Source organism: Actinomyces urogenitalis (assembly GCF_002861525.1).
In the GTDB taxonomy this organism is placed as follows: Bacteria; Actinomycetota; Actinomycetes; order Actinomycetales; family Actinomycetaceae; genus Actinomyces; species Actinomyces urogenitalis.
In genome coordinates this window covers 171,345-286,687 of record NZ_PKHA01000001.1, presented here as the reverse complement: position 1 = coordinate 286,687, position 115,343 = coordinate 171,345, and the positions used below count along the sequence as shown (strand labels likewise).

Sequence of the window (115,343 nt, the reverse complement as noted above, 5' to 3'; positions counted from 1 at the left end):
CCGTGAATCAGTGCGCCGGGCGGCCTACAACCTCGTGGCCCGCCTGCGGGACGGCTCTGGTAAGCCTGTCAAGGCCCTGGTGCACGTGCCGGTGCTGCTGCCGGGGGAGAAGACCTCGACCCGCATCGAACCGGCACGCTCGCTCTATGCGCGTGTTCCCGACGTCGAAGCACGTCCCGGCGTCACGGACGCCGCCATCTGGATCGGCTTCGCCTGGGCCGATCAGCCGCGCTGCCAGGGCGCCGTCGTCGTCTACGGCGATGACCGGCAGGCGGTGGCCGACGGCGCGTGCGAGCTCGCAGAGGCCTTCTGGCAGGTGCGCGACGACTTCGACTTTGTTGCTCCGGTGGACAGCCTGGAAGGCTGCCTTGAGTGGGCGCTGACGGCTCGGCGCCCTACCTTCATCTCTGACTCGGGGGACAATCCCGGTGCGGGCGGGGCCGATGACGTCACGGTTGCGCTGGCGGGGCTGCTGGCCTGGGAGCCGGTACGCACCGGCAGCCTGGAGGTCATCCATGCCTCGATCGTGGATCCGGTCGCGGCCGAGGCCTGCTGGCAGGCGGGGGCTGGCGGCGAGGTCAGCGTCGAGCTCGGTGGTCACATCGACACCCGTGAGCCCGGGCCGGTGCCGGTGACGGGCACGGTGACGGCCCTGTGCGACGACCCGATGGGCGGGCGCACGGCCGCCCTGCGCAGTGGCGGTCTCACGGTTATCGTCACCAGCCGGCGCAACCAGTACGCCGAGCATGAGCAGTACGCACGCCTGGGCCTGGACGTACGCCGAGCCGACGTCGTCGTGGTCAAGATCGGCTACCTGGAGCCGGACCTGTACGAGGCGCAGCGTGACTGGAAGATGGCGCTGACTCCAGGCGGAGTCGACCAGGACCTCATCCGGCTCGGACACCGCCACATCGAGCGTCCCATGGTGCCCTTCGACACGGACCTGGGCGAGGCCGGCCCCCACCTGCGGCTCGTCGTGCCCTGACGCGGGCGTCGCGTCGCGCCGGGGCCGCGTGAGGTCGTTAGGCTCGCCCCATGCATCAGGTCAGTGCCCTCATCACGGGATTCGAGCCCTTCGCCGGCGGCAGCGACAACGCCTCCTGGGAGGCAGTACGCGCGCTGCCGGAGGAGCTGACGCTGGCAGGAGGGGCGGTGAGGTTGCGTCGTGAGCTCCTCCCGGTCACTTTCGCCGGGGCCGCGGCACGGGTGCGCGAGCTCATCGCCTCTGGGCGACCGGACGTCGTCGTGCACGTGGGCCTGGACGCCAGCGCAAAGGCGATCAAGCTGGAGACCACCGCCTACAACGAGGCCACGGCCTCCATCCCGGACAACTCCGGCGCCCAGCCCGACCACGCCGAGGTGGTCCCTGCTGGTCCGAGGCGGCGTCACTCCACCTGGGCGGCCCACGCCCTGGCCGGCCGTCTGTCCGCCACCGGCCTGCCGGTGACCACCTCTGACGACGCCGGGCGCTACGTGTGCAACACGACCCTCTACACCGCGCTGGACGCCGTCGAGGAGGACCCCACCCGTCCGACCGGCTTCGTCCACGTACCGCTGGCCACGACTATTGGGACCCCGATCGTGACCAGGACCCTGGCTGCGCTGCTGGTCGAGCTGGCCGACCAGGTCCGCCGTCACCACGCGCACATCCAAGGCATGAGCCGCCTGAGCGTCCCGCGTCCCAGCCGGCCGCTGCGTGTAGGCCTGACCGGAGGCATCGGCTCGGGAAAGTCGACCGTGGCCGGGATGCTCGCGGCACGCGGCGCGCTCGTCGTGGACGCCGATGCCCTCGCACGCGCCGTCGTCGAGCCGGGCACCCCCGCCCTGGAGGAGATCAAGCAGGCCTTTGGCCAGGGCGTCATCGCCGCGGACGGCGGCCTGGACCGCGCCGCTCTGGCAGCGGTGGTCTTTGACGACGACGAGGCCCGGGCCCGGTTGGAGGCCATGACTCTGCCTCGCGTGGCCGCCGCCGCGGCTGAGCAGATGGAGGCGGCAGGACCGGGCCGCGTCGCCGTCTACGACGTCCCCCTGCTGGCTGAGGGCGGCATGGCGGACCTCTTCGACGCCGTCATCGTGGTCAGGGCGCCACGCGAGCTGCGGCTGGCGCGTCTGGAGGCACGCGGCCTGGCACGCGCGGACGCTGAGGCTCGGATGTCCCAGCAGGCCAGTGACGGCGAGCGCGAGGCTCTGGCCGATCTCGTCATTGACAACGACGGCGCTGTGGAGCAGCTGGAGGAGCAGGTGGCAGGTGTGTGGCAGGCCCTGGAACGCGGCTAGGCTGGGGCGGTGCCTGACACTGACCACGACGAAGACCTGACCAGCTCGAGCCTGGACCGACGCGGCAGGCGCGTGGTCGGGCTCGTGGTCGGACTCAATCTCGTCGGCCTGCTCACGGAGGTGGCTGTCGCCGCGGCCATCGGCTCGGCCTCGCTGCTGGCGGACGCCGCCGACTTCCTGGAGGACGTCCTCATCAACGCCCTCGTGCTCGCAGCGCTGGGCTGGTCACTCGCCGGCCGGCGCAGGGCCAGCACCTGGCTGGCAGGTCTCATCCTCCTGCCGGCTCTGGCCGCCCTGGCCACGGCCGCTTGGAAGGTGGTCACGGGTGCTGCTCCCGACGGCGGGGCGCTGAGCTGGACGGCCCTGCTGGCCCTGGTCCTCAACGCCGCGAGCGCCCTGGCCCTCATCAGCCTGCGAGGCCGTGGGGGAGCGCTGGTACGCGGAGCCTGGCTCGCGGCCCGCAACGACGTCCTCGCCAACCTGCTCATGGTGGCTGCGGGGATCCTGACCCTCGCCCACCCGAGCGTGTGGCCGGACGTCGTCGTCGGCTCCTTCATGGCCGTGGTCAACCTGCGCGCCGCCCGAGAGGTGCTGGAGCAGGCGCGTGCCGAGGACCCGGCACTGGAGGTGGACGAGGACTAAGGCTCTAGGCTGTGCCCCATGCGTCCTGTCACCGACCTGCGCCGTGCCGACAAGCCCTTCGAGGTCATCAGTCCGTACACGCCGTCCGGCGACCAGCCCGCGGCCATCGCTGAGCTCACCGAGCGGCTCAATGCGGGCGAGAAGGACATCGTCCTGCTGGGAGCCACGGGAACGGGCAAGTCCGCCACCACCGCCTGGCTTGTTGAGCAGGTCCAGCGCCCCACCCTCATCCTGGAGCCCAACAAGACCCTGGCCGCCCAGATGGCGGCGGAGTTCCGCGAGCTGCTGCCGGGCAACGCGGTGGAGTACTTCGTCTCCTACTACGACTACTACCAGCCCGAGGCCTATGTCCCCCAGACGGACACCTTCATCGAGAAGGACTCCTCGATCAACGACGAGGTCGAGCGCCTGCGCCACAGCGCCACGAACTCCCTGCTCACCCGGCGCGACGTCGTCGTCGTCTCCTCCGTCTCCTGCATCTACGGCCTGGGCACGCCCCAGGAGTACGTCGACCGCATGACCCCGCTGGCGGTGGGCGAGCGGATCGACCGTGACGAGCTGCTGCGACGCTTCGTGGGCATGCAGTACACCCGCAACGACATTGACTTCACCCGCGGCACCTTCCGGGTGCGCGGTGACACGGTGGAGATCATCCCGATGTACGAGGAGCTCGCGATCCGGATCGAGTTCTTCGGCGACGAGATCGAGTCCCTGGCCACCCTCCACCCGGTGACCGGTGACGTCATCTCCACCGTCGACCAGGTCTTCGTCTTCCCCGCCTCCCACTACGTGGCCGGTCCCGAGCGCCTGACTCGGGCTATCAAGGGCATTGAGGACGAGCTTGCTGACCGCCTGGCCGTCCTGGAACGCGACGGCAAGCTGCTGGAGGCCCAGCGCCTGCGTATGCGCACCACCTACGACCTGGAGATGCTGGGCCAGATCGGCACCTGCTCAGGCGTGGAGAACTACTCGATGCACATTGACGGTCGCTCTCCGGGCACACCGCCCAACACGCTGCTGGACTACTTCCCCGAGGACTTCCTCCTCGTCATCGACGAGTCCCACGTTACCGTCCCGCAGATCGGGGCCATGCATGAGGGCGATGCCTCGCGCAAGCGCACCCTCGTGGACCACGGCTTCCGCCTGCCCAGCGCCCTGGACAACCGGCCGCTGACCTTTGCCGAGTTCGAGGAGCGCATCGGTCAGACCGTGTACCTGTCCGCCACCCCCGGCGACTATGAGATGAAACGGTCCGACGGCGTGGTGGAGCAGATCATCCGTCCCACCGGTCTCGTGGACCCCAAGATCGTCGTCAAGCCCACCCAGGGCCAGATTGACGACCTCCTGGAGGAGGTGCGTGCCCGCACGGACAAGGACGAGCGCGTGCTGGTCACCACGCTGACCAAGCGCATGGCCGAGGACCTGACCACCTACCTCGCAGACCGCGGGGTCAAGGTCGAGTACCTCCACTCCGACGTCGACACCTTGCGGCGCGTGGAGCTGCTGCGCGAGCTGCGGCTGGGACAGTTTGACGTGCTGGTGGGGATCAACCTCCTGCGCGAGGGCCTGGACCTGCCTGAGGTCTCCCTCGTGGCGATCCTGGACGCGGACAAGGAGGGCTTCCTGCGCTCGTCGACCTCGCTCATCCAGACCATCGGGCGTGCGGCCCGAAACGTCTCCGGCGAGGTCCACATGTACGCGGACAAGGTCACCCCGGCCATGCGTGAGGCGATTGACGAGACCGAGCGGCGTAGGGCCAAGCAGATGGCCTACAATGACGCCCACGGCATCGACCCCCAGCCCCTGCGCAAGAAGATCGCGGACGTCACCGACATGCTGGCGCGCGAGGACGTGGACACCGAGGAGCTGCTGGCCGGCGGCTACCGGGGCCACGAGGACCGCCAGGTGGCTACGCGTCGCAAGAAGGCCGCCGAGGCGACCGTGCGTGAGAAGCTCGCCGGTGCCGCGGAGGCGGACCTGGTCGAGCTCATCAACGAGCTGACCGGGCAGATGCACGCTGCCGCCGAGGACCTCCACTTCGAGCTCGCGGCCCGGCTGCGCGACGAGATCCAGGACCTGAAGAAGGAGCTGCGCGCCATGAGGGCGGCCTCCTGACCACGCTCTGACCACGCCCTGACAGCGTGCCCAACGGCACAGCCGTGGCAGGGTGGTGGCGTTCGGAGGGGCCGGCGTCGTCCGTTAGACTCAGCGGCGTTCATACGGAGGGGAGTACTCCCACCAACAACGGCGTCGTCATCACGGCGGACCGGCCAGGCTTGCAGCCTGACCCGGCCCCCGGCGCCGCGGGCCCTGAAGGTGCCGCACCCAGCAGCGCGTTCCTGGCGGGAGGAGACCTCCGGTACCAGTCCCGTACCGGAGGAGCACCGTGGAGGTCCACGCCCTCGGATGGATCGCGCTGGCCGCGATCATCCTCGCCATGATCACCATCGACATCGTCGGGCACGTGCGCACCCCGCACGAGCCGACCCTGAAGGAAGCCGCCTGGTGGTCCGTGGGCTACATCGCCCTGGCCGTCATCTTCGGCGCCATCGTGTGGGGCGTATGGGGAGGCCAGTACGGTCAGGAGTACTTCGCCGGCTACATCACCGAGAAGGCGCTGAGCGTGGACAACCTCTTCGTCTTCGTCATCATGATCTCCAGCTTCCGGGTACCCCGGAAGTACCAGCAGGAGGTCCTGCTCGCGGGCATCGTGATCGCGCTCGTGCTGCGACTGGTCTTCATCCTGCTGGGAGCCGCCCTCATCGAGAACTTCTCCTGGGTCTTCTACCTCTTCGGTGCCTGGCTGCTGTGGACCGCCTTCTCCCAGGCCCGTGAGGGCGTGCAGGAGCCCGATCACCACTCCGAGGAGTACGAGCCCAGCGGCTTCGTTCGCCTCATCTCGCGCGTGGTGCCGATGACCGACGGCTTCGTGGGCGGCAAGGTCATCCACCGCCACGCCGGACGCACCATGATCACCCCGATGCTGCTGTGCATCATCGCCATCGGCACCGCGGACGTCATGTTCGCCATCGACTCGATCCCGGCGATCTACTCGCTGACGGCCGAGCCCTACCTCGTCTTTGCGGCCAACGCCTTCTCCCTGCTGGGCCTGCGCCAGCTCTACTTCCTCATCGACGGCCTGCTCGACCGCCTGGTCTACCTGCACTACGGCCTGGCAGCGATCCTGGCCTTCATCGGCTTCAAGCTGGTCAACCACGCCCTGCACACCAACGAGCTGCCCTTCATCAACGGCGGGCAGCACTGGGAGCTGATCCCAGAGCCGTCCATCGGGGTGTCCCTGGGCTTCATCGTCGTTGTCGTCATCATCACCGTGCTCGCCTCCCTCGTGGCCTCCCGACGCGCGGTGTCCTCCCAGGAGACCACCCCTGGTCAGGAGCAGCCGCGCTCCTGAGGAAGGACCTCCTTCCATGACCGTCGGTCCACTTGCCTGGACGGTACTGATCTGCCTGGTCCTCGGCCTGCTCGCCGTCGACTTCATCGGCCACGCCCGCAACCCCCACCCGCCCTCGATGAGCGAGGCCGTGCACTGGACACTGGGCTATATCTGCTTGGCGGCGCTCTACGGGCTGGGGGTGGGACTCACCGAGGGATGGACCTGGGCGGGGCAGTTCTACGCCGGCTGGCTCACCGAGTGGTCACTGAGCGTGGACAACCTGTTCGTCTTCATCCTCATCCTCGGCGCCTTCCGGGTGCCCAGGCCTTTCCAGCAGAAGGCCCTGCTGGCGGGCATCGTCATCGCGCTCGTGCTGCGCCTGCTCTTCATCCTGGCCGGGGCCGCGCTCATCGCCCGCTTCAGCTGGGTGTTCTACCTCTTCGGCGCCTTCCTTCTCTACACGGCGGTCAAGCAGGTGATTCAGGCGCGCGGCCAGGACGAGGCGGAGGACGAGGACGGCTCGCAGTACGTGGACAACGTCCTCACGCGTCTGGTGCGCCGGGTGGCCCCGGTGACCGAGGGCTTTGTGGGCAACAAGCTCCTTCACCGCCACGCCGGGCGCACCATGATCACGCCGTTGCTCGTGTGCGTGCTCGCCCTGGGCACGGCCGACCTCATGTTCGCCTTCGACTCCATCCCGGCGATCTTCGGACTGACCCAAGAGCCCTTCCTCGTCTTCAGCGCCACAGCCTTCTCCCTACTAGGCCTGCGTCAGCTCTTCTTCCTCATCGACGGCCTGCTCGAGTGCCTGGTCTACCTGCCTTACGGCCTGGCGGTCATCCTGGGCTTCATCGGCTTCAAGCTGGTCAACCACGCCCTGCACACCAACGCGGTGCCACTAATCAACCACGGTCAGCCTGTGACCGCCGTGCCCGAGCCCTCCACCGGAGCGTCCCTGGTGGTGATCATCGGGACTCTCGCTATCGTGGCCGCCACCAGCCTCATCCACACTCGGAGGAATGCATGAGCACTGCTGAGGACCGCCAGGGCCTGAGCCAGGCCGAGGTAGCCGAGCGTCAGCGCGCGGGCCAGACCAATGAGTTCAAGGAGACCACCTCACGCTCGGCGGCGCAGATCCTGCGGGCCAACGTCTTGACGATCTTCAACGCGATCCTCGCTATCGCCCTCGTCCTGGTGCTCGTCTTCGGTTCGCCTGCCGACGCCTTGTTCGGCTTCGTCCTCATTCTCAACACCGCCACCGGCACGTTGGCCGAGGTCCGCGCCAAGCGGGCGCTGGACCGCCTCACTGTCCTGGACGCCCCTGTGGCCCACGTGATCCGGGCCGGGCAGGAGCAGGACGTCGCCGTTGGCGAGGTGGTGCTCGATGACGTGCTGCGTCTGCGCAGCGGCGAGCAGGTGCCGGCCGACGCCGTCGTCCTGGCCGCTGACGGGCTGGAGGTAGACGAGTCGATTCTCACCGGCGAGTCTGACGCCGTGCGCCCAGGGCCGGGTGATGCCGTCATGTCTGGTACCACCGTCACCGCCGGCACCGCCGTCGTGCGCACCACGGCGGTGGGGGCGCAGGCCTACGCCCACCGCCTGGCTACCGAGGCGCGTCGGTACTCCCTCGTCGTCTCCGAGCTCCAGGCGGGTACCAACCGCATCCTGCACTGGATCTCCTGGGTCATCGTGCCGGTGGGCCTGCTGGTGGTCTGGTCCCAGATGCGCCTGCACGGGGGAGCGGCAGCCTCCTTCGCCACCGGGGAGTGGAAGGTAGCGCTTGTGGCGGGAGTTGCCGGCGTGGTCGGTATGGTCCCGCAGGGCCTGGTGCTACTCACCAGTGTCAACTTCGCCACCGCCTCACTCAAGCTGGCCCGCCAGCACGTGCTCGTCCAGGAGCTGCCGAGCGTGGAGGTCCTGGCCCGCGTGGACACGCTGTGCCTGGACAAGACGGGGACGCTGACCACCGGCCGGATCACGATGCGGCAGGTGCTCGGCGCCGCGGGCACGGACGACGGCGCCCAGAAGCTACGTGAACCTCTGCTGGCCTTGACCGGCGTGGCTGACCCCAACGCCACCGCCGAGGCCGTCCTGGAGGCGCTCACGGGCCAGGAGACCGGCACGGACACTGACGCTCGCAGCCTGGAGGCCGTGGCGGCCCTGCGCGAGAGGATCGGCCAGGCCGTGCCCTTCTCGTCATCGCGCAAGTGGTCCGGCGTCGAGCTTGACGGCGTCTGCTGGGTCATGGGCGCTCCCGAGATCGTCCTGAGCGGGGCCGACGGCGGTAGGCAGCTGCTCGGCCGCGCCGGCGAGCTCGCCGGTGGGGGAGTGCGGGTGGTCGCGCTGGCCCGCTCCGCCTCCGGCTTTGGCGAGGGCAACGGCGACGGCAAGGCTCGCCTTCCGCACGAGCTCGTGGCAGCGGGCCTGGTGGTCCTGTCCGAGGAGGTCCGCCCCGACGCTGCCCAGACCCTGAAGTACTTCCGTGCCCAGGGTGTGGAGGTCAGGATCATCTCCGGGGACAACCCGGATACCGTGGCGGCGGTGGCCGCTCGGGCAGGCGTGCGCGGACCGGGCGGTGAGGAGGGATCGCAGCCCGTGGCCCTGGACGCCCGCACGCTGCCCACCCGCGCCGAGGACCCAGCAGATCGTGAGGCCCTGGCGGCGGCGCTGGACGGGGCCCAGGTGCTCGGACGTGTCACGCCCGAGCAGAAGAAGGCCGTTGTCCAGGCCCTCCACCTGCGCGGGCGGACCGTGGCCATGACCGGCGACGGCGTCAACGACGCCCTGGCCCTGAAGGAGGCGGACCTGGGCATCGCCATGGGCAACGGCGCGCCGGCTACCAAGGCCGTGGCCCGGATGGTGCTGCTTAGTGGTGAGTTCTCGGCCCTGCCCGGTGTGGTGGCTGAGGGCCGGCGTGTCATGGCCAACACCGAGCGCATCGCCTCACTGTTCCTGTCCAAGACGGTCTATGCCAGCCTCATCGCCGTCGTCGTGGCGATGACGGCGATCAGCTATCCCTTCCTGCCGCGCCAGCTGACGATCGTGTCCTCCCTGACGATCGGTGTGCCTGCCTTCATCCTGGCGCTGGCCCCCAACACCCAGCGCTATCGTGCCGGCTTCCTGCCACGTGTGCTGGCCCTGGCGGTGCCAGCCGGTCTCGTGGCAGGCACGGCGACGCTGGCCACCCACGTGTGGCTCACGACCACCGGCGCCAGCGAGCCACAGGTCACCACCGGTGCCACCCTCGTGCTCGTCGTCGCCGGGCTCAGCCTGCTCACGCTCACCGCCCGGCCGCTGCTGGGATGGAGACTGGGGCTCATTGTCACCATGGGTGCCTTAGCCGTACTCGGGGTCCTGGTGGCGCCGGTGCGCGAGTTCTTCCTGCTGGCCTGGCCGACGACGTCGACGTGGCTGGCCATCCTGATCGGCGGCGGGGCGGCGGTCGCCGGCATCCAGGCCGTGGGTGTGGCCCGGTGGATCGGGCGGCTAACGAGCCGCGTCAGCAAGGAGTGACTCAGCGGATCGAGCCGATGACCGGGTTCCACTCGCGGGGGACACGCTCAGCGATGAACCCGGCCTGGTGGAAGGGATCGTCCTCAAGCAGCGCCAGGGCGCCCTGGGCGTCCTCGGCCCGCACGATGATGAGGGCGTCATGGGTGCCGACGTAGGGGCCGGCGGCGATGAGCTTGCCCTGCTCAGCCAGCTGGCCGTTGAAGGCGCGGTGGGAAGGGCGCACCTGCGCCATCTCCTCGTCCTTGTCCGTGACGTAGTGGTACTCGACGGCGAAGATCGTGCTCATGGGACTCAGCCTAGACCGGCCTGGGGCTGGTAAGTCGGCGGCCGGGCCTGAAGCGGCACCGGCACGTGGCCAAGGCCGCCTTCGCTGGAGTCGAACACGTGTTCCAAGGTGGCGGCCTCTCCCCCTAGAATCTCGCCCGTGAACGACTCCCTCATCATCCGTGGCGCCCGCGAGCACAACCTCAAGGGCGTCAGCCTCGACCTGCCCCGAGACAAGATGATCGTCTTCACCGGTTTGTCCGGCTCCGGCAAGTCCTCCCTCGCCTTCGACACGATCTTCGCTGAGGGCCAGCGCCGCTACGTGGAGTCCCTGTCCTCCTACGCGCGTCAGTTCCTGGGTCAGATGGACAAGCCGGACGTCGACTTCATCGAGGGCTTGTCCCCGGCGGTGTCGATCGACCAGAAGTCGACCTCGCGCAACCCCCGCTCCACGGTCGGCACGGTCACCGAGGTCTACGACTACCTGCGCCTGCTCTACGCCCGTGCCGGCGTCCAGCACTGCCCGGTGTGCGACGCCGTCATCTCCTCCCAGACGCCGCAGGCCATCGTCGACCAGGTGCTCGGTGGCCAGGAGGGCACCCGCTTCCAGGTGCTGGCGCCGGTTGTGCGGGGCCGCAAGGGGGAGCACACCGAGCTCTTCGAGGACCTCGTCACTCGTGGCTTCTCCCGGGTGCGGGTGGACGGCGCCGTCCACCGCCTGGGAGAGGTGCCTGCCCTGAACAAGAAGATCAAGCATGACATCGAGGTCGTCGTTGACCGCCTCGTCATCCGCGAGGGCATGCGCCAGCGCCTGACCGACTCGGTGGAGACGGCGCTGGGGCTGGCTGAGGGCCTGGTGGTCATCGACCGCGTGGACCTGGACGAGGATGATCCGGCACGCTTCCAGCGCTTCTCGGACAAGCGCGCCTGCCCCAACGAGCACCCTCTCCAGCTCGATGAGATGGAGCCGCGCACCTTCTCCTTCAATGCCCCCTACGGTGCCTGCCCGGACTGCACCGGCATCGGCTCTCGACTGGAGGTGGACCCTGAGCTCGTGGTCCCTGACGAGGAGCTGACCCTGGCCGAGGGCGCGATCGCCCCGTGGACCGGGCACCAGGAGCACTTCACTCGTCAGCTCGCGGCGCTGGGGGAGGACCTCGGCTTCGACGTCGACACACCATGGCGCGCGCTGCCGCAGCGCGCCAAGGAAGCGATCCTGCGGGGCAAGGACTATGAGGTCAAGGTCCGCTACCGCAACCGCTGGGGGCGTGAGCGCATCTACTCCAGCGGCTTCGAGGGCGTGCTCGACTACGTCATGCGCAAGCATGACGAGACCGAGTCCGAGCTCTCGCGCGAGCGCTATGAGGGCTACATGCGCGAGGTGCCCTGCCCCACCTGCCACGGTGCGCGCCTCAAGCCCGAGGTCCTGGCCGTGCGCGTGGGGGACAAGTCCATCGCCGAGCTCGCCGAGCTGCCGGTGGGGGAGGCCCGTGACTTCCTGGCCGACCTGCACCTGGAGGGCCAGGCGGCGGCTATCGCCGGCTCGGTCCTGACTGAGATCAACGCCCGCCTGGGCTTCCTCGTGGACGTCGGGCTGGACTATCTCAGCCTGGCCCGCGGCGCCGCCACCCTGTCCGGAGGTGAGGCACAGCGCATCCGGCTGGCCACCCAGATCGGCTCAGGGCTGGTCGGCGTGCTCTACGTCCTGGATGAGCCCAGCATCGGTCTGCACCAGCGGGACAACGACCGCCTCATCGAGACCCTGGAGAAGCTGCGGGACCTGGGCAACACGCTCATCGTCGTCGAGCACGACGAGGACACGATCCGTTCGGCGGACTGGATCGTGGACATCGGTCCCGGGGCGGGTGAGCTGGGTGGCGAGGTCGTCTACGCCGGGCAGCTGCCCGGGCTCCTGGAGGCCGAGGGGTCGGTGACCGGCGACTACCTGGCTGGGCGGCGTCGGATCGAGATCCCGGCCACCCGGCGCAAGCGGGAGAAGGGGCGCGAGCTCACCGTGGTCGGCGCGCGCGAGAACAACCTCAAGGACGTCACTGTCACCTTCCCGCTGGGCCTGCTCACCGCCGTTACCGGCGTTTCCGGCTCAGGCAAGTCCTCGCTGGTCAACTCGATCCTCTACCAGGTGCTGGCCAACCGGCTCAACCACGCCCGCGGCGTGCCCGGGCGCCACAAGACGGTGCGTGGTCTGGACAACCTGGACAAGGTCGTCCACGTTGACCAGTCGCCGATCGGGCGCACCCCACGGTCCAACCCCGCCACCTACACCGGCGTGTGGGACCACATCCGCAAGATCTTCGCCTCGGTGCCCGAGTCCAAGGTCCGCGGCTACGGTCCTGGTCGCTTCTCCTTCAACGTCAAGGGCGGTCGCTGCGAGGCCTGCAAGGGTGACGGCACGCTCAAGATCGAGATGAACTTCCTGCCAGATGTCTACGTCCCGTGCGAGGTCTGCCACGGCGCGCGCTACAACCGCGAGACCCTGGAGATCCGTTACAAGGACAGGACCGTGGCGGACGTGCTGGACATGACGATCCACCAGGCTGCGGACTTCTTCGCCGCCACTCCGATCATCGCCCGTCACCTGTCCACGCTGGTGGACGTGGGCCTGGGCTACGTGCGCCTGGGCCAGGCCGCCACGACGCTGTCGGGAGGCGAGGCCCAGCGAGTCAAGCTCGCCACCGAGCTTCAGAGGCGCTCGACGGGCCGGACTATCTACGTCCTGGACGAGCCGACCACCGGCTTGCACTTTGAGGACATCCGCAAGCTGCTCGCCGTCCTCCAGGGCCTGGTGGACAAGGGCAACTCCGTCGTCGTCATCGAGCACAACCTCGACGTCATCGCCAACGCCGACTGGGTCATCGACATGGGCCCCGAGGGCGGCAAGGGCGGCGGGACCGTGGTGGCCACCGGAACCCCCGAGCAGGTCGCCAGGAAGCCGGAGTCCCACACCGGCCGCTACCTGGCGCCCCTGCTCGCGCGGGCCAAGGGCTGAGGAGGGCAAACGGCGTGTCACGTCCGGCATGGGAACGCTAACCTGAGGCCATGAGCGAGAACGGACTCAACGCCGCCCAGAAGAAGATGCGTGACGCGGGCGTCGCGCAGCAAGCGATCGACGTCTTCAGCCACTACTACCGCGAGCTGGAGAACGGAGCCACGGGGCTGATCCCCGAGGACTCCATTGAGCCACTGACCCAGATCGACTCCCTCGACAGCGTCTCGGTCAGCCCGGAGCAGGCGCGCGATGCACTGTCTAAGACGGTGCTGATCAAGCTCAACGGGGGACTGGGCACCTCGATGGGCATGGACAAGGCCAAGTCCCTCCTGCCCGTGCGCGATGGCAAGACCTTCCTCGACCTGATCGTGGGGCAGGTCAAGGCGGCCCGCGTCAAGTACGGCGTGACCCTGCCGCTGATCTTCATGAACTCCTTCCGCACCCGCTGCGACACCCTGGAGGCCCTTGCGGCCCATCCCGGCATCGAGGTGGAGGGCCTGCCGCTGGACTTCCTGCAGAACCGGGAGCCGAAGCTGCGTGCCGACGACCTGACCCCGGTGACGTGGGAGGCCGACCCGGAGCTGGAGTGGTGCCCGCCGGGCCACGGTGACATCTACACGGCCCTGGTCGCCTCAGGCGTGCTCGATGCCCTGCTGGAACGCGGCTACCGCTACGCCATGACCTCCAACTCCGACAACCTTGGGGCCGCTCCCTCGGCGCTCATCGCCGGTTGGTTCGCCGCCTCGGGTGCGCCCTACGCCCCGGAGATGTGCCGGCGCACGCCCGCTGACGTCAAGGGCGGTCACCTCGCGGTGCGCAAGTCGGACGGCCGCATCATCCTGCGTGACACCGCGCAGACTCCGGCTGAGGAGATGCACTACTTCACCGACCAGTTCCGGCACCCCTTCTTCCACACCAACAACCTCTGGTTCGATCTCCAGGTGCTGCGTGACACGCTCGTGCAGCGCGACGGCATCCTGGGCCTGCCGCTGATCAAGAACGCGAAGACCGTCGATCCCTCCGACTCCTCCTCGACGCCGGTCATTCAGATGGAGACGGCGATGGGAGCTGCCGTCGAGGCCTTCGAGGGAGCCACGGCGATCGAGGTGCCGCGCAGCCGCTTCCTTCCCGTCAAGACCACCAACGACCTGCTGCTGGTGCGCTCGGACGTCTACGAGCTCGACGAGGACGGCCTGCTCCAGATGGCGGCGGACCAGGCCTGCACGGTGAACCTGGATACGCGCTACTACAAGAAGATCAAGGACTTCGAGGCGCGTTTCCCCGCCGGGGTGCCCTCGATCCGTCACGCTCGCACCTTCAGGGTCGAGGGGGACTGGACCTTCGGCCGTGGCGTGGTGGCGACGGCGGACGCCGTGGTGAGCCAGGACGGCGCCCCGGGCACCATCGCCGACGGCACGCAGCTGTAACGCGCTGACAGGAACGACGAAGGCCCGGACCGTGCGGTCCGGGCCTTCGTGCTTCCGGTGGGCGATACTGGAATCGAACCAGTGACCTCCTCGGTGTGAACGAGGCGCTCTAACCCCTGAGCCAATCGCCCGGTGCGGGTGACAGGCTAGCGGGCGATCGGCGCTGGCTGCAAATGCGGACCCGGTGAGGTGGATCACCGCGGTGTAGTTTGCGATCGGCCGTGGGGATGATGTTATGGTTCTCCAGCACCGAGCGGTTCGCACGAGCCGCTGGAACACATGCGGATGTGGCTCAGTTGGTAGAGCATCACCTTGCCAAGGTGAGGGTCGCGGGTTCGAGTCCCGTCATCCGCTCCGAGGAGCCGGGAGCCTCCCAGCCCCCAGCTTCCCTGGTGGGTTGGCCGAGAGGCTAGGCACCGGCCTGCAAAGCCGTTTACACCGGTTCGAATCCGGTACCCACCTCGGGCGATTGGCGCAGCGGGAGCGCGCTTCCCTGACACGGAAGAGGTCACTGGTTCGATCCCAGTATCGCCCACCATCAGGCTCGCAGTCTCAGGCTGCGAGCCTCATTCGTTCATGAGGCCCGAGGGTGACGGTCGATGTCGCCCAGAGCTCATAGACTTCTCACATGGTTTCGTGTCCGGTCTGCCACCGCCCCCCTCGAGGTTGGCGCAGCGCGCTGTGACGTCTGTGGCACTGTCATGGCCTGGCAGCAGGCTGGCGCCGAGGTACCACCTGCTGTGCCCGCGCCGCCCTCGCCAGCCACTGGTTCCCGGCGAGGACTGATGGTGGTCGCCGTCGTCGGGGTCATCGCGGTCGTGGCAGCGCTGCTCGGCGGGGTGTGGTGGCTGAGGCGACGGCCCGCGTAGCCGACCGAGAGGCCGACGGATCTGGCCGTCGTCGCCGGCGTGGTCCTGTCCTTCGTCGAGGACGCGGGGGTCCGCGAGGCCGTGGCCAGCCTGGACCTGTCCGCCAATACCAGGCTCACCGAGCTGTCCGTTCATGACGCCACCATGCTCACCGGCCTGGAGCAGGTTCCAGGAGTCACGCAGACCTGGCTGCTGGAGGAGGTCTCCAGTGACGTGGCGGGCTTCGGCATGACGCCCCTGGCGAAGGTCATGCGCGACGAGAGCGGACGGGTGACAGGGATCCAGCCGCGCGAAGGACCGACCGACGAGTACACCTATGACGAGGCTGGCCGCCTCGTAGGGACCTCCCTGTGGACCTTCGGCTACGACGAGGCCGGGCGGCTCGCGTCCGCCGTCGCCACCGGTGGAGGGCGGTCGGTGCGTTTCTTCTACGACGCCCAGGGGAATCCGGCACAGGTGTGGGACGCGGACCAGCTCACCGCCACCTACGAGTACGACGCCGACGGCCGCCAAGTCGGTCTATGACTACGACGAGCAGGGGCGAGTCGTCCGTGTGCGCCAGAGCGACGACTTTCTCAGCGGCCCGGTCCCGGACACCGAGCGCGCGATGACCTATGACGACGCAGGTCGTCCGGTCCAGATGAGCGTGGACGGCGTGGCAGCACTGGACCTGGAGCATGACGACTTCGGCAACATCAGTGCGGCCACGCAGCTGACCGGCACCTATCCGGGACGCTATGAGCTGAGCTGGAAGCGGTACGTCGGTCCCGCCGACCAGGCCCCCGCCCAGGGACTGGTCCTCGAGATCGGATTCCCTGCTCTTCTCGCGACCCAGGACCCGACCATCGTAGTCCAGGTCGGTGGTCTGGACTGGCCGGTGAGCCTGGACGGCCCACAGAATCCGGGAATGAGCCGTGGGGTCCTGACCCAATTCCAGTGGTAGGAGCCTGCGGTCTCGCCCCCCGGTGCCGGCTGAGCGGCCCTTCTCGCTATCCTGCCCCTCGTGGCTGATCCCTCGACCTACCGTCCTGCACCTGGCGAGATCCCGACCTCGCCAGGGGTCTACCGGTTCCTGGACGGCGAGGGACGTGTCATCTACGTCGGCAAGGCCAAGAACCTGCGCGCGCGGCTGTCGAACTACTTCCAGGACCTGGCCGCGCTGCATCCTCGCACCCAGAAGATGGTGACTACCGCCTGCGCCGTGGAGTGGACGGTGGTGGCCACCGAGGTGGAGTCCCTGGCGCTGGAGTACTCCTGGATCAAGGAGTTCAACCCTCGCTTCAACGTCATGTACAAGGACGACAAGTCCTATCCCTACCTTGCTGTGACCATGAGGGACACCTACCCCCGGGCCCAGGTGGTGCGCGGAGCCCGCAAGCCCGGTAACCGGTACTTCGGCCCCTTCGTCCAGGTCTGGTCCATCCGTGAGACCCTCGACCAGCTCCTGCGGGTCTTCCCGGTGCGCTCGTGCTCGGCCGGCGTGTTCCAGCGCGCCCACGCCTCCGGGCGCCCCTGCCTGTTGGGTTATATCGACAAGTGCTCGGCCCCGTGCGTCGGACGCATCTCCGCCCACGACCACCGCGCCCTGGCCGAGGACCTGTGCTCCTTCATGGCCGGGCGCACCGGACCCTACCTGCGCCAGGTGGAGGCCGAGATGAAGGCGGCGGCCGCGGCCCTCGACTTTGAGAAGGCGGCCCGCCTGCGCGACGACGCGGCAGCGCTGAGGAAGGTGATCGAGCGCAACGCCGTCGTCCTGCCTGACGCCACCGACGCGGACGTCTTCGCGCTCGTGCGTGACGAGCTGACCGCCGCTGTTCAGGTCTTCCACGTCCGTGGAGGCCGGGTGCGCGGTCAGCGCGGCTGGGTGATCGACGTCGTGGAGGACGCTTCCGACGCCGAGCTGGTCGAGCGCCTGCTCCAGCAGGTCTACGCCGACCTCGTTGAGCCGGCCGACGGCGAGCCCGGTGCACCGCTGCGCTCGGGCCCCACGACCTCCCTCGGCGTGGGACACCGGGCCCCGGCCGCGCCAGCGCCGCGAGCAGGCTCGGTCACCGCCGAGCAGGACGGGCGGCTGCGTGAGGACCGCAGCGAGGCGGCCACGAGCGTTGACGACGTCGCCCACACCGCCACCACGGCCGTGCCCCGCGAGATCCTGGTCCCGGTGCTGCCACCCGACGCCGAGGCCGTGGCAGCCTGGCTGACGGGTCTGCGCGGGGCGAAGGTGGAGCTGCGCGTGCCCCAGCGCGGGGACAAGGCCGCGCTCATGGACACGGTGCGCAAGAACGCCGAGGAGGCCCTGCGCCTGCACAAGACCCGCCGCGCCGGTGACCTCACCCAGCGCTCCCAGGCGCTGGAGGAGCTGGCGCAGGCACTCGACCTGCCTGAGGCACCGCTGCGCGTGGAGTGCTACGACATCTCTCATACCCAGGGCACCTACCAGGTCGGTTCCATGGTCGTCTTCGAGGACGGTGCACCGCGCAAGTCCGACTACCGTCGATTCCTCATCCGCGGCCAGGACGGTCACGGCGCCACCGACGACACCGCCGCCATGCACGAGGTCCTCACGCGTCGCTTCAAGCGGCTGCTGGCCGAACAGGGCCAGGAGCTCTCCCAGGAGGACGCCGAGCTCGTGGGAGAGGAGGGCGACGGCGTCGCGCTCGCCTCGGGCCCGATCGACCCCGAGACCGGACGGGCCCGGCGCTTCTCCTACGCGCCCAGCCTCGTCGTCGTCGACGGCGGCCTGCCCCAGGTCAACGCCGCGCGTGCGGTGCTCGACGAGCTGGGCGTCGACGTCCCGCTCGTGGGGCTGGCCAAACGGCTGGAGGAGGTGTGGGTGCCCGGCGAGGAGTTTCCCGTCATCCTGCCGCGCACCTCACCGGCGCTCTACCTCCTGCAGTACCTGCGCGACGAGTCCCACCGCTTCGCCATCACCCACCACCGCTCCAAGCGGAGCAAGGGCATGACGCGTTCAGTGCTCGACGACATCGCTGGGCTGGGCCCAGCGCGCCAGGCGGCCCTGCTCAAGGAGTTCGGCTCGGTCAAGCGCCTGCGCGAGGCCAGCGTCGAGCAGATCTCCCAGGTCAAGGGCATCGGGCCGGCGCTGGCGGCGGCGGTCGCCGAGCACCTGGGAGCCCAGGGCCGCTAGCGCGGCCGATCAGGCGGGCTGGGCGGTCTCGGGCGTGGGGCAGGTCGTCACGACGACGCTGCCTGCCGTGCGCTGGGCCCGCTCACGCGCGACCTCCACCTCTGCGGCGCTGGCCACGGCCACGCCCATCCGCCGGCCGGGGTGGGCCACGGGCTTGCCGAACAGGCGCAGGTCGGACTCGGGCTCGGCCAGGGCCTGCTCGATCCCGCTGAAGCACACACCGTGGCCGGCCTCCAGCGGAGACTTGACGACGGCGGAGGCCGCGGGGGAGCGCAGCGAGGTGTCCACCGGCAGACCGAGCAGCGCCCGGGCGTGGAGCTCGAACTCACTGAGCCGCTGGCTGGCCAGGGTCACCAGCCCGGTGTCGTGCGGCCTGGGGGAGACCTCGGAGAAGAGCACCTCCTCACCCACGACGAACAGCTCGACGCCGAACAGGCCCCAGCCTCCCAGCGCGCCGGTGACCTTGGCCGCGACCTCCTCAGCCCGCTCTATCGCGGCGGCAGGCAGGGCCTGAGGCTGCCAGGACTCCACGTAGTCGCCGTCGACCTGACGGTGGCCGATCGGCTCGCAGAAGCTGGTCACGGTCTGGCCGGTGCGCGGGTCGCGTGAGCGGACGGTGAGCAGCGTGATCTCGGTGTCGAAGTCCACGAAGCCCTCGACGATCACCCGACCGCGGTCCACGCGGCCGTCCTGGGCGGCGTAGCGCCAGGCCTGCTCGATCTGGCTGGCCTCACGCACCACCGACTGGCCGTGGCCGGAGGAGGACATGACGGGCTTGACGACGCAGGGAAGACCAACCCGCTCCACCCCGGCCCGCAGCTCGTCCAGGCTCGAGGCGAAGACATAGGGGCTGGTCGCCAGCCCCAGCTCCTCGGCGGCCAGGCGCCGGATGCCCTCGCGGTCCATCGTCAGCCGCACGGCGCGGGCGGTGGGCACCACGCGGACCTCGCCTGCCGCCTCAAGCTCGACCAGGGCGTCGGTCGCCAGGGCCTCGATCTCGGGGACGACGATCTGCGCGCCGCAGGAGCGGATCGCGCCGGCCAGCGCGACTGGGTCGGACATGTCCACGGTCAGCGCGTTGTGGGCCACCTGCTGGGCCGGGGCGCCGTCATAGCGGTCGATCGCGGTGACCTCGACTCCCAGGCGCGTGAGCGCGATGGCCACCTCCTTGCCGATCTCGCCGGACCCGAGCAGCGCGACGCGGGTGGCGTCCTGCGTCCACGGTGTACCGATCCTCGTGCCCAACGCCTTCTCCTTCGCTGGTGGGTCGTCCCGACCCTGCCTTCATTCACGGCGGGCACCGGGCCCACGCGGGCACCACGCTACCGGCGTTAGTGCCATGATCAGGTCATGGACGCCCACGACACCACCCCTGCTGCTCCAGCCGCCGCGCCCTCCAGCGACACCGTCCCCTACGGCATCCCAGCGATCGACCGGGCCACCCCGCCGGTCTCGCCTGCTCAGCGTCCCGAGATGCTCGTGGTCACCGGAATGTCTGGAGCCGGGCGCTCGCGCGCCGCCAACGCCCTGGAAGACCTGGACTGGTACGTGGTGGACAACCTCCCTCCCCAGCTGCTTCCGGCCCTGGCCGGCATGATGACGACGGTGGGCGCGGGCGTGCACCGCCTGGCCGCGGTGGTGGACGTGCGCAGCCGTGAGTTCTTCGCCAGCTTCATGCAGTACCTCAGCCAGCTGCGCGAGGCCGGTACGACGGTGCGCCTGATCTTCCTGGACGCCTCCGACTCCATCCTCATCCGCCGCTTCGAGTCCTCCAGGCGACCTCATCCTCTCCAGGGCACCGGCACGATCCTGGACGGCATCGCCCACGAGCGCACGCTGCTGGCCGGGCTCAAGGGACAGGCCGATGACGTGATCGACACCACCAACCTCTCCGTCCACGACCTGGCCCGACGCATCCGCGAGCTCGTGGCCAGCGAGTCCGATCTCGCCCTGCGGGTGACGGTGAGCTCCTTCGGCTTCAAGTACGGCATCCCGATGGATGCCGACCACGTCCTGGACGTGCGTTTCATCCCCAACCCCTACTGGGTCACCGAGCTGCGGCACCTGACCGGGCGTGACGCGCCGGTGGCCGAGTACGTCTTCCGCCAGGAGGGGGCTGCCGCCTTCGTCGACGGCTACGCCGACCTGCTCGTGCCGGCACTGCCGCACTACGTTGACGAGCTCAAGCCCAACGTCATGATCGCCGTGGGATGCACCGGCGGCAAGCACCGCTCGGTTGCCTCGGCCGAGCGGATCGCCGCCAGGCTGCGTCTGCAGGGATTCAACGTCGTCGTCCAGCACCGCGACCTAGGGAGGGAGTAGCCGTGAGCGAGCTCCAGCACCGCGCCACCACCCTCGACTCCGCCGGCTGGCGGCGCCGGGGCGAGGAGGGACCCGCCGTCGTCGCCCTGGGAGGCGGCCACGGACTGAGCGCCACCTTGCGGGCGCTGCGCCACGTCACCCACCGCCTGACCGCGGTGGTCACGGTCGCTGACGACGGCGGCTCCTCAGGACGACTGCGCCAGGAGTTCGACTGCCTGCCGCCGGGGGACCTGCGCATGGCGCTGGCCTCGCTGACCGACGACTCGGAGTGGGGACTGACCTGGCGCGACGTCCTTCAGCACCGTTTCGCCGGCCAGGGGGAGCTGGACAACCACGCTCTGGGCAACCTGCTCATCCTGGCCCTGTGGCAGCTGCTCGGTGACGAGGTCGAGGGCCTGGACTGGGTGGGACGCCTGCTGGCGATCCACGGGCGGGTGGTGCCCATGAGCAGCTCACCCCTGGTGATCGAGGCTGACGTCGTCGACGCCGCCCGACGCCGGCGGGTGCGTGGCCAGGTGGCGGTGGCCACGGCACGCGGGCGGCTGGAGAACGTCTGCCTAGAGCCCTCTGACGCCGTCGCCCATCCCGAGGCGGTGCGCGCGATCGACGAGGCGGACTGGGTGGTCCTGGGACCGGGCTCCTGGTACACCTCGGTGCTGCCGCACCTCATCCTGCCCTCGATGCGCCAGGCCCTGATGTCGACCAGCGCCCGCAAGGTGGCGGTCCTCAACCTCTCGACCCAGCGCGGTGAGACCGACGGCATGAGCCCGGCCGACCACCTGCGTGTGCTGTCCGACTATGCTCCAGGTTTTGGCCTGGACGTCGTCCTGGCCGATCCCTCCACTGTCGACGACCTGGACTCTCTGGCCCAGGTGTGTGAGCAGATGGGGGCGACCCTTGTCCTGCGTCAGGTACGGTCCGGTGACGGAAGCTGCCTGCATGACCCGCTGCGGCTGGCCGCCGCCTTCCGTGACGCCTTCGACGACGTCCTGGGAGACGTTGAGGCCGACCGGCGGGCCGAGCAGGAGCAGGCCTTGTGAGGACCACACTGGAAGGAGCATCTCCATGTCGCTGACGGTCACCGTCAAGGACGAGCTGGCGCGCGTGGTACCTGGCCCCATGCCCCAGCGGCGCGCCGAGGTCGCCTCGATGCTGCGCTTTGCCGGCGGACTGCACATCGTCTCCGGTCAGATCGTCGTCGAGGCTGAGCTGGACCACGGCGGGGCGGTACGGCGCCTGCACCGCGAGCTCAAGGACCTGTACTCCCTGGAGCCCGAGGTCATGGTGGTGCGCGGAGGCTCGCTGCACCGCGGATCGCGCTACGTGCTGCGCGTGAGCGAGCGGGGGCGTGACCTGGCTCGGCTGGCGGGGCTCGTGGACGCCCACGGGCGGCCGGTGCGCGGCATGCCGGTGGCCGTGGTCCAGGGCGGTCGCGCCGCGGCGGCAGCGGCCTGGCGTGGTGCCTTCCTCGCGCGGGGCTCGCTGACGGAGCCGGGACGCTCCTCCTCCCTGGAGATCACCTGCCCTGGCTCCGAGGCGGCCCTGGCCCTGGTGGGGGCCGCGCGACGTTTCGACATCGCTGCCAAGGCCCGGGAGGTGCGCGGCGCCGACCGCGTGGTGGTGCGCGATGGCGAGGCCATCGGCGTGCTGCTGGAGAAGATGGGGGCGGTTGAGGCCTACCGTGTGTGGGGCGAGCGCCGCTCGCGCCGCGAGACACGGGGAACGGCCAACCGCCTGGCTAACTTCGACGACGCCAACCTGCGCCGCTCGGCCCGTGCGGCCGTGGCCTCCGGGGCGCGGGTGGAGCGTGCCTTCGAGATCCTGGGCGACGACGTCCCCGAGCACCTGGTCCAGGCCGGCAGGCTGCGCATGGAGCACAAGCAGGCGAGCCTGGAGGAGCTGGGCCAGCTCTCTGAGCCCCAGCTGACCAAGGACGCCGTGGCGGGCCGGATCAGGCGCCTGCTGGCGATGGCGGACAAGCGCGCCCACGAGCTGGGGATCGCGGACACCGAGTCCGTCCTGACCCAGGACATGCTTGATATGTAGCCGCGGCCTGGGACCACGGTCCCGAAGCCAGGCGCGACCTGTGTCACGCCCGACCTGGTGACGCCGGTTCACGGGTGCGCTGTTCGCCCTTGGCGTGGTGGCCGGTCGCGCTGGCAGCCCGCCTGCCGCTAGACTCGCCTGTGCCGGACACGAAGGGCTCGGCTCTCGTGCCTCGGTGCACACACTGTGTGCATACAGTTACGAAGACGTGCGCCCGACCGGCGCACTAGGAGGACACAAAGTGACCACCCGCGTTGGTATCAACGGCTTCGGCCGCATCGGCCGCAACTTCTTCCGCGCCGCTCTGGAGCAGGGAGTCGACTTCGAGATCGTCGCCGTCAACGACCTCACCGACATCAAGACTCTCGCCCACCTCCTCAAGTTTGACTCCGTCATGGGTCGTCTGAACGCTGAGGTCTCCTACGACGAGGAGAACATCATCGTCGACGGCAAGGCCATCCGCGTGCTGGCTCACCGCGACCCCGCCGAGCTGCCCTGGGGCGAGCTGGGCGTGGACATCGTCATCGAGTCCACCGGCTTCTTCACCGACGCCACCAAGGCCAAGGCCCACGTGGACGGCGGCGCCAAGAAGGTCATCATCTCCGCCCCGGCGAAGAACGAGGACGCCACCTTCGTCATGGGTGTCAACGACAAGGACTACGACCCGGCGAAGCACAACATCATCTCGAACGCCTCGTGCACCACCAACTGCCTGGCCCCCTTCGCCAAGGTTCTCGACGAGAACTTCGGCATCGAGTCCGGCCTCATGGTGACGGTCCACGCCTACACCGGTGACCAGCGCCTGCACGACGCCCCGCACAAGGACCTGCGTCGCGCCCGCGCCGCTGCCCTCAACATCGTCCCGACCTCCACCGGTGCCGCCCGCGCCGTGTCCCTGGTCCTCCCGCAGCTCAAGGGCAAGCTCGACGGCTACGCTATGCGCGTCCCGGTTCCCACCGGCTCCGTCGTCGACCTGACCTTCAAGCCCTCCAAGCCGGTCACCGCTGAGGAGATCAACGCCGCTATGAAGGCTGCCGCTGAGGGCGAGCTCAAGGGTGTTCTGGAGTACTCGGAGGAGGACCTCGTCTCCACCGACATCGTCCACGACTCCCACACCTCGATCTTCGACTCCAAGCTGACGAAGATCATCGGCGACCAGGTCAAGGTCGTCTCCTGGTACGACAACGAGTGGGGCTACTCCAACGCCCTGGTGCGCCTGACCTCCCTGGTCTCCTCCAAGCTGGCCTGACGTACCGCTCGCAATGAGCACCTGACGACGACGCCCGCGCACGCCACTGCGTGCGCGGGCGTCGCCTCGCCAGGGCTCCTTTGGGCCGCGGGCGTGCCCTGGTACGCCGCAGCCCGCCCCACCCCACTGACAGAAAGAGGCCTCATGAAGACCATCGAGTCCCTGGGCGACCTGCGCGGCAAGCGCGTCCTGGTCCGCTCCGACTTCAACGTCCCGCTCGACGCTGAGAAGAACATCACCGACGACGGCCGTATCCAGGCCGCCCTGCCCACCCTCAAGACCCTCCTGGAGGCCGGCGCCAAGGTCATCATCGTGGCGCACCTGGGCCGCCCCAAGGGGCAGGTCAACCCCGACTTCTCCCTGGCCCCTGTGGCCAAGCGCCTGGCTGAGGTCACCGGTGTCAAGGTGACGCTGGCCGAGGATACCGTGGGCGAGTCCGCCAAGGCCGCCGTGGCCGGCCTGGCCGACGGCGAGATCGTCCTGCTGGAGAACGTCCGCTTCAACGCCGCCGAGACCTCAAAGGACGACGTCGAGCGTCAGGCCTTCGCCAAGGAGCTCGCCTCGCTGGCTGACGTCTTCGTCTCCGACGGCTTCGGCGTGGTCCACCGTAAGCAGGCCTCCGTCTACGACGTCGCCCAGATCCTGCCGGCCGCCGCCGGCCTGCTCGTGGGCAAGGAGATCGAGTCCCTGTCCAAGGCCGTCAACGACCCTGAGCGCCCCTACACCGTGGTGCTGGGTGGCTCCAAGGTCTCCGACAAGCTGGGCGTCATCGCCAACCTGCTGGGCAAGGCCGACCGCCTGCTCATCGGTGGCGGCATGGCCTTCACCTTCCTGGCGGCCCAGGGCTACGAGGTGGGAACCTCGCTGCTGGAGAAGGACCAGATCGACACGGTCAAGGGCTACCTGGCCACCGCCAAGGACAAGGGCGTCGAGCTCCTCGTCCCGGTCGACGTCGTCGTCGCCCCCGAGTTCAAGGCCGACGCACCGGCGACCGTCGTCGACGCCGACTCCATCCCGGCCGAGCAGATGGGCCTGGACATCGGTCCCAAGACTCAGGCTCTGTACGCCGAGGCCATCGCCACCTCCAAGACCGTGGTGTGGAACGGCCCCATGGGCGTCTTCGAGTTCCCCGCCTTCGCTGCCGGCACTAAGGCCGTGGCCCAGGCGATCTCCGACTCTGAGGCCTTCAGCGTCATCGGTGGTGGCGACTCCGCTGCCGCCGTGCGCACGCTCGGCTTCGACGAGTCCACCTTCTCCCACATCTCCACCGGTGGCGGCGCCTCCCTCGAGCTCCTCGAGGGCAAGACCCTGCCCGGCATCTCCGTCCTGGAAGGCTGATACAGATGAGCAACCGCACCCCGCTGATGGCGGGCAACTGGAAGATGAACCTCGACCACCTCGAGGCCAACCACCTTGTCCAGGGCCTGGCCATGGAACTGAAGGACTCTGACCACGACTTCGCCAAGTGCGAGGTCCTGGTCATCCCTCCCTTCACCGACATCCGCACGGTCCAGACCATCGTCGAGGCCGACGGCCTGGACATCACGTACGGCGCTCAGGACGTCTCCATCCACGACAACGGCGCCTACACCGGTGAGATCTCCACCGCCATGCTCACCAAGCTGGGCTGCAGCTACGTGGTCATGGGCCACTCCGAGCGCCGCGAGTACCACAACGAGTCCGACGCCCTGGTGGGCGCCAAGGCTCGCAAGGTGCTCGATGCCGGAATGACCCCGATCCTGTGCTGCGGCGAGGCTCTGGAGATCCGCAAGGCTGGCACCCACGTCGAGTTCGTGCTCGGCCAGATCCGTGCCGCCCTGGAGGGCTGGAGCGCCGAGGACGTCGCCAAGATCGTCATCGCCTACGAGCCCATCTGGGCCATCGGCACCGGCGAGACCGCGACCGCCGAGGACGCCCAGGAGGTCTGCGGCGCTATCCGTCAGGCTCTGCGCGCCGACTACGGTGACGCGACCGCTGAGGCCACGCGCGTGCTTTACGGTGGCTCGGCCAAGCCGGGCAACATCAAGGAGCTCATGGCCCAGGCCGACGTCGACGGCGCGCTCGTCGGTGGCGCCTCGCTCAAGGCCGACTCCTTCGCTGCCATGGCGAGCTTCTACGCCTGAGCCGGCCCCGTGGCGAGGTCTACCTCACACCGAGAGTGACCGAGGCCCTGTCATCTTCTGAGGAAGGTGACAGGGCCTCGGCCCGTTCATCAGGTATGGTCAAGCACTGGCGCGGTTCCTGACCGCCCGGCACGGCCCACACACAGCGAAGGAAAGACGCATGGACATCCTGAAGATTGCTCTCGAGGTGCTCCTCGTTCTCTCCAGCTTCTTCCTCATCATGACCATCCTCATGCACAAGGGCAAGGGAGGTGGCCTGTCGGATATGTTCGGCGGTGGCATCACCTCCTCCGCCGGCACCTCCGGTGTGGCTGAGCGTAACCTCAACCGCATCACCGTCGGCGTGGCGATCGTGTGGGCCCTGGCGATCGTGGGCCTGGGGCTCGTTGTCAAGTTCGGCTGAGCTGCCGGTTGCGCTGGAGCGGGCGCGTCGTGGCTACCTGGCCCACCTGCGCGTCGAGCGTGGGCTGAGCCCCAACACGCTGGCGGCCTACGAGCGTGATCTCACGCGCTACTGCCGCTTCCTGCTCGCGCGGGGAGTCCAGGATCTCGCAGCCGTCACGGAGGCGGACGTAGCCGCCTTCCTGGAGGCGATTCGCACCGGTGACGACGGCGGCCGGGCTCTCGCTGCGTCGTCGGCCTCCCGGACGGTGACGGCGGTGCGCGGCTGGCACAAGTTCCTGCTCGATGAGGGCAACACCGACGTCGACCCGTCGGCCGCGGTCCATCCTCCGCAGGTGGGCCGGCGCCTGCCCAAGGCCCTGTCAGTCGAGGAGGTCCAGGCGCTGCTGGAGGCCGCCAGCACTGATGACTCACCCCGCAGCCTGAGGGACCGGGCGCTGCTGGAGCTGCTCTACGCCACGGGGGCGCGTATCTCCGAGGCGGTCGGCCTGGTCATCGATGACCTCGACCGGGAGTCAGGCTGCATCCGGCTGTTTGGCAAGGGCCGCAAGGAACGCATCGTGCCGGTGGGCCAGTATGCCTGGGACGCGCTGGACGCCTACCTCGTCCAGGCACGGCCCGTCCTGGCGGCCAAGGGCCGGGGCGTGCCGGAGGTCTTCCTCAACACCCTTGGACGCCCCCTCTCGCGCCAGTCCGCCTGGGGCGTACTGCGCCAGGCCAGCGCGCGGGCGGGCCTGGGAGCTGACAAGCACGTCTCGCCGCACACGCTGCGCCATTCCTTCGCCACGCACCTTCTGGCCGGCGGCGCCGATGTGCGGGTGGTCCAGGAGATGCTCGGCCACGCCTCGGTGACCACCACACAGATCTACACCAAGGTCACGGTGGAGCACCTGCGTGAGGTCTATGCCACGAGCCACCCCCGTGCCCGCGGCTGATCTCGGATAAGGTGTGCCCCGTGAGTGACTCCGACCAGCGACACGGACAGCGCAGCCAGCCCGGGCTTATTGACCTGCCTGAGACCCCGCAGGCTGAGGACAAGGTCTTTGCGCAGCCGGCACCGCTGACCACGCACGGGCCGGCCCGCGTCATCTCGATGTGCAACCAGAAGGGCGGCGTCGGCAAGACGACGACGACCATCAACCTCGGTGCCGCGCTGGCCGAGTACGGTCGCCGGGTCCTCATCGTCGACTTCGACCCCCAGGGCGCGGCCAGCGCGGGACTGGGGATCAACGCCCATGAGCTGGACACGACGATCTACGACCTGCTCGTGGCCGCCCGCCCGGACGTGCGCCCGGTCATCCACCACACCTCGACCCCGGGCCTGGACATCGTCCCGGCCAATATCGACCTGTCGGCGGCTGAGGTCCAGCTGGTCGGCGAGGTGGCGCGTGAGCAGGCGCTGGCTCGCGTGCTGCGCCCGGTCCTCGACGAGTACGACGTCATCCTCGTGGACTGCCAGCCCTCGCTCGGCCTGCTGACGATCAACGCGCTGACCGCGTCCCACGGCGTCATCATCCCGCTGGAGACCGAGTTCTTCGCCCTGCGCGGGGTGGCGCTGCTCATTGAGACCGTCGACCGGGTCCGTGACCGCCTCAACCCGCGTCTCCAGGTCGACGGGATCCTGGCCACGATGGTCGACCCGCGCACCCTGCACTCGCGTGAGGTGCTCGAGCGTCTGGTCGAGGCCTTCGGGGACCAGCTCTTCGACACCCAGATCCGGCGGACCATCAAGTTCCCCGACGCCTCCGTCGCCGCTGAGCCGATCACGAGCTACGCTCCCACCCACGCCGGGGCGGAGGCCTACCGGCGACTGGCACGAGAGGTCATCGCCCGGGGCGATGTCGCCTGAGCACCAGGGTGGCGGCTGGCCCGCACCCGCCGGCAAGGAGGCGGTGGGCGGCGAGGCCTCCGCTCCGGCCCGCGTGCCCGGCTTCAACGTCGCCCTGCCCCAGTTCGAGGGGCCCTTTGACCTCCTGCTCACCCTCATCGCCCGTAAGCGCCTGGACGTCACTGAGCTGGCGCTGGCCGAGGTGACGGACGAGTTCATCGCCCATATGCGCAGCGACTGGGACCTGGGGCACGCCAGTGAGTTCCTCGTGGTCGCCTCCACGCTGCTGGCGCTCAAGGCCTACCGGCTCCTTCCGCACGAGGGGGACGAGCCTGACAGCGAGGACCTGGAGCTCCTGGAGGCCCGGGACCTGCTCTTCGCCCGCCTGCTGCAGTACCGCGCCTACAAGGAGGCGGCTGCGGCCTTCCGTGTCCAGGCCGAGCAGGTGGCGCGCTGCCACCCACGGGTGGTCGGCCTGCCGCCGCAGCTGGCGGCGCTCCTGCCCCGGCTCGTGGGCTCCCTGAGCCCGCAGGACCTGGCGCGCCTGGCTGCCGCGGCCTTCTCCCGACCGGCCGATCCCGGTGTCCAGACCGTCCACCTGCACGAGCGGGTGCCGGTGGGTGAGCAGATGAACCTCATCGCCCTACGGCTGCGGGTCCACGGCCGCCTGACCTTCACCGAGCTGACCCAGGACACTGACCGCACGGCCGTCGTCGTCGCCCGCTTCCTCGCCCTGCTCATCCTCCACCGCGAGGGCAGCGTGGACCTGGCCCAGCACGAGGCGATGGAGGAGATCACCGTGACCTGGACCGGCGAGTCAGGCTCCTTGGCTGGCATCATGGCCACAGACGTTGAGGAGGAGTTCGCATGAGCGCACCGGGCGCCCACCAGGGCGAGATCTCCGCCGTACCACAGCCCCAGCTGCGCGCGGCCACCGAGGCGATCCTCATCGTGGCCGATGAGCCGGTCACCGCCGCGGGTCTGGCGCAGGTGCTTGGCGTGGAGGAGGCGCAGGCTGAGGCGGTCCTTGACTCCTTGGCTCGCGAGTACGCCGGTGAGCAGGTGGGTCTGCCCGCACGCGGCTTCGTCGTGCGCCGGGGCGCCGGGGGCTGGCGGCTGGCCTCAGCCGCGCAGTTTGACGACCTCGTCCAGCGCTTCGTCATCGGCGGGGCCACCTCTCGGCTCTCCCAGGCCGCGCTGGAGACCCTGGCCGTCATTGCCTACCGCCAACCCGTCACGCGCGGTCGGGTAGCCGCGATCCGAGGGGTTAACGTCGACGGCGTGGTGCGCACGCTGCACGCGCGCGGTCTCATCGAGGAGGCCGGCTCCGAGCCCTCCGGGGCCCTGCTGTACCGCACCACCACGCAGTTCCTGGAGTACCTGGGTATCGACTCCCTCGACGAGCTGGCACCCCTGGCCCCCTACCTTCCAGACACCACCGCCCTGGCCGAGATCGAGGACGAGGCTGCCGAGAGGAGCAACCGATGAGCCACGAGACCTACCCCGCCGTACAGGTGCCGCTGGGCGAGCTGGGCGGCGAGGAGTTCTATGACGCCGACGACGTCGAGGAGCTGAACGAGGAGGAGGATGCTGAGCTCCTGGCGGCCTTCGACGCTGAGGCCCTCGACGAGGACGAGGAGGCCCGGATCGTGGCCGAGCGCGAGCGAGCCGGACGTGGGGGAGCCGACGACCCGTACGTGGCCACCGGCGAGCGCCTGCAGAAGGTGCTGGCCCACGCAGGCGTGGCCTCGCGCCGTGCGTGCGAGGAGATCATTGCGGCCGGGCGCGTGAGCGTGGACGGCGTCGTGGTCACTGAGCCTGGTGTGCGTGTGGACCCCAGCCGCCAGGAGATCCGCGTGGACGGTTCGCGGGTGCTGACCGACCCCGACGTCATCACGGTCCTGCTCCACAAGCCCGCCGGTGTGGTGACAACGATGGAGGATCCTCAGGGCCGCCCCACGGTGGCGGGCCTGGCTGAGCAGTTCATCAGTGAGCACCGCACAGAGCTCGAGCACCCCGAGTCCGTCCGCCTGGTCCACGTCGGCCGGCTCGACACCGAGACCGAGGGCCTGCTGCTGCTGTCGAATGACGGCGACCTGGCCCACCGCCTCATGCATCCCAGCTTCGAGATCTCCAAGACCTACGTCGCCATCGTCGAGGGCCAGGTGGAGGGCTGGGTGCCGCGCAAGCTGAGGCGTGGTATCGAGCTGGACGACGGCCTGGCCCAGGCTGACCGCGTCGTGGTCAAGGACGCCGGCCCCTCCGGTTCGATCGTGGAGATCACGCTGCACTCGGGCAAGAACCGGATCGTGCGCCGCATGCTGGACGCCGTCGGCCACCCGGTGACGCGTCTGGCCCGCACGAAGCTCGGACCGCTGGGCATCGGGGGCCTGCGCCCCGGGCAGATGCGACGGCTGACCGGCGAGGAGATCACGGCCCTCCAGCAGGAGGTCGGGCTATGAGCAGCGCACCGACGACGCCACCGACCAACCCTCACGGCACGGTCGCCACGCAGGGGCCCGTGCTCGTGGTGGGCACAGGGCTGCTGGGCACCTCGCTCGCCCTGGCACTGTCCGCCTCCGGGGTCGCGGTCCAGCTGTCTGACACGAGCCCCACCTCGCTCGCGCTGGCCCGGGACATGGGTGCCGGCCGTGTGCGTAGCGACGGCGATGAGGCGCCCCAGCTCGTCGTCGTGGCTACGCCGCCCGACGTCGCTGCCAGCGTGGTACTCGCGCAGCTGTCGGCCTTCCCCGAGGCCGTGGTCACCGACGTCGCCAGCGTCAAGCAGCGGGTGGTGGCTGAGGTCCGCGCGCACGCGGGGCAGGAGGTGCGCCGCTACGTGGGCAGTCACCCCATGGCCGGGCGCGAGCGCTCGGGAGCAGGCGCCGCGGACTGCGACCTCTTCGTGGGCCGTCCCTGGGTCATCGTGCCCGATGGTGCCACGCCCCAGGCCGAGCTCGTCGTGCGCAACCTCGCCGTCGACGTCGGTGCGACCCCGCTGCGCATGGCGGCGGCGGAGCATGACGAGGCTGTCGCCGCGGTCAGTCACGTGCCTCAGCTGGTCTCCTCCCTGCTGGCCGCCCGACTGGAGGAGCTACCTGAGTCGGCGCTGGCACTGGCCGGGCAGGGACTGCGCGACACCACGCGCATCGCCGCCTCCGACCCCCGGCTGTGGTCAGCCATCCTCGTGGGCAACGCCGGGCCCGTCGTGGGGCTTCTGCGGGCACTGCGCGAGGACCTGGACACGCTCATCGGCGGGATCGCTCCAGCCGCCGTCGACCCGGCCTCGCCCGACTACACCGCCGCTGGGCGGGCGCAGACCATCGCTCCGGGCGCCGTGGGCGCCATCACGGACGTCATGGGACGAGGGAACACCGGCCAGGCGCGGATCCCTGGCAAGCACGGCGGAGCGCCGCGGCGCTACGCCGAGGTCCAGGTCCTCGTTCCCGATACCGCCGGGTCGCTCGGCAGGCTCTTCTCCGACGTCGGCGCCGCCGGAGTCAATATCGAGGACTTCGCCATGGAGCACTCGGCCGGACAGTCAGCCGGTATCGCCATGCTCTCCGTCTCGCCTGCGGCAGCACAGCCGCTGGAGGAGACCCTGGAGGAGGGCGGCTGGCGGGTCGTTCGGCTCTAGCCACGCCTTCGTGGCAGTCTTGCTCCGGACTATGACCGCAACCGCCCAGGCCTGCAGCGCCGGGCGGGGTGAAGGAGGCAGGGATGGGAATCGTCGTCGCTATCGACGGACCGAGCGGGTCGGGTAAGTCGACCGTCTCCAAGCGCGTGGCTGCCCATCTGGGGCTGGCGTACCTGGACACCGGCGCCATGTACCGCGCTGCTGCCTGGTGGTGTGAGCGCAGCGGCGTGGACCTGGCTGATCCTGAGGCGGTGACCGCTGCTGTGGAGACGATGCCCCTGGATATGGGCCTTGACCCGCAGGCTCCCACCGTCGTGTGCGACGGGGTGGACATCAGCCAGGCGATTCGCGAGCCGCATATCTCGCAGGTGGTCTCCACCGTGGCGACCAACCTGTCCGTGCGCGCCGAGCTGGCGCGCCTCCAGCGCGAGATCATCCACGCCGAGTCCCTCGGCGACGCTTCCTCCTTCTCCGGCGGCGCCGGGATCGTGGCCGAGGGTCGTGACGTCACGACCGTCATTGCTCCGCAGGCGCAGGTCCGTCTGCTGGTGACCGCCAGCGAGGAGGCGCGTCTGGCTCGCCGGGCCGCAGACCTGGAGGCGGCCGGCAAGGCGGTGGACGCCGCGGCTCTGCGGGACCAGGTGGTGCGCCGCGACCGCGACGATGCCACCGTCTCCCAGTTCCTCACCGCGCCCGAGGGCGTGACGCTGGTCGACACCAGCGACATGACGCTTGAGCAGTCCGTGGAGCACGTGGTCGACCTCATTGAGCAGGCCCTGGACGAGGCTGCGGCCAGGGACGCTGAGGAGGACCTGCGGGCCGCGGCGCTGCGTGCCGGGCTGGAGGACTACGAGCTGGACGAGGAGGACCGGGCGCTGCTGGAGGCGCAAGAGGTGCCTGAGGCCGACGGCGGGCTCGATGCCGGGCTGCCGGTGCTCGCCGTCGTGGGTCGTCCCAACGTCGGCAAGTCCACGCTCGTCAACCGCGTGCTCGGCCGCCGCGTCGCCGTCGTCCAGGACACCCCGGGCGTGACCCGTGACCGAGTGTCCTACCCGGCGGAGTGGGCTGGACGCCGCTTCACGATCGTGGACACCGGCGGCTGGGAGCTGGACGTCAAGGGGCTCGACCAGGCCGTGGCCACGCAGGCTGAGGTCGCCGTCGAGCTGGCTGACGCCGTCATCCTCGTCGTCGACGCGCAGGTCGGCATCACGGCCACCGACGCCAGCGTGGTCAAGATGCTGCGCCGCTCGGGCAAGCCGGTTGTCCTGGCCGCCAACAAGGTCGACTCCGCCGCCCAGGAGGGCGACGCCGCGGCGCTGTGGAACCTGGGCCTGGGCGAGCCCTACCCCGTCTCCGCCCTCCACGGGCGTGGCTCAGGTGAGGTGCTTGACGCCGCCATGGCGATCCTGCCGGAGGTCTCCTCCGTCGCCGGACCCTCGCCCGAGCACGGCAGCCTCAACCGGGTGGCCCTGGTGGGCCGTCCCAACGTCGGCAAGTCGAGCCTGCTCAACTCCATCGCCGGCTCCCAGCGCGTCGTGGTCAACGAGCTGGCCGGCACCACCCGAGACCCTGTTGACGAGGTCATCGAGCTGGACGGGCGCCAGTGGCTGTTCATCGACACCGCCGGCATCCGTCGTCGCGTCAAGCAGTCGCGGGGCGCGGACTACTACGCCGTGCTACGTACCCAGGGCGCGATTGAGAAGGCCGAGGTCGCCGTCGTGCTCCTGGACGCCTCGGAGAGCGTCAGCGAGCAGGACGTGCGCGTCATCCAGCAGGTGGTCGACGCCGGACGCGCTCTGGTGCTGGTCAACAACAAGTGGGACCTGGTGGATGAGGAGCGTCAGAAGATGCTCACCTGGGAGACCGAGCACGACCTGGCGCACGTGGCCTGGGCTCCCCACATCAACCTCGCCGCCCGCACCGGCTGGCACACCAACCGGCTCGTGCGCGCCCTGGACGCGGCCCTGGAGGGCTGGACCACCCGCATCCCCACCGGTCGTCTCAACGCCTTCCTCGGAGAGCTCCAGGCGGCCACGCCCCACCCGCTGCGCGGGGGCAAGCAGCCGCGTATCCTCTTCGCCACCCAGGTGCAGACCGCGCCACCGCGCATCGTGATCTTCACCACCGGATTCCTTGACGCCGGCTACCGGCGTTTCATCGAGCGACGCCTACGTGAGGAGTTCGGCTTCGTCGGCTCGCCGATCCAGATCGGGGTGCGGGTGCGCGAGAAGCGTCAGCGCCGCTGACGGCCCGCCGGCCACAGGGCAGAGGTGAGGCAGGCGCCGTCGAGCCCTAGACTGGGGCCATGCTCAAGCCTGTTGATGCCACGACCACGCCCGCCTGGGCGACCCTCACTCAGCTGCACCAGGAGCTGGAGCCCGACCTGCGCAGCTGGTTCGACTCCGACCCTGACCGCGCTGAGCGCCTGTCCTACGAGCTCGGCGACCTCTTCGTCGACCTGTCCAAGAACCTCCTGACCGACGAGGTCCGTGACGCCCTCGTGGCGCTGGCGGAGCAGGTGGACGTGCCCGGTCGCCGTGACGCCATGTACGCCGGCGAGCACATCAACGTCACCGAGGACCGCGCGGTCCTGCACACGGCCCTGCGCCGACCGGCGACCGACTCACTGACCGTGGACGGTCAGGACGTGGTTGCCGACGTCCACGCGACGCTGGAGAAGATCTACGCCTTCGCCCGCCGGGTGCGCTCGGGGGAGTGGACCGGAGTGACCGGCAAGCGCATCGAGACGGTGGTCAACATCGGCATCGGTGGCTCGGACCTGGGCCCGGTGATGGTCTACGAGGCTCTCAAGCCTTACGTCCAGGAGGGGCTGAGCGCCCGCTTCATCTCCAACATCGACCCCAACGACTGCGCCGAGAAGGTCAAGGACCTCGACCCGGAGACGACGCTGTTCATCATCGCCTCCAAGACCTTCACGACCCTGGAGACCCTCACCAACGCCCGCATGGCCCGCGACTGGTTCCTTGGCGCCCTCCAGGCCAAGGGCGTGCCGACCGAGGGCGCCATCGCCAAGCACTTCGTGGCCGTGTCCACGGCGCTGGAGAAGGTTGAGGCCTTCGGCATCGACCCGGTCAACGCCTTCGGCTTCTGGAGCTGGGTGGGCGGGCGCTACTCCGTGGACTCCGCCGTCGGCACGGTCCTGGCCGTGACTGTGGGCCCCGAGGCCTTTGCCGAGTTCCTGGACGGCTTCCACACTGTGGACGAGCACTTCGCCACCAAGGCCCCGGCCGAGAACGTCCCCATGCTCATGGGCCTGCTCAACGTGTGGTACCGCAACTTCTTCAAGGCCGCCACGCACGCCGTGCTGCCCTACGCCCAGTACCTCCACCGCTTCCCGGCCTACCTCCAGCAGCTGACCATGGAGTCCAACGGCAAGTCCGTGCGCTGGGACGGCAGCCCCGTGACCACCGAGACCGGCGAGGTCTTCTGGGGAGAGCCGGGCACCAACGGCCAGCACGCCTTCTACCAGCTCATCCACCAGGGCACCGAGCTCATCCCGGCTGACTTCATCGCCGTGGCCAACCCCGCCCACCCCACCAAGGACGGGGACAAGGACGTCCACGAGCTGTTCCTGGCCAACTACCTGGCCCAGACTGCCGCGCTCGCCTTTGGCAAGACGGCCGAGGAGGTCCGCGCTGAGGGCACGCCCGAGGCCATCGTGCCGGCCCGCGTCTTCGCCGGGAACCGTCCGACGACGTCGATCCTCGCCCCGGCGCTCACCCCCTCGGTGGTGGGCCAGCTCATCGCCCTGTACGAGCACATCACCTTCACCGAGGGCATCGTGTGGGGCATTGACTCCTTCGACCAGTGGGGCGTGGAGCTGGGCAAGAAGCTCGCCCTCGAGATCGCACCGGCCGTGGGCGGTGACGAGCAGGCCTTGTCGACCCAGGACGCCTCGACGCGCCAGCTCATTGCCCGCTACCGCGCCGAGCGACGCGACGCGTGAGGGCCCAGGCACAGTCCGCCGCGGCCGTAGGCCGTACCGCAGCCGACCTCGGGGAGTCCGTCATCCCCGATGGTCGGCTGCGGCCGCTCACGGCTGAGGACAGGCTCCGATACTCGCGCAACGCTCTGGTTCCTGAGGTCGGGGTGGTGGGCCAGCAGCGCATTCGCGCTGCCCGGGTCCTGCTCATCGGTGCCGGTGCCCTCGCCTCCCCGGCAGCGCTGTACCTCGCCGCAGCCGGGGTGGGACGGCTCGGGATCGTGGATGACGACGTCGTCGAGCTGAGCAACCTCCAGCGCCAGGTGCTGTACACCACCGCCGGGGTGGGCCAGGACAAGACCGAGTCGGCACGCCAGGCCGTCCAGGCACTCAACCCCGACGTCGAGGTCGTCACCTACAGGGCGCTGCTGCGCAGCGACAACGCCCTGGAGATCATGCGTGGATGGGACGTCGTGGTGGACGGCACAGACAACTTCCCCACGCGCTACCTCGTCAACGACGCCTGCGTCATGCTGGGGCTGCCGCTCGTCCACGGAGCCGTCTTCCGTTCTGACGGGCAGGTCAGCGTCTTCGACGCCCGCCAGGGCCCGTGCTACCGCTGCGTGCATCCCGTGCCGCCCGACCCCGGTTCCGTCCCGTCCTGCGCCGAGGGCGGGGTACTGGGCGTCATGCCGGGCATCATCGGCACGATGCAGGCGACCGAGGCGATCAAGCTCATCGTGGGAGGGGCGCGCCCGCTCATCGGCCGGATGCTCATGGTCAACGCCTGGCAGGCGACGACGGCGCAGCTGCCACTGCGCAAGAACCCCGGTTGTCCGGTGTGCGGCGAGAACCCGAGCGTGCGCGAGCTGATCGACTACGAGGCCTTCTGCGGGCTTCCTGGCACTGGGGCCCAGCCCAGCATCGTGGGGGAGGGGTCTGCGGGTGAGCAGATCACCGCGTCGCGGCTGCGCGCGCGCCTGGCCGAGGGTGAGATCGTTGGCCGTGACCTCACCGTCCTTGACGTGCGTGAGCCGGTCGAGGTGGCTCTCGATCCCTTCCCTGGCGCGCTGCACATCCCGTTGGCGGAGGTGACGGGCAGGATGGGCGAGCTTGAGCCGGCGCGGCCGACCCTCGTGCTGTGTGCCAAGGGCATTCGCTCGGCGCGCGCGATCCAGGTGCTCCGGCAGGCCGGCTACACCGGAGATCTCACCAATGTGGCGGGCGGGATGGCGGCCTGGCACGCGGGGGAGTAGCCGGCGCTAGCGTCCTGGCCAGCGCCGGGATGCGGTGAGCGGGGTCACCGTGTCAGGATTTTTCGTGCGAGGCCGTCATGGGCTAAGGTTCTACTCGTTCCGAGCGGACCTGGTCCGTGAGGTCACGGGCTGTGGCGCAGCTTGGTAGCGCACTTGACTGGGGGTCAAGGGGTCGTGGGTTCAAATCCCGCCAGCCCGACGAAAAGCCCGGTATCACGCGGAAAGTGGTACCGGGCTTCGTCGTACACGCAGGCGGGAGGACTGACATGGACGTGCGATGGGACACGGGCACCTGGACCCATGAGCCGGCTGAGGTGCGCCGTGAGGGGGAGGACCTGCTGGTTACCGCCGTCGAGGGCTCGGATGCTTGGCGGACCACCTCGTACGGCTTCATCCATGCCTCGGAGCACGGTCTGCTGGCGCCCTTTGAGTACGGCACGGCCGTTGAGGTCGAGTACACCGCGGCTTTCTCGGAGCAGTTCGACCAGGCTGGCCTGTTCATCCACCGCTCGCCCTCACGCTGGGTCAAGGCTGCCACGGAGTACGCCGACGGCGTGCTCAGCGCTGGCGCCGTCGTCACCAACGGCTGCTCTGACTGGTCTCTGGCCCAGGTGCCGCAGTGGCTCGGTCAGCGCGTCCGTATCCGTGCCAGCTGGACCGACGACGCCGTCACGATCCGTGGTGGCGTGGTTGGGCAGCCGCTGCGGCTGCTGCGCGTCTTCCCCCTCGAACGGGCTGACGACGTCGCCGCAGGGCCCCTTGTCTGCGCGCCGACCCGCGCCGGGCTCACGGTCCGATTCCACTCCTGGCGCGTGACCGACGCCGACACCTCGCTGCACCCGGACTCCTGAGTGCAGCAGCGCATGGGCTCCAGGCCTAGGACGCCGAGCCGGCGGAAGGGGCGTCAGGCTGGTCCACTGCGGCGAGCAGGGCGACCCGGTAGTCGTAGGCGTACGCCCGCTCGCCGTCGTCGTCCCCTGCCCGCGAGTGGCGCCGGGAGGCCTCGATCGCCCGAGAGATGAGCGCGGTCACGCCCTCCTGGAAGGCCTGGGCCTCCTCGCGCGTCAGCCGCAAGGGGCCGTCCGCCCGCAGGCCGGGCAGCCCCAGCGCCTCAGTAGCCTCCAGCCGTGCCACGGAGAACAGCTCCAGGATCTGTGCCGCCTCGGCCTGCTCGAACTGCGCCACCACGGCCTCGCCACCGGGAAGCTGCCGGATCGAGGCCGGGTCGAAGGACAGCCCCGTCCAGTCCGGGATCACCCACCAGGTCTCGCGGCCGTCGCCGCCCTCGGTGGGCACGTGGCGCTGCGCGACACCGGCCTTCTCCAGGGCCCTCATGTGGTAGGACACCGAGTTCGCCGGCTCGCCGACCGCCTGGGCGACGTCGGAGACCCGCATCGGCTCTCCGTGCACCATGGTGCGCAGGATCTTGGAGCGGATGGGGTGGGTGAGGAGGGTGAGCAGCCTGGCTGCCTCCTCGGCCGGCACGGGAACCGGCTCGCTCCACGCGGCGGTGTGGGACTGATCGGCACCACCCTGGTGCGCACCTGTGCTCACAGCCCGTCCTCCCCGTGCTCCGACGTCGGTGCTCAGTGCACCCTGCGGGCCTCATCGTATGCGTCACCTGCCTGAGGTGGCACCACGGTGCGAGACACTGCTGCTACCCACCGGTCCGGCCGAGGCAGCTCGCGAATCGACCTGCTTGAGGCCAGGACGCCAGCCGCTGCCGGGAAGAGCACGCAGGTCAGCGCGAGCGTGGTGGCCGAGCCCAGCTGCGTCAGTCCGACCCCGACCGCCGCCGGCATGAGGGCCGGCGCACACGAGATGACCAGGCCGATCGCTGACAGGGCCCGGCCCTGCAAGGCGTCAGGAATCTGGGCCTGCATGTAGCCGCCGAGCGCACCGTTGACCACCGGCAGGGCCAGTCCCACCACCGCCAGGAGCCCGAGCATGACGGGCACGTCCTGGGCGAAGGCCAGGGGGACGAGGAAGACCGCGATAAACAGAAAGCCTGTGATGATGAGCCGGCCGCTCGGCGCGCGGGTAACGAGAGGACCGGCAAAGGTCGCACCAGCGAGCATGCCGACCCCGACCGCGCCGTCGAGCAGGCCGATCTGCCAGGCGGGCGTCCCGGAGGACTGGAGGGTGAGCGTGATGCCGACCATGAGGGCCTGGATGCCGGTATTGACCAGGACCAGGGCCGCGACGATCCTCGGAAGGACCTCGATCTGACGGAAGACGGCGAAGCCGTCCAGGAGGTCAGCGATGACGGAGACCCGGCCGGAAGGGGAGGGGTCGGAGCCGGTCCCCGGATCCTGCGACTGCTCAGGCCGAGGCCGCAGGTCCGCGCGGATCAGCCGCGTGGCGACCGCCTGGAGCAGAGGGCACAGTGCCCCGGCAAGCAGGGGCAGGCCGTAAGAGATATTGATGAGGAGTCCGGAGACAGGAGCTCCCAGGAGGTTGATCGCGGCGTCCCGGCCCTGGTTGGCCGACACGGCCCTGGGCAGGTCCTCGGTCGGGACCACTGACTTCAGGGCGGCGTCGGAGGCGGTGGAGAACAGACCCGTCAGGGCGCCAGAGACCGCGGCGACGGCGTAGAGCAGGGACGCTGAGAGCCCTGCGCACCACCATGCCGCCGCCGCGGCACCAAAGATGGTGGCGCGAGCCAGGCCGGAGACGGTGAGGCTGAGCCTGCGGTCCCATCGGTCCACGAGCACGCCGCCCGGCAGGGTCAGGACGAGGCTGGCGACGGTGGACACCGTGGACACCAGGCCTGCCTGGACCACGGAGCCAGTGACGGCGTAGCCGATGAGCAGCATGGCGAAGGCCTGGATCGACCTGCCCAGCTGGGAGGAGGTGTCAGCGAGGAACCAGGCCAGGTAGTCCCGGTTGTGGTGTAGCGCAGAACGCCGCTCCTGGGCGGGAGAGGAGGTCAGCGGAGGGGTTGACGCGGGCTGCTCGTCGTTGTTCATGACAACAAGAGTAGGTCTGCAATACCATTTGCGCAATGGCGTTTGCATACTGAGGGCGGCGGCACCCGATACGCGTCGCACCGTTCGTGCGGCCCGCGATCTGGCAGCCTGGCCGGCGCCAAGTACCATGCGGCAGGTACGAACGGTGGCTGAGAGCGGGTCTCGGCAGTCACGGCGCAGGCAGGGAGGGCGGTCATGATCAAGTACCTCGGCTCCAAGCGCCTGCTCGTGCCCGTGCTGGGTCGGATATTTGCCACCTCGGGCGCCACGACGGGGCTGGACCTGTTCACCGGCACCACCCGCGTGGCCCAGGAGATGTGCCGTCAGGGGATCGCGACCACCGCCGTCGACATCGCCTCCTACTCCGAGATCTTCGCCCGTACCTACGTCGAGCTCGACGCCCAGGCACTCACCCCCGCCGATCACGCTGAGCTGAAGCAGGCGCTGGCCCGCCTCAACGCCCTGCCGGGCGTGCGCGGCTACATCACCCGCACCTTCAGCGAGGCCGCGCGATACTTCCAGCGCGCCAACGCCATGCGGATCGACGCCGTCCGCCAGGCGATCGAGACCGACTACGCGGGCACCTGGCTCTACCCGGTCCTCCTGACCAGCCTGATCGAGGCGGCTGACGCCGTCGACTCCACCGTGGGGGTCCAGATGGCCTACCTCAAGGAGTGGGCCCCGCGCTCGTTCAGGCCACTGACCCTCAAGGCACCGCCGCTGGTGCCGGGTACCGGCCGAGCCCTGCGCGCTGACGTGCTCGACGTCGTTGACAGCCTCGACCCGGTCGACGTGGCCTACCTCGACCCGCCTTACAACCAGCACCGCTACTACACGAACTACCACGTGTGGGAGACCCTGGTGCGCTGGGACGCCCCGGAGTACTACGGCGTGGCCTGCAAGAGGCTGGACTGCCGCGATGAGGCCACGAAGTCGGTGTTCAACAAGCGGCGTCAGATGCCCCAGGCCCTGGCTGAGCTGATCGCCACCGTGCGTGCCGAGGTCCTCATCCTGTCCTTCTCTAACGAGGGATTCGTGCCCCTGGGGGAGCTGCGCGAGATGTGCCAGGTGCGCGGCGGCGCCGTCGAGGTGCTTTCCTTCGCCTCCCAGCGCTACAACGGCGCCCGCATCGGGGTCTTCAACCCTCACGGCCAGAAGGTCAGCCGGATCAGCCACACGCGCAACACGGAGTACCTCCTCGTGTGCGGCGAGCCCCAGCGTGTGGAGGCCATGACACGTAACCTGCAGGTATGAGTGACGCCATCCGCCCCCTGTCCCTGCCCGCCATTGGATTCGGAACCTACAACCTGCGTGGCCGCGCCGGGGCACAGGCCGTGACCTCGGCCATCGAGGTCGGCTACCGTCTCATCGACTCAGCCTTCTCCTACGAGAACGAGGGCTGCGTGGCTGACGGCGTGGCTGGCGCCGTCGAGGCCGGCCTGGCCTGCCGCGAGGAGATCGTGGTGACCTCCAAGGTGCCCGGCCGGTACTACGGCTACGAGCAGGGCCTGGCGGCGGTGGAGGAGTCCGTCTCGCGGATGCGTCCGATCGGCGCCATCGACCTCTACCTCCTGCACTGGCCCAACCCCGCCCAGAACAAGTACGTGGAGACCTGGAGGGCGCTCATCGAGGCTCGCGAACGTGGTCTGGTGCGCCACATCGGTGTCTCGAACTTCCTGCCCGAGCACATTGAGGGCCTGGAGGGGGAGACCGGCGTGCTGCCTGAGGTCAACCAGATCGAGTCCCACCCGTTCTTCCCCAACACCGAGCAGATCGCCTACAACGCCTCCCGCGGTATCACGACGGAGGCGTGGAGCCCGCTCGGGCGCAAGTCGGACATCCTGAGCAACCCGGTGGTCGCCGAGGTCGCCGCCGCGCACTCGGCCAGCCCCGCCCAGGCGATCCTGGCCTGGCACGTGGCTCGCGGCGTGACCGCCATCCCAAAGTCCTCCACCCGGGCGCGCCAGGAGGAGAACCTCGCCTCCGCCTCGCTGCGCCTGACTCCTGAGGAGATCGGCCGGATCACGGCGCTGGGCGATGGTGGCCACCGCCTAGCCGGCCAGGATCCGGCCACCTACGAGGAGCTGTAGCACCGGGCACCGGTGGCGTAAGGAGGCTGGCGGATCTGAGAAGATCCCACCATGCGCACTGCTGACGCCCCGACCCCTCGCTCCGTCATCACTCCCTTGCGTCCAGGCACGCCGGCCGCAGACGCCTCCCGCCTGCGCCTGGTAGTCACCGACATGGACGGCACGCTGCTCGACGGCGAGGGTCGGGTGCCATCGGGCCTGGCTGAGGTCGTGGCTCGTCTGCGCGAGCGCGGGATCGTCTTCTGCCCGGCCTCGGGGCGTCAGCTCGCCAACCTGCGCCACACGCTCGGCGAGCTCGTGGCGGACACCGCGATCATTGCCGAGAACGGCACGATCGTCGTCGACGGCGACCGCGAGCTTTTCCGCGACACGATCACGCGCCAGCAGGCCGTCACGGTCATCCAGACTGTCCGTCAGCTGGCGGGCCCTGGCCACGGGCTCGACGTCGGAGCAGTCGTGGCCACCCCGCAGGTCGCCTACGTCGAGCGCACCGATGAGAGCTTTCTGGCGGAGGTGGACACCTACTACGCCTCGCGCCAGGTGGTGGCGGACCTGACTGCGCTGAGCCTGGACGACGTCCTCAAGGTCGCGGTCCACGACTTTGTTGACGCCGAGCGCCTGTCCGCACCCCACCTGGCCGCTGCCGCCCCGCAACTGCAGACGGTGGTCTCAGGGCTGCACTGGACCGACCTCATGTCGGCGAAGGCCTCTAAGGGGCGGGCCCTGGCCATCCTCCAGCAGCGTCTGGGCGTCACACCGGCACAGACGGCTGTCTTCGGGGACTACCTCAATGACGTCGAGCTCTTCGACGAGGCGGAGATGACCTTCGCTATGGCCAACGCCCACTCGGACGTGCTGGCTGCCGCCCGGTTCCAGGCGCCGGCTAACACCGAGCAAGGAGTCCTGCGCGTCCTGGAGGAGCTGCTCAGGGCCGAGGCCTGAACGCCGATCCCAGCGCCTCCACGGCCTGGGTACGGAAGGCGCGCATCTGCGGCGACCAGGTGCAGAAGTCCGCACCGTGGTACATCCCGGGCTCCACGTGGACGGTGACCGGCACGTCGCTTTGTTCCAGACGGCGGGCGTAATCCAGGTCCTCGTCAAGAAAGAGGTCGAGGTCTCCCACGCCGATCCAGGCCGCCGGCAGACCAGCAAGGTCCTGACAGCGGGCTGCCGCTGCCCAGGGCCGAGTCTCCTCCTCGCCCGCGGGGTGCCCCAGATAGGCCTGCCAGCCCTGCGCGTTGGAGCGAGCGGTCCACACAAACTCGCCGCGGCCAGGGACCTCCTGGCCTCCGGCACCGGTTCGGTCATCGAGCATGGGGTAGATGAGGAGCTGGAAGACCAGCGGCACTCCCGCGTCCCTGGCACGCTGGGCCACGCAGGCGGCCAGGCCGCCCCCGGCGCTGGCACCACCCACGGCAAGACGCTCAGGATCAACGCCAAGGTCTGAGGCGTTCTCATGCAGCCAGGCCAGGGCGCCGAAGCAGTCGTCGATGGCCGCGGGGTAGGGGTGCTGAGGTGCCAGGCGGTAGTCGACGCAGACCACGAGGCATCCCAGGTCAGTAGCCAAACGAGAGCACAGGGCGTGGTCCTGGGCGGGGGACCCACCCACGAGCCCTCCGCCGTGGATCCACACAAGCGCACCGCTACCAGCCTGCTCCGCCCGGTGCGCAGTCTCATAGAGCCATGCGCTGACGGGACCCTGCGGTGTGCTCAGCATGCGGCGGGTGCCGAGCCCGGCAGGGGTGAACAGCTCCTGCGCCTTGCTGGCCCGCTGAAAGAGGTTGCCGGGACGCACCGTGCCCGGCTCACCGTCCTGACCCCGGCCCAGAACCAGCAGCGGCGCACGCAAGCCTGGCTGGACACGAGCCAGGTCCCCGGCCAGGGACCGTTGCCTGGCCACCACGCCAACGGCGCCGAGTCCGGCCAGCCCCGAGAGTACCAATGCGGAGACGGCTGCGGCCCGAGTGCGCTTGGACATGGTGATCCTTCCTGGGGTGTCTTAGTCGACGTCGAGGATGTGCTCGATGTCCACGTCAGGCACGCCCGCGCGCAGCGCATCCAGGGCGCGCCGTTCCTTCTTCGTGGGCCGGCCGGCACCCCGGTCGCGGATGATCGCGGCCGGTGCGTCCAGGGGAGAGGGACGTGGCGCGGAGAAGTCGGCGTAGGCACGCCGTGCTACGGGAGCACCGACCCTCTTGAGAAGAATCTGAGTGACCAGGAGGATTCGGTCAAAGCCGTCCACCCGGTAGCGCACCTCGTCCCCGACGACGACGTGCTGGGCAGGCTTGACAGGCTCCCCGTTGACCCGTACGTGCCCGGCCTTGCAGGCTGCCGTCGCAGCTGAACGGGTCTTGCACTGGCGCACCGCCCACAGCCACACATCCACCCTGGCCGAGGCGGGTCCGCCGGACTCGGCCGCCGCAGCCAGTGCCTGTGCCCGGACGGTCTCCTTGCTCACCATGGCGGCATCCTAACGACGGCGCCGGTGCCACAGCAGGAGCGCTCCACCTGTCAGGGCCAGTCCCAGTCCCAGTGGCAGGGCGACGGGAGGACGGGCAGTGGCCCTCGCCAGCACCCCAGGACGTAGTCCTGACAGCTGCTTGAGCCATGAGACCTGTCCATCGCCTGCCTGCGTGCAGCTGCCCAGCACCTCGGCCAGCGCCTGGCGGTCGGCGTCAGGCACACCAAGGCGGTAGGCCGCCAGGACGGAGACGAAACGCTGGGCGTACTCGCAGCGGAACCCGGGATCCGGCGGCCACCAGCCCGAGCCGCTCGCCGTCGTCCAGGTACCGGTCTCACTCGTACCCACGGGGCAGGTGGCGGGGCCGCACGCACCCTTGGCGCTGTTGGCCTCGCCGTCGACCGCCAGGAGGTTGAGGGGGTCATTGGCTACCAGGAGCCTGGTGCGCTGGTCCCAGGCCCAGGCGCCGTGGGCGTAGAGGTAGTTGAGAGGGACCACGTGGTCGATCTGGACCGCGGCGGAGGTGTTCTGTCCACGCTGGAAGGTAATCTCCTTGCCGGTATAGGGATCGTGCAGCACTCCGGTCCACACCGTCGCGTCAGGACAGACGCTCGCCCCCTCGCCCCGCCCCTGGTCAGCCGTCTGCAGCCCCGAGGCACGCGAGAAGTCGGCATCGCTCAGGTCACGGGCCAAGACCTCGTTACGAGTGTCGCACCCATCCCCGTCCACGTCCTGCCAGGCCTCGCCGAACCATCCGGTGCGCGATCCTCCCTGCGCCCAGGAGACGGCGGCCGGTGAGTCCGCCGGCAGCCGGTCCAGGGCAGCCAGAGCCTGGTCTGGTGGCAGCACGAGGGAACCCCGTTCATCCCAGGCCGTGGGCGTACCTGCCTTGCTCTGCGTGGCGGTGGACCCGGCGTAGGCCGGGCCGAGCGGCGCCACAGGCGCCAGGCCGCAAGCGAGCATGACAAGGACGGCGAGCGCGGCCGCCGTCATGACGGCCTGCCACCCATGTCGCGGCGCTGAGCGCCGCGCCGCGCCGTGGTGAGATCGGTTCATGCGGCCAGGCTAGGCCGGGGCACCGACACTCATCCCCAGCCATAGCCAGGCAGGCGACCCACCGGCCCGCCTGGGGCAGAGCCGGGTGAGATCAGGGAACGACGTACCCGGCCGCGCGGAAGACCTCGTACCACTGCTCGCGCGTGAGAGGCAGCTCGCTGCCTGCCACGGCGTCGCGCACGCGCTGCGGACTCGTGGTACCCACGACCACCTGCATCGCAGCCGGGTGACGCGTGATCCACGCCGTCGCGATCGTGTCCGGTGAGACGCCGTACTCGGCCGCCAGGCGGTTGAGCGTCTCGTTCAGCGGCAGGTAGTAGCTAGAGTTGCCCACGAACGGGCCGGTGCCGTCGCCGGACTGGAAGGGGGACCAGGCCTGGATCGTCGTGCTCGTCAGGCGGCAGTAGTCCAGGATCCCGTCCGTGCGGGACAGGGCCTGGTCGTGCTGCATGTTGAGGGCCACGCCCTCAGCGATCATCGGAGCGTGGGTGAGGGAGAGCTGCAGCTGGTTGACCAGAAGTGGTTGACGGACCGTGGCGCGCAGCAGCTCCAGCTGACCGCGAGTGTGGTTGGAGACGCCGAAGTGACGCACCTTGCCGGCGGCGTGGAGCTCGTCAAAGGCCTGGGCGACCTCCTCGGGCTCAACGAGGGCGTCCGGCCGGTGCAGGAGAAGGACATCGAGATAGTCAGTTCCCAGCGCAGTAAGCGAACGCTCGACGCTGGTGATGATGTGCTCGGCAGAGAAGTCGAACCAGCCTCCGCGGATACCGCACTTGGTCTGCAGGACCACCTGCTCGCGCTCGGAGCGGCTCCATCCCAGCGCCTGGGAGAACCTCTTCTCGCAAGCGTGGTCACCACCGTAGATGTCGGCGTGGTCGAACATGGTGATGCCGGCCTCCAGGGCCGTGGAGACGAGCTGGCGGATCTCGGCGTCAGACTTGTCCCTGATGCGCATGCAGCCCAGGACGATGTTGGAGGCGGTCAGGTCAGAGGTACCCAGTGGCAACGTCTTCATATCTCCACGATAACGACGCCGCGGTGGCCCGCACAGGCTTTTGAGCGTGTACGAGCCACCGCGCGGTGACCGGGGGAGGGACCGTGCCCTACTGCGAGGCCTGCGAGGCCTGCGCCGTCTCCTGGCCCAGGCAGTGGCAGCCGTGATCAGCAGCGAAAGCCACGAGCACCTCTTCAAAGACGAGATCCGGGGTCAGCCGGCGCAGCTCCTCGTTCATGGTGGTCACAGGCTCACGCCTGGGCATGGTGACGATCTGCGGCGCGGAGCCGTCGGGTCGGGTGATCCGGACCCGCTCCTGGTCCGCGCGCTCGATGAGGTAGGTCCCGGCCTCCGTGTGGGCGGCAACCTGGGAGATCCCAGAGAAGCCAGGCACGTCCACCCGCTCGACCTCGACACTGGCCTGCAGGTGCAGCCACCGGATCATCAGTGCCATGGAGGCGTTGGAGGGCTCTCCCGCCACCGCGACGCGACTGACCTGGTGATCGCGCAGCACCGGGCCGAGCGTGGCGGCCACGATGGCCCGCCACAGCGTCATCCGCGTCCACGCCAGGTCGATGTCTCCGCGGGTGTATCCGGGTGCCAGAGCTGCCAGAGCGGCCACAGGATCAGGCTGGGCCGGGGTATTGGTGATCCGCGTGCCGGCGAGCTGGCCCAGAGGGTCTTGCGCCGGGCAGCTCGGCATCGTCGTCGGCCACCAGGTGACCACAGGGACGTCGGGCAGCAGGAAGGGGACCACCAGGGTGTCGGTGTGCTCGGCGGCCTCTCCCCACGGACGCAGGACCAGCGTCTCGCCCGCCCCGGCGTCGTGGCCGACCCGGATCTCGGCATCCAGGTGGCCGGGCAGCTCGGCAGAGACGTGACCGTCTCGTGAGCGCGGCCCAGAGGCGTCCTCGCGCCCGGGCGGGGCGACGACGGCGATGACGCGGCAGGGATGGTCACGTGAGGCCCCGTGCGCGGCCTCCAGGGCCTCCTCCAGGCCGACGGCGTCAGTGGAGATGACCAGGGTGAGCACACGCGAGCTACCGGAGCCGCCCTCGACGGCAAGCAGCTCGGAGACGATGCGGTCGGTCGTCGTCGCGGTCAGGGTGGTGATCATGAACGCCTCCAGGTACGGCCGTCACGGGTGAGCAGGTCATGGGCGCTGTCCGGGCCCCAGGAGCCCGGACGGTAGGAGTCAGGCACCCCTGCCGCGGCCCAGTGCTCGATCACCGGGTCCAGGATGCGCCAGGACAGGTCCACCTCCCGCTGGTGGGGGAAGAGCGGGGCGTCGCCCAGCAGCGCGTCCAGGATGAGACGCTCGTAGGCCTCCGGCGACTCCTCGTTGAAAGAGGCTCCGTAACCAAAGTCCATCAGGACGTCGCGCAGCTCCATGTGGGTGCCCGGCACCTTGGAGGCCAGGCGCATGGTGATGCCCTCGTCCGGTTGGATCCTCAGCACGATCGTGTTCGCCCCCACCCCTGCCGTGGCAGAGGGGTCGAAGGGCAGGAAGGGTGGCTGCTTGAAGACGACGGCGACCTCCGTGACCCGCCGCGCTAGGCGCTTGCCCGCCCGGAGGTAGAAGGGCACACCGGCCCAGCGCCTGTTGGCGATCTCCAGGCGGATGGCGGCGAAGGTCTCCGTGGTCGAGTCCTGCGGCACGCCCTGCTCCTCGGTGTAACCAGGCACGGCCACACCGCCCTGGAAACCGCCGACATAGCGGCCACGGGCCGTGGTGGCGTCCAGGTCGAGCACGCCGTGGCGCGTCAGGCGCACGCAGTCGAGCACCTTCTCCTTCTCCGCCCGGACGGCCGCGGCGTCCATGGAGCTCGGCTCCTCCATCGCGGTCAGGGCCAGCAGCTGGAGCAGGTGGTTCTGGATAACGTCGCGTGCCGCGCCGATAGTGTCGTAGTAGCCGGCACGCGAGCCGATGCCAATGTCCTCGGCCATGGTGATCTGGACGTGGTCGACGTAGCCCTGGTTCCACAGCGGCTCGAACATCGTGTTGGCGAAGCGCAGCGCCAGGATGTTCTGCACCGTCTCTTTGCCCAGGTAGTGGTCGACCCGGAAGACGTCATCCGGACGCACGATCCGCCCCACCAGGGAGTCGAGCTCACGCGCGGAGTCCCGATCATGGCCGAAGGGCTTCTCGATCACCACACGGCGCCAGCTGCCAGGGGCGTCGTCGACCAGTCCCGAGGCGGCCACGCGCTGGGTGACGGCGGGGAACCAGCCGGGCGGGATGGACAGGTAGAAGGCGCGGTTGCCGCTGGTGCCCCTGCTGGCGTCCAGCTCGGCGACCACGCCGGTCAGGCGCTCATAGGCCTCGTCGTCCTCGAAGGAGGAGAAGGTCACGAATCGCATCCCCTCGGCCAGCTGCTCCCAGATGCTCTCGTGCCAGGGGGTACGGGCGTGGGCCCCGACGCTGCCACGCACGTAGGCGCGCATGTCCTCGTCGCTCCAGTCGCGCCGTCCGACTCCCACCAGTGAGAAGGAGGGAGAGAGCAGGCCACGGTTAGCCAGGTCGTAGATCGCCGGCAGCAGCTTGTGGCGGGCCAGGTCGCCGGTGATGCCGAACATCACCATGACGCAAGGATCCGCGATCCTGGGCAGGCGGAGGTCGCGGGGGTCCAGCAGCGGGTTGCTGCCAGCAGCCGCCTGCGAGGACGAGGTAGCGTGAGCGGAATCTGCAGTATCCACGTGCACCTTCCTGACGTCGTGACGACGCCCAGACCTGGGCGCCGTCGTTCAGTGTAGGCACGAGCGCTGGCCTGGTAGCGCTCCGGCGCCGGGCCCAGACAGGCGCTGTCAGTCCCTCTTCCAGCGCTACGCCTGTGGCAGACCGGGCTGACAGGGTTGGTGTCGCCTACCAGCGATAGGCTCCCACCAGAGTCGGCACCACGCCGACGGCCCGACCGACCAGCCCGTGGAAAGGCAGACCATGACCGCCACCAACGACGCCGCTCCCACCACCTTCGTCCCTCAGCCCGACTCTGCCGACATCGGCGTGTACGGCCTGGGCGTCATGGGCGCCAACCTCGCCCGGAACCTCGCCCGCCACGGGCACGCGGTGGCCGTGTTCAACCGGACCCCGGTGCGTACCGAGCGTCTCATGAGCCGCTACGCCAGCGAGGGCACCTTCGTGCCGGCCACGGAGCTCGCTGACTTCGTAGCCTCGTTGCGTCGCCCCCGTGTCGCGATCATCATGGTCCAGGCCGGAGGCGCGACCGAGGCCGTCATCGACCAGCTGCGCGAGCTGCTGGAGCCTGGGGACATCATCGTCGACGCTGGTAACACCTTCTACAAGGACACCCAGCGTCGTGAGGCCTCCCTGCGCGAGCAGGGCATTCACTTCGTGGGCATGGGAGTGTCCGGAGGTGAGGAGGGGGCGCTGCTGGGCCCCTCGATCATGCCCGGCGGCACCGAGGACTCCTACAGGCGTCTGGGCCCCATGCTGGAGTCGATCTCAGCGCATGTGGACGGCGTTCCCTGCTGCACGCACGTGGGGCCCGACGGCGCCGGCCACTTCGTCAAGATGGTGCACAACGGCATCGAGTACGCCGATATGCAGCTTATCGCCGAGGCCTACAACCTCCTGCGTCACGTGGCCGGGCTCAGCGTGGCTGAGGTGGCCGCCGTCTTCTGCTCCTGGAAGGACTCCGAGCTCGACTCCTACCTCATCGACATCACCACCGAGGTCCTCGAGCGCGTTGACCCGGCGACCGGTGAGCCCTTCGTCGACGTCGTCGTCGACGCTGCCGGACACAAGGGCACGGGTGTGTGGACGACGCAGACCGCCCTGGAGCTTGGTGTGGCCGCTCCGGCGATCGCCGAAGCTACCTTTGCCCGCGCTGTGTCCTCCTCCGCCCCGCAGCGTGCGGCGGTGCGCGAGACCGAGATCGAGGCCGGGGAGCGCGAGGTGACCTTTGAGTCCGAGGAGGACCGCCAGGCCTTTGTCGACGCCGTGCGTCAGGCGCTGTACGGCTCCAAGATCGCCGCCTACGCTCAGGGCTTCGACGAGATCGCCACTGCCTCTCAGGCCAACGGCTGGGACGTGGACCTGGGCGCGATGGCGCGGATCTGGCGTGGCGGCTGCATCATCCGGGCCCGCTTCCTCGATGACATCACCCGCGCCTACGCCGAGGAGCCCGAGCTGGCCAGCCTGCTGACCGCTCCGGTCTTCGCCTCTGCCCTGGAGGACGCGCTGCCGGCGTGGCGCGAGGTCGTCTCGGTCTCTGCGCTGTCCGGCGTGCCAGCCCCGGCCTTCGCCTCCTCGCTGGCCTACGTCGACCAGCTGCGCGCTCCGCGCCTGCCTGCCGCCCTGATCCAGGGCCAGCGCGACTTCTTCGGCTCACATACCTACCACCGCGTTGACGACCCCAGCGGCGTCTACCACGTCCTGTGGGCCCAGGAGGGTCGCGCTGAGGAGAAGTGGAACTGAGCATGACGTTCCAGCCCTCTGCCAGTGTCAGCCAGGCCCCTGACCGTCTGCCCTCGCTGACCAACCTCTCTCGCGCTGAGGCCTTGTGGCGCTCACAGGTCCTCAGCGTCCAGGAGCTCGCCGTCGTCATCGACCTCACCAGCGCTCCTGACCCACAGGCGACCGGCTTCGCCGTACGCAGCGAGCTCACCCTTCAGGTGCTCACCCCCTGCTCAGGGGCCTGGATCGACTTCCTGGGGGAGGAGGTCGTCTCGCTCAGCGTCGACGACCACCCGGTCCAGGTCTCCTGGGACGGCGCGCGCGTGGCCCTGCCGGATCTAGAGGCGGGGGAGCACCGGGTGGCGGTGGAGGCCCGCGGTCGTTACTCCAACTCAGGTCAGGGCCTGCACCGTTTCCACGACCCGGTCGACGGGGCGACCTACCTCTACACCCACTTCGAGCCCTCGGACTCGCGGCGGGCCTGGGCCTCGATGGACCAGCCCGACCTCAAGTCGCCCTTCCGCCTGACCGTCGTTCATCCCGCCGGGTGGACCGTCCTGGGTAACGGCGTGGTCGAGGAGTCTCGTCCCTCCCGTGAGCTCCCTGAGGCGGTGATGACCCGCTTCGCCACCACCCTGCCGCTGCCCAGCTACCTCACGGCGCTAGCGGCCGGGCCCTGGCACCGGGTGAGCAGCCAGTGGCGCTCGCCGCTGAGGCCGGACAGCGAGCCGGTCGAGCTGTCCTGGTCCTGCCGCGCGAGCCTGGCCCGTCACCTGGACGCCGACGAGCTGCTGGAGGTCACCGCCGCGGGCATGACCCTGTACGACGAGGCCTATGGCTATCCCTACCCCTGGGGTGCCTACGACAGCGTGCTCGTACCCGAGTACAACCTCGGGGCCATGGAGAACCCCGGGTGCGTGACCTTCAATGAGGAGGCCTATCTCTTTCAGGGCCCGGTCACCCGTGCCCAGCACGCAGGGCGGGCCAACACGATCCTGCACGAGATGTGCCACATGTGGTTCGGTGACCTCGTGACGCCCACCTGGTGGGAGGACACCTGGCTCAAGGAGTCCTTCGCTGAGAACCAGGGCACCTGGGCCCAGGCGACGGCCACACCATGGACGGAGGCCTGGGCGACCTTCGCGCTGGGGCGCAAGGCCTGGGCCTACGCCGAGGACTCCCGGCCCGCGACGACCCACCCGATCGTGGCCACCGTCGACGACGTCGAGGCCGCGCGTCAGACCTTCGACGGCATCACCTACGCCAAGGGGGCAGCGGTCCTCAAGCAGCTGGTGGCTTACCTGGGCCAGGACGTCTTCCTCGAGGCGGCCCGCAGCTGGTTCACCGATCACGCCTTCGCCAACGGCGACCTCGCCCAGTTCCTCGACACCCTCGGTCAGGCCTCTGGACGCGACATGGACGCCTGGGCGCAGGCCTGGCTGCGTACCGCCGGCCCCTCGGTCCTGACCAACGAGCTGGAGTCCGACGGCCAGCGCATCACGCGTCTGACCGTGCGTCAGGAAGGCACTGACCTGGCCACGGGTGACCCCGTCATCCGGCCCCACACGCTCGTGGTCGGGCTCTACTCCTTCGACGATGAGGGCCAGCTCACCCGGACCCACCGGCTGCCGCTGACCCTGGAGACGGCGAGCGTTGACCTGCCCGAGGCCGTCGGGCTGCCTGTGCCTGACCTCGTGACCGTCAACGACGAGGACCTGACCTACGCCGTCATCCGGCCTGACGCCGCCTCACTGGCCACGGCCCGGACCTGCCTGGCACGGCTGGAGGACCCGCTGACCCGTTCGCTGTGGTGGTCCAGCCTGGACAACCTCGTGCGTGACGGACTGCTGTCCGCCAGCCAGTACCTGTCAACGGTCCTCGCTCAGGCCGACGACGCCACCCAGCCCGCCACCCTGGCGAGCCTGCTGGGACGTAGCCGTCATGACGCCCTGGTCTATGTCAGGCCCGAGGACCGGGCGCAGACCCTGCCTCCGTTGGTCGGGGCCGGCCCCGTCCAGGACGGCTCTCCCGATGCCTGGCAGCTGCTGCTCGCCTCACCGGCCGGCTCCGATGCCCAGCTCGTACGTGCCCGCGCCTGGATCGAGGCTGCAGGGCACTCACGCCTGCTCGGCGCTGAGGCCGTGACGACGACGGCGGCCCGTCTGCGCCAGCTGGACGACGGCGGGCTGGACGGACTCACCGTCGACGACGACCTGCGGTGGAGGACCCTCATCGCCCTGGCGCGCCTGGGCGAGGCAGACCGCAGCGAGCTCGACGAGGCCCTCACTCACGATCCCACGGCCTCCGGGCGCACCCGCCACCTCCAGGCGGTCTCCTCGCTCCCGCTGACGGAGGTCAAGGAGCAGGTCTTTGCTCGTGTCCTTGACGACGTCTCCCTGAGCAACGACCATCTCGACGCTCTCATCCAGGGCTTTGCCGTGGACAGTCACCGCGACCTCACCGCCTCCTTCACCCACCGGTACCTGGCCGGGCTGGAGGCCGTGTGGGACGGGCGCGGGCAGGAGATCGCCACCCGGATCGTCATCGGGCTCTTTCCCTCCTGCGGCGACAGCGAGGACCTGGAGGCTGTCGATCAGTGGCTGTCCTCCCACCCCCAGGCGCCCACCGCACTGCGACGGCTGGTCCTCAAGTGCCAGGACGACCTGGCCAGGGCGTTGCGTTGCCGCCGGTGAGCGCCAGGCCGTCCTGTGGTCCTGGCCTGGTCTGGCGTTGTCACAGGAGGGTGTGGCAACGGTATGGTGGGGCTGACGTGGTGCGACCGGCACCACCCGACCCGAGGGGGACATGATGTCGAGCACACCGATACAGCCGGATCCCACCTCGACCCAGACCTTCGGCGCCATTGACGCCACGGACGAGCGCGAGGCTCCCCTCATCGGGCTCTCGCAGCAGGACCGGGCGGCCATCGCGGCGCTGCCGCCGGGCACCGCGCTGCTGCTCGTGGGCCACGGGCCGACGACCGGCGCCCGTTTCCTGCTGGACTCCCAGCAGACGACGGTCGGACGTCACCCGCACGCGGATATCTTCCTCGACGACGTCACCGTCTCGCGTAAGCACGCCATGTTCCTGGCGCTGGAGGGCGGCGGCTACGCCGTGCGCGACTCGGGCTCGCTCAACGGTACCTACGTCAACCGCCAGCGCGTGGAGGAAGCCACCTTGCGGGCAGGAGACGAGGTCCAGATCGGCAAGTACCGGATGAGCTACCACCCCGGTCCGTCCGTTCCCAGCGCGCAGTGAGCCCCGCCGTCCGCAAGGCAGCCACAGCGTCCCAAGCTGCCCCTCGTCCCGAGCCTGCCGACCCAGCGACCTCCTGGCCGCAGGGTGTCTCGCACGAGCCCTCGATGAAGATCGGGGAGGTCGTCGAGCATCTGCGCCCCAGCTTCCCCGCGCTGTCCATCTCCAAGGTTCGCTACCTGGAGAGCGAGGGCCTCATCCATCCCCACCGGGTGGGCAACGGCTACCGTCAGTACTCTCAGGCCGACGTCGAGCGTCTGCGCTTCACGCTGACTGCCCAGCGCGACGAGTACCTCCCGCTGTCGGTGATCCGCCAGCGCCTGGAGCAGATGGATCGCAAGCCGCCTGCGCAGGTACGTGTGCCGCGCGTGGTGGCCTCCCACGGGCGTCTGGTCGACGAGGACGCACCGGTGGACCTGGACGAGCTCATGCGTCGGACCGGGGCCAGTGAGGAGCAGATGGACGAGCTCATCTCCATCGGCGTGGTCGCCGCTGACGCCCGCGGCACCTTCCGTCCCACCGCGCTGCGCGCCGCCGAGCTGGCGATGCAGATCCACGAGCTCGGTCTGCCGCTGCGCAACCTGCGGGCCGTGCGTACCGCGGCCGAGCGCGAGGCGGACCTCATTGACCACGCCGTTCAGCACCAGCGCGGCCGCTCGGCGCAGGCTGCCGAGCAGAGTGCCGCCACGCTGGCGGGAGCCGTAGCGCGCCTGCACGAGGAGCTGCTGCGCCGCTCGCTGGAGTCCCTGGGCTGAAAGCGGCCTTCCTTACGAGCCTCATTCGCCAGACACAGCCGCAGGTGCTCCGTAGCCTTGGACACGTGCACGACATGCGTCTGGTCGCCGTCCGCTCGACCTCACCTGACGAAGGGCTTGTCGCGCTCCTGGTTCAGGAGGGTGGGCCCTCCATCCTCGCCGTGCCTGTCAGCGCCCGTGAAGGCCTGAGCCTGAGCGCGGAGGCGGGCTCGGTGGGGTACTGGCCGCCCTTGCTCCAGCGCTGCCTGGAGGCACAGGGAGGACGGCTGGAGCAGGTCAGGCTGAGCATCGACGACGACGCCGTCCTGCGTGCCGACCTCGTGCTGGCCGCCTGCCAGAGCCCCGGCGAGCAGGCTCCTGGGCGCTGCGTGCCGTGCACGCCTGGGGAGGCACTCATGATCTCCAACGGATGCGGCCTTCCTGTGCGTGCCTCTGATGGGCTGCTGCGCCTGCGGGGCGTGGACCTGGGGGAGGAGAGCATCTCGGAGAAGGTGGCCCGGTGGAGGCAGGACCTCGCGGCAGGGCCGACCGGTATCCGGTAACCACACTGCGACACGCGGGACTGGTGTGACTCATGTGACTATAGATGTGAGGTGCCACACATTGACCTTCCCGGCTATCTTCAACACTCCAGCGCCATACCAAGGAAAAGTGCCGTTACCTCAGGTCTGGCCTGAACCTCATCTTGAGATTGAGACCTAGTCGGTGCCGCAGCGCCGCGCGCCCTTCGTTGAGCAGACCCCATTCGGCCCCTATCGTGGGGTCTGCTGGCGCGGCCACCACGCCACGGTCCCACCCCACCACCCGAACCGACAGGAGCATCACGTGAGCGCGAACGAAGCGATCCGTCACGACGTCGCCCTTCAGCGCACCCAGGGGATGCTCTTCGGTGACCCGCTGCCCGAGCTCGACACCAACACCGGGTACCGGGGCCCCATCGCCTGCCGTGCGGCTGGTATCACCTACCGCCAGCTCGACTACTGGGCCCGCACCGGACTGGTCGAACCCACGATCCGTTCCGCCAAGGGCTCAGGCTCCCAGCGTCTGTACTCCTTCCGAGACATTCTCCTGCTCAAGATCGTCAAGCGACTGCTGGACACGGGCGTGTCCCTCCAGCAGATCCGCACCGCCGTCAACGCCCTGCACGAGCGGGGGGTGGAGGACCTGACCTCCATCACACTTATGAGCGACGGCGCCTCGGTCTACGAGTGCACGAGCAACGACGAGGTCATCGACCTGGTCCAGGGCGGCCAGGGCGTCTTCGGCATCGCCGTGGGCCGCGTGTGGCATGAGGTCGAGGGATCGCTGGCCGAGCTGCCCACCGACCACGCCGGTGACGTGCCGGTCGTCGAGGACGAGCTGGCCGCTCGGCGCGCGGCCAAGCGCCGGGCGATGTGAGGCAACCCCACCGTCTCAGCCCAGCCTGATCAAGGCCCCCGCTTAGTCCTGACGCTGTCCGAGGACGTAGCGACGGCGGTAGCCGTCCGAGATATCGGTGAGCGTGACCTGGATCTGCCCGTCGGCGTCGACCTCGTAACGTTCGTGAACCCGTGGCCCGTTGCCGGTACGCCTGACCTCGACCTGGCGTAGGTCGGCGTGGTCGCGCAGCCCGGCCTCGAGCGGGAAGAGGACGTCCTGGTAAGGGTAGGTGCGTCCGCAGGGCTCGCCACGCTCATCAATGTCCGCACACTCGACGAAGCGGAACCGAGCCACGTTGTGCACCGCCTGGTACTCTCGCTCGATCACCGTGGCCTGGCCCGCGCCGGCCTGGACGGAGTCAGGGCGCAGCAGCACGTCGAAGCTCGTACGCTCGCCGTTCTCTGACTCGCGGAAGACCCCGAAGCCCCGGCTCAGGCGGTCCGACAACGTCAGGCCTGACTGCGGGTCAGCAGCGATGGCCAGCCCGATGGCGGTGGAGGAACCGGGGTAGGGCGATCGGTGTACGCGCCGGCCGTAGCGCTCGCGCAAGGCTCGAGCCACCGGCGGGAAGGCGGAGGCGCCGCCGACGAGGTAGATGCCAGCCACGTGACTCAGGTCCGGGCTGCCGTCGTCGAGCCGGCTCAGCAGAGGCTCCATCACCGCGAGCGACCTGGCCACGAGCGGCGCGCAGCGGCGGTAGATCTCAGCGGTGTCCACCACGACGCTCTGCCCGCGCAGCTCGACCACGACGCGCCTGGTCTGAGGCGTCAGCCCCTCCTTGGCCTCCTGGCACTGCTCCAGCAGGTCGTCCAGCTCGGTGGGGGACAGGTCCTCCTCCTGGGTCCCGCAGCGCTCCAGGACCATCTGAGCCAGGAGGAGGTCGACGTCGTCGCCTCCCAGGTCCGGCAGGCCGCGTGAGGCCAGCACCTCGTGCCGGCCTCCCGTCACGTCCACGACCGAGCTGTCAAAGGTGCCGCCGCCCAGGTCGTAGACCAGGACCCTCGTGCGCCGCGAGGATAGCGTGCCGGAGCGGCGGTGGGTGTACTCCAAGCCGGCTGCCGAGGGCTCATTGACAACAGCCGTGACGTGGAAGCCGGCCGCCTCGAAGGCGTCCCGGGTGAGCATGCGCTGGGCGCCGTAGGCATGGGCCGGTACCGCGACGACGACGCTCGTGGTGGCAGCGGCGAGATCGACCTCAGCCAGTGCCGGCAGGGCAGCGATCTCCTCGCGCAGGTGCCGCAGGTAGCTGGTGAGGACCTCGCCGACTGCCAGCTCCTGACCGCCTAGCCGCACAGGCGTGCTCCAGGTGGTGCGGGGACTGGCCAGCAGCCGCTTAAGCGAGCGCAGCAACGGCGCGCCCTGGCGGGCGGCCTGCCGGGCCCGGAACCCGTGCACCAGGCCCGCCGGCGTCAGGGCGGAGACGGACGGCAGGTAGAAGTGGTCGTCCCCCTCGCCGTCAGTGAAGGGCAGGACGGGGTAGTTGCCCCGGTCGCTGACGGCCACGACGGTGCGGGTGGTGCCCAGGTCAATGCCGAGGGCCGCGACCTGGTCCTCGCGGCCTGGGAGGGTACGTTGCTGGCTGGTCATCTCATACTCCTGTGTGCGAGGGCCGGGGCCCGCCCTGACCCTATCCCGGTCCTGCCCGGGCGCGGGCGCCTGTCCAAGGATCAGTGACGGGCGCGCCCTCGCATGTCCATCCCAGCGTGGGCGTAGGCGCGTGGCACGGCCACCAGCGCCCAGGCTCCGCCGACCACCCCGAGCGCCGCGGTCGCCCACATGCCGGAGGCCAGACCTGCCGTGGAGGTCAGCGCCGAGACGAGGAAGGGACCCGCCGCCGAGCCGATGTTGCCGATGCCCTGCCACCATCCTAGGAAGCGCTCGCGCCCCGGGCTCGGGGCCAGGTCGGCACCCATCGTCATGACGATCCCCGAGCCGAAGCCGTTGCCAAAGCCCATGAGACAGGTCCCCAGGATGAAGCCTGTGGGCGAGGTCCACACGATCGTGACCACCAGCGCCACGCCCATGATGACCAGAGCCGGGACGATGCCCGCCAGCCGGCCGTAGCGGTCCATCCACCTGCCTGAGGGGATGAACATGGCCACGTCCACCAGGGCGCCGGCAGCGAAGGTGAGCGAGATGAGGGAGTCACTCATCCCCAGGTGCGCGCCCCACAGGGGCACGAGGACAGTCCGGTTGGTGCGTAGCAGCTGCAGGCAGGTGATGGCCACAGCGACGACTGCGGTGGCACGGTGGTCCACTCGTGACCGCACTGCCGGCGGCCGCTCGCCCGTCGCCTCCTGGCGCTGATGGGCAACCTGGCCGGTCTGCCGGCGCACCTGGCGCAGCTGGCGGTCGGGCAGGGCGCAGGCCAGCACACCCCACAGGGCGACGAAGCAGGCCAGCAGCTGCAGGACAAAGGGACCACGCCGGCCCGCTACCGCCAGCGCACCGGCACCGATCGCGGGTCCGAGCAGGACCCCCAGGCGCATCATCCCGCCCAGGAAGGACAGGGCCCTGGCCCGCGCCCAGGGCGGGACGGCGTCGGCGACGTAGCCCTGGCGCGCCAGCGCCCACAGGTTGGCCGCCACCGCCTGGGCCACGATGCCCACCACGAACACCGCCACCGCCAGCGGGCCCGGCACGGTCATGGCCAGGAGAATCCCGATCACGGCCGCCACCGCTACCGCTGTGCCCAGCACCATCGAGCGCTGCCCACCCACTCTTCCGACCAGCACCCCGGTCAAGGGGGCCGAGACCACGCCCACCGCTCCCAGCAGGCCCAGCACACCGGCTGCCACTGCGTGTGACATGCCGACGTCGGTCGCCGCCAGGACGAGCACCGGCTGGACGGCGCCGGACCCCAGGGCGAAGACGGCCGTAGGCACATAGACCGAGGGTGCCAGCGCCCGCAACAGGGCAGTGGCCGCGTCAGGCGAGCGCCGGCGCCGGCGGCGCGGGTGGCAGGCGTCGTCGGACGGGATCGGTGGACAAGGGCTCACGTGCTCATCATGAGTCCTTGGCACTGCCTCCTGCCACCGCGGTCCCGCCACCGGGGCCGGCCGGGACGAAGGCCCGGTGTCGTCCGCTCCGTGAGATATCGCACCCCCTATGGCACCGATTGGAGGTCTTCCACGCCGCCACTCGGCTCCCCGAAACCGCCACCGACTGGTAACAATTCTGTCAGGCCATGTTTACTTGGCACTGACCTCCACCCGTCCTGGGTGGTGGGTCTACCTCGCCCACTGGGACTGGAATGAGTAGCACCCTCTTCATCGTCGTCGTCGTGGTCATCACCGCGCTGGTGTTTGACTTCACCAACGGCTTTCACGACTCTTCCAACGCGATGGCCACGTCCGTCGCGACGGGGGCCTTCACCCCCAAGCGTGCGGTCCTCGTGGCCGCCGTGCTCAACGTCATCGGAGCGTGCCTGTCCACCGAGGTGGCCAAGACCATCTCGGGTGGGCTCTTCGACGACGCCCTCATCCAGGCCGCACCGGCCATGGTCTTCGCAGGTCTGGCCGGAGCCATCCTGTGGAACCTGGCCACCTGGTTGTTCGGTCTGCCCTCGTCCTCCTCCCACGCCCTGTTCGGTGGCCTGATCGGCGCCGTCGTCGTGGCCGCGGGGCTGCAGGGCGTGCACTGGGGCACGGTCGTGTCCAAGATCGTCCTGCCGGCGCTCGTCGCCCCCTGCGTCGCTGGCCTGGCCGCGGCGGTGGCCACCTGGATCGCCTATCGCGTGGCCCGTCCCAACGACCGCTACTCCCAGAAGGTCTTCCGCAACGGGCAGCGGCTGTCTGCCTCCCTCGTGGCCCTGGCACACGGCACCTCGGACGGCCAGAAGACGATGGGGGTCATTACCCTCGTGCTCGTGGCCGCCGGGTACCAGGAGGTCGGCACCGGCCCACAGTGGTGGGTTATCGCCACGGCGGGCCTGGCGATCGGCCTGGGCACCTACTCGGGAGGCTGGCGGATCATGAGGACCATGGGCAAGGGCCTGGTCCACATCGACTCTCCGCAGGGCCTCGCTGCCGAGACGGCCTCGACGGTGGCCATCCTGGCCTCCTCCCACCTCGGTTTCGCGCTGTCGACCACGCATATCTGCACCGGTTCGATCCTCGGCTCCGGAGTGGGACGCGGTTCCAAGGTCTCCTGGGCCACCTTCGGCCGGATGGGCGTGGCCTGGCTCATCACGCTGCCCGCCGCCGGCGTGGTAGGCGCCCTGACCTCCTACGTCGCCGTGCGCGGGGGGACGCTGGGCACCCTGGCGGTCATCGTCGTCCTGCTGGCCGGTGCCATGGCGATCATCCGCCAGGCCAACCACAACAGGGTCGACTTCTCCAACGTCAATGACGCCCACACCGTGGTGGTGGCCAAGCAGACCGATCCCTCGCTCACGCGCAAGCCCCGCACCGTCGAGCAGGTCAAGCAGGAACTGGCTGGCGCCGGATCCCGGGGAGGAGACGCAGCATGAGCGGCATCAACATCGACTGGGCCTCCCTGGGAATGGTCACCCTCGTGACCGTGACGGTCACGGCCTTCGTCATGCTCATTACCTCCTCAGCCGCCCGTATGCTCGACGAGGTCCACGTCAAGCGCCAGGCCGGGCAGGTCGAGGGTCTTCACGCCGCGGAGGTAGCGGCTGGCTTCTTCCTGGTCCTGGCCGGGGCAATCGTCTCCTTCGGTCTGTGGCTCATCATTCCCTACTTCCACTAAGCGCCGTGCTCGGGCCTGCCGGCCGGTAGCCTGGAGGTATGACCGAGGACCTGCGCGCCGCCGAGGCGGAGGCCGTGGCCGGCTCCCACGCTGCCAACGACCCCGACTACCCGCTCATCCACGTCGCGCCGCCGGTCGGCCGCCTCAACGATCCCAACGGTCTGCTCATTGACGACGGCGTGGCGCACGTCTTCTTCCAGTACACCCCGATGCATCCCTCCCGCCGGCTGGTCTACTGGGGGCACGCTTCCTCCCACGACCTGCTGCACTGGAGGCATCACGCGCCCGCCATCGTGCCTGACTCCTTCTATGACGCCTCCGGCGCCTACTCCGGCAACGCCCTGGTGCTGGAGGACGACGAGCGCCAGCAGGCTCCCCACGCCGCCCGCTACCAGCTGTTCTACACCGGCAACCTCAAGGACGCCGATGACCAGCGCACGGCCAGTCAGTGCCTGGTCACCTCCCCGGACCTGGTCTCCTTCACCAAGTGGCCGGGCAACCCCCTCATCCCGACCCACGCTGCGGGCTACACCGCCCACTTCCGCGATCCTCAGGTCACCCGCGACCCCGATCGCCCCGGCCGCTTCCGCATGCTGCTGGGGGCCCAGAGGCAGGACCTGACCGGCGCCGCCGTCGTCTACCACTCCAGCGACCTGCTCACCTGGCACCTTGAGGGCGAGCTGAGCTTCCCTGACGCCCGTGGGGTCCTGGACCGTCTGGGCTATATGTGGGAGTGCCCGGGAGTGGTCAGGCTGACTGAGGAGACCACCGGGCAGGACCGCGACGTCCTCATCTGGTGTCCGCAGGGCGCCGATCGGCAGCAGGCTGACGGCTACGAGAACGTCTTCCCCTGCGTCTACGCCGTCGGGCGCCTGGAGGGCACGGCGCTGACGCAGTGCGACGGCACACTGCGCCAGGTCGACCACGGCTTTGAGTTCTACGCACCTCAGGCCTTCTCACGTGCCCCTTCCCAGCCCGGCCAGGCGCTGCTCAGCGGGTGGGCCGGAAACGCCGGGCAGGATGACCAGCCCTCGGTCACCGAGGGGGGATGGGTGCACGCCCTGACCTTTCCCCGTGCGCTCTCGCTGCGCCACGGCCGCCTCATCCAGCGTCCGGTTCTGCCCGAGCCCGAGGAGCAGGCGCAGGTACGGGAGAGCCTGGCCCAGGCGGGTGGCGAGGCAGTCACGGTGCTGGAGGGGCACCGCAGCTGGCACCTCGTGGTGGAGGCTGAGCAGGACGCCGGAGCGCTCTGCCTGCGCATTGGCAGCCAGGCGTCGCACGTCTCCATCGAGCTGGACCTGTCGCAACGTCTCCTGCGGGTGGACCGTTCCTCCTCGCGCTACACCGCTCACGGCGCCACCCGCACCGTCACCCTCGACGGCGACCTGCCCCCCCGGCTGGAGGTGCTGCACGACCGGTCGGTCACCGAGGTCTTCGTCGGCGACGGCGACCTGGCCTTCACGATGCGCAGCTTCGTTGACCCCGCCGCCAGCGGGACCCGGCTCAGTACCTGCGGCGTGCAGGTCAAGGCGGTCTCGGCCAGCGTCTTTGACTGACATCAAGCCGAAACGTGCCCGGCGGGCCCCTTGTCAGGCCCGGGGGAGTGACGGTAGTGTGACGAACGATTGACATACTCCTGGTCCGTCCTGGTCATCTCGCGACGACCACGGCGACCTGAGCTCAGTGCCGAGGGGCCGGGAAGCACAGAAAGGAGACCCGGGTGGCTATGAACCACGCCCGCGTAGCCGCGGACGTCATCACCTACCTTGGGGGCGCCGAGAACATCAGCGCCGCTGCCCACTGCGCCACGCGGCTTCGTCTTGTCCTGGCGGACATGGACAAGGTCGATCAGAAGGCGCTGGACGCCGATCCCGACCTCAAGGGCACCTTCGTGGCCGGCGGCATGTACCAGATCATCGTCGGGCCGGGAGACGTCGACCTGGTCTTCAAGGAGATGATCGCCACCGGTCGGGTGCGTGAGGTCTCCAAGGACGAGGCCAAGCAGGAGGCCGCTCAGTCCGGCAACCTCTTCACCCGCTTCATCAAGATGATCGCGGACATCTTTGTCCCGATCCTGCCGGCCCTCATCGCCGGCGGCCTCATGATGGCGATCAACAACGTCCTGACGGCTGAGGGGCTCTTCGGCTCCCAGTCGCTGGTCCAGCGCTGGGCCTGGCTGACGGACTACGCCGACCTGATCAACATGGTCTCCTCGGCCGCCTTCGCCTTCCTACCGGTCCTGGTCGGTTTCTCCGCAACCAAGCGTTTCGGAGGCAATGTCTACCTCGGCGCCGCCATGGGCGCCGCCATGGTCTCCACCTCCCTGACCAACGCCTACTCCATCGCCCAGGCGCAGGCCGAGGGCAGCATCGAGGTCTGGCACCTGTTCGGCCTGACGGTGGACAAGATCGGTTACCAGGCCATGGTCATCCCGGTGCTGTGCGTAGCCTGGATCCTGTCCACGATCGAGAAGTGGCTGCACAAGCGCCTGTCTGGCACCGCGGACTTCCTGCTCACCCCGCTCATCACGATCCTGGTCACCGGTTTCCTCACCTTCGTCATCGTCGGTCCGGTGACCCGAGAGCTGTCTGACGGCATCACCTACGGCCTGGACTGGATCTACAACACCCTGGGCCCGATCGGTGGCTTCCTGTTCGGTCTGGTCTACTCTCCGATCGTCGTCACGGGCCTCCACCAGTCCTTCCCCGCCGTCGAGATCCCGCTGCTGCCGGTCAATGGGGGAGTGGGCGACTTCATCTTCCCCATCGCCTCGATGGCTAACGTGGCACAGGGAGCTGTGGCTCTGGCGGTCTTCTTCCGCACGCGCGACGCCAAGATGAAGGGCCTGGCCGGTGCCGGTGGTGTCTCGGCCGTCTTCGGCATCACCGAGCCAGCGATCTTCGGTGTCAACCTGCGTCTGCGCTGGCCTTTCTTCATCGGCATGGGGGCCGCGGCCGTGGGAGCGGCTGGTGTGGCCCTGTTCAACGTGCGTGGCGCAGCGCTAGGAGCAGCCGGCTTCGTCGGCTTCGTCTCGATCAAGACCGAGGACATCCCGGTCTACCTTGTGCTGGAGCTGCTCACCTTCGTTCTGGCCTTCGCAGCCGCCTTCACCTACGCCAGCACGCGTGGCAAGGCCAGCCTGGCCGGGGAGGCGGACGAGGACGCGCTGGCCAGCGCGGCGGTCCAGGAGCACTCACACCAGGCTGAGGCCACCGCGGAGCGCGAGATCGTCGAGCTGCCTGAGGGCGCCAAGGAGGACCTCACGGTGACCTCACCGGTCCAGGGCACGGCGATGCCGCTGCCCGAGGTCGAGGACCAGACCTTCGCCTCGGGCATGCTCGGTCCCGGCGCCGCCGTCGAGCCCGCAGCAGGTCCCGTGGTCTCGCCGGTCGACGGCGAGGTCATCGTCGCCTTCCCGACCGGACATGCCTACGGCCTGCGCTCAGCCTCGGGCATTGAGCTGCTCATCCACATCGGCATGGACACCGTCGAGCTCGGTGGGCGTCACTTCACCGCCCACGTCAAGGCGGGGGACACCGTCCGCCGTGGCCAGACCCTGGTTGAGGTGGACTGGCAGGCCCTGGTCGAGGAGGGCTACAAGACGGTCACCCCGATCGTCGTCTCCAACGCCACCGCCTTCGAGGGGCTGGGCCAGGAGCTGTGCGCGGACGCCGGCCGTCACGAGGTCGGCACGCAGGCCCCGCTCTTCACGGTCCTGGCCGCCCAGCCCGCCGCCACGGACTGAGTCACCGTGGCGTGAGCTGCTGTCCGGCCTAGCTGGTCTGGCCGGGCAGCAGCTCACCTGGCAGCTCGATGGTCGGTGGGCAGGCCAGCGGCTCGCGTCCGGCCGCCTGGGCGGCCATGAGGGCAACCAGACGGGACGCCGCTGTACGCGCGAGCTGCGCGATGGGCTGACGCACGGTCGTCAGCCCTGGCAGAGCCCGTCGCAGGGCCGCTGCACCGTCAAAGCCCACGACCTTGAAGGCCTCGGGCACCTCAAGACCGCGCCCCTTGGCCCAGTCCAGCACAGCCGCCGCGGACAGGTCGTCGGTGGCGAAGACGGCGTCGATGCGGTCTCGGACCCCATCAAGCTGGGAGCTGATGAGCCGTGCGCGCTGGCGGTCCGGGGTGTGGAAGTCAACGGTGAGCACCACCGGCTCGATGCCCGCGTCCGCGAGAACCTCACGGTATCCGGCCTCACGCAGATTGTGCGGGCCTGAGCGCGAGGTCAGCAGCGCCGGCGCCGTGGCGCCGCGCCCGAGCAGGTGACGGGTGGCCGTGCGACCTGCGTCCAGGTTGTCACAGCGCACGTTGGTCACCGTGGGGGACAGGTCACGGTCCACGGTGACCAAGGGCATGCGGATGTGCTGGTAGTCGACCCGGTCCTCGTTGTGGCCCGCTGAGATGATGCCGTCCACCCGGTGAGAGACCAGGAGGTCGAGGTACTCCCGCTCCCGGTCCGCTCGGCCCATCGAGTTGCACACCAGGATCCTGTAGCCGCGCTCAGCCAGGGCGTCCTCCAGCTCAGCGGCGAGCTCGCCGAAGAAGGGCAGCGCCACGGTGGGCACGATGACGCCCACGGTCTGAGTCGACTTGCCGTGCAGGGCCCGGGCGACCTGGTTGGGACGGTAGCCCAGCTCCTCGATCGCCTGCGCGACGCGGAGCTTGGTGGCCTCGGAGAGGTAGCCGCGGTTGTTCAGTACGCGTGAAACGGTCGTGGGGGAGACGCCGGCTGCCTGGGCGACGTCGGTGAGCGTGGGCTCACGGCGTTGACTCACAAGGACCTCCTGACCTGGTCGTACTGCCTGCAGGGGAACAACCCTATGCTCTAGCTGGATTCCTCGCGCACGCACAGCGCGGGGACGACCTCCTGGTAGACCTGGATCATGGCTCGGGCGATGGCGGCGTGGCCGGAGTCATCAGGGTGGATGCCGTCCAGGGCGAGCTTGTCCTCATCGGCGTCGATCGCGCTGCTCATCGCGTCCGTCGACACCAGGCCCAGCCGGGTGGAGGTCTCGTGGACCACACGGCGCACGACGCCGAAACGCGGGCCGACGCCGAGCGCAGGGAAGTAGGGGGCCACGACGACCGCGCGCTCAGGAAGCCGCTCACGCAGGAAGCCCAGGTCATGCTCAATGGCCGCAGTCACTAGCTCCAGCTGGCTAGGCAGGTAGGCGGCGTCGTTGACGCCCAGGCACACCGTCACCAGGTCCGGTTCGGCGCGAAGGACCATCTCCAGCCAGGTCGTGTCCCAGCACGAGGGCGCTCGGCCACCACCGGGCAGATGACCGCCACGCCGGGCGAAGAAGCCCAGGCCGTCAGCCGCGAGGTTGACCTCACGCCAGCGCAGGTTCTCGCACACCAGCGAGCTCCATCGGTTGCGCGGGTGCGTCACGGCTTGCCAACCGGTGGTGATCGCGTCTCCGAGGAACACGGCGGTAGGGAAGGGCTGACGGCGCGGAATCGTGGGCACGTGCTGACAGTACTGCCGCACCTGGGAGGAGCGGGCTCGCCCTCACGAGTATGACATAATGTGCATTATCGGCACATTGGGATCGCGGCGATCACAGTAACCGTGACGATCAGTGATCGATCGCAGCAAGAGCAGCCGCCCCAGCGACAAGCAGCCTCAGTCTGCGCTGAGGGCGGACACGACGGCGTCACCTGGCACTCCCATCATGATGCCCTCTCAGGCATGATCGGACCTTGACTCAGACGACTACCGCCTTAGTCCCAGCCGACGCCCACGACGCCATCGTCGTCATCGGCGCCCACGAGAACAGTTTGCGCGGCGTCAGCGTCCGCATCCCCAAGCGCCGCCTGACGGTCTTCACCGGAGTGTCTGGATCAGGCAAGTCCTCGCTCGTCTTCTCCACGATCGCCTCGGAGTCGCGCCGCCTGATCAACGAGACCTACTCCAGCTTTGTCCAAAGCCTTATGCCGTCCCAGGCCCGTCCCGACGCCGACCACCTGGAGGGACTGACCCCAGCGATCATCGTTGACCAGGAGCGACTGGGCGCCAACCCTCGCTCCACGCTCGGCACGGCCAGTGACGTGGGAGCCGCCCTGCGCGTCCTGTTCTCCCGGCTGTCCGTCCCCCAGATCGGCTCACCTCAGGCCTTCGCCTTCAATGTGCCCTCCGTCACCGGTGGTGGCGCCCCTCAAGACGGTCAAGAACGGCCGCACCGTCACCGCGAGCGCAAGCAGTACACCGTCCAGGCCGGCATGTGCCCTCGCTGTGAGGGCACCGGGAAGGTCACGGACATCGACCTGGCTGAGGTCTATGACGAGATGCTCTCGCTGAGCCAGGGCGCGATCAAGGTCCCCGGCTACACGGCCGACGGCTACTACGTCAAGGCCCTGGGTGAAACCGGCCTGTTCCCCGCCGACAAGCCCATCAAGGACTTCACCCCCAAGCAGCTGGACGACTTCCTGTACAAGGAGCCGACCAAGATCAAGATCTCCTCCCACACCATGACCTACGAGGGGCTCGTCGGCCGCCTGCGCTCCTCGATGCTGTCCAAGGACCCCGAATCCATGCAGCCGCACGTGCGTGCCTTCGTTGAGCGCGCCGTCGTCTACCGCACCTGCCCTGAGTGCGAGGGCACCCGGCTGGCCGAGCCGGCTCGACAGGCACGCATCGCCGGCGTCTCGATCGCCGATGCCTGCGCCATGCCGCTGAGGGACCTGGCTGAGTGGGTCCGAGGCCTCGAGGCAGCCAGCACGGGGGACGACGACACCCCTGAGGCGGCACGCCAGGTCGCCGGAATCACAGGCACCACTCCCCTGCTCGCCCGACTGCGCGAGACCCTGGACGCCTTCATCCACATCGGCCTGGGCTACCTCTCCCTGGACCGTCCCGCCTCCACCCTCTCGGGCGGTGAAGCCCAGCGCATGAAGCTCGTCCGGCACCTGGGAAGCGGTCTGACCGACGTCACCTACGTCTTCGACGAACCCTCGATCGGTCTGCACCCCCACAATATCGACACGATGAACGAGCTCCTGCTCTCGCTACGGGACAAGGGCAACACCGTCCTCGTCGTCGAGCACAAGCCTGAGGTCATCGCCATCGCTGACCACGTGGTCGACCTCGGTCCGGGGCCGGCTCCCAGGGTGGCCAGATCACCTTCACCGGATCGGTCGCCGGGCTGCGGGACTCCGACACGCTCACCGGCCGGCACCTGGCCTACCGCGCTGGTCTGAAGGACACACTGCGATCGGCCACCGGCGTCATCGAGATCCGCGCAGCGCTGACCAACAACCTCGTCGACGTCGACGTCGACATCCCCCGCGGCGTGCTCACCGTCGTCACCGGCGTGGCCGGATCGGGCAAGTCCTCGCTCATCCACGGGCACCTGTCCCCCATGGACGGCGTGGTCACCCTCGACCAGTCCCCGATCAAGGGCTCCAGGCGTTCCAACCCCGCCACCTACACCGGAGCGCTGGAGCCGATCCGCAAGGCCTTCGCCAAGGCCGGAGGAGTCAAGCCCGGCCTCTTCTCCGCCAGCTCTGAGGGCGCCTGCCCGGTGTGCGACGGAGCCGGCGTCATCGACACCCAGCTTGGCTTCATGGAGACCGTCACGACCGTGTGCGAGGCCTGCCAGGGCAGGCGTTACAACGACGAGGTCCTGGCCTACCGCCTTGGCGGGTACAACATCGCCGAGGTGCTCGCCATGAGCGTGGATGAGGCCCTGGCCCTGTTCTCCGCCAAGGAGACGCGCGTGACTGCCGCGGTCAAGATCCTCACCCACCTCCACAAGGCTGGTCTGGGGTACCTGCGGCTGGGCCAGCCGATGACCACCCTGTCGGGCGGTGAGCGCCAGCGTCTCAAGCTCGCGGTCCACCTTGGCCAGGACGGTGACGTTCTAGTCCTGGACGAGCCCACCGTCGGCCTTCACCTGGCCGACGTCGAGGCCCTCCTGGAGCTGCTCGGCCACCTCGTGTCCACCGGACGCACCGACGTGGTCATCGAGCACCACCAGGCCGTCAGGGGCCATGCCGACTGGATCATCGACATGGGCCTCGGCGCGGGCCGAGAGGGCGGTCAGGTGGTCTTTACCGGCACACCCGCCCAGCTCGTGGAGTCCGCCTCGACCCTGACCGGCCAGTACCTGGCCCGCTACGTCGCCGGTGGGGCCCAGGCCTAGCCCAGGTACTCCAGGTTGATCTGCGTGTCCGGGTGGAAGAAGACCGCCGCGCCAGGGCGTGGCCGGGCATAGACCACCTGCCCGGGCTGCAGGCCCGCGGCGCGCTCGACCCGGACGGAGACTCGGTTGCGACGCACCGTCGCGGGGCTGGCCGGCCCGAAGGCCGGGGCAGCGTAGACGAAGGCCTCAGCGCCGAGCTTCTCCACCAGCTCGATCTTGAGGGCTGCCGCGCCGGGAGTGTGGTCGCTCACCAGCTCCCAGCCCTCCGGACGGATGCCGACGACGACGCGCTCGTCGCTCAGACGGCAGGCGAGCTCATGCGCGAGGCCGAAGTCGACATCGGAACCTGGCCCCAGCCCGGCCCGTCCGTCACTGACCACCGTGTCAATGAGGGTGATCGACGGCGAGCCGATGAAGCTGGCCACGAAGGTGTTTCCTGGGTGCTCGTACAGGTGGGTTGGGTCATCGACCTGCTGGAGCACTCCCTCGCGCAGGACCGCGACCCGGTCCCCCAGCGTCATCGCCTCGGTCTGGTCGTGAGTGACGTAGACGGTGGTCACCCCCAGGCTCTTCTGAAGCGAGGCGATCTGGGCACGCGTGGACACCCGCAGCTTGGCGTCCAGGTTCGACAGCGGCTCGTCCATGCACCACACCTGCGGGTCACGCACCAGGGAGCGTCCCATCGCCACACGCTGACGCTGCCCACCGCTCATATGAGCGGGCTTGACGTCCAACAGCTCCTCCAGCTGCAGCATCCGCGCCGCGTAGGCGACCTTCTCCTCGATCTTCGCCTTGGGAATCTTCAGGTTCTCCAGGGCGAAGGCGATGTTCTGGCGTGCCGTCATGTTGGGGTAGAGCGCATAGCTCTGGAACACCATGGCGACGTCGCGCTCGCGCGCACGCGTCTCGGTCACGTCCTTGCCGTCAATGAGGACGGCGCCCTCGTCCACCGGCTCCAGGCCGGCGAGCATGCGCATCGCGGTGGACTTGCCCGAGCCGGAGGGTCCGACCAGGACCAGCAGCTCGCCGTCAGCGATGGACAGGCTCAGCCGGGCCACGGCTGGTGGGCGGGAAGGATCGTAGATACGCGACACTTGCCGGAACTCGACGCTCGCCATGGTGTGTGTGCCTCCTGCTGACTACTTGCCCAGGACCGGGGTGATGTCCTGGTCGATGATCTTCTGGGTCTCCTCCTGGAGCTCGGCGAAGACCGTGGCCACGTCCTCCTGCTTGAGCGTGATCCGGTCCAGGCCACCGCCAATACGCTGTCCTCCCCCGGAGACGAAGACGCGGGCGGCGTCCTGGCTCTTGGTGTTCTCAGCCAGCTGGTTGATGGCCGTGCGGGCGTTGGGGTTGGCGTCCAGGAAGGCAACCTCGTCCGGGTGCTCCAGTGCGGAGGTACGCACCGGCATGTACCCCGTGCCCTGGGAGAAGGTGATGGTGTTCTGCGTCGAGGTCAGGAAGTCCATGAGCTTGATGGCCTTCTTCTTACGCTCCGGCGAGATGCCCGCCACCAGCGCGATACCGGCGCCACCGGTGGGGCAGGAGGGTCCAGGGCCAGGCAGGTAGGCCGTGATGAACTCGAAGGTGGCGGTCTCGGCCAGGCCAGCAAGCGACCCGGTGGACTGCAGCAGGCCCGCCGCGTTGCCCAGGGAGAAGGTAGTGGTCGGATCGGCGTCGATCGCGATGTGCCCGGCTGCCACCTGCTCCTGGAGGAAGGTACCGGCCTTGATCGAGGCCTCGTCCGTGAAGGTGGCCTTCCAGTCCTTGGAGTAGGCGCCTCCGAAGCTCCAGATCATGCCCTGGAAGTACCAGTCCAGGTAGTCCGTGCCGTCAGGAACTACCAGGGCGGGCTTGCCACCCGAGGCCTCCATGAGCGCAGGTGCCCACTGATCGAACTCCTCCCAGGTCTGCGGGCCCCGGTCGGTGGGCAGACCGGCCTTGGCCAGCATCTCCTTGTTGAGGTACATCAGGCAGGTCGAGCGCGAGTAGGGCATCCCGTAGTGCTTGCCCTCCAACGCGTAGTCCTCACGCAGGGAGTCCACGAAGTCCGCGCTGTCCACGCCCTCGCTGGTCCACAGCTCGTCCAGGGCCTCGGTCTGGCCGTTGAGGGCGAAATTGAACCAGGTCACGTCCGAGGCCACGATGATGTCGGGCAGGTCCCCGCCGGACAGCGCGGCGTTGAACTTTTGTGCCAGCTCCTCGTAGGACGAGCCCGCCGTGACCAGCTCAGCCGGGCTGTCCGGGTTGGCCTTGTTCCAGGCGTCGATCATCGCCTGCTCCAGGTCCTTGGAAGAGCCGGGGTGGTTGGACCAGAACTGGATGGTGCCGGTGCCCTCGTCGCCTTGGGAGCCGGAGCCGCCCCCGGCGCAGGCGGCCAGTGTCGCGGTCACGGTGCTGGCGCCAGCCAGGGTGAGGAAGAGTCGGCGGTTGAGTGCCATGGTCATGGTGTCCTTTGTGTGAGATGGATTCGGAGATGGGTAGATCGGATGCGCTCAGCCCTTGACCGCCCCGGCGGTCAGGCCCTTGATGAGCTGCTTCTGCAGGACCAGGAAGACCAGCAGCATGGGGATGGTCGTCACGACGGTTCCGGCCATAACCGGGCCCCAGTTCGTCATGCCCTCGACGTTCTGCAGCTGGGTCAGTCCGATGGGAAGCGGCATGACGTCGTCGTTGTCGGCCACGAGGAAGGGCCACAGGTACTGGTTCCACTCGTTGACCACGGTGATGAGGACGAAGGCGGACAGAGTCGGCCAGCTCATGGGCAGGACCACCCGGGTCAGGGTGCGCCAGAACCCGGCGTGGTCCATCTCGGCGGCCTCCATGACCTCCTTGGGCAGGGATGCGAAGTGGTTGCGCATGAGGAAGGCGCCGAAGGCGACGCCGGCCAGCGGCACGATGATGCCGATGAAGGTGTTGCGCCAGCCCATCTGGGCCACGAGGGAGTAGTTGGAGATGATGGTGATCTGGCTGGGCACCATGAGGCTGCCGACGACCACGAGGAAGAGGACGTTGCGGCCTGGAAAGCGTAGGAAGGCGAAGCCGTAGGCCGTCAGCACACCGAGGACTACCTCGATGACGGTGAGGATGGAGGTGATGATGAGGGAGTTACGCAGGTAGGTGCCAAAGCTCAGCCCGGAGAAGACCTTGGCGAAGTTCTCCCACACCACAGGAGACGGGAACCAGCTGATGGGGTCGGAGTAGATATCCGCGTACTGCTTGAGGCTGGTGATGACGATGAAGTAGAGCGGGACCAGGAACACCAGCCCTGCGCCCAGCATCGCGAGGTAGCCCAGGACCTTGGCCGGAGTCATCGCCTCGGCCTGGATGCGCTGGCGACGACGGCGCAGCTGGGCCGCGGTCAAGACTGGCTCGCCCTCGACCTGGGTGCCCGGCGTGGGCGGCAGGACCTCAGGGTGGTGCGTGGGGATGTGGCGGGATGCCATTGCTCAGGCCTCCTTGCTGGTGCGGGCCTGGACCACCGTCAGGACGAGGACCACGAGGAACATCACCGTGGCCACCGCCGCTCCGTATCCGGCGCGGTTGTTGACGAAGGTCTCCTGATAGACCTGGTAGACCATCGTCGTCGTCGACGTCTCGAAGGGACCGCCCTTGGTCATGACCTGGATGACGTCAAAGACCTGGAAGGAGTTGAGCAGCACGGTGATCGACAGGAAGACCGTGGTGCCGCGCAGCTGGGGCAAGGTCACTCTCCACAGCTTGCGCCACTGGCTCGTGCGGTCGATCTCTGCGGCCTCGTCCAGGTCCGTACGTCGGCCCTGAAGGGCAGCCAGGTAGATGACGAAGGTGTAGCCGAGGTTCTTCCAGATATAGGTCGCCGTCACCATGAACAGGGCCCAACCCGGCTCCTGGTAGAAGTTGGGAGACGCGATCCCCATCCTGGCCAGCAGGTCCTGGATGAGCCCGTAGCCGGGGTCGAAGACGAACTGGAAGGCAACGCCGATCGCCGCACCGGAGATGACGTAGGGCATGAAGACCAGCGAACGGACGATATTGCGCCCGCGCAGTCGCCTGTCCAGCAGCAGCGCCAGGCACAGGCCCAGTACCATCGAGCCCACGACGGCCGCCGCGGTGAACACCAGGGTGTGCCCCATGATCGCCCAGGACTCAGGGTCGCGGAAGTACTGGACGTAGTTGTCCAGCCCCACGAAGGTCATGCGCGGAGAGGAGATGTTCCAGCGGTAGAGGCTGATACGGATGTTGTCGATCAGCGGCCGGTAGGTAAAGACGAGCAACAGGACCAGGTTCGGGCCGATCAGGGCGGCAGCGAGAAGGACCTGCTTGAGGTCGGTGCGCCGGCGGCGGCGAGGGGGCTCGTCGCCACCGCGCACCTGGAGTCCGGGGATCATCGGGGCGGTCACGGCCGTGACGCTAATGAGGCCTGGCTAACGAGCGGTGACCACCTGCCCCTGAACGGATGAACGCGAGGTAACCGGGACTGTGACTTCAGTCTCCGAAGGACGTACCCACGGCGCGAGCCGCCTGGATCCACTCGTGGTCAGCGGGCACGTACTTGACCTTGCCCGCCACCTTCTTCAGCGGCACGAGCTCGGTGCCGTGCCCACGGTCAGCCACCATGACGCCGAACTTGCCGTCCTCAACGGCCTGCGCCCCGGCCACCCCCAGGCGCGTGCCCAGCAGGCGGTCGGCAGCGTTCGGGGTGCCGCCTCGCTGGACGTAGCCGAGGATGGACACGCGCGCCTCCAGGCCGGTGCGCTCCTCCAGCTGCTCGGCCAGGGTGAAGGTGTTGGCGCGGTGGCTCGCCTCCAGCCGCTTGACGCCCCGCTTGGCCGCCGCCTTGGACTCCGGCGTCGAGGCCTCCTTGACCAGCTGCTCAGCGTGGTCGAGCTCCATGCGGTCGGCAGTGTTCAGAGCCCCCTCGGCCACGGCGATGACGGAGAAGGTCGAGCCGTGGGAGCGTCGGCGCTCGATCTTGGCCACGATGGCGTCGACGTCGTAGGGCACCTCGGGCAGGAGGATGACGTCGGCCCCGCCGGCGATTCCCGCGCCCAGCGCCAGCCAGCCGGCCCGGTGGCCCATGATCTCGGTGAGGATGATGCGGTGGTGGGAGTGGGCAGTGGAGTGGAGGCGGTCAACGGCCTCGGTGGCGATCTCCAACGCCGTGGCGAAGCCGAAGGAGGAGTCGGTCTCCACGATGTCGTTGTCGATGGTCTTGGGCAGGTGGAGGACGTTGAGGCCGGCGTCCATGAGCCGCTTGGCGTTCTTGGCCGTGCCCCCGCCACCCAGGCACACCAGGGCCTCAAGCTTGTTCTTCTCGTAGTTGTCCACGATGGTCGGTATCATGTCTGTCTCCTGGCCATCGACCATCATCCGGTGCACCTTGTCCCGACTGGTTCCCAGGAAGGTGCCTCCGGTGGTCAGGATCCCGGACAGCGAGGCGGAGTCCAGGTGCACGAAGCGGTTCTCCGCCAGGCCTCGCATGCCGTCACGGAAGCCGATGAGCTCCCAGCCATGGACGCCGATGGCGGCCTTGCCAAATCCACGGATCGCGGCGTTGAGGCCGGGGGCGTCGCCGCCGGCGGTGAGGATACCGATGCGCTTGGTTGCCATGGCCGCAATTATGCCGCCGTGAGCGCGCTCAGACCTAGCAACCCGGTACACTATGCGCTCAGAAACCACTGCGCTGCGCCGTCGGGAAGAAAGCGGACGCACGCGGTGTTGGCGTAGGCGATGCCGTGTCCGAGCGGACCGGCACCACGTCCACGCACCACATCCACCAAGGAGAGAGGCAAGCATGGCTGACCGCGCACTGCGAGGCATGACCATCGGCGCGAAGTCGATGGAGTCTGAGGAGGGTGTGGAGTTCGCAGAGCGCCAGACCGTCACCTACGAGTGCCCGATGGCGCATCTGACCGTCGTCCCGATGTCCGTGGAGGCGGACGTTCCCCAGACCTGGGAGTGCGGGGAGTGCGGACAGGTCGCCACCCTGCGTGGCGAGGAGGAGCCTGAGGACGAGGAGCCCAAGAAGGCTCCCCGTACCCACTGGGACATGCTTTTGGAGCGCCGCAGCCTCGACGAGCTCAAGGTCCTGCTCGACGAGCGCCTGGAGCTGCTGCGCTCAGGCGAGATCTACCGTCAGCGTTTCTGAGGTTCCCGCCGGCACGGCGCGAGCCCACCACCGAGCGCTGGTCTCAGCGTCGTCTGCGACGCTCCGACCAGCGCTCGCGCGCGTCCATAAACTGGTTCTCCGCGCGCTGCGCCGCCTGGAGCGCCTGACCACCACGCTTGAGCAGTCCCCACTTCGTGACCAGCGCGAGCTCCTCGGAGAAGATCCCGCCCGAGAGCTTGGACTGACCCACTTCCCGTTCGACGAAGGTGATCGGCATCTCGACGATGCGTCCGCCGATCTCGTCCACCAGCAGCGTCATGTTGACCTGGAAGCCGTAGCCCATGGCCTCAACCTTGCCCAGGTCCAGCCGCCGGAGCATCGAGGCGCGGTAGACCCGGAAGCCGGCCGTGGCGTCCTTGACCCGCAGGCCCAACATGGCGTTGATATACAGGTTGCCAGCACGTGAGAGCGCCACCCGGCGAGCGTCCCATCCCTGGGTCGCCCCGCCTGAGACCCAGCGTGAACCGATGACGAGGTCGGGCCGGTCGGCCATCTCGGCCCGCTGGATGAGCAGCGCCAGGTCCTCGGCCCGATGGGAGCCGTCAGCGTCCATCTCCACCACCAGCTCGTAGCCGCTGGCCAGGGCCCAGGAGAACCCGGCCAGGTAGGCCGGGCCCAGTCCAGCCTTCTCCTTGCGGTGCAGGACGTGGACGTGGTCGTCACGCTCGGCTCGGGCGTCAGCGAAGGCACCCGTCCCGTCCGGTGAGGCGTCGTCGACGACAAGCACATGGGCGTCTGCCACCGCCTGACGCACCCGGTCCAGTGCGCCGGGTAGCGACTCGATCTCGTTATAGGTCGGGATGACGACGACGGTCTTCACGGCAGGGCCTTCCGATGTCTTGCCTCAGTGACGCCGGCGGCGACGACGCCTGAGCTGCTCATGTGCACAGCACAGGATACCGGTCAGGTAGAGCGCCGCGGCGACGGCGAGCACGACACGCCCGGGCCAGGCCCCCAGCCTGTCAGCCACCGTCAGCGAGTGGCGCAAACCGACGTCGGCAGCCAGGGCGGAGCGGGTGAAGGGCTCCAGCTCCTGGACCACCACGCCCTTGGGAGTGATGACTCCGGTCAGGCCCACGGTCGAGACCTGGACGACGCTGCGCCCGTGCACCACCGCCTGCACCCGTCCCTGCGCCAGCTGCTGGGCTGCCTCGGTCGAGCGGCCGAAGCTGGCGTTGTTGGTCGGGATGACGATGAGGCTGCCCCCCTGCTCCACCCCCTGACGCAGGATGTCGTCATAGGCGACCTCGAAGCAGATGCCCATGGCCACGGTGACGTCCTCGTCGCGAGCGGCAGCGTGCACGGTCAGGGTCACCGGTCCGGTACCTGCCACCATATCCGTCCCGATCCGGTCCACCTGGCTCGTCAGCCGGCGCAGCGCCTGACGCCACGGGATGTACTCGCCGAAGGGAACGGGGCGGTGCTTGCGGTAGTACTGCCCGGCGCCCTCGCCCGGGGTCCACACGACGACGTCGTTGTAGCGCACCTCGTCCTCGTAGGCCACGGCGCCCACCAGCACGGGCGCCCCGGCTGCATGGGCCGCGTGCTCAACGAGGACGGCGGCCGAGGAGTGGGTACGAGGGTCCAGGTCGGCAGCGTTCTCGGGCCACACGACCAGGTCAAGCGACCCTGCAGGCTCCTGGCCGGCCAGGTCCAGGGTCGCCTGGGCGTGGTTGCCTGTGACCTCCAGCGCCCTGGCGAAGGCGTCGTCAGCGGCGCGGGCGCTGTCAGCTACGTCCCCCTGGACCGCGCCCACGCGGATGGTCCCGTCCTGGGCTACCGAGTCCACCGGCAGCGCCACCGGTGCCAGGATGAGTGCGCCAGCCAGCGTGGCGGCGGTGATGGTCTGCAGCAGGCGCAGGCGGCGGGCGGCTCCCACCGCCTCGGCCACACACGCCCCCGTCAAGGCCACCAGGATGCTCAGCCCCAAGGAGCCGCCGTAGGCCGCAAAGGGCAGGCTCGGCGCGTCGGCCATCGCGAAGGCCAGGCGACCGAAGGGAAAGCCTCCCCAGGGCCAGCTCGAGCGCAGCTCCTCCACGCCGCCGAACAGCACGGCTGCCGCCAGTGCGCGCCCTGCCATCGCCCTGGCCCGCTCGCCGCGCAGGACCGGTAGGCGACTGACCACCGACCAGGCCATCGCCCAGGCCACGAGGTAGAGGGACTCCACCACCGTCAGGCTGACCCATCCCAGCGCGTTGCCCATGGACACGGCCGTGAAGTGGAACAGGGGCGTGAACATCCCCAGCCCGAAGAACAGACCTCGCGCACCAGCGCTCCCCCAGGTAACCTGCGTCGTGGCTGCGATGATGCCTCCCAGCCCCAGCGGCACTGCCCACCAGGCTCCTAGCGGGGCAAAACCGGCCGACACGGCCAGGCCGCAGCCGCTGGCCCAGGCCCACCAGGCCAGGCGCGCACCCCACCGGCGCCCTCGCTCACGGCGAGCCACCTCAGCGCACCAGCTTTCGTGCCAGGCTCACCAGGCCCGCCAGGACCAGTCCCACGACGACGCCGAAGACGAAGGCCGCCGCCGTGGCCGCCAGCCATGACAGCACCGGGTTGCTCGCCAGCCCCGCGGCCTCCTCCAGGAGGTGGGCGGGAACCGCCACACCGAGCTCGGCGAGGTTGTGAGCCAGGATCTGCCCACCCACCCAGGCCATCGCCACCGTCCCGATGATGCCGATGACCGTAAACAGGCCCGGCGCCGCCCGCACGATCCCGCGTCCCAGCCGCTGGACGTCACTGCCACGACCCCGCGAGGCCAGGTGGAGGCCGAGGTCGTCCACCTTAATCAGTGCCGCCACGAGGCCGTAGACGGCGAAGGTGATGAGCAGGGCAATCATGACCAGCACGATGACCCGGCGCAGCGAGGACTCCCCCGCTACCTCTGCCAGGGCCAGCAGCATGATCTCGGTGGACAGCACGAAGTCTGTGGTCACGGCCTGGCGCACGACGGCGTCCTCATCACGGTCCATCACCTGTTCGGCGGTGGCGTGGGAGGGATGGAGGAGCTTGTCGATGACCTTCTCCCCCGCCTCGAAGCACAGATAGCTCCCGCCCACCACGAGAGCGACCGGCAGCAGGGCGGGCGCCAGCCAGCTGACCACCAGGGCCACCGGCAGGATGATGAGCAGCTTGTTGCGCAGCGAGCCCATCGCGATCCGCTTGATGATCGGGATCTCGCGCTGGGGTGAGATGCCGGTGACGTACTGCGGGGTGGCGGCGACGTCATCGACGGCGGCCGCGGAGACCTTCGCCGAGGTCTTGACGGCCATGGCCGCCGTATCGTCCACGGTGGCGACCGTGAGCTTGGCCAGGGTGGCGATATCGTCCAGGAGGGCGAAGAAACCAGACATGCCGGCAGGTTACATCCCAGAAAAGGCCACGACGCCGCGGTCGACGTCGAGGCTAGCCTCGGCCGCCGTCCGCGAGACCTCAGCCACCTGGGAGCCCAGAGCCTGATCCTCGCGCGAGTCAGGCTGCAGCGTGGCGAGCTGTCCCAGGACGTCCAGCAGCTGCCTGGACCAGCGCACGAAGTCTCCCGCCGTCATCTCTGAGTCCTCCAGGACCTGCGCCAGGCTGGCGCCCTCAGCCCAGGCCTGCACGCCTGCGGCCATGGCTGGCTCCGCTCCGGCCGACAGCTCCAGGCGCGCCAGGGCCTCCAGGTCATTGATGCGCCGGGCGACGTCCAGCTCCTGGCGCAGGCTGCGCCCCAGGGCGGATCCCGGCGCTACGGGCAGGCTGAGGCTGGCCACATTGGCCCGAGGCTCGTAGACGCAGGCGCTCACCGCTCCCGCCAGTTCGCTAGAACCCAGGCCCTGCCACACGCCCTGGCGCAGGCACTGGGCGATGAGCAGGTCGCGCTCGGCATAGACCCGAGCCAGGACCCGGCCGGCCCCGGTGACGGCAAGCTCGCCATCGGGCTCCTGCTGCGCCACCGGGCGCAGGTATCCCAGGGCGACCAGGACCTGGCAGACGGCGTCAAAGAGCCTGGCGATCGTCCCGGTCCGCCGCTCGATCCGCTCGGTCAGGCGCTCAGCCTGCGCCACGGCCTTGGCCCACTTGCGCCCCACGCGTGCGTGCTCCTCCCGGTGCGGGCAGGCGTGGCACGGGTGAGAGCGCATCTGCCGGCGCAGCTGGTCAATCTGCTCAACCGCGCTGCGGCTGGCACGCGGCCCTCGCTCCGGCCTTCCAGCCTCCTCGAAGCGTCCGGCCCGCATTCCCTCCACCAGGCGCGTGACCAACCGGTCACGGTCTCGTGGCCGGCGCACCTCGAGGCTGGCCGCCACGGTCAAGGAGCCCACACGCAGCACCCCCTCGGGGGTGGTGTCCGGGGTGAGGTTATAGATCTTGGAGTCCTCCCCCAGCACCGTCAGGTACGGGGTGCCCGTACGGTCCGCACCCGTACCCACCACCACGGCGTGGCGCTGGCGCCTGCCCTTGCGGAAGACGACGACCGACCCGCGGGCCAGGCCCTCCATCTGGCGTCCGGCCTCAGCGCGGCGCCTGGCCCGCTTGTCACGTGACAGGTCCGCCTCAGCCTCGGCGATACGTTGACGCAGCCGCGCGTACTCGCGAAAGTCCCCCAGGTGGCAGGCCATCTGCTCCTCCAGGGCGCCCAGCGAGCGTCGCGCACGCCGGGCCTGCGCCGCCAGCTCCACCACGCCTCGGTCCGCCTGGAACTGGGCGAAGGAGGATTCCAGCACCTCCCGGGCCCGGGCACGGGAGGAGCGGGACAGGAGGTTGACCGCCATGTTGTAGGTCGGGCGGAAGGCGGAGACAAGCGGGTAGGTACGCCGCGAGGCAAGGGAGGAGACGAAGGCGGGCTCGACGTCGTCGGCGGCCAGGACGACGGCGTGTCCCTCGACGTCGATACCGCGCCGGCCGGCTCGCCCGGTCAGCTGGGTGTACTCCCCCGGTGTCAGAGTGACGTGGGCCGAGCCGTTCCACTTACGCAGTGACTCCAGGACGACGGTGCGCGCCGGCATGTTAATGCCCAGGGCCAGGGTCTCCGTGGCGTAGACGACCTTGACGAGCCCGGCGCTGAAGAGCTCCTCGACCGTCTCCTTGAACACCGGTAGCAGCCCGGCGTGGTGGGCCGCGTAGCCGCGCTGGAGGGCGTGGGCCCAGGAGTGGAAGCCCAGCACCCCCAGGTCCGCAGCAGGGATCTCAGAGGTGCGGCGGTCGATCACCTCACGGATCTGCTCGGCCTCGGCCTGCGTGGTCAGGTCCACCCCAGCGGCCGCCAGCTGGGAGACGGCCTGCTCGCAGCCGGCCCGGGAGAAGACGAAGACAATTGCTGGGAGGAGATGAGCCTGCTCCAGGGCGTCGACGACGGCCAGGCGTGAGGGAGGACGCAGCCGCGCGCTGCGGGCCCCGTCCCGCCCCCGGTGCGGGGCCCTCCACCCGCCCGTGTCGTGGGTGCCACCCCGTGCCCCACGGCTGTAGCCTCCCGCCTGGCCGGCGGCAGCGCGCCGGGCGCTGCGCACCGCCTTGAGCAGGTCCGGGTTGAGCGGCGGCTGGGCGGCATGGCTCGCCTCCTGGTGGGCGTCCTCCAGGGCCACAGGAACGCTGTACAGGTCCAGCAGGCGTCGGCCCACCATCATGTGCTGCGTCAGCGGCACCGGCCGGTGCTCGGAGACGACCACCGCCGTCTTGCCTCGCACGTGGCCGAGCCAGTCCCCGAACTCCTCCGCGTTGGAGACCGTGGCGGACAGGGAGACCACCTGGACCTGCGGATCAAGGTGGATGATCACCTCCTCCCACACGGGTCCGCGGAAGCGGTCCGCCAGGTAGTGGACCTCGTCCATGACCACGAATCCCAGCCGGTCCAGGTCCCGCGAGGAGGAGTAGAGCATGTTGCGCAGGACCTCGGTGGTCATGACGACGACCTCGGCATGAGGATTAACCGAGGTGTCCCCCGTCAGTAGGCCGACCTTGTCCTGGCCGTAGCGGGCGGCCAGGTCCTGGTACTTCTGGTTGGACAGGGCCTTGATCGGGGTGGTGTAGAAGGTCTTGCGGCCCTTGGCCAGCCCCAGGAAGACCGCGAACTCCCCCACGATCGTCTTGCCCGCGCCCGTGGGTGCCGCCACGAGCACACCCTCGCCGCGCTCGACGGCCTGGCAGCCGGCGACCTGGAAGTCGTCCAGGGGGAAGTCGTAGCCGGCAGCAAAACGGGCCAGCTCGCTCCTGGCGGCCTCGGCCCGGCGCTTGGCAGCGGCGAAACGTTCTGCTGGAGAGCTCATAGTCCCACCCTACGTGGCACCAGCGACGCTTACCGCCCCCAGGTCCTGCGGCGCTCAGCCACGAGAGGGGACGATCACCCGCACCGCCCGCCGCTCGGCCTCTAGCCTGAGCGGCAGTCCTGCCACGGGCTCGCCGTCGGCCATGGGGTGGGGTGGGGTACGCAGCCCCTGCCTCCCGCTCCAGGCCTCGATGGTCACCACGCGGCTGCGCTCGTGGTGGACGGCTGGGTGGTCCATGTGCGAGCCCTGGCGCAGCCGGGCCAGGTGTCCCACCAGCCCCGTGCGCGAGACGAGATCAAGCCGGATGACGTCCAGCAGGCCGTCACTGGGGTCAGCCACGGGCACGATGTCCAGCCCACCGCCGATGTACCGGGTGTTGGCCACCGCCAGGAGGACCGCGCCACCCTCCCAGGTCCCCGCGTCCGTGGTGACCCGGTAGCCGTAGGGCGCCATGTGTCTGATCTCGTACGGGATGGCGCGCATGTAGCGCCCCTCCCCCGAGGGCCAGGCCAGGGTGTTGGCCCGGGCGTTGACGGCGGCGTCGATCCCGGCGGAGACGACGGCGAGGCACCACTCGTGCTCGTCGGGCACCGGTGTGCCGTCGGGCCGGGTGGCGTGGATGGCATCGAGCTCGGCGACCGTGGCGCCCTCCTGGCCGCACAGCGCCAGGTGGACCAGGCGCAGGGCCGCCGCGACGTCACGGGCCTGGATGCCTAGGTGACGGGCGATGTCGTTTCCGGTGCCCACCGGCACGATGCCCAGCGGCACCGACGTCGTCGCCACGACGTCCAGACCCAGGTGCACGGTGCCGTCCCCGCCGATGACGACCAGGGCGTCGAGCCCGGACCCATCCTCGACCAGTGCCGTGGCCGCGCGGCGGGTGGAGTCGTAGTCCTGGCCCTGGGCCAGGGCGACCTCGTAGCCCAGTCGCTCCAGCGTCCAGCGGGCGATCTCAGCGGCGTCGGTGAAACGGCCCTTGCCGGAGGTGGGGTTCGCCACGAGCCCCACCCGCAGATGGATCCCGGGATCGAGGGGGCGAAGGAAGGGAGAGGGGGTAGGAGCTGCGGGCACGGGCCTAGCTCTCAGCCAGGGCTGCGTCGAGCTCGGCGTCCAGGGCCGCGCGCTTCTTCTCCACCCGCTTGTCATGCGCCATCGACAGCCCACAGGCACCGAAGTACAGCCCGCAGATGGGGATGGCCATCATGATCATCGACCAGGGGTCAGGCAGCGGGTTCGCCACGGCCATGAAGGCGAAGACGCCCACCACAGCCCAGCGCCAGCCCTTGAGCATGGTCCGCCCCTTCATCAGACCCAGCCGGTTGAGGCCGACCAGCAGCTCGGGCAGGAGGAAGGCCACGCCGAAGACCAGGATGATCCTCATGACGAAGGAGAAGTAGGAGGAGTACTGCAGGAAGCCGGCGGTGTCGGTGGGCATGAAGCCCACGAGGATCGACACAGCGTGAGGCAGGATGAGGACGCCCAGCCCGATGCCGCAGGCGAACAGCACGAGCCCGGCCAGGCCGAAGGCCCAGGTGTAGCGCTTCTCCTTACGGGTCATTCCCGGGCCCACGTAGGCCCAGAACTCATACATCCACAGCGGTGAGGAGAACAGCACGCCCAGCCACAGGGAGATGCGGATCTTCAGGTCGAAGGAGGACAACACCGTGTCGAAATTCATCGTCACGTTGTGCCCGTTGGCCTGGGCGACCTTGAGGGGGTGCATGAGGAGCTGGAAGCACCAGTCGTAGAGGAGGTAGCCCACCACCGCTCCCACGACCACGCCGATAGCCGAGATGAACAGACGGTTGCGAGCCTCCCGCAGGTGGTCGCCGATGGACATGACCGCATCAGGGTTGTCCTTGCGGCGGGTCTTGGTGACCTTCGGCAGCTTGGGCATGCCGATCTCCTCACTCCTACGGGGACGACGACGAACGGCGCCCACGTCCGTCAGCCGGGGCTCACCGGCTGACGGACGCGGGTCGCGTGCGGGCTTCAGGCCTGGGGCGTGGAGCCGTCAGCGTTCTGCTGCGGAGCAGCCTGACCCGGCTGGGTGGGCTGCGTGTAGTAGGTGCCCTGCTGCGGCTGCTGGATCTGGGCCGGGGGCTGCACGGTGGCGGCCGGGTCATCCTCCTCGCGCAGCTCCTTGACCTCCTTCTTGAAGACCTTCATGGACTGGCCGAGGCTGCGAGCGATGTCAGGGAGCTTGCCAGCGCCGAAGATGAGAAGGACGAGGACGAGAAGCACGATCCAGTGCCAGGGCTTGAAAGCTCCCATGGTGTTGCCCTACTTCCGTGTAGACAGGCGATGAGCGGACTGAACGGGCTTGAGTCTAGCCGTAGCCCGCAGCGCGTCCAGCACGCTCGCCTCCGTGTTCCACCCTCGGCGTAGGTCCGCCGGGGCCTGGGCCGCTGCCCTACCCTTCCTCGCCAAGCCGCTCGTAGGCACCTAGTGCGCTCCTGGCGGCCCGCGCCGCCTGGGCCGCCAGCCCAGGCGGCTGGACGCCCAGAAGATCGCGTCCGCAGGACAGGATGAGGCTGACCAGCCACTGCTCGTCGCGGCCCAGCACGACCGCTGTGAGCGTGCCGTCCTCCTCCTGCGTCACCGACTCGCACGGCACCTGCTCGGTCAGCCACCTGGCTCGCCGGTCAAGGTGCAGAGTCGCCCGCGGCCGGTCAGTGTTGGCCTTCTCACGTTTGCGCTGTGCGGCGCGTGCGCGCGGGCTGCGTGCCAGGCGGTGGGCCGTGGCGGGCGTGTCCAGGACCTCAGCCTCCAGGACACGGTCTAGCCGGAAGCTGCGCTCGGCCCGGGTGCTCAGGCACCACGCACGCAGGTAGAGGTGAGACCCGTCAGACTCCAGCTGCGCCGGGTCGACCTCGCGCTGGGAGCGCCGGTCCGCCGCGTCGACGTAGACGATCCTCAGGCGGCGGCGCAGCGCCAGGGCCCGGCGCACCACGGCCAGCGCCTGCGGCGCCTCCTGCGCCCCGCCGGCCTGCTCCATCCTGCCGTGCCCCAGCAGACCGGCCAGCGTCTGCTCGGCCCGCTCCACCTGGCTGGCCGCCTGCGGGTCCCCCTGAAGGAGGTCCGCCAGCACGCGCAGGGACAGCTGCAGGGCCAGGGCCTCCTGGCTCGTCAGGCGTAGCGGGGTGTCCAGCCCCAGCGAGGTCGTCAGCCTCAGCCGGCCCTCCTCCAGCTCCAGGGCGTCAAAGTCGACCAGCTCGTCAGGCATCGCGTCCCGTGGCCCGGACACCCACAGGGCCTCGACGTCCCGGATGATGGTCTCCTCGCTGACCTCGAAGTGCTCAGCTGCCTCCCGCACAGTGACCCCCGGTCGGGCAGCCACCCAGGCCGGAAGCGCCAGCAGCCGCAGCAGCCGGTCAGCCGCGCTCGGACGCGCCATCAGCTCGCCTCCTCTGCACCCGCCGCACCTCGCAGGTGCTCCAGGACCAGCTCACGCAGCTCGACTGGCTCCAGGACCACGACGGCGTCGGCCAGGGCTGCCAGGGACCCGGCAAAGGCGAAAAGGTCCTCATAGTCCACCGCCACGACGTCGTAGCCGGAGAGCTCACGCTGGATCCGCCTCGAGCGCGCCCGCAGTGCCAGCGCGCGACCCGGGGCCAGGCCCAGCACGACGCGGTGGTGGTCAGCGGGTAGAGAGGCAACGGGCTCGAAGGCGCCCGGTGCGCTGATCACCTCCACCTGACCGCGCAGACGTGCCAGCCGGAAGGTACGCACCTGTCCCACCTGAGTATCGCGCCCTTCGAGGTACCAGGCTCCCTCGCTCATCCGCAGCCGGTGCGGCTCAACCGTGCGCCGGGCCACGGTCCCGGACGAGGCGGAGGCATAGTCGAAAGCGACCACCTGACGCTCCTCCACCGCTGAGGCGAGAGAAGAGGGGACCTCGCTTCCAGCCAGGTCGAGGCTCAGATCCGCCAGGGTGCCTGCACCCGCGGTGCCTGGCGCCGTCTCATCGTCAGCCTCGTCCTGCCCCTCCTGCGGCTTGTCCTCGGCCACCGCCCGCAGCTTGGTCAGGGCCCTGCGGGCCGCCACCGGCAGGTCGCCGTCACGCCAGGCCGAGGCGGCCAGCTCGATCGCGGCCGCCTGCTCGGCGTCCAGGCGCAGCGAGGGCAAGGCGTAGCTGGCCTCGTCAACCAGGTAGCGCGGCTCGGTGTCCGCTCCGACGACGAGGATGGGCACGCCCAGGGCGCGCAGCTCGTTCTTGTCCCGCTCGAACATCCGCCTGGCCGCCTGCGCGGACTGCTGGTCGTAGCCCTCCACACGCGCCACGAGCTCGGTGGCGCTGAGCCCCGTGGTGGTCTGGCGCAGAGCGAGCAGGAGATTCATCTGTCTCTCCTCGGCGCGTACGGGAGAGCCTGGGCTGGTGGTCACGCACGCAGCCTAGGCTGGGACCATGATGTGGCGCGACGGCGAGGTGGTCCAGCAACGGCGTACGTGGGGGCGCGAGCCCCGGCGTTGCGCTGAGCTCGAGGTCCGTCTCACCCAGGCTCCGGCCGGTGCCACCGGCCTGTTGCCCGGCCAGGAGCTGCGCGCCGTCGCCTACGAGCAGCTCGGCGGTCTTCCCCAGCCAGGCGAACTCGTACGCCTGGAGGTCTCGGCCCTCGCCCGGGGCCTGGGTACGGGCGGCCACGCCATGGTGACGGCCCGGCTGGACCTCCTGCCGCCTGACGCCCCGGCTCCTGGCCACCTCGTCAAGGCCCGTTACATGCCCGATCAGGTCATGGTGGCCGGGGTCGACGAGCAGGACATGCCCGGCCACGAGGTGCTGCGTGCCCCGGTCGGGCAGCTGGAGCTTGAGGACATGCCGGTCGTCGTCGCGGACCTGCACTCCAGCCTGCCGGCGGTGCTGGCCGGCCTCGCCTCGCCCACGGGCACGTCCGGCCTGGTCGAGCCCGGGCGCCGGCCGCGCACCGTCTACGTCATGACCGACGGCGGCGCCCTGCCTGCCGCCTACTCGCGCACCGCGGTGGGGCTGCGCGAGGCCGGGTGGCTGGCCGGGACGATCACCTGCGGCCAGGCCTGGGGCGGTGACCTGGAGGCCGTCAGCCTCCACAACGCCCTGCTCGCTGCCCGTCACGTGCTCGGCGCCCAGGTCGCCGTCGTCATCCAGGGACCGGGCAACCTGGGCACGGACACGCCCTGGGGGTTCTCCGGAGTGGCATGCGGGGAGGCCGTCAACGCCGTCGCCGTCCTGGGAGGGCGCGCCCTGGCCTGCCTGCGGGTCTCCCAGGCCGACGCCCGCCACCGCCACCGCGGGATCTCCCACCACAGCCTCACCGCCTACGGCAAGGTGGCGCTGGCGGGTGCCGACGTCGTCGTGCCCCGGCTCGGTGGTGAGCTCGGAGCCCAGGTCTGGCACCAGGCCGAGGCCCTGTGCGCCCCGCGACCGGTCGGCCGCCAGCACCGTCTGGTCCCGGTGGACACCGCCGGGCTCCTTCAGGCTCTGCACCAGGCGCAGCAGGCCACCGGCGTGCGGCTCGCCACCATGGGACGTGGCCTGGAGGAGGACACCGCGGCCTTCGTCACGGCGGCGGCCGCAGGGCGGTACGCGGCGGACCTGGTCAGCCAGGTGCACTAACCTGAGGCCATGACCCACGATGTGAAGACCTTCGAGTCGCTGTTCGCCGAGCTGTCTGAGAAGGCCGCCACCCGTCCCGAGGGCTCGGGCACTGTGGCCGAGCTGGACAAGGGCGTGCACTTCATCGGCAAAAAGCTCGTTGAGGAGGCCGCCGAGTCCTGGATGGCCTGCGAGCACGAGTCTGACGAGGCCGCCTGCGAGGAGCTGAGCCAGCTGCTCTACCACGCCCAGGTCATGATGATCGCCAAGGGCTACACCCTGGCCGACGTCTACAAGTACCTGTGAGCCGAGCGCTCACCCTTCCCCCTCCCCACCGCCCCGACCCGGAGAAGACCACCGTGCTGCGTATCGCCGTGCCCAACAAGGGCTCCCTGTCCGAGCCCGCCACCACCATGCTCAAGGAGGCGGGTTACCGCACCCGCCGCACCGGCCGTGAGCTCGTCCTCATTGACGAGGCCAACGAGGTGGAGCTGTTCTTCCTGCGCCCGCGTGACATCGCCGTCTACGTCGGCCAGGGCACGGTCCATGCCGGCATCACCGGACGCGACCTCCTGCTGGACTCGGGTGTGCAAGCCGTGGAGCACCTCGCGCTGGGCTTCGCCCGCTCGACCTTCCGCTTCGCCGCGCCCGCCGGCACCATGAGCTCGCTGGCGGACGTGGCCGGCAAGCGCGTGGCGACCTCCTATGACGTCCTCGTGCGCGAGTACCTGCGTGCCCAGGGCGTGGAGGCCACCACCGTCCACCTTGACGGCGCGGTGGAGTCCTCCGTCCAGCTCGGGGTCGCTGACCTCATCGCCGACGTCGTCGAGACCGGCACCACGCTGCGTGCGGCCGGCCTGGAGGTCTTCGGCGAGCCGATCCTGGCCAGCGAGGCCGTGCTCATCACCACCGAGGCCTATCGCGACGAGCCAGGCCTGGCCACGCTCGTGCGCCGTCTGGAGGGCGTGATGCGGGCACGGTCCTACGTGCTCATCGACTACGACGTGCGCATGAACGACCTCCACCTGGCCACGGCCATCACGCCCGGTCTGGAGTCCCCCACGGTCTCCCCGCTGCAGAACCCTGACTGGGTCGCCGTGCGCTCGATGGTGCCGCGCGCGGATATGAACCGCGTCATGGACGAGCTCTACGAGGTCGGCGCGCGCGCCATCCTCGTCTCCTCGCTGCTGGCCTGCCGCCTGTAGCGCACCGACCCGCTGCCTCCTAGACCAGCGGGTCGCACACCGCCTCGACCGTCGGTGCGGCGCCGGTGAGCAGGCCGTGGTCATCCAGGAAGGCGATCATGGCCTCAACCTCCTCGGTGGAGAGGGAGCCGACGGCGGCCGTGGACCCCGCGGGCTCGATGAGCTCAGCGGTCGCCACCGCCACCGCCCGGGCGTTGGCGGCCTGGGTGGCGTCCACGAGGTCAGTGACGTAGGCCTTGGTGGCCTCGACGGCGGCGTCAGGGTCCGCGGCGAAAGCCTCCATCCCGGCGGCGCTGGCCGCCACCACAGCCGCCAGCTCCTCGCGACGTTGCTCCAGCACGGCGTTGGTGGTCACCAGGCTCGCGCCCACCAGCGGCACCTGCTCGGCCACAGCCAGGGTCCGCACCGGCGTGCCTGCTAGCGTGATCTGGACCGCGTCGTTGTTGGAGAAGCCCACGATGGCATCGACCTTGCCGCCCACCAGAGCCGCCTGCTGGGTGTAGCCGATCTCCTGGACCTGCAGGTCGGACTCGCTCAGTCCTGCGCTCTCCATCGCTACCTGGAAAGCGAACCAGTTCTCCCCGAAGCGCCCGGGCAGGCCGATGGTGCGCCCGGCCAGGTCTGCCAGGCTGCGGATCTCGGAGTCCTCAGGCACGATGACGCAGCCGGGGTAGGCCTGGTAGTAGCCGCCGACCACCACGAGGTCTGATCCTCCCGAGGCGGCCACGACGGCCTCATCGGCCCCGGCCACGACGAGCTGCTCGGTGCCTGCGGCCAGCGCGTCGAACAAGCCCTCCTGGGCACCGTGGTGGCGAAGCGTGACGCCCGCGGCATACTGCTCACCGGCCTGGGCCATGTAGAAGGGCGCGAACTGGACGTTGGGTGTGTAGCTCATCCCGATCGTCAGCCCTGCGGACCCGGCGGGCGCGGATGCACCGGCGCTGCTTGAGGACTGGGAGCGGGCCGCGGTGCCCGAGGAACAGGCGGCCAGCACGCTCGTGGCGGTGGCGGCAGTGGCCAGGTGGATAAGACGACGGCGGCTCATAGCAGTCATGACAGGTTCCTTCGGTCAGAGGGTGGGTCGGTGGATCGATGAAGTGGGAGGGCAGTCAGGTCGCGCGTCGTCCGCGCATGGCGTCCACGACCCGGCTGCGGCGCTCGGCCTCGTGCAGGCACCAGTGGATCGCCATGGCCATGGCGCACAGCAGGACGATCGTGGAGAACAGGCCAGCGGTGTCCACGGCGTCGCGCTGGTGGGCGAGCACCATGCCCAGGCCCTGGCCGCCCATGGTCATCTCACCGACCACCGCACCAGTGACGGACAAGGTGAAGCCGGTGCGCAGCCCGGACAAGATGGCCGGCAGCGCCATCGGCAGCTCCATGCGCATGATCATGCTCATCCCGTGGGCGCCGTCGAGCCTGGCCGCGTCCAGGACGTCGGTGTCCAGGCCCCGCAGGCCCAGCAGGACAGTGACCGTGATGGGAAAGAACACCATGAGCGTGCACAGGAGCACCACTGGCACCGTTCCGTAGCCGATCCACAGCACCAGCAGCGGGGCGATGGCGATGGCCGGGACGGCCTGGGAGGCGGCGACGTAGGGCAGCACCGTCCGGGAGAAGCGGGGCCAGTGGAACAGGCCCCAGGCCAGGGGCAGGGACAGGCAGGTGGCCGTCAGGCACCCCAGCAGGGCCTCGCGCATGGTCACCCAGGCATAGCCGGCCAGGCCTCCTTGGGTCAGCGCCAGCCACAGACGTCTGGCCACGCCGGAGGGCGAAGGCAGGAAGACCGCAGGCACCGCCTGGCTCGCGCTGACGGCCCACCACAGGCCTACGAGCACCAGGCCCAGGGTCAGAGCCGGCAACGGCGCGCGCAGGCGTGCGCTGACTCGGCCTGCGGCTGAAGGTGACATCAATGCTCCCGGTGGCCCCGCCCGAGGAGCCTCCCCGGGCCGCTCCGGGGGTGATGGGCCAGCGCCGCGCAGGCGCGCCCGACGCACGGTGAGCAGCGCCATACGCCCTCAACGAGGGTGTGCCAGCGCCAGGCACCATGCGCCTCGTGCTTCCTCCCATCCGGACTTTCACCGTCGGTGCTGGAATTCCACCAGCTCAGCTGCACGCGCGCCCCGGCGGGACGAACGTGCAGGTCGCGGACTGTCACCGCCGGCTCGGACTTTCACCGACCCCGGAGCACGTAACTGTGGCAGACACTAGCCGCGATGGCTGGCCAGGGCAACTGCCCGGTCGAACTCCTCAGCCACCTCAGGGGCCGGCTGCCGGGTCAGCGAGACCCCGATCGCCACGGCAAGGTTGGCCACGAACCCGGGCAGGATCTCGTAAAGCTCGAAGACGCCTCCGGACAGGTTGCCCCACACCATGACGACGACGGCCCCGGTGACCATGCCGGCAAAGGCACCCACCGTCGTCAGACGCTTCCAGTACAGCGACAGCAGGACCGTGGGGCCGAAGGAGGCCCCGAAGCCGGCCCAGGCAAAGGCCACGAGGGCGAGGATGGTGTCATTGCGTTCCCAGGCGAGCAGCGCGGCCACGGTGGCGATAGCCGCCACGCTCATGCGCGAGTAGAGCACGAGCTTGCCGCTGGAGACCGGCTTGCGCGTCACCACGCCGTAGAGGTCCTCGATGAGTGCGGAGGAGGTTACGAGCAGCTGGGAGGCAACCGTGGACATGATGGCTGCCAGGATCGCTGAGAGCAGGAAGCCGGCGATCAGCGGGTGGAACAGGAGCTGGCCCAGCGCCAGGAAGACGGCCTCGGGATCTGCCAGCGCGCCGGGGTCGCGACGGTAGTGGGCGACTCCGACCACGGCGGTAGCGCAGGCGCCTGCGACCGCGAAGAGCATCCAGCCGATGCCGATCCGCCGCCCGGCCCTCGCCTCTGACACGTTCCGAATCGCCATGAAGCGCACGATGATGTGCGGCTGGCCGAAGTAGCCCAGGCCCCAGGCCAGGGAGGAGACGACGCCGACGAGCGTGACCGAGGAACCGATCATGGCCCAGTAGCTGGGATCAACCTCGTGGACAGCCTGGATCACCTGGGCCGGTCCACCCAGGCTCACCACCCCCACCACAGGCACCATGACCAGCGCCGCCACCATCATGACGCCCTGGACGAAGTCGGTGTAGGACACGGCCAGGAAGCCACCGACCAGGGTGTAGACCACCGTGATCGCGGCGACGAGCACCATGCCCAGGCGGTAGTCCATGCCGAAGGAGTTCTCAAAGAACACCCCGCCGGCCACCATGCCGGAGGAGACGTAGAAGGTGAAGTAGACCAGGATGATGATTCCGCTGGCCCAGCGCAGCAGGTGGCGGTCGTCGTGCAGGCGGTTGTCGAGGAAGCTCGGGATGGTGATGGAGTTCCTGGCCACCTCGGTGTAGGTGCGCAGACGCGGGGCCACGTATCTCCAGTTCAGCCAGGCCCCCACTGTCAGTCCGATGGCGATCCAGGACTCCACCAGGCCGGAGGCGTACAGCGCGCCTGGCAGTCCCATGAGGAGCCATCCCGACATGTCTGAGGCCCCGGCGCTCAATGCCGCGACCCAGGGTCCCAGGCCGCGGCCGGCGAGCATGTAGTCGTCCAGGTCGTGATTGCGCCCGTAGGCCCAGCCACCGATGGCCACCATGCCCACGAAGTAGATGATCATGGCGATGGCCTGATAGGTAGCCTCAGTCATAGTGACGTCCTTGTCTGCCGTCAGGAACAGGGTGTGCAGGATGCTACAGGACGATAGTCCCAGGCAAGGGTGCACGGCGAGGACGTCACCGAACTGTGACCGCGGTGACTTTTCCTGGAAACAGACTCAGGTCTCCTTCTCCGACCCGCTCGCCAGGGCCAGTACCACGGCCGCAGCCCAGCCGCCGTCGTGCGTGAGGGAGACGAGCCAGCGTGCCGATGCCGTTCCCCCGGGTCCCAGCGTCGCGCTGACCGCCTGAGCGACCCGGCCCGCCAGCCGCAGGCCCGGACGGTGCCAGTGGTCGCTGACGACCTCGATCTCACGCCAGTCCAGCTCCTGGGGGGACAGGGCCGGCACGACGCCGGTCCCGGCGAGCGTGTTGACGGCCTGTGACCAGGCCTTGACGAAGGCCTCCTTGGCCGCCCACCGCGCCGCCAGGTGCTCGGCCTCCTGAGACCCAGACTCCTGGCTGCGGCGACGTGCCTCGCGGCACTCACGCGGGGTGAAGGCTCGCTCAGCCAGCACCGTGCCCGGCTGGGCGAGCTGGGCAGCCAGCGCAGGGACGTCAACGAGGTCCATCCCCACCCCCAGGACCTGGCCGCCAGGAGGGACAGGCAGGCTCGGCAGCCCCGCCGTGTCAGGTCCGTCCGCCCTCATCCCTCGACCTGGCAGCGTTTGTCTGCCGCCGCGTTGGCCGCACGCTCACAGACCTGGTCGAAGGGGCACCCGGTGCCAGCGGCCGCGTAGGCGGCCAGCAGCCCCTCGACCAGGGGAGCCGGGCTGACCACCGTGCGCTCGGTCAGCTCGGAGTCGATGAGCTCAACAGCCATCTGAGCGCTCATGATCCCGCTGCCCACGTCCGCCAGGAGGAGGACGCCCTCGGAGTCGTCGGCGGCCTCGATCCCCGCCATGACGGCGGTGGGATCCGTGCCCAGGCCCCCGTCCGGCGTTCCCGCGGCCACCTGGACGTTCACGTCCAGGCTCGGCATGAGCCCGGCCACCAGGGCCACGGCCGCCTCGGCCAGCTGGCGCGAGTGGGAGACAACAACGATCCCGCTCATGCCTGCTCCTCCTGCGAGGTCGCTGTCTCAGCCTGTGCCAGCGCCTGGAGGACCAGGGCGGTCGAGGCCGCGCCCGGGTCGATATGACCGACCGAGCGCTGACCGAGGTAGGAGGCCCGCCCCTTCGTCGCCCGCATCGCCGCCGTGGCCCCACGTCCCTCCTGCGCCGCCCGCGCCGCTGCCGCGGTGCCTGCCGCCAGGTCAGACTGGCCCCGCATGGCCTCCAGCGCCGGCAGCCAGGCGTCCAGCATGGTCTTCTCCCCCGCCTGGGAGCGCCCGCGCGCCTGGACACCGGCCACGCCAGCCTCCATCGCCCGCAGCAGCACCGGCAGGTCGATCTCAGGGCTGTCGCCGCACTCGCCAGCCATGCGCAGGAAGAAGGTGCCGTACAGCGGCCCGGAGGCACCACCGATGGTCGAGATGAGAGTCATCGCCACCTTCTTCAGCACCGCTCCCGGCGTCGCCAGGGCCGGGTCCTGCACGGCCTGGGCCGCCGCCTGGAAGCCGCGGCGCATATTGGCACCGTGGTCGGCGTCGCCGATGGCGGCGTCAAGCTCGGTCAGCTCCCGCTCATGGGCGGTGACCAACTCAGCAGCCAGGCTGATCCACTGGCGTACCCCCTGTGCGTCAAGAACCGTGCTCATTTGCCCGCCTCCGTCCACGTCAGCGCCGCCGTCCTCACCGGTGCGTCCCACAGGCGCAGGACCTCCTCATCGGCTCGTACCAGCGTCAGCGCGCAGCCCGCCATGTCCAGGCTCGTGACGTAGGAGCCCACCAGGCTGCGTTCAACCACCACGCCAGCCTGGTCCAGCAGCGCCTTGACCTCGCCGTACATGAGGTAGAGCTCTAGCAGCGGGGTGGCCCCCATCCCGTCCAGCACGGCGATGACGCCGTGTCCGTCAGGAGAGTCCGGCAGCTCGGCCAGGACCGGAGCGACCAGCTCGGCCGCCACCTGCTTGGCCGTCATCATCGGCGCGCGGCGGCGGCCAGGCTCGCCGTGGATACCGATGCCGATCTCGATCTCGTCCTCGGGCAGGTCGAAGGAGGGCCTGCCGTTGGCCGGCACGGTGCAGGAGGAAAGCGCCACCCCCATCGAGCGGCCGTGGTCGGCCACCCGTTGGGCCACGGCCTGGACCTGGCCGAGGCTGGCACCAGCCTCGGCGGCGGCGCCGGCGACCTTCTCCACCACGAGCGTGGTCCCCACGCCCCGCCGCCCGGTGGTGTACAGGGAGTCCTCGACCGCGACGTCGTCGGCCACGACGACAGTGGCTACCTCGGGGCCGTCCTCCATCGCCACCAGCTCAGCAGCCATCTCGAAGTTCATCACGTCGCCGGTGTAGTTCTTGACCACGTGGAGCACGCCCGCCCCGCGGTCAGCCGCCTTGGTGGCCGCCACGACCTGGTCGGGCACGGGCGAGGTGAAGACCTCCCCGGCGCAGGCGGCGTCAAGCATGCCCGGCCCGACGAAGCCGCAGTGCAACGGCTCGTGCCCGCTGCCTCCGCCCGAGATGACGGCCACGCGGCCCTCCTTCTTGGGGCTGGCTCGGTAGACCACACGATGGTCCAGGTCCACCGTCACCAGGTCCGGGTGCGCGGCTGCCAGTCCCGCCAAGGCGTCGGCGACGACGCTCTCAGCATCATTGATGAGCTTCTTCATGGTGCTCAGCCTAGAGCCGGTTGCGCCCCACGTGGTAGACGCCGTCGGCGCCCAGGCGCGCCTGCGGGTCCAGCAGCATGGCGGCCTCGACCTCATGCGGGTCGCGGCCGGCCTCAGCCTGACCCAGACGGCGTGCACGGAGCTCCTCGAACAGGGGCGCGCGGCCGATCATGCCGGCCATGCGCCTCCTGGCACCGGCCGCCAGGCGGGCGTTGGCGCGCTCTAGCCACGCCTGCACCCCAGCCTCACCCTCACGGCTGCGCAAGGCTGCCTCAAAGGCTCCAGGATGGACCAGGGCGATGAGCCCGGACACGTGACCGAAGCCCAGCGAGGTCACCAGTCCGGCGCGAACCACGCCACCGCGGCCTGAAATCCGGATCGGCCTGCGCGGCCACACCCAGAAGGCGTCGGGCTCCATGACCGGGTCCACCACGTCGAGGCTGGCGTTGCCCGGGGCGATGCCGGTGGCCAGGATCTCGGCAAGTCCCGCCACCTGGAACAGGGCCGCCCCGCCCTTGGCGTGACCGGTGACCGACTTCTGGGACACGGCCACCAGCGGGTTGCCAGGGGTGCGTTCCAGCGCCCGAGCCAGCCGTGTGTGCAGCTCGGACTCGTTGGGGTCATTGGCCTTGGTAGAGGTGTCGTGCTTGGAGACCACGGCGATGTCGTCGGCCTGGACCCCAAGGTCGGCCAGCGCCCGGGCCAGGCGCGAGTTCTGTCCGCCTCGTCCGGCTCCCAGGGCACCCAGGCCGGGGGCCGGGATGGAGGTGTGGGCGCCGTCGGCGTAGGAGGAGACGAAGCCGAGCACCCCCGCCACCGGAAGGCCTAGCCGGGCCGCCACGGTGGCCCGGGCCAGGATGACTGTGCCGCCGCCCTCGGCCTCGACGAAGCCTCCACGACGCCGGTCATTGGCCCGGGAGAAGTGACGGGCGGCGATGCCCTGGGCGTACATGGCCGCTGCCTCGGCAGTGGCGTTCATGTTGCCGAAGCCCACTACGGACTCCACCGAGATGTCATCGATGGCACCGGCCACGACGACCTCGGCCTTGCCCAGCGCGATCTTGTCCCAGGCCTCCTCGATGGACACCGCGGCGGTCGCGCAGGCCGAGACCGGCTGGACCATGGAGCCGTAGCCGCCGACGTAGGACTGCATGACGTGGGCCGCCACGACGTTGGGCAGGGCCTCCTGGAGGATGTCAGAGGGGCGGTCCTCGTCCAGCAGCCGCCCGACGAACATCTTGCGCATGGACTCCATGCCGCCAAAGCCCGTGCCCTGCGTCGAGGCGACGTCGCTGGGGTGGACGGCCTGCAGCAGCTCGGCCGGGCTGAAACCAGCGGACAGGAAGGCGTCCACGGCCGTGACCAGGTTCCACGCGGCGATGGGGTCCATGGCCTCGACCATGGTCGCGGGGATCCCCCAGCGCGCGGGGTCGAAGCCCTCGGGCATCTGGCCGCCCACCGTGCGCGAGAGCGTGGCACGGCGCGGGACACGGGCCAGGCAGCCTGCCAGGCAGGTCACCGTCCACTCCCCTGTCCCCTCCTGGGGCGCCACCCGCGTGTGAGCCGGGTCCGCGGCGGCCACCGAGCGTGCCGTGGCCTCGTCCGCCACCGTGAGGGTGATGTCGCGGTCGAGGTAGACGGTGGCGTCGATCTCCGCATCGGGGGCGATGACGCCGTCGTCGACGAACTCGCGGATGCCGCAGCGGGCCACGACCTCGTCACGGTAACGGGCGTAGACCTCCTCCTCGGGCACGAGCTCTCCGTCCATGTCGTACCAGCCGGGCTTGGGCGACTCCTGGTAGGTCAGCAGACCCATCCCCCAGGCCAGCTCCAGCACCCCGGCAGCCGTCAGCTCGACGTCGTCCTCACCCCTCATCCCGAGCTCGGCCTCGCGACGCGTGCGCCCTGACCCCCAGGTGGACACCTCCCCGGTGGAGACAATGACGACCATGTCCTCCAGGCTCGTTCTCACCTCACCCCACTGCGGTGCGGTGGGCTGGCTGGGCACCGCCGGCGTGGGAAGGGCCGGCACCGTCGCGGTCACCGTGGCCGCTGGCGAGGTCTGGCCTGCCAGCGCGCCAGCCTGCTCACGCAGCGCCACGAGGTCGACGCCGTCTCCCAGGCCTCCGGTCAGGTCCGCCTCGACGGGCGCCCGCCGGGCCTGCTCACGCACCTCGGGCGCGCACAGGCCCACCAGCTCGTGGGCGATCTCGCGCGTGGACCAGGTGCGCACGCCTGCCGCCTCCACGGCCGCGACGAGGGGGTCGTTGCCTCCCATGAGGCCGGTGCCACGCACCCAGCCGATCCGGGGGTGGGCGAGGGTCACGCGCTGCGACCACGCGCTCTCCGCCCGCCAGCGGTTGACCACGGCGTCCAGGGCGGACTTGACCTCGCCGTAGGCGCCGTCCCCACCGAAGGTGCCGCGGTTGGGCGAGCCGGGCAGGACGACGTGGAGGCGGGAGTCAACGTGGGTGTGCGTGCCGATGGCAGACAGCGTGGCGATCTGGCGCTCCAGGCTCCACAGCAGCACGCGGGTCTGGGACTCCGCCGCCGGCCCGGCGTCGGCCAGCGTGCCGCTCACGCGCGGGGCGGCGAAGGGGAAGAGAAGGGTGGGAACCAGTGCCTCCTTGGCCACCGTCGAGGTGCCGCCGGAGGTGACGACCTGGTCGTGGCCGATCCAGTGGGCCAGGGCGTCCACGTCCCGGTAGGAGGCGAGGTTCGCTGGGACCATCCACAGCCGGGTGCCGGCCACAGCGTGGGTGCGGTAGAGCTCGCGGGCGAAGGCCAGGCGCTCGTGGCTCAGACGTGAGGAGGTCGCGATGACGCACGCCCCGCCTGCCAGGAGCTCGGCCACCACCGAGGCCGCAATCGAGCCGGGTGCCACGCCCGTGACCACGGCGACCTCACGGGCGTAGCCAGGTGCGCTTCCGACCTCGGGGGCGCTGGCCGCAGCCTGCGCGATCGAGGCCAGGAGCTCGGCGCGCTCGTTCTGGCCGGCGGCCCTGGCCTGGTCCCGCCACCATGCGGCCTGCTGCGCCACCGGCGTCCCCAGACCCGCAAAGCGCTCGGGCGCCAGGGCGTGGCGAGCCTGGTCCAGGTCGCTCTCACCACTGCCCAGGCGTGCCAGGTCCTCACGGGCGCTGGCCCACCAGTCGTCAATGAGAACCGCGCGGCGCGCATCGAAGGCCGGCATCACCGAAGCCATCCATCCCGAGCCAAGCTCGGCGTCCACCGCTGCCACGAGGGCGCCGGTGGCGGCGGCCTCGTCGGCCGCGGCGTCGTCGGCCTGCGGCGGTTCGGCCAGTCCCAGGGCCGCCAGCATGGTGCGGGCCGTCGTGGCGAGCACGCCGCGCTCCCCGGTGACCGTGGCGGCAAAGGCGTCCAGGGCGGCAGAGTCGACGACGGCGCCGCCCGCCGTCGCGGCGCTGACCCGGGCCACGCTCAGCCCGTGGGCTGCGGCAACCTGCTGGACGGCGGCGTCGATGAGGGCATCAGCCTCGCCAAACGAGCTCGCTGGGGCCGAGGTGCCCAGGCTCGCGAGCTCACCGCCGCGCACGGAGGACCCCTCACGGCTGCCCAGCACGAGGGCGGCACTGGCATGCGCCGTCCATCCCTCGCCCAGGCCCCATGCCGTGCTCAGGCGCTCGCCCACGTAGGAGGCGCGCAGTCCGGCCGGCCCGAGCAGACGTCCCAGGCCCGAGCGCACCACCTCGGTGAGCACCGGCCCGAAGGCCTTGTAGCCCGGAGCACTCTTGGCCACGATCCCGCTCAGGGTCGGCATGTCCGCGTCGGCGGCGCCGTCGATCGAGGCCAGCTCCAGCTCGGCGCCCATATCCATCAGCAGCTGGTTGCGACGCGAGGACACGCCGTTGGTCAGGGTCTCGGTGGTGTCGGTGGCCCCGATCTGCTCCGGAGTGATGCGGGCGGCGTGGGCCAGCAGGACGAGGAGCGCATCGGCTGCGCCGAAGGCGAGGTCAGCCGCGGGCTCGCTCGGAGCCGGACCCGCCTGCGCGTTGGGGACCGAGGCCTTGGTCGACGCCGGAGATGCCTGCGGCGAGGCCGGCTCGGGCTGCGTCCCAGGCTGTGGCGCAGGCTCGCCCGGAGCACCGTGGCTGGAGGTCTCCTCCACGCTCACCGCGGGATCGGTGTCCGTGGCCAGCACCCGCGCCTCATCACGTCGCACGTTGTGGACGGTGACGTGGCGAGCGGCGTGCTCGGGCAGCATGAGGGTGCGCGAGGCGAGGTTGGCTAGGGTCGGCGAGGCCGCCAGGCCCACCTCCACCAGGTGACGCACGCCCAGGCCGCCCTCGGCGCGCGAGCGCACCAGCAGGTCCTGGGTCTCGATCCAGCGCACCGGGGAGGCGAACTGCCAGGCCAGGAGCTCGACCAGCAGCAGGCGGGCGAGCTCGCGTGGACGCTGGGACCACTGCGGCCAGGACTCCAGGACCTGGCGCGCCGGCTCGGAGGGCACGACCTGGAGGATGCAGCGCACGAAGTCCGCGCTCAGCTCGAAGGGACGTGCCACCAGGTTGGGCACGTAGCGCCCCACCAGGCGCTCATAGTCCAGGTCCTCGGGCACGAGCTCCAGCAGGCGGCTGCGGAAGGCCGGCACGCCCGGGCGCAGCACCTCGGAGTGGAAGGGGACGTCGATGCCGGGCACGAGTATGAAGGGGTTCTTGCCCCCGCGGGCCTCGGCGCGCCTGCGGCTGTCCGCGGCCAGCGCCTCCAGGCCCGCGACCGTGCCGGCCACCGCGTACTGGGCCCCAGCCAGGTTGTAGTTGACGATCTGGAGGAACTCACCGCTGGAGGCGGCGATGGAGGCGACGTAGTCCTCAACCTGGCTGGCGCTCACGCCGGCCTGGTTCGGGCGCAGGGCACCCATGCGGTAGCCCGAGCGGCCCTGGGCGTCACGCTCGACCAGGGTGTGCATCGTGGACCCGCGCTGGAAGACGATGGCGATCGTGGTCTCCACGTCCATGACGTGGCCGTAGGCCGCCAGGGCCGTGTACTCACCCAGGGAGTGGCCGGCAAAGGCCGCGTCCTCGACCAGGGCCCCGGCCTCCGCCAGTCGGGCGGTGGAGGCCATGGCCACCGTGGCCAGGGCAACCTGGGTGAACTGGGTGAGGTTGAGCAGCCCCTCGGGGTGTCTGTAGGTGACACCGCGCGCGGTCATCTCCACCGGGTTGTCACGCACGAGGTTGATGACCGAGAAACCGAGCTCGGAGCGGGTGAAGGCGTCCGCGCGCTGCCACACCTGGCGGGCCGCACGCGAGCTGTTCATCTCGTCCAGGCCCATCCCGGCAGCCTGGATGCCCTGACCCGGGTAGAGGTAGGCCGTGGGCTCGGGCGCCGTCAGGGCGGTTCCCCGCGAGACGACGTCGCCGCCGACCTTGCAGGTCACCTCCAGGACGTAGCCGCCCCCGACCACGAGGCCGGTGCGCTCGACGCTGATGACGACCTCGTCCTCCAGCTCGACCGTGCCGAGCATGACGTAGGTCCAGCCCTCCAGGACGAAGCCCACTCCCGAGGCGTCGGTGGCAGCAGCCGCCTGCTGCGCGGTGGCCGACAGCCACATGCCGTGCACCAACGGTGCCTGCATCCCGGCCACCCGGGCGGCGTGGTAACTGGTGTGGATGGGGTTGTAGTCCCCGCTCACGCGAGCGAAGGCGGTCATATCCGCCGGAGCCTTGACCGTGACGCGTCGCAGCAGCCGCCGGGCGCAGCGCACAGTCTGCCTGCCCGTGCCACCAGCCAGATCGGGGGCGCTGGGGGCCGCCGTGCCGTGGGCGCGGCCCCGGATGGCAAAGCGCTCACGCATGAGGGCGATCAGCTCGCCCTTCCCCTGCCGTGAGGGCGCGCCGTCCTCCTGGTCCTGCTCGGATTCGGATACGGCTTCGCGCAGCTCAAGGCGGACGTCCACCACCCGTCCGGCGCTGGACTCCTCCAGGGCCGCCACCCAGCCGGTCACCGCCACGCGCGAGGTGGGACCGACCCAGGCAGCCAGCTCCTCCACGCTGCGGCGCAGGTCGATGGTGTGGTCGAGGTGGACCGCGCCCAGGAGACCCTCGATCAGGGGCATCCCGTCCTCGACGACGCTGCCCAGGGCCGCGTAGACCACCGGCCAGCACGGGCCGAGCAAGGCGTCTGGCACAAGCGGTGCCGCCACCAGGGCCTGGCCGCCTCCGGCAGGCAACGCGTCACCGGTGACGGCCGCGTGGTCGGCTCCCAGGGTCGATGCCAGGGTGAAGGTGTCCTCCACGGTTCCAAAGGGCTGGGTGGCCGCCTGGCCGCGGGCGTCGAGGGCGCCGGGGCGCGCAGGGTGGACCAGGGGCAGGGCGGTGATCCGGTCTCCGGCCGCCGAGGTGGCCCCCACGCCCGCCGTGGCGCGCAGCAGGGCGTTCATCGTCTGCGAGATCCGTCCTGGATCGACCAGGGGCACGGCGCCGTCCCAGGCCGCCGCCAGGCGCAGCGGGACTACGAGGTGACGCACGGCGTGGACGGCCTCACCGCCGGGGACCTGGTCCCAGTGCGTGTCCAGGTGGATGTCGAGGTCGTAGGCGTCCGCTCCGACCTCCGGGCGGGAGACCACCGTGTAGGAGTCCTCCTCCAGCACCCGTGCGGGGTTGACCGTCAGGTGCCCGTTCCACAGCACGTGGGGAGCCCAGCGCACCAGCTGCGCCGCGTCCGCCACCGGCCGGGCCTGGCTGCCCGTGCCGCTGCCCAGCCTGGCCGCGGCCGGCTGAGCCTGAGTGCCCTGGTCCTGGAGCGCCTGGACGGCGGCCTGCTCAAAGCGTCCCAGGATCTGGCTGACCGGCTCGTCCACGCTCGTGATCCCGGCTACCGACACCGGGCCGGGGATGATGCGCACCTGGTCGGCGCTGTAGCGCGGGTCCTGGGACTGCCACAGTGAGTCCGTCCCCCACCAGCGCAGGATGTCAGCGTCCAGGATCGGCACGAAGGGCACGGGCTTGGGGTGCTTGCGGCACAGTGCGGGGAACCAGGCGGCGTCGCCAGGCGTGACCAGCGTGGTGGCGGCCTGCGGGTAGCGCTGGCGCAGGGCGGCCAGGGCGGCGTCGGAGTCGACGACGTCGGCGGTGGTGACGAAGAGGGTCTCCACCTCCCCGTGGTCGGCCGGGGCCAGACGCGCCTCGATGCGGTGGAGCAGGTCGAGGAAACGGTCGTACCAGCCCTCGTCGTTCCAGTCCTGCTCGCCGGCCGGGCGGCCCGGATGGGGCGCCAGGCACAGCTCGGCGTAGCGGCTGGCCCAGGCGAGGTAGGTCATCTCCTCCACGTCGCCGAAGTAGGGCTTGGCGGTGCGGGCCAGGGCCTGGATCATCTCCTGGCGGCGCGCGGCCATGGCCTGCTCGTCCCCGGCCAGCTGCTGGATGAGGCGAGAGGCTGCCGCCGAGGAGTTGTCGATCTCGTACAGGTCCGCCCGCAGGTGGGACAGCCCTGAGGTCATACCGCCCAGGCTCGCGCCTGAGGCGACCCAGCCGCCGTCGGCCCCGCTGTCTGCCGGGGCACGTACGGCGATGCCGGGAGTGTCCACGAGCAGCTGCTTGACGTCAGGGTTCGTACGCGCCTCACGCGCCGTCATGGCGGCCGTGCCGATCATGACGCCGTCCACCGGCGCCGGGGCCGTGTCGTAAGCCAGGGCCCACCGGCCCGTGAGGTAGTCAGCAGCGCGCTCAGGCGTGCCGATCCCGCCACCGACGCAGACCACGACGTTGTCGTGGGCGCGGATGTCGTCGTAGGTGGCCAGCAGCATGGTGTCGAGGTCCTCCCAGGAGTGGTGTCCCCCGGCGTGTCCGTCCTCGATCTGCATGATGACCGGCGTGGGTGCCGCCGCGGCGGCGATGGCGAGCACCGCGCGGATCTGCTCGACCGTGCCCGGTTTGAAGGCCACGTAGCTAAAGCCCTCCTCGCGCAGGCGCTCCAGCAGCGCCGTCGCCTCGTCGAGCTCGGGCACGCCGGCGGAGATGACGACGCCGTCCACCGGCGCCCCGGCAGCACGGGCCTTGGACAGCAGGCGCTGGGATCCCAGGTGCAGGTTCCACAGGTAGCGGTCCATGAACATGGCGTTGAAGGCCGCGGTGCGTCCCGGCTCCAGCTGCTCCTTGAGGCCGTCGAGGTTGGCCTGGAGCACCGCAGGGGTGGTCTGGCCTCCGCCGGCCAGCTCGGCCCAGTAGCCGGCGTTCGCGGCAGCCGCCACGATCTGCGGGTCGACCGTGGTCGGGGTCAGTCCCGCCAGGAGCACGGCCGAGCGTCCCGTCAGGCGGGTGAAGGCCGTGTCCAGCGTGAGGCGACCGTCAGGCAGGCGCGTCAGGCGCGGAGCGTAGCGCGAACGGTCCACCGTGGCCGCAGGGCAGGCTCCGGCACGGTCCAGGTTGTCCAGGTCGCGCGCGGTGCCGGCCGGCACGACCCGGACTCCGGTGCCTGCCACCGCGGTCGCGGTGATGCGGGCCAGGACGTTGCCCGGCCCCAGGTCCACCACCATGCGGGGGTGGCGGCCGTCAGCCGTTGTCGCCAGCGCCTGGCGCAGGATCTCGGGCCAGTCCACGGCATCGGTGAGCACAGCCGTGGCCAGGTCACGCGCCAGCGCCGTCTGCAGGCCGCAGGCTGCGGCCCAGGCCACGACGTCGTCGACGGCCGTGGTCAGGAAGGGGCTGTGGAAGGGCACCGTGGTGGCTAGGAACTCCGTGACCGGGGCGAGCACAGCCCCGCCCAGACGCCGGTCCTTGCGTGCCTTGGCGCTGCGTGCCGCAGCCGCCTCCAGGGCCGAGACCACCAGAACGAGCGTGCCTGGCCGGCCGGAGACGATATGTGCGTCGCGGCCGTTGGCCACCCCGATAGTCAGCTCCTCGTGGCCCGGCACGCGTTCTAGGACCTCCTCCAGGACCGGACGGGTCACCCCACGCACCGAGAGCATGGGCGTCGCCTCACCCACGCTCCCCAGGCCCTGGCGATGGGTGGTGCGGGTCGCCGCGGCGCCGATGAGGCGCGCCAGCGCGTGCACCTGCGCCACCTCGCCCGGCCCGCCGGACAGTGCACCCACCAGCGCCACGCCGAGCACGCCCTGGGAGTGGCCGACGGCGCCCGCCGGCCGGTGGCGGCCCGTCACCTCGATCCCGGCTGCCGGCAGGCTCGCCAGGACCGCGTGCTGGGCCAGCAGGATCCCCGGGACCGAGACGGCTGCCTCGTCCCCCTGCCCGGCGTGGCTGGGTGCGGGTACAACTGCCGCGCCGTCGTCGTCGAGCACGCGCAGGCCCCGCGGGCAGATGGTCAGCAGCTCGGTGGCCACCGGCGCCAGCAGGCGGCTGACCTCCTCATCGAGCGCGATGAGGTCAGCCGCCACCTCGCGGTCGGTCTCGAGCAGCTCTGCCAGGCTCGTTCGCCAGGGGGTGGCCTGGCCACCGAAGCTGAGGACGTAGGGCTCGCCCGCCTCCAGGAGGTCGGCCACGCTGGCTGTCGGGGCCGGGGTGGCCTGGGCCGCGCGGGAGGTGTAGCTCATCGGATCGGTCTGCGTGCTGGGCGTGGTCATGGTGTCCTTGCTGGTGGTGCTGGTTGTCAGGGGGCTGAGGGAACGGAACGCGGACGGTGGCTGACGGTGGCTGGTCATGGCTGGTGCTCCTTCCTCACAGCGGCCCGTTGTCATGCTTCTTGACCGCCATGCGGCTCACGTCGCGTTTGGCGCTGAGCGCCGCTAGGGAGTCGACGATGACGGTGCGTGTGTCCTCCGGGGCGATAACGGCGTCGATCTCGCCCAGGGCCACGGCCTTGTCCGGGTTGATGACCTCCTGGGTGTACTCGGCCACGAGGCGCTCGTGCTCGGCCGCAACCGCCTGGTCGCCTTCGCTGCGACGTACCTGCGCCAGCGCACGGCGGTGGATGATGCCAACCGCTCCCTGCGCACCCAGCACCGCGATCTCGGCGCCGGGCCAGCAGAAGTTCAGGTCCGCCCCGATCGCCTTGGAGCCCATGACGATGTAGGCACCGCCGTAGGCCTTGCGCAGCACGATCGTGACCAGGGGAACCGTGGCTGTGGCGTAGGCGTTGATGACCTTCGCCCCACGCCGGATGATGCCGGCGTGCTCCTGCTCGGCACCCGGGCGGTACCCGGGCACGTCGACGAAGGTGACCACGGGCAGGCCGAAGGCGTCACAGCAGCGCACGAAGCGCGCCAGCTTCTCCGAGGCGTCCACGTCCAGCGTCCCGGCGTCGACCATCGGCTGATTGGCCACGATGCCGACCGGGCGTCCCTCCAGGCAGGCGAAACCCACCACGACGTTGGCGGCGAAGTCCTCCTGCACCTGGACCAGCTCACCGTGGTCGACCACGGCCTGGACGACGGCGGTGACGTCGTAAGGCTGCCGGGTCGAGGCCGGCACGAGGTCACCCACCGCGGCCGCCGCGGCCTCGTCGGCGGCCCGGTCGACGTCGTCGTACTCATAGCGCGGGGCCTGCTGGTCAGAGGAGGAGGGCAGGTAGGCCAGCACCGTGCGCACCTGCGCCAGGGCGTCGGCCTCGTCCTGGGCCACGTAGTGCACGACGCCGGAGACCGAGCCGTGGATGTCCGCGCCCCCCAGCTCCTCGGCACTGATCTGCTCGCCCGTGGAGGCCCGTACGACGTCAGGGCCCGTGACGAACATGTGGGAGGCCTCGCGAGTGGCGATGATGTAGTCAGTCAGGGCCGGGCAGTACACGGCACCTCCGGCGCAGGGGCCGAGGATCACGCTGATCTGGGGCACCAGGCCCGAGGCGGCGCAGGTGCGGTTGAAGATGCGCCCGTACTGGCGCAGCGCCCCCACGCCCTCCTGGATCTTGGCCCCTCCGGAGTCGATGAGTCCGATGATCGGGATCCGTAGCCGCAGGGCGTCGTCCAGCAGACGCACGATCTTGTCTCCCTCGATGGTGCCCAGGGCGCCACCGCTGACTGAGAAGTCCTGTGCGTAGACGGCGACCTGACGCCCGTCGATCGTGCCGAACCCGGTGATGACTCCGCTGGGCCGAGCCGCCTGCCCCGTGCCCGAGCCTGCGTAGCGCCCGATCTCCAGGAAGCTGGAGTCATCGAGCAGGGCAGCCACGCGCTCGCGGGCGGTCTGCTTGCCCTTGGCGTGTTGGCGTGCGGCGGCGCGCTCCTCGGCCTGCGCGGCCACGTGCGCCGAGGTCTCGCGGAAGGCCTGGGTCCCTGGGGCCTGGCTCATCATGGTGGTGGACGTGCTCATCGCTCAGTCCTCCTCGTCCTGCTCGTGGCCGGGCCGGAGGTGGATGAGGGTCTGCCCGGCGCTGACCGTGCAGCCAGCCCCAATCGGGATCTCCCCCACCACGCCGTCAACTGGGCTGTGGACGTAGTTCTCCATCTTCATCGACTCCAGGACGACCATGAGGTCGCCGGCGTGCACCCTCTGGCCCGGCTCCACGCAGATGCGCGTGACCACCGCCTGCATCGGGGCGGCGATGACCGAGGGATCCTCGACCTCGCTCGCTGCGCGGTGGGCGGCGCGGCTGGCCGAACGCGAGCGCAGCGGCTGCTGGCTGCGGGAGGTCGGGGCTCCGGGGTAGCGCCCGCCCATCCGCGGTCCGTGCCCGCCCAGGACGCCATCGGGCACGGTGAGCTGGACCCGGCGGCCGTTGAGCTCGATGACGTAGGTTGAGCGGGTCCGGGGATTGTGGACGGGGCCGGCTGGTGCCTCTGACGCGTCGTCATGCTCGCGCAGCCGGTCCAGGACGTCCGTCTCGATCCAGCGGGTGGTCACGCCCAGGCGCCCTGCGGCGTCGGGTCCGGTGAACTCCTCGCGGCGCAGGACGTGCTCGTGCAGGGCGGTGCACACCGTCACGCCCTCGACCACGGTCTCGGCCAGCGCGCGGCGGGCGCGGCAAATCGCCTGGTCGCGGCTGGCACCCGTGACCACGATCTTGGCAAGCATCGGGTCGAAGACCGGGGTGATGACGTCGCCCTGCGTGACGCCGGAGTCGATCCGGATACCCGGGCCTGCCGGCCAGCGCAGGCGGGTGATCGTGCCGGTGGAAGGAGCCAGGCCCTGTGTGGCGTCCTCGCAGGTGATGCGCAGCTCCAGGCTGTGGCCTCGGGGCTCAGGCACAGGCGGCAGATCACCGCCGGCAGCCACCAGGAGCTGGAGGTCGACCAGGTCGACGCCGGCCACCTCCTCGCTCACGCAGTGCTCGACCTGGAGACGGGGGTTGACCTCCAGGAAGTACAGCTCGTCCTGGCTGGTCAGGAGGAACTCACAGGTAGCCACCCCCACGTAGCCGACGCTGTCCAGCAGGCGGCGGGAGTCCTCGACCAGGCGCTCGTGCAGGCCGGCGGGCAGGAAGGGTGCTGGGGCCTCCTCCAGGAGCTTTTGATTGCGTCGCTGCAGTGTGCAGTCGCGGGTCGAGACGACGGCGAAGGCGCCCCGGGCATCCCGCACGCACTGGGTCTCGACGTGCCGTGCGGCGGTGATGAAGCGCTCCAGGATCAAGGTGGCCCCGCCTGAGGCCGCGGCCTCAAAGGCGGGCGTCGCTCGGACCTCATCGTCATTGGCCAGCACCGTGATGCCACGGCCGCCTCCGCCGTCGGTCCGCTTGAGCGCCACCGGGTAGCCGTGGGCGTGCGCGAAGGCGAGCACAACGCTTGCCGAGGTCACCGAGTCCGTGATGCCAGGCACCGGGGCCACGCCGGCGCGCTCAGCGGTGGCGCGGGCCGTCATCTTGTCGCCCAGCGCCCGCATGGCTGACGGGCTGGGGCCGACCCAGATCAGTCCGGCGTCGATGACAGCCTGGGCAAAGGCGTCGTCCTCGGCCAGGAAGCCATAGCCCGGGTGAATCGCCTCAGCACCGGTGGAGACAGCCAGGGCAAGAATCGCTTCGCCGTCGGTGTAGGACGAGCCCTGCGGCAGGGCGTAAGCCTCATCCGCGAGCTCGGCGGCCGGGGACATGAGGTCCTCAGGCGTGTAGGGCAGGATCGAGGTTCCTCCCAGATCACGCACGGTGCGCACAATCCGCAGGGCGATCTCACCGCGGTTGGCGATGAGCACACGCTGTGGTCGGCGTGCCTCCGCTGGTCCTGAAGCCATCGGCATCGGCGTCCCTCCTTGACTGACTTCGTGGTCTCCCACAGGCGCGACATTCCGTCACGAGGACTGCGGTGCCACCGGCGCCCACGACACGCAGGTCAGCCCTCTGACTCTCTCTCGCCCATGAATTCATCATGCGATCCCTATGACTCAGCACTGTCAACAAATCGCGGCAGGCTCAGATCACAACAATCGCGATATTGCGAGGCTATTGAGCAGGGCAGCGGATTGAACATTGTGGGATCGTTACAAAAGCGACGAAAACTCTTGGAGCGTCCGTGCAGGAAGACGCATCGAGCCCGCGATGACGCGAGCCTCGCTGCTATCGACACACTCCAGGCATATCGTTTGTTGATCTTCACAATTCCAACGCAATTTCACCCAAGAGAGTCAATCGTGCACGACATCATCTCTCCACCGACTTATCCACACTTGTGCACATCTCCTCACCTCATCCACCATCATCCATTACCAAGTACTGGACAAGATCATATGAACGCTGCAGCCTGTACACATGTTCGATCCCGTGGGTGACACCCCCTCCTCCGGCCCGTCGTCGCGGCCTGCGCCGACGAGGGGCGCCCCGGACTGCATGAGTCAGGAGGATCGTCTAGCCGCCCTGGCTACCCTGCCGCCCGGCGGACTGCTGGCCTCAGCCCTCGAGCAGATCCTCCAGGCTGCGATCCCCCGCCCTGACCTCAGCGCGGACCGCGCCACCCCCGAACCAGACAGAGACCTCGCCAGCACCCAGGCGCTAGGTGCCGATGAGCGCACCCTGCTGCGCCACTGCCAGCTGGCTCCCGGTGAGCCGCTGTCCGCGGTTGAAAGCCTGGCTAGGCTGGGGCTGGAGACCCTTAGCGAGCTGGTTGCCGCGAGCCAGCGACTGGCCTCATGGTCCTGCTGGCTCCAGTCCCTGCTGGCGGCGGCGATGACTCACAGCGTCGAGGATGAGCCCCTGTCCGGAGACGACGCTGGTCTCCGTCCCGATCGTCAGTCCATCTCCTGCCTCACTCAAGGAGCTGAGCTCACTGTGGCCAGCGAGATCGCGTGCCGGCTCGGGATCTCCAGACGCCGCGCCGCTCAGCTCGTTGATCGGCGGCAGGCGCTGTGCCTGCCGGCGCTGTCGTACGCGGCAGGTCTGCACCGCAGCGGCCTCATCGACGCCGCGAAGACGGCGCTCATCGCCACTCGCCTCGCCCACGTCAGCCATGAGCTTGCCGTCCGCGTTCAGGAGCAGGTTCTGCCCCGCGCGCCGCACCGCACCCATACCCAGCTGGCCCGGGACCTCGACCGCGCTCTGGTTGCCAACGACCCGGAAGGAAGCCCTCAGCGCCGCCGCCGGAACGCGGAGAACCGGCATGTCAGCCGTCCACAACCCGCTGGCGAAGGACTCTCGGAGATGAGACTTCTCCTTCCTAGCCTCGATGCGGCCCTCGTGGACGCGACACTGGATGCCATCGCGGTCTCAGCCCGGGCCACGGGGGACGAACGCTCCGTGTCCCAGCTCCGTGCCGATGCCGTGGTCTCCACGATGCTGAGCCTCCTGCGGCACGAACAGCACGAAATGTGTCGCAGCGCCGTGCCCCCGCGCAGTGCCCTACCCGAGGCTCCGCCCAGCGCGACGCCCGGAGCCCTGCCCGATGTCCCGTACGGTGCTCTCGCAGGCGCCACGCCCAGCACCCTGCCTGGCGTCCCGCTCACCGACCTGCCTGACCTGTCCAGCCTGCCCGGACTGCCTGATCTGCCCGGACTGCCTGAGGACGCCCTCTCGCGCTCGGCCGTCAGCGAGCCCTCCGGCTCTCCCTTCCTCGCCGACGGCGTACCGCTCCTGCCGCTGCTGAGCAGACTCAGCGCGCTCGTCAGCTCCACGAGCCCGTGGTGGACGCCTTCCGGTAGCGGGCCGGTGCTCTTTCCTTCCGGCCTGCAGGTCCAGGTCGACGTGACTGTCCCTATCGACTATCTCCTCCAGGAGCCCTTCCCGCACGCCGATCTCCCGCATGCCAGCGCCGAGTCAGGTCGCCATGCGCAGGCCCGTCCCGGCTCATCTGCTACTCCTACTCCTCCAAGGCTGCTGTCAGGCGACCTGACTGTGCGCATCGGTCGCCAGACCCTCCCCGTCCCCTCCGCGATCGCTACGGCGCTGGCCGGTGGTGGCACCTGGCGCCGTCTCCTCACCGATCCGGTCTCCGGCGTCGTGCTCGACGTCGGGCGAAAGCGCTACCGACCACCAGCAGCCCTTGCTGAGGCCGTCCGGGCCCGCGACCACACCTGCACGCACCCAGGGTGCGCTGTGCCTGCACGCCGCTGCGACCTGGACCATGTCACCGCCTGGAGCATGGGAGGAACAACCTCCTTCGACAACCTCACGCTTCTGTGCCAGACCCATCACCGGCTCAAGCACACGCCAGGGTGGTCCCTCACTCGCCTCGACGACGGTGCGCTCCTGTGGCGTACACCGTCAGGTGCCCGTTACCGTCGCAACCCCGATGGCAGCATCCTCATGCTTCCACGCCGCATCGGCCCGCGCTCCTTCCATCAGCCGGCCCGGCCTGTTCCCGACCAGCTGGCGCAGGCAGTCGACGACGCCGTCCTGGCTCCCCTTGTCCAGACCCTGGAGAACCTGGCGCCCGGCGTGCCCTGGCAGGCCCGAGGACCACGTCCTGGTCAGCCCGTGGGCACCTGGAGCGCAAGGTCCTATTCCGCCGAGCTCCATGCACTTGGCCTAGATGTCTTCCTCGACGAGCTGGTGCCGTTCTAGGCGATGCTCTAGGCGATGCCCGTGGTACTGCGTCCTTCGCCGCTCACGGCCCCAGCCAGCCTGCGCAGCGTCGAGATCGCCTGGGCCGCGTCCTGGCTCTTGTAGACCGCCGACCCCGCGACGAAGACATCCGCTCCAGCCTCTGCTGCCCGCTCAATGGTCGTCAGTGAGACACCGCCGTCGATCTGGATGCGCAGCTGGAGACCCTGCGCGCTGACCATGGAGCGTGCTGCAGCGATCTTGCGCAGCATCGGCTCCACAAAGCTCTGCCCTCCGAAGCCAGGCTCGACCGTCATGATCAGGAGCATGTCAATCTCGCCCAGAAGCGGCTCGACCACCTCCAGCGGCGTCGTCGGCCTGAGCGCGATCCCGGCCTGCGCCCCCAGCCGATGGAGCTCCTTGACCAGGACGAACGGCGCGCGGGTCGCCTCAGCGTGCGCCGTCACCACCGCGCAGCCCATCTCCGCGTACTGAGGCGCCCAGCGGTCGGCGTCCTCGATCATGAGGTGGGCGTCCACCGGCAGGCTCGTGTGCTCCAGGACGGTCTGGGTGAAGGAGGGGCCGGCGAACATGTTGGGGACGAAGTGGTTGTCCATGACGTCCAGGTGCAGTCCGTCAGCGCTCTCGATCCGGGCCAGTTCCTCAGCCAGGTGCGCCTGGTCCGCGTTGAGAATGGAGGGGTGGATCGCGGGGGTGTTGCTCATGGGTCTCCTCGTTGTCAGGCTGTACGACGCAGCAGGGCGCAGAACATCGCGTCCGTCCCGTCCAGGTGCGGCCACAGCTGGAGCATCGGCCTGTCCGCGCCGGCAGGGGGAACCGGTGCCACACGCGTGGCCACGTCGCCAGCGTGCAGGACCTCGGCGCCCCGACCCTCACGTTCGAGACGCCGTATCACGTCGCGCACGACGAGCTCGGTCTCCAGCACGTGGGGCGAGCAGGTCACGTAGGCCACCAACCCGCCCACGCGAACCGCGGCCAGCGCGCTCACGAGCAGCTCGCGCTGGAGCTCAGCCAGCTCGGCTACGTCGGTCGGCTGCCGCCGCCACCGCGCCTCGGGCCGACGGCGCAGCGAGCCCAGGCCCGAGCAGGGTGCGTCGACCAGCACACGGTCGTACCTGCCAGGCTCGGCCTGTCCATACAGGCGGCCGTCATCACAGCGAACCTCGACCACGCCCTCAGGCACGGCCCTGACGCTGGCACGCACCAGCTCGGCACGGTGGGCGGTGACCTCGTTGGCCACGAGCCGTGCTCCGCGCTGCGCCGCCCGGGCGCCCAGCAGCGCGGCCTTGCCACCCGGCCCGGCGCACAGGTCCAGCCACCGCTCGTCGCGTCCTTCCACGGCCGCCTCGCTGAGCACCAGTGCCACCAGCTGGCTGCCTTCGTCCTCGACGCCCGCCGCGCTGGAGCGCACGGCCGGCAGTCGGCCCGGGTCTCCCCCGGGAAGGACGACGGCGTACGGGCTACGGTCACCCACATGGGCATGGCCGCGCGTGGCCTCCTCTGCCTCCTTGACCAGGTGCTCAGGGCTGATGAGGCCGGGTCGAGCGCACAGGACCACCTCAGGGTCGGCGTTGTCCGCCTCCAGCAGAGCCTCAAGCTCCTCCTGCGGCCGGTCATTGCTCGCCAGCGCCTGCCGCAGCGCCTTGACCACCCAGACCGGGTGGGAGTGCGTGGCCGACAGCGCGTTCAGCTCGTCAGCGGCCTGCTCGGTCAGCTCAGCCAGCCACTGCTCCAGGTCCTTCTGGCTGATCCGGCGCAGGACGGCGTTGACCAGGCCCGCTGCGCCGCGGCCGGCCGCGTGGGACGCCAGGTCTACAGTCGCCGAGACCGCGGCATGGGTCGCCACCCGCATCCCCAGCAGCTGGTGGGTCCCCAGGCGCAGCACGTCAAGGACGACACCGTCGAGCTGGTCCAGCCGGCGATCCACGCATTGAGCGATGATGGCGTCATACCGGCCCTGCAGGCGCAGCGTCCCGTAGGTCAGCGCCGTCGCGAATCCCGCGTCGCGGCGGTCCAGCCGCGCCGCATCCAGCATCGGAGGCAGGACCAGGTTGGCGAAGCCACCGTCCTGACGCACCTTGGTCAGCGCTTCCAGACTCACCAGCCGCGCTGCGTCCACCGTGCTCGGCCGACGGCGCCGGTTGGAGCCTTCCGCATCCGCCTGACCACGCTGACCACGCGTGCGGTTGTGGCGTCCGGAGTCATTGCCCTTGCCCCGTTCGCGTCCCTGCCCGCGGCGCTGCGCTCCTGCCTGGGAACGCCGACCCGCCTGACCTGAACGAGAACCTGCGTAGCCCGCCATCAGGCCGCACCGCCCTCGACGCCGAGCTGGCCGACGCCACCAGAGCCAAGGACCGCGCCGGCAGCCGGATGGGCGCCGCGGGCCCAGGCGTCAGCCGCCATCCACTTCTTGCCGGCTGGCGCCACCTGGCCTAGCCGCACGGCGCAGCCACCGGTACCGACCAGGACCTCATGCTTGGAGACCTGCAGCATGCCTGCTGGCAGGTCAGTGACCTCAGGCACCTGGGTGACCGGGCCTAGGCGCAGCCGCGCTCCCTCATAGGTGGTGTGGGCGCCCGGCGCGGGCGTGACGCCGCGGATGCGCCGGTCGATGGCGGCGGCGGTCTCGCTCCAGCGGATCTCACCGTCGGCGGGCGTGAGCACAGGAGCCAACGTGATCCCGTCCTCGCGCTGGGCCACAGGTGCTGCCGTCCCCGAGGCCAGCTGCTCCAGGACCTCATCCACCAGCGCCACACCCTTCTCAGCCAGGCGGGCGAGCAGGTCACCAGCGGTGTCCTCGTCCTCGATGCTGGCGGTGACATGGGCGTAGACCGGGCCGGTGTCCAGGCCCTCCTCCAGGCGGAAGACGCTGGCTCCTGTCAGGGTGTCGCCGGCGATGATGGCACGCTGGACCGGGGCGGCTCCGCGCCAGGCGGGCAGCAGGGAGAAGTGGAGGTTGAGCCAGCCGTGCTGCGGTACCTCCAGCAGCGCGGCCGGCACCAGGCGGCCGTAGGCGACCACGACGGCGACGTCAGCGTGCAGGCCGCGGACCCACTCCTGGGTCTCCTCCTCACGCAGGGTGGCAGGTGTGCGTACCTCCAGGCCGGCTTGGCGAGCCAGCGCTGCCACCGGTGAGGGGTGCAGGGTCCGGCCGCGGCCCTGGCGGGCATCGGCGCGGGTGAGAACCCCGACGACCTCGTGGGAAGGTGAGTCCATAAGCCAGCGCAGCACGGGCAGGGCGACCTCAGGGGTACCGGCGAAGAGAACACGCATGGGGCAAGTCTAGGGGCCGGTGTGCTCGCTAGGCGCGCCCGCGAGCAGGCCCGCCTCGGTCAGCGCCGCGCGCAGACGTCCTGCTCCCCGAAAGAGATGTCCGTGAAGGCCCAGGGCCTCAGCCGCGGCCACGTTGGCAGGCGAGTCGTCCACGAAGAGCGTGCGCCGGGCCTCCAGGCCGTAACGACGCAGCAGGATCTCGAAGATCTCCCGGCCAGGCTTGGTGACGTGCTCGACGCCGGAGACCACGATCCCGGTCGCCAGCTCCAGCTGCGGGCACAGATGACGGTTGGCCTCAAAGAGCTCGTCGTTGAAGTTGGTCAGCAGGTACAACCGGACCCCGGCCGCGGCCAGGTCCTCCATCACCTGGGCCGTGCCAGCGACCGGCCCGGTGAGGGTAGAGCTGAACCTGCTCCAGTACAGGCGCTGCAGCTCCAGCCAGTCCGGGCGCTGCGGGTAGGTGGCAGCCAGCTCAGCCTCGATCTGCTCGCGGGGCACGCCAGCATCGCACATCTCGTTCCAGCGAGCGAAGTCCCCGTGAGCGACGAAGTCCTCCCACTGCCTCATCGTGGCCCTACCTGGCAGCGCCCCGTAGGGGTCCCAGGTGTAGACCACGTTGCCGTAGTCGAAGACGACGGCGTCCAGGCTGGCAGCGTCATCGGGGCTCATGACCAAAGGCTCTCACCACAACACGGTCGGGTCGAGCTCCACGCGCACTGCCTCCTCGCGGTGGACCGAGCGCTCACGCAGCTCAAGGCGAAGCATGGTGGCCAGCTCGCGCCCCTGGGACAGGGGGACCCGGATCAGCGCTCGCGACTGCACCGAGGCAGCAGCTCCCTGTGCTGCAGGCCCAGCCGCCGAGGGACGCCGTAGCGTCCTGACGTCGACTGGCCCGAGTACGTCCCAGCCGCGCGAACGCGCCTCCTCCAGCACGGACTCCACCGCCTTGGGCGGCCCGTCCAGACGTGCGCAGCGCAGCGCCGGCGGCAGCCCGAGCTCTGTGCGCTCCGCCAGCTCCCGGCGTGCGAAGCCCGCGTGG

At 69.7% G+C, this 115,343-nt stretch carries 91 protein-coding genes, 5 tRNA genes, 1 pseudogene and 1 riboswitch (2 of these 98 cut by a window edge); of the genes and pseudogenes, 53 read left to right on the top strand and 44 right to left on the bottom strand.

The genetic code is table 11. The features are described from left to right. The 7 genes from CYJ26_RS01225 to CYJ26_RS01195 all read left to right on the top strand — a co-directional run. Nucleotides 1–985 carry the 3' portion of a M81 family metallopeptidase gene (locus CYJ26_RS01225; RefSeq protein WP_101637797.1) on the top strand. The gene continues 488 nt to the left of window position 1, outside the view, so 985 of the gene's 1,473 nt are visible here — the last part of the coding sequence; its start codon lies off the left edge, out of view; the stop codon is at nucleotides 983–985. Between the two features lie 50 nt (nucleotides 986–1,035). Next, on the top strand, nucleotides 1,036–2,277 hold the full coding sequence (coaE, locus tag CYJ26_RS01220; protein WP_101637796.1) for a dephospho-CoA kinase: 1,242 nt from the start codon (nucleotides 1,036–1,038) through the stop codon (nucleotides 2,275–2,277). 9 nt (nucleotides 2,278–2,286) lie between these two features. Further along, complete coding sequence (locus CYJ26_RS01215) at nucleotides 2,287–2,919, top strand: cation diffusion facilitator family transporter (RefSeq protein WP_034237137.1); 633 nt, start codon at nucleotides 2,287–2,289, stop codon at nucleotides 2,917–2,919. Between the two features lie 18 nt (nucleotides 2,920–2,937). Next, the gene (gene uvrB, locus CYJ26_RS01210; protein ID WP_006549670.1) at nucleotides 2,938–5,034 is read left to right on the top strand and encodes an excinuclease ABC subunit UvrB; all 2,097 of its coding nucleotides are present in this window, start codon (nucleotides 2,938–2,940) and stop codon (nucleotides 5,032–5,034) included. Nucleotides 5,035–5,305: 271 nt separating this feature from the next. Next, on the top strand, nucleotides 5,306–6,331 hold the full coding sequence (locus tag CYJ26_RS01205) for a TerC family protein (RefSeq protein ID WP_101637795.1): 1,026 nt from the start codon (nucleotides 5,306–5,308) through the stop codon (nucleotides 6,329–6,331). Between the two features lie 16 nt (nucleotides 6,332–6,347). Further along, the gene (locus CYJ26_RS01200; protein WP_101637794.1) at nucleotides 6,348–7,340 is read left to right on the top strand and encodes a TerC/Alx family metal homeostasis membrane protein; all 993 of its coding nucleotides are present in this window, start codon (nucleotides 6,348–6,350) and stop codon (nucleotides 7,338–7,340) included. After that, complete coding sequence (locus tag CYJ26_RS01195; protein WP_034237139.1) at nucleotides 7,337–9,826, top strand: HAD-IC family P-type ATPase; 2,490 nt, start codon at nucleotides 7,337–7,339, stop codon at nucleotides 9,824–9,826. The genes CYJ26_RS01200 and CYJ26_RS01195 overlap by 4 nt, the downstream gene beginning before the upstream one ends. Nucleotide 9,827: 1 nt before the next feature. On the opposite strand, the gene CYJ26_RS01190 is transcribed toward CYJ26_RS01195, so the two are convergent. Next, nucleotides 9,828–10,112: a YciI family protein gene (locus CYJ26_RS01190; RefSeq protein ID WP_006549674.1), complete on the bottom strand. Its 285-nt coding sequence runs from the start codon at nucleotides 10,110–10,112 to the stop codon at nucleotides 9,828–9,830. Between the two features lie 138 nt (nucleotides 10,113–10,250). Between CYJ26_RS01190 and uvrA the strand changes: the two genes are divergently transcribed. Further along, nucleotides 10,251–13,097, top strand: a complete 2,847-nt coding sequence (uvrA, locus tag CYJ26_RS01185) for an excinuclease ABC subunit UvrA (RefSeq protein ID WP_024034705.1) — start codon at nucleotides 10,251–10,253, stop codon at nucleotides 13,095–13,097. A 50-nt stretch (nucleotides 13,098–13,147) separates the two neighbouring features. Further along, the gene (locus CYJ26_RS01180; protein WP_101637793.1) at nucleotides 13,148–14,524 is read left to right on the top strand and encodes a UTP--glucose-1-phosphate uridylyltransferase; all 1,377 of its coding nucleotides are present in this window, start codon (nucleotides 13,148–13,150) and stop codon (nucleotides 14,522–14,524) included. A 58-nt stretch (nucleotides 14,525–14,582) separates the two neighbouring features. Here CYJ26_RS01180 and CYJ26_RS01175 read toward each other — a convergent pair. Then, a tRNA-Val gene (locus CYJ26_RS01175) sits at nucleotides 14,583–14,655 on the bottom strand. Between the two features lie 150 nt (nucleotides 14,656–14,805). On the opposite strand from CYJ26_RS01175, the gene CYJ26_RS01170 reads away from it, so the two are divergent. The 7 genes from CYJ26_RS01170 (at nucleotide 14,806) to uvrC (ending at nucleotide 18,538) form a co-directional block, all read left to right on the top strand. Next, nucleotides 14,806–14,878: transfer RNA gene (locus tag CYJ26_RS01170), tRNA-Gly, on the top strand. A gap of 37 nt (nucleotides 14,879–14,915) precedes the next feature. Further along, a tRNA-Cys gene (locus CYJ26_RS01165) sits at nucleotides 14,916–14,986 on the top strand. 1 nt (nucleotide 14,987) lies between these two features. Next, nucleotides 14,988–15,062 (top strand) — tRNA-Val (locus CYJ26_RS01160). Between the two features lie 163 nt (nucleotides 15,063–15,225). Next, nucleotides 15,226–15,393: a hypothetical protein gene (locus CYJ26_RS10640; RefSeq protein WP_156102110.1), complete on the top strand. Its 168-nt coding sequence runs from the start codon at nucleotides 15,226–15,228 to the stop codon at nucleotides 15,391–15,393. A 39-nt stretch (nucleotides 15,394–15,432) separates the two neighbouring features. Next, a complete protein-coding gene (locus CYJ26_RS01155) occupies nucleotides 15,433–15,918 on the top strand; it encodes an RHS repeat domain-containing protein (RefSeq protein ID WP_101637792.1) in 486 nt (161 codons plus the stop codon). Between the two features lie 28 nt (nucleotides 15,919–15,946). Further along, nucleotides 15,947–16,336, top strand: coding sequence for a hypothetical protein (locus CYJ26_RS01150; RefSeq protein ID WP_101637791.1), 390 nt, complete (start codon nucleotides 15,947–15,949; stop codon nucleotides 16,334–16,336). A 60-nt stretch (nucleotides 16,337–16,396) separates the two neighbouring features. Next, nucleotides 16,397–18,538, top strand: a complete 2,142-nt coding sequence (uvrC, locus tag CYJ26_RS01145; RefSeq protein ID WP_101637790.1) for an excinuclease ABC subunit UvrC — start codon at nucleotides 16,397–16,399, stop codon at nucleotides 18,536–18,538. 9 nt (nucleotides 18,539–18,547) lie between these two features. Here the strand turns inward: uvrC and purT are convergent, their stop codons facing one another. Further along, a complete protein-coding gene (purT, locus tag CYJ26_RS01140) occupies nucleotides 18,548–19,783 on the bottom strand; it encodes a formate-dependent phosphoribosylglycinamide formyltransferase (protein WP_101637789.1) in 1,236 nt (411 codons plus the stop codon). 105 nt (nucleotides 19,784–19,888) lie between these two features. Here purT and rapZ point away from each other — a divergent pair, with 105 nt between their 5' ends. From rapZ to CYJ26_RS01050, 18 genes are all read left to right on the top strand, one after another. Next, nucleotides 19,889–20,860: an RNase adapter RapZ gene (rapZ, locus tag CYJ26_RS01135; RefSeq protein ID WP_006549684.1), complete on the top strand. Its 972-nt coding sequence runs from the start codon at nucleotides 19,889–19,891 to the stop codon at nucleotides 20,858–20,860. 2 nt (nucleotides 20,861–20,862) lie between these two features. Further along, entirely contained in the window at nucleotides 20,863–21,900 is a 1,038-nt protein-coding gene (locus CYJ26_RS01130; RefSeq protein ID WP_006549685.1) for a gluconeogenesis factor YvcK family protein, read from the top strand. A gap of 25 nt (nucleotides 21,901–21,925) precedes the next feature. After that, nucleotides 21,926–22,906, top strand: a complete 981-nt coding sequence (gene whiA / locus CYJ26_RS01125; RefSeq protein WP_024036437.1) for a DNA-binding protein WhiA — start codon at nucleotides 21,926–21,928, stop codon at nucleotides 22,904–22,906. Nucleotides 22,907–23,147: 241 nt separating this feature from the next. Further along, nucleotides 23,148–24,155 carry a type I glyceraldehyde-3-phosphate dehydrogenase gene (gap, locus tag CYJ26_RS01120; protein WP_006549688.1) on the top strand — a complete coding sequence of 336 codons (1,008 nt, stop codon included), beginning with the start codon at nucleotides 23,148–23,150 and terminating at the stop codon, nucleotides 24,153–24,155. 144 nt (nucleotides 24,156–24,299) lie between these two features. Then, the gene (locus tag CYJ26_RS01115; protein WP_006549689.1) at nucleotides 24,300–25,493 is read left to right on the top strand and encodes a phosphoglycerate kinase; all 1,194 of its coding nucleotides are present in this window, start codon (nucleotides 24,300–24,302) and stop codon (nucleotides 25,491–25,493) included. A 5-nt stretch (nucleotides 25,494–25,498) separates the two neighbouring features. Continuing rightward, nucleotides 25,499–26,278, top strand: coding sequence for a triose-phosphate isomerase (tpiA, locus tag CYJ26_RS01110; RefSeq protein WP_006549690.1), 780 nt, complete (start codon nucleotides 25,499–25,501; stop codon nucleotides 26,276–26,278). A 160-nt stretch (nucleotides 26,279–26,438) separates the two neighbouring features. Further along, on the top strand, nucleotides 26,439–26,681 hold the full coding sequence (gene secG / locus CYJ26_RS01105) for a preprotein translocase subunit SecG (protein WP_006549691.1): 243 nt from the start codon (nucleotides 26,439–26,441) through the stop codon (nucleotides 26,679–26,681). Next, nucleotides 26,665–27,615 carry a site-specific tyrosine recombinase XerD gene (gene xerD, locus CYJ26_RS01100; RefSeq protein WP_006549692.1) on the top strand — a complete coding sequence of 317 codons (951 nt, stop codon included), beginning with the start codon at nucleotides 26,665–26,667 and terminating at the stop codon, nucleotides 27,613–27,615. The genes secG and xerD overlap by 17 nt, the downstream gene beginning before the upstream one ends. A gap of 20 nt (nucleotides 27,616–27,635) precedes the next feature. Continuing rightward, entirely contained in the window at nucleotides 27,636–28,529 is an 894-nt protein-coding gene (locus tag CYJ26_RS01095) for a ParA family protein (RefSeq protein ID WP_006549693.1), read from the top strand. After that, on the top strand, nucleotides 28,519–29,379 hold the full coding sequence (locus tag CYJ26_RS01090; RefSeq protein WP_006549694.1) for a segregation and condensation protein A: 861 nt from the start codon (nucleotides 28,519–28,521) through the stop codon (nucleotides 29,377–29,379). The genes CYJ26_RS01095 and CYJ26_RS01090 overlap by 11 nt, the downstream gene beginning before the upstream one ends. Beyond that, nucleotides 29,376–29,996: an SMC-Scp complex subunit ScpB gene (gene scpB, locus CYJ26_RS01085; protein ID WP_024036368.1), complete on the top strand. Its 621-nt coding sequence runs from the start codon at nucleotides 29,376–29,378 to the stop codon at nucleotides 29,994–29,996. The genes CYJ26_RS01090 and scpB overlap by 4 nt, the downstream gene beginning before the upstream one ends. Then, on the top strand, nucleotides 29,993–30,970 hold the full coding sequence (locus tag CYJ26_RS01080; RefSeq protein WP_101637788.1) for a pseudouridine synthase: 978 nt from the start codon (nucleotides 29,993–29,995) through the stop codon (nucleotides 30,968–30,970). The genes scpB and CYJ26_RS01080 overlap by 4 nt, the downstream gene beginning before the upstream one ends. Next, the gene (locus CYJ26_RS01075; RefSeq protein WP_006549697.1) at nucleotides 30,967–32,145 is read left to right on the top strand and encodes a prephenate dehydrogenase; all 1,179 of its coding nucleotides are present in this window, start codon (nucleotides 30,967–30,969) and stop codon (nucleotides 32,143–32,145) included. The genes CYJ26_RS01080 and CYJ26_RS01075 overlap by 4 nt, the downstream gene beginning before the upstream one ends. An 83-nt stretch (nucleotides 32,146–32,228) precedes the next feature. After that, nucleotides 32,229–34,391: a bifunctional cytidylate kinase/GTPase Der gene (gene der, locus CYJ26_RS01070; protein ID WP_006549698.1), complete on the top strand. Its 2,163-nt coding sequence runs from the start codon at nucleotides 32,229–32,231 to the stop codon at nucleotides 34,389–34,391. A 59-nt stretch (nucleotides 34,392–34,450) separates the two neighbouring features. Then, on the top strand, nucleotides 34,451–36,112 hold the full coding sequence (gene pgi / locus CYJ26_RS01065) for a glucose-6-phosphate isomerase (protein WP_006549699.1): 1,662 nt from the start codon (nucleotides 34,451–34,453) through the stop codon (nucleotides 36,110–36,112). Further along, nucleotides 36,109–37,344, top strand: a complete 1,236-nt coding sequence (moeB, locus tag CYJ26_RS01060) for a molybdopterin-synthase adenylyltransferase MoeB (protein ID WP_006549700.1) — start codon at nucleotides 36,109–36,111, stop codon at nucleotides 37,342–37,344. The genes pgi and moeB overlap by 4 nt, the downstream gene beginning before the upstream one ends. 125 nt (nucleotides 37,345–37,469) lie before the next feature. Next, nucleotides 37,470–37,543, top strand: a tRNA-Pro gene (locus CYJ26_RS01055). 67 nt (nucleotides 37,544–37,610) lie between these two features. Further along, complete coding sequence (locus CYJ26_RS01050; protein ID WP_101637787.1) at nucleotides 37,611–38,195, top strand: DUF1349 domain-containing protein; 585 nt, start codon at nucleotides 37,611–37,613, stop codon at nucleotides 38,193–38,195. Nucleotides 38,196–38,220: 25 nt separating this feature from the next. Here CYJ26_RS01050 and CYJ26_RS01045 read toward each other — a convergent pair whose 3' ends face one another. Together CYJ26_RS01045 and CYJ26_RS01040 are read right to left on the bottom strand one after the other, a co-directional pair. Continuing rightward, the gene (locus CYJ26_RS01045) at nucleotides 38,221–38,898 is read right to left on the bottom strand and encodes an ArsR/SmtB family transcription factor (protein WP_040319871.1); all 678 of its coding nucleotides are present in this window, start codon (nucleotides 38,896–38,898) and stop codon (nucleotides 38,221–38,223) included. 32 nt (nucleotides 38,899–38,930) lie between these two features. Then, nucleotides 38,931–40,313 carry an MFS transporter gene (locus tag CYJ26_RS01040; RefSeq protein ID WP_006549702.1) on the bottom strand — a complete coding sequence of 461 codons (1,383 nt, stop codon included), beginning with the start codon at nucleotides 40,311–40,313 and terminating at the stop codon, nucleotides 38,931–38,933. A gap of 195 nt (nucleotides 40,314–40,508) precedes the next feature. Between CYJ26_RS01040 and CYJ26_RS01035 the strand changes: the two genes are divergently transcribed. Genes CYJ26_RS01035 through CYJ26_RS01025 form a run of 3 tightly spaced genes read left to right on the top strand, consistent with a single transcriptional unit; the run spans nucleotide 40,509 to nucleotide 43,345 of the window. Then, nucleotides 40,509–41,567, top strand: coding sequence for a DNA adenine methylase (locus CYJ26_RS01035; protein WP_101637786.1), 1,059 nt, complete (start codon nucleotides 40,509–40,511; stop codon nucleotides 41,565–41,567). Next, nucleotides 41,564–42,403, top strand: a complete 840-nt coding sequence (locus CYJ26_RS01030; protein WP_006549704.1) for an aldo/keto reductase — start codon at nucleotides 41,564–41,566, stop codon at nucleotides 42,401–42,403. The genes CYJ26_RS01035 and CYJ26_RS01030 overlap by 4 nt, the downstream gene beginning before the upstream one ends. Nucleotides 42,404–42,454: 51 nt before the next feature. Further along, complete coding sequence (locus CYJ26_RS01025; protein ID WP_024036381.1) at nucleotides 42,455–43,345, top strand: HAD family hydrolase; 891 nt, start codon at nucleotides 42,455–42,457, stop codon at nucleotides 43,343–43,345. Here CYJ26_RS01025 and CYJ26_RS01020 read toward each other — a convergent pair. The 6 genes from CYJ26_RS01020 to zwf all read right to left on the bottom strand — a co-directional run bounded on the left by CYJ26_RS01020 (nucleotide 43,329) and on the right by zwf (nucleotide 49,611). Beyond that, a complete protein-coding gene (locus CYJ26_RS01020) occupies nucleotides 43,329–44,381 on the bottom strand; it encodes an alpha/beta hydrolase (protein ID WP_006549706.1) in 1,053 nt (350 codons plus the stop codon). The genes CYJ26_RS01025 and CYJ26_RS01020 overlap by 17 nt on opposite strands. Before the next feature lie 21 nt (nucleotides 44,382–44,402). Beyond that, a complete protein-coding gene (locus CYJ26_RS01015; protein WP_006549707.1) occupies nucleotides 44,403–44,864 on the bottom strand; it encodes an RNA-binding S4 domain-containing protein in 462 nt (153 codons plus the stop codon). Nucleotides 44,865–44,873: 9 nt separating this feature from the next. Next, a complete protein-coding gene (locus CYJ26_RS01010; RefSeq protein ID WP_034235324.1) occupies nucleotides 44,874–45,857 on the bottom strand; it encodes an HNH endonuclease family protein in 984 nt (327 codons plus the stop codon). Nucleotides 45,858–46,011: 154 nt separating this feature from the next. Continuing rightward, a complete protein-coding gene (locus tag CYJ26_RS01005) occupies nucleotides 46,012–46,935 on the bottom strand; it encodes an aldo/keto reductase (RefSeq protein WP_006549709.1) in 924 nt (307 codons plus the stop codon). Nucleotides 46,936–47,023: 88 nt separating this feature from the next. Next, nucleotides 47,024–48,031, bottom strand: a complete 1,008-nt coding sequence (locus tag CYJ26_RS01000) for a glucose-6-phosphate dehydrogenase assembly protein OpcA (protein ID WP_101637785.1) — start codon at nucleotides 48,029–48,031, stop codon at nucleotides 47,024–47,026. Beyond that, complete coding sequence (zwf, locus tag CYJ26_RS00995; protein WP_006549711.1) at nucleotides 48,028–49,611, bottom strand: glucose-6-phosphate dehydrogenase; 1,584 nt, start codon at nucleotides 49,609–49,611, stop codon at nucleotides 48,028–48,030. Before zwf ends, CYJ26_RS01000 begins: the two co-directional genes overlap by 4 nt. 241 nt (nucleotides 49,612–49,852) lie before the next feature. On the opposite strand from zwf, the gene gndA reads away from it, so the two are divergent. The 6 genes from gndA (at nucleotide 49,853) to CYJ26_RS00965 (ending at nucleotide 56,739) form a co-directional block, all read left to right on the top strand. Next, complete coding sequence (gndA, locus tag CYJ26_RS00990) at nucleotides 49,853–51,352, top strand: NADP-dependent phosphogluconate dehydrogenase (protein WP_006549712.1); 1,500 nt, start codon at nucleotides 49,853–49,855, stop codon at nucleotides 51,350–51,352. A 2-nt stretch (nucleotides 51,353–51,354) separates the two neighbouring features. After that, on the top strand, nucleotides 51,355–54,024 hold the full coding sequence (gene pepN / locus CYJ26_RS00985; RefSeq protein ID WP_006549713.1) for an aminopeptidase N: 2,670 nt from the start codon (nucleotides 51,355–51,357) through the stop codon (nucleotides 54,022–54,024). 115 nt (nucleotides 54,025–54,139) lie between these two features. Beyond that, nucleotides 54,140–54,589: an FHA domain-containing protein gene (locus CYJ26_RS00980; RefSeq protein ID WP_024035921.1), complete on the top strand. Its 450-nt coding sequence runs from the start codon at nucleotides 54,140–54,142 to the stop codon at nucleotides 54,587–54,589. Between the two features lie 104 nt (nucleotides 54,590–54,693). Next, nucleotides 54,694–55,341 carry a transcriptional regulator FtsR gene (gene ftsR, locus CYJ26_RS00975; protein WP_006549715.1) on the top strand — a complete coding sequence of 216 codons (648 nt, stop codon included), beginning with the start codon at nucleotides 54,694–54,696 and terminating at the stop codon, nucleotides 55,339–55,341. 65 nt (nucleotides 55,342–55,406) lie between these two features. Beyond that, nucleotides 55,407–55,883, top strand: coding sequence for a DUF151 domain-containing protein (locus tag CYJ26_RS00970; protein WP_050765692.1), 477 nt, complete (start codon nucleotides 55,407–55,409; stop codon nucleotides 55,881–55,883). Nucleotides 55,884–56,220: 337 nt separating this feature from the next. Continuing rightward, complete coding sequence (locus CYJ26_RS00965) at nucleotides 56,221–56,739, top strand: MerR family transcriptional regulator (RefSeq protein ID WP_034235498.1); 519 nt, start codon at nucleotides 56,221–56,223, stop codon at nucleotides 56,737–56,739. A 42-nt stretch (nucleotides 56,740–56,781) separates the two neighbouring features. On the opposite strand, the gene CYJ26_RS00960 is transcribed toward CYJ26_RS00965, so the two are convergent. Then, nucleotides 56,782–58,347: an Hsp70 family protein gene (locus CYJ26_RS00960; protein ID WP_101637784.1), complete on the bottom strand. Its 1,566-nt coding sequence runs from the start codon at nucleotides 58,345–58,347 to the stop codon at nucleotides 56,782–56,784. Nucleotides 58,348–58,427: 80 nt separating this feature from the next. Further along, nucleotides 58,428–59,759: an MFS transporter gene (locus CYJ26_RS00955; protein ID WP_244901984.1), complete on the bottom strand. Its 1,332-nt coding sequence runs from the start codon at nucleotides 59,757–59,759 to the stop codon at nucleotides 58,428–58,430. Nucleotides 59,760–60,013: 254 nt separating this feature from the next. On the opposite strand from CYJ26_RS00955, the gene CYJ26_RS00950 reads away from it, so the two are divergent. From CYJ26_RS00950 to CYJ26_RS00935, 4 genes are all read left to right on the top strand, one after another. Then, nucleotides 60,014–61,231 carry an inorganic phosphate transporter gene (locus CYJ26_RS00950; protein WP_006549721.1) on the top strand — a complete coding sequence of 406 codons (1,218 nt, stop codon included), beginning with the start codon at nucleotides 60,014–60,016 and terminating at the stop codon, nucleotides 61,229–61,231. Next, a complete protein-coding gene (locus tag CYJ26_RS00945; protein WP_006549722.1) occupies nucleotides 61,228–61,473 on the top strand; it encodes a hypothetical protein in 246 nt (81 codons plus the stop codon). The genes CYJ26_RS00950 and CYJ26_RS00945 overlap by 4 nt, the downstream gene beginning before the upstream one ends. 38 nt (nucleotides 61,474–61,511) lie before the next feature. Continuing rightward, on the top strand, nucleotides 61,512–63,029 hold the full coding sequence (locus tag CYJ26_RS00940) for a glycoside hydrolase family 32 protein (protein WP_101637783.1): 1,518 nt from the start codon (nucleotides 61,512–61,514) through the stop codon (nucleotides 63,027–63,029). Nucleotides 63,030–63,199: 170 nt separating this feature from the next. Then, nucleotides 63,200–65,218, top strand: a complete 2,019-nt coding sequence (locus CYJ26_RS00935) for a sucrose-specific PTS transporter subunit IIBC (RefSeq protein WP_006549724.1) — start codon at nucleotides 63,200–63,202, stop codon at nucleotides 65,216–65,218. Between the two features lie 28 nt (nucleotides 65,219–65,246). Here the strand turns inward: CYJ26_RS00935 and CYJ26_RS00930 are convergent, their stop codons facing one another. Together CYJ26_RS00930 and CYJ26_RS00925 are read right to left on the bottom strand one after the other, a co-directional pair. Further along, nucleotides 65,247–66,251: a LacI family DNA-binding transcriptional regulator gene (locus CYJ26_RS00930; RefSeq protein ID WP_006549725.1), complete on the bottom strand. Its 1,005-nt coding sequence runs from the start codon at nucleotides 66,249–66,251 to the stop codon at nucleotides 65,247–65,249. Between the two features lie 50 nt (nucleotides 66,252–66,301). Next, nucleotides 66,302–66,946 (bottom strand): SGNH/GDSL hydrolase family protein, encoded by a 645-nt coding sequence (locus CYJ26_RS00925; protein ID WP_101637782.1) that lies wholly within the window; start codon nucleotides 66,944–66,946, stop codon nucleotides 66,302–66,304. A gap of 233 nt (nucleotides 66,947–67,179) precedes the next feature. Between CYJ26_RS00925 and CYJ26_RS11215 the strand changes: the two are divergent. Then, nucleotides 67,180–69,620: pseudogene (locus tag CYJ26_RS11215) on the top strand (ATP-binding cassette domain-containing protein). Here CYJ26_RS11215 and CYJ26_RS00915 read toward each other — a convergent pair. The 5 genes from CYJ26_RS00915 to CYJ26_RS00895 all read right to left on the bottom strand — a co-directional run bounded on the left by CYJ26_RS00915 (nucleotide 69,617) and on the right by CYJ26_RS00895 (nucleotide 75,212). Next, nucleotides 69,617–70,738, bottom strand: a complete 1,122-nt coding sequence (locus CYJ26_RS00915) for an ABC transporter ATP-binding protein (protein ID WP_006549729.1) — start codon at nucleotides 70,736–70,738, stop codon at nucleotides 69,617–69,619. The pseudogene CYJ26_RS11215 and the gene CYJ26_RS00915 sit on opposite strands and share 4 nt — an antisense overlap. 21 nt (nucleotides 70,739–70,759) lie before the next feature. Then, nucleotides 70,760–72,061, bottom strand: a complete 1,302-nt coding sequence (locus CYJ26_RS00910) for an ABC transporter substrate-binding protein (protein WP_034235516.1) — start codon at nucleotides 72,059–72,061, stop codon at nucleotides 70,760–70,762. A 54-nt stretch (nucleotides 72,062–72,115) separates the two neighbouring features. Continuing rightward, complete coding sequence (locus tag CYJ26_RS00905; protein ID WP_006549731.1) at nucleotides 72,116–73,066, bottom strand: carbohydrate ABC transporter permease; 951 nt, start codon at nucleotides 73,064–73,066, stop codon at nucleotides 72,116–72,118. A gap of 3 nt (nucleotides 73,067–73,069) precedes the next feature. Further along, on the bottom strand, nucleotides 73,070–74,002 hold the full coding sequence (locus tag CYJ26_RS00900) for a carbohydrate ABC transporter permease (RefSeq protein WP_197055207.1): 933 nt from the start codon (nucleotides 74,000–74,002) through the stop codon (nucleotides 73,070–73,072). Nucleotides 74,003–74,087: 85 nt separating this feature from the next. Beyond that, complete coding sequence (locus CYJ26_RS00895; RefSeq protein ID WP_006549733.1) at nucleotides 74,088–75,212, bottom strand: 6-phosphofructokinase; 1,125 nt, start codon at nucleotides 75,210–75,212, stop codon at nucleotides 74,088–74,090. A 184-nt stretch (nucleotides 75,213–75,396) separates the two neighbouring features. On the opposite strand from CYJ26_RS00895, the gene CYJ26_RS00890 reads away from it, so the two are divergent. Next, a complete protein-coding gene (locus CYJ26_RS00890; protein WP_024035943.1) occupies nucleotides 75,397–75,750 on the top strand; it encodes an RNA polymerase-binding protein RbpA in 354 nt (117 codons plus the stop codon). Between the two features lie 43 nt (nucleotides 75,751–75,793). On the opposite strand, the gene CYJ26_RS00885 is transcribed toward CYJ26_RS00890, so the two are convergent. The 9 genes from CYJ26_RS00885 to CYJ26_RS00845 form a co-directional block, all read right to left on the bottom strand. Next, the gene (locus CYJ26_RS00885) at nucleotides 75,794–76,591 is read right to left on the bottom strand and encodes a polyprenol monophosphomannose synthase (protein WP_006549735.1); all 798 of its coding nucleotides are present in this window, start codon (nucleotides 76,589–76,591) and stop codon (nucleotides 75,794–75,796) included. 24 nt (nucleotides 76,592–76,615) lie between these two features. Then, nucleotides 76,616–78,217 (bottom strand): apolipoprotein N-acyltransferase, encoded by a 1,602-nt coding sequence (gene lnt, locus CYJ26_RS00880; RefSeq protein ID WP_006549736.1) that lies wholly within the window; start codon nucleotides 78,215–78,217, stop codon nucleotides 76,616–76,618. A 1-nt stretch (nucleotide 78,218) separates the two neighbouring features. After that, entirely contained in the window at nucleotides 78,219–79,124 is a 906-nt protein-coding gene (locus CYJ26_RS00875) for a DUF808 family protein (RefSeq protein ID WP_006549737.1), read from the bottom strand. A gap of 9 nt (nucleotides 79,125–79,133) precedes the next feature. After that, nucleotides 79,134–82,013, bottom strand: a complete 2,880-nt coding sequence (locus tag CYJ26_RS00870; RefSeq protein ID WP_006549738.1) for a DEAD/DEAH box helicase — start codon at nucleotides 82,011–82,013, stop codon at nucleotides 79,134–79,136. A gap of 54 nt (nucleotides 82,014–82,067) precedes the next feature. Continuing rightward, the gene (locus CYJ26_RS00865; protein ID WP_040319941.1) at nucleotides 82,068–83,027 is read right to left on the bottom strand and encodes a diacylglycerol/lipid kinase family protein; all 960 of its coding nucleotides are present in this window, start codon (nucleotides 83,025–83,027) and stop codon (nucleotides 82,068–82,070) included. Between the two features lie 61 nt (nucleotides 83,028–83,088). Further along, on the bottom strand, nucleotides 83,089–83,910 hold the full coding sequence (tatC, locus tag CYJ26_RS00860; RefSeq protein WP_006549740.1) for a twin-arginine translocase subunit TatC: 822 nt from the start codon (nucleotides 83,908–83,910) through the stop codon (nucleotides 83,089–83,091). A gap of 95 nt (nucleotides 83,911–84,005) precedes the next feature. Beyond that, on the bottom strand, nucleotides 84,006–84,287 hold the full coding sequence (gene tatA / locus CYJ26_RS00855; RefSeq protein ID WP_006549741.1) for a Sec-independent protein translocase subunit TatA: 282 nt from the start codon (nucleotides 84,285–84,287) through the stop codon (nucleotides 84,006–84,008). 139 nt (nucleotides 84,288–84,426) lie between these two features. Beyond that, a complete protein-coding gene (locus tag CYJ26_RS00850) occupies nucleotides 84,427–85,410 on the bottom strand; it encodes a helix-turn-helix transcriptional regulator (RefSeq protein WP_101637781.1) in 984 nt (327 codons plus the stop codon). Then, a complete protein-coding gene (locus CYJ26_RS00845) occupies nucleotides 85,410–86,399 on the bottom strand; it encodes a helix-turn-helix transcriptional regulator (RefSeq protein ID WP_244901982.1) in 990 nt (329 codons plus the stop codon). The genes CYJ26_RS00850 and CYJ26_RS00845 overlap by 1 nt, the downstream gene beginning before the upstream one ends. Nucleotides 86,400–86,421: 22 nt before the next feature. Here CYJ26_RS00845 and CYJ26_RS00840 point away from each other — a divergent pair, with 22 nt between their 5' ends. Genes CYJ26_RS00840 through hisG form a run of 3 tightly spaced genes read left to right on the top strand, consistent with a single transcriptional unit; the run spans nucleotide 86,422 to nucleotide 88,790 of the window. Further along, a complete protein-coding gene (locus CYJ26_RS00840) occupies nucleotides 86,422–87,606 on the top strand; it encodes a DUF3866 family protein (protein WP_101637780.1) in 1,185 nt (394 codons plus the stop codon). 21 nt (nucleotides 87,607–87,627) lie between these two features. Then, nucleotides 87,628–87,891 (top strand): phosphoribosyl-ATP diphosphatase, encoded by a 264-nt coding sequence (locus CYJ26_RS00835; protein ID WP_034235527.1) that lies wholly within the window; start codon nucleotides 87,628–87,630, stop codon nucleotides 87,889–87,891. Between the two features lie 53 nt (nucleotides 87,892–87,944). Further along, a complete protein-coding gene (gene hisG / locus CYJ26_RS00830; RefSeq protein WP_024035650.1) occupies nucleotides 87,945–88,790 on the top strand; it encodes an ATP phosphoribosyltransferase in 846 nt (281 codons plus the stop codon). A gap of 19 nt (nucleotides 88,791–88,809) precedes the next feature. Here the strand turns inward: hisG and CYJ26_RS00825 are convergent, their stop codons facing one another. From CYJ26_RS00825 to CYJ26_RS00780, 10 genes are all read right to left on the bottom strand, one after another. Next, nucleotides 88,810–89,844: an ABC transporter substrate-binding protein gene (locus CYJ26_RS00825; RefSeq protein ID WP_006549746.1), complete on the bottom strand. Its 1,035-nt coding sequence runs from the start codon at nucleotides 89,842–89,844 to the stop codon at nucleotides 88,810–88,812. Between the two features lie 55 nt (nucleotides 89,845–89,899). After that, on the bottom strand, nucleotides 89,900–90,700 hold the full coding sequence (locus tag CYJ26_RS00820; RefSeq protein WP_006549747.1) for an ABC transporter permease: 801 nt from the start codon (nucleotides 90,698–90,700) through the stop codon (nucleotides 89,900–89,902). Between the two features lie 143 nt (nucleotides 90,701–90,843). After that, nucleotides 90,844–90,984, bottom strand: a riboswitch (FMN riboswitch). A gap of 13 nt (nucleotides 90,985–90,997) precedes the next feature. Then, nucleotides 90,998–92,479 carry a sodium/proline symporter PutP gene (gene putP / locus CYJ26_RS00815; RefSeq protein WP_034235388.1) on the bottom strand — a complete coding sequence of 494 codons (1,482 nt, stop codon included), beginning with the start codon at nucleotides 92,477–92,479 and terminating at the stop codon, nucleotides 90,998–91,000. A 126-nt stretch (nucleotides 92,480–92,605) separates the two neighbouring features. Then, nucleotides 92,606–93,136: a holo-ACP synthase AcpS gene (acpS, locus tag CYJ26_RS00810; RefSeq protein WP_006549749.1), complete on the bottom strand. Its 531-nt coding sequence runs from the start codon at nucleotides 93,134–93,136 to the stop codon at nucleotides 92,606–92,608. Beyond that, nucleotides 93,133–93,540, bottom strand: coding sequence for a dihydroxyacetone kinase phosphoryl donor subunit DhaM (gene dhaM / locus CYJ26_RS00805; protein WP_006549750.1), 408 nt, complete (start codon nucleotides 93,538–93,540; stop codon nucleotides 93,133–93,135). Before dhaM ends, acpS begins: the two co-directional genes overlap by 4 nt. Further along, nucleotides 93,537–94,184: a dihydroxyacetone kinase subunit DhaL gene (dhaL, locus tag CYJ26_RS00800; RefSeq protein ID WP_050765701.1), complete on the bottom strand. Its 648-nt coding sequence runs from the start codon at nucleotides 94,182–94,184 to the stop codon at nucleotides 93,537–93,539. The genes dhaM and dhaL overlap by 4 nt, the downstream gene beginning before the upstream one ends. After that, nucleotides 94,181–95,197, bottom strand: coding sequence for a dihydroxyacetone kinase subunit DhaK (dhaK, locus tag CYJ26_RS00795; RefSeq protein ID WP_006549752.1), 1,017 nt, complete (start codon nucleotides 95,195–95,197; stop codon nucleotides 94,181–94,183). The genes dhaL and dhaK overlap by 4 nt, the downstream gene beginning before the upstream one ends. 10 nt (nucleotides 95,198–95,207) lie before the next feature. After that, nucleotides 95,208–104,708 (bottom strand): type I polyketide synthase, encoded by a 9,501-nt coding sequence (locus tag CYJ26_RS00790; RefSeq protein WP_101637892.1) that lies wholly within the window; start codon nucleotides 104,706–104,708, stop codon nucleotides 95,208–95,210. A 124-nt stretch (nucleotides 104,709–104,832) separates the two neighbouring features. Then, on the bottom strand, nucleotides 104,833–106,422 hold the full coding sequence (locus CYJ26_RS00785) for an acyl-CoA carboxylase subunit beta (protein WP_006549756.1): 1,590 nt from the start codon (nucleotides 106,420–106,422) through the stop codon (nucleotides 104,833–104,835). Nucleotides 106,423–106,425: 3 nt separating this feature from the next. Next, entirely contained in the window at nucleotides 106,426–108,279 is a 1,854-nt protein-coding gene (locus CYJ26_RS00780) for an acetyl/propionyl/methylcrotonyl-CoA carboxylase subunit alpha (RefSeq protein WP_006549757.1), read from the bottom strand. Nucleotides 108,280–108,787: 508 nt separating this feature from the next. On the opposite strand from CYJ26_RS00780, the gene CYJ26_RS00775 reads away from it, so the two are divergent. Beyond that, nucleotides 108,788–111,031: an HNH endonuclease signature motif containing protein gene (locus CYJ26_RS00775; RefSeq protein WP_006549758.1), complete on the top strand. Its 2,244-nt coding sequence runs from the start codon at nucleotides 108,788–108,790 to the stop codon at nucleotides 111,029–111,031. An 8-nt stretch (nucleotides 111,032–111,039) separates the two neighbouring features. Here the strand turns inward: CYJ26_RS00775 and rpe are convergent, their stop codons facing one another. The 5 genes in view from rpe to CYJ26_RS00750 are tightly spaced (at most 14 nt apart) and all read right to left on the bottom strand, a layout consistent with a single transcriptional unit that may run on beyond the window. Further along, the gene (gene rpe / locus CYJ26_RS00770) at nucleotides 111,040–111,735 is read right to left on the bottom strand and encodes a ribulose-phosphate 3-epimerase (protein WP_006549759.1); all 696 of its coding nucleotides are present in this window, start codon (nucleotides 111,733–111,735) and stop codon (nucleotides 111,040–111,042) included. A gap of 14 nt (nucleotides 111,736–111,749) precedes the next feature. Then, the gene (locus CYJ26_RS00765; protein WP_006549760.1) at nucleotides 111,750–113,333 is read right to left on the bottom strand and encodes an RsmB/NOP family class I SAM-dependent RNA methyltransferase; all 1,584 of its coding nucleotides are present in this window, start codon (nucleotides 113,331–113,333) and stop codon (nucleotides 111,750–111,752) included. Then, nucleotides 113,333–114,304: a methionyl-tRNA formyltransferase gene (gene fmt / locus CYJ26_RS00760; RefSeq protein ID WP_006549761.1), complete on the bottom strand. Its 972-nt coding sequence runs from the start codon at nucleotides 114,302–114,304 to the stop codon at nucleotides 113,333–113,335. The genes CYJ26_RS00765 and fmt overlap by 1 nt, the downstream gene beginning before the upstream one ends. Nucleotides 114,305–114,313: 9 nt before the next feature. After that, nucleotides 114,314–114,973, bottom strand: a complete 660-nt coding sequence (locus CYJ26_RS00755; RefSeq protein WP_040319945.1) for an HAD family hydrolase — start codon at nucleotides 114,971–114,973, stop codon at nucleotides 114,314–114,316. 12 nt (nucleotides 114,974–114,985) lie between these two features. Then, a protein-coding gene (locus tag CYJ26_RS00750) for a primosomal protein N' (protein WP_101637891.1) crosses the window boundary here: on the bottom strand, nucleotides 114,986–115,343 show its 3' portion. It continues 1,730 nt past the right edge of the window; the window shows 358 of its 2,088 coding nt (coding positions 1,731–2,088); the start codon falls outside the window, past its right edge; it ends in the stop codon at nucleotides 114,986–114,988.

What these genes read in the sequence shown, in the direction of transcription:
- coaE (WP_101637796.1), top strand. Translation starts at nt 1,036, where the DNA reads ATGCATCAGGTCAGTGCCCTCATCACGGGATTCGAGCCCTTCGCCGGC.
- uvrB (WP_006549670.1), top strand. Translation starts at nt 2,938, where the DNA reads ATGCGTCCTGTCACCGACCTGCGCCGTGCCGACAAGCCCTTCGAGGTC.
- CYJ26_RS01200 (WP_101637794.1), top strand. Translation starts at nt 6,348, where the DNA reads ATGACCGTCGGTCCACTTGCCTGGACGGTACTGATCTGCCTGGTCCTC.
- CYJ26_RS01195 (WP_034237139.1), top strand. Translation starts at nt 7,337, where the DNA reads ATGAGCACTGCTGAGGACCGCCAGGGCCTGAGCCAGGCCGAGGTAGCC.
- CYJ26_RS01190 (WP_006549674.1), bottom strand. Translation starts at nt 10,112, where the DNA reads ATGAGCACGATCTTCGCCGTCGAGTACCACTACGTCACGGACAAGGAC.
- CYJ26_RS01180 (WP_101637793.1), top strand. Translation starts at nt 13,148, where the DNA reads ATGAGCGAGAACGGACTCAACGCCGCCCAGAAGAAGATGCGTGACGCG.
- CYJ26_RS10640 (WP_156102110.1), top strand. Translation starts at nt 15,226, where the DNA reads ATGGCCTGGCAGCAGGCTGGCGCCGAGGTACCACCTGCTGTGCCCGCG.
- rapZ (WP_006549684.1), top strand. Translation starts at nt 19,889, where the DNA reads ATGGACGCCCACGACACCACCCCTGCTGCTCCAGCCGCCGCGCCCTCC.
- whiA (WP_024036437.1), top strand. Translation starts at nt 21,926, where the DNA reads ATGTCGCTGACGGTCACCGTCAAGGACGAGCTGGCGCGCGTGGTACCT.
- CYJ26_RS01115 (WP_006549689.1), top strand. Translation starts at nt 24,300, where the DNA reads ATGAAGACCATCGAGTCCCTGGGCGACCTGCGCGGCAAGCGCGTCCTG.
- tpiA (WP_006549690.1), top strand. Translation starts at nt 25,499, where the DNA reads ATGAGCAACCGCACCCCGCTGATGGCGGGCAACTGGAAGATGAACCTC.
- secG (WP_006549691.1), top strand. Translation starts at nt 26,439, where the DNA reads ATGGACATCCTGAAGATTGCTCTCGAGGTGCTCCTCGTTCTCTCCAGC.
- CYJ26_RS01090 (WP_006549694.1), top strand. Translation starts at nt 28,519, where the DNA reads ATGTCGCCTGAGCACCAGGGTGGCGGCTGGCCCGCACCCGCCGGCAAG.
- scpB (WP_024036368.1), top strand. Translation starts at nt 29,376, where the DNA reads ATGAGCGCACCGGGCGCCCACCAGGGCGAGATCTCCGCCGTACCACAG.
- CYJ26_RS01080 (WP_101637788.1), top strand. Translation starts at nt 29,993, where the DNA reads ATGAGCCACGAGACCTACCCCGCCGTACAGGTGCCGCTGGGCGAGCTG.
- CYJ26_RS01075 (WP_006549697.1), top strand. Translation starts at nt 30,967, where the DNA reads ATGAGCAGCGCACCGACGACGCCACCGACCAACCCTCACGGCACGGTC.
- der (WP_006549698.1), top strand. Translation starts at nt 32,229, where the DNA reads ATGGGAATCGTCGTCGCTATCGACGGACCGAGCGGGTCGGGTAAGTCG.
- pgi (WP_006549699.1), top strand. Translation starts at nt 34,451, where the DNA reads ATGCTCAAGCCTGTTGATGCCACGACCACGCCCGCCTGGGCGACCCTC.
- CYJ26_RS01050 (WP_101637787.1), top strand. Translation starts at nt 37,611, where the DNA reads ATGGACGTGCGATGGGACACGGGCACCTGGACCCATGAGCCGGCTGAG.
- CYJ26_RS01040 (WP_006549702.1), bottom strand. Translation starts at nt 40,313, where the DNA reads ATGAACAACGACGAGCAGCCCGCGTCAACCCCTCCGCTGACCTCCTCT.
- CYJ26_RS01035 (WP_101637786.1), top strand. Translation starts at nt 40,509, where the DNA reads ATGATCAAGTACCTCGGCTCCAAGCGCCTGCTCGTGCCCGTGCTGGGT.
- CYJ26_RS01030 (WP_006549704.1), top strand. Translation starts at nt 41,564, where the DNA reads ATGAGTGACGCCATCCGCCCCCTGTCCCTGCCCGCCATTGGATTCGGA.
- CYJ26_RS01025 (WP_024036381.1), top strand. Translation starts at nt 42,455, where the DNA reads ATGCGCACTGCTGACGCCCCGACCCCTCGCTCCGTCATCACTCCCTTG.
- CYJ26_RS01020 (WP_006549706.1), bottom strand. Translation starts at nt 44,381, where the DNA reads ATGTCCAAGCGCACTCGGGCCGCAGCCGTCTCCGCATTGGTACTCTCG.
- CYJ26_RS01015 (WP_006549707.1), bottom strand. Translation starts at nt 44,864, where the DNA reads ATGGTGAGCAAGGAGACCGTCCGGGCACAGGCACTGGCTGCGGCGGCC.
- CYJ26_RS01010 (WP_034235324.1), bottom strand. Translation starts at nt 45,857, where the DNA reads ATGACGGCGGCCGCGCTCGCCGTCCTTGTCATGCTCGCTTGCGGCCTG.
- CYJ26_RS01005 (WP_006549709.1), bottom strand. Translation starts at nt 46,935, where the DNA reads ATGAAGACGTTGCCACTGGGTACCTCTGACCTGACCGCCTCCAACATC.
- CYJ26_RS01000 (WP_101637785.1), bottom strand. Translation starts at nt 48,031, where the DNA reads ATGATCACCACCCTGACCGCGACGACGACCGACCGCATCGTCTCCGAG.
- gndA (WP_006549712.1), top strand. Translation starts at nt 49,853, where the DNA reads ATGACCGCCACCAACGACGCCGCTCCCACCACCTTCGTCCCTCAGCCC.
- pepN (WP_006549713.1), top strand. Translation starts at nt 51,355, where the DNA reads ATGACGTTCCAGCCCTCTGCCAGTGTCAGCCAGGCCCCTGACCGTCTG.
- CYJ26_RS00980 (WP_024035921.1), top strand. Translation starts at nt 54,140, where the DNA reads ATGTCGAGCACACCGATACAGCCGGATCCCACCTCGACCCAGACCTTC.
- ftsR (WP_006549715.1), top strand. Translation starts at nt 54,694, where the DNA reads ATGAAGATCGGGGAGGTCGTCGAGCATCTGCGCCCCAGCTTCCCCGCG.
- CYJ26_RS00965 (WP_034235498.1), top strand. Translation starts at nt 56,221, where the DNA reads ATGCTCTTCGGTGACCCGCTGCCCGAGCTCGACACCAACACCGGGTAC.
- CYJ26_RS00960 (WP_101637784.1), bottom strand. Translation starts at nt 58,347, where the DNA reads ATGACCAGCCAGCAACGTACCCTCCCAGGCCGCGAGGACCAGGTCGCG.
- CYJ26_RS00950 (WP_006549721.1), top strand. Translation starts at nt 60,014, where the DNA reads ATGAGTAGCACCCTCTTCATCGTCGTCGTCGTGGTCATCACCGCGCTG.
- CYJ26_RS00945 (WP_006549722.1), top strand. Translation starts at nt 61,228, where the DNA reads ATGAGCGGCATCAACATCGACTGGGCCTCCCTGGGAATGGTCACCCTC.
- CYJ26_RS00940 (WP_101637783.1), top strand. Translation starts at nt 61,512, where the DNA reads ATGACCGAGGACCTGCGCGCCGCCGAGGCGGAGGCCGTGGCCGGCTCC.
- CYJ26_RS00935 (WP_006549724.1), top strand. Translation starts at nt 63,200, where the DNA reads ATGAACCACGCCCGCGTAGCCGCGGACGTCATCACCTACCTTGGGGGC.
- CYJ26_RS00915 (WP_006549729.1), bottom strand. Translation starts at nt 70,738, where the DNA reads ATGGCGAGCGTCGAGTTCCGGCAAGTGTCGCGTATCTACGATCCTTCC.
- CYJ26_RS00910 (WP_034235516.1), bottom strand. Translation starts at nt 72,061, where the DNA reads ATGGCACTCAACCGCCGACTCTTCCTCACCCTGGCTGGCGCCAGCACC.
- CYJ26_RS00905 (WP_006549731.1), bottom strand. Translation starts at nt 73,066, where the DNA reads ATGGCATCCCGCCACATCCCCACGCACCACCCTGAGGTCCTGCCGCCC.
- CYJ26_RS00895 (WP_006549733.1), bottom strand. Translation starts at nt 75,212, where the DNA reads ATGGCAACCAAGCGCATCGGTATCCTCACCGCCGGCGGCGACGCCCCC.
- CYJ26_RS00890 (WP_024035943.1), top strand. Translation starts at nt 75,397, where the DNA reads ATGGCTGACCGCGCACTGCGAGGCATGACCATCGGCGCGAAGTCGATG.
- CYJ26_RS00875 (WP_006549737.1), bottom strand. Translation starts at nt 79,124, where the DNA reads ATGTCTGGTTTCTTCGCCCTCCTGGACGATATCGCCACCCTGGCCAAG.
- CYJ26_RS00870 (WP_006549738.1), bottom strand. Translation starts at nt 82,013, where the DNA reads ATGAGCTCTCCAGCAGAACGTTTCGCCGCTGCCAAGCGCCGGGCCGAG.
- tatC (WP_006549740.1), bottom strand. Translation starts at nt 83,910, where the DNA reads ATGCCCAAGCTGCCGAAGGTCACCAAGACCCGCCGCAAGGACAACCCT.
- tatA (WP_006549741.1), bottom strand. Translation starts at nt 84,287, where the DNA reads ATGGGAGCTTTCAAGCCCTGGCACTGGATCGTGCTTCTCGTCCTCGTC.
- CYJ26_RS00850 (WP_101637781.1), bottom strand. Translation starts at nt 85,410, where the DNA reads ATGGCGCGTCCGAGCGCGGCTGACCGGCTGCTGCGGCTGCTGGCGCTT.
- CYJ26_RS00840 (WP_101637780.1), top strand. Translation starts at nt 86,422, where the DNA reads ATGATGTGGCGCGACGGCGAGGTGGTCCAGCAACGGCGTACGTGGGGG.
- CYJ26_RS00825 (WP_006549746.1), bottom strand. Translation starts at nt 89,844, where the DNA reads ATGACTGCTATGAGCCGCCGTCGTCTTATCCACCTGGCCACTGCCGCC.
- CYJ26_RS00820 (WP_006549747.1), bottom strand. Translation starts at nt 90,700, where the DNA reads ATGTCACCTTCAGCCGCAGGCCGAGTCAGCGCACGCCTGCGCGCGCCG.
- putP (WP_034235388.1), bottom strand. Translation starts at nt 92,479, where the DNA reads ATGACTGAGGCTACCTATCAGGCCATCGCCATGATCATCTACTTCGTG.
- acpS (WP_006549749.1), bottom strand. Translation starts at nt 93,136, where the DNA reads ATGAGGGCGGACGGACCTGACACGGCGGGGCTGCCGAGCCTGCCTGTC.
- dhaM (WP_006549750.1), bottom strand. Translation starts at nt 93,540, where the DNA reads ATGAGCGGGATCGTTGTTGTCTCCCACTCGCGCCAGCTGGCCGAGGCG.
- dhaL (WP_050765701.1), bottom strand. Translation starts at nt 94,184, where the DNA reads ATGAGCACGGTTCTTGACGCACAGGGGGTACGCCAGTGGATCAGCCTG.
- dhaK (WP_006549752.1), bottom strand. Translation starts at nt 95,197, where the DNA reads ATGAAGAAGCTCATCAATGATGCTGAGAGCGTCGTCGCCGACGCCTTG.
- CYJ26_RS00790 (WP_101637892.1), bottom strand. Translation starts at nt 104,708, where the DNA reads ATGAGCTACACCTCCCGCGCGGCCCAGGCCACCCCGGCCCCGACAGCC.
- CYJ26_RS00785 (WP_006549756.1), bottom strand. Translation starts at nt 106,422, where the DNA reads ATGAGCACGTCCACCACCATGATGAGCCAGGCCCCAGGGACCCAGGCC.
- CYJ26_RS00780 (WP_006549757.1), bottom strand. Translation starts at nt 108,279, where the DNA reads ATGCCGATGGCTTCAGGACCAGCGGAGGCACGCCGACCACAGCGTGTG.
- CYJ26_RS00775 (WP_006549758.1), top strand. Translation starts at nt 108,788, where the DNA reads ATGTTCGATCCCGTGGGTGACACCCCCTCCTCCGGCCCGTCGTCGCGG.
- rpe (WP_006549759.1), bottom strand. Translation starts at nt 111,735, where the DNA reads ATGAGCAACACCCCCGCGATCCACCCCTCCATTCTCAACGCGGACCAG.
- CYJ26_RS00765 (WP_006549760.1), bottom strand. Translation starts at nt 113,333, where the DNA reads ATGGCGGGCTACGCAGGTTCTCGTTCAGGTCAGGCGGGTCGGCGTTCC.
- fmt (WP_006549761.1), bottom strand. Translation starts at nt 114,304, where the DNA reads ATGCGTGTTCTCTTCGCCGGTACCCCTGAGGTCGCCCTGCCCGTGCTG.
- CYJ26_RS00755 (WP_040319945.1), bottom strand. Translation starts at nt 114,973, where the DNA reads ATGAGCCCCGATGACGCTGCCAGCCTGGACGCCGTCGTCTTCGACTAC.